The sequence below is a fragment of the Psychromonas sp. 14N.309.X.WAT.B.A12 genome, assembly GCF_030397575.1.
In the GTDB taxonomy this organism is placed as follows: domain Bacteria; phylum Pseudomonadota; class Gammaproteobacteria; order Enterobacterales; family Psychromonadaceae; genus Psychromonas.
The window spans coordinates 288357-400054 of the sequence record NZ_JAPNXS010000002.1; the positions used below are offsets into that span (position 1 = coordinate 288357).

A 111698-nucleotide genomic window follows, 5' to 3' on the forward strand; every position below is an offset into this window, starting at 1 on the left:
TGCTTGCTCAGCCATTACCGCTATCACAGCGCAAAACACCCTAGGTGTTTCTGGTATTTTCCCAATTCCACTAGAGCATGTTGAAAAGCAACTGGATGCAGTTTTCAGTGACTTAAATATCGTGGCCGTAAAAGTAGGTATGCTAGCTGATAGTGATATTATTCGCTTGGTTACCAAAAAGCTGAAACAGTACCAGCCTCAGTTTGTCGTAATTGACCCGGTAATGGTCACTACCAATGGCGATTTACTATTAGAAAAATCAGCAATTCAAACATTAAAATCTGAGCTATTCCCTTTAGCCGATATTATTACTCCAAACCTACCTGAAGCCGCAGCCTTAATCGGCGATAGTACATCCTATAACCTTCCTGAAACAACGCAGCAGATGCAATCAATGGCCGACGGGTTACGCCAATTAGGTACTAAAGCCGTGCTATTAAAAGGTGGATATTTACAAAAAGATAAACACAGTACTGATCTGTTAATTTTATCTAATGTAATTCAAGAGTTAACAGCAGATCGAGTTTACACCGATAATAACCATGGTACAGGCTGTACACTTTCCTCAGCTATTGCTTCTTATTTAGCACAAGGTTATCTATTAGCAGAGGCAGTGCAAACTGCAAAAAATTATATTACTCAAGCGTTAGTTCATGCCGACCAACTCACTATCGGTAAAGGGCGAGGCCCAGTACATCACTTTTACCAACAACACAATGACAGTGATTGCTAACATGCTATTAACCACTGCAGATACAAAGCCCTTATATTCACCGGCTATTACCATTGAACAAGGCGCTATACAGTACCAACAAGATACCCAACCTGTATTATCAGGCCTAAATATGCAAATGCCAGCACAAAGCTGGACTTGTATTTTAGGGCGGAGTGGCTGTGGTAAAACCACCCTATTACGCTATCTTGCTAATCTGCTAGCAGATAAAGTGCAGTGGTCTGGCGAGTTATCCACCAGCAACCAAATCGCGCTGAAAGGGCAAGTCGCTTATATGGCTCAACAAGACTTATTAATGCCTTGGTTAAACGTATTAGACAATGTGTTACTTAGTGAAAAATTTTCAAAAAAAACTCTGCGCTCTCCATCAAAAGTTCAGCAATATGAAAAAGCTATCGCATTATTAACTGAAGTAGGATTAGCAGACAAAACCCAAGAGTTACCACAAAATTTATCAGGGGGTATGCGCCAACGAGTAGCCTTAGCAAGAACCTTAATGCAAGACAAACCCGTGGTGCTAATGGATGAGCCCTTCTCGGCCCTAGATGCGGTTACACGCTATAAACTACAAAACTTAGCGCACCGATTATTAAAAAATAAGACAGTTTTATTAATCACCCACGCCCCGTTGGAAGCCATTCGCCTAGCCGACCAATTATACATTCTGCATGGAAAACCAGCTTTTGCTAGTGCGCTATCACTGCCAAAACAACAAACACCCAGAGAGTTGAATGCTGAAAGTGCGGCATTACAACAGCGAGTTATTCAACGCTTAGAGCAAGATTATGAATAAAATCCCTAATATTAAAGTCTTAAATAATCGAATTAACACATCAGAAAAAGTGCTGCACAACGCCCTAAGAGTGATATTTACTTTATTGGTATTATTAGTGATTTGGCAAGCAACAGTATTACTGTTTAAGTTACCAAGTTTTATTTTACCTGAGCCTTTATCTGTCTTTGAACGCTTAATTAATCGTATCGATATTTTACTCAAACACAGCTGGATAACGACACAAGAGATCGTATTAGGTTTGTTATTAGGCTTATCCATGGGGTTATTTTTTGCATTACAAATGCTCTTATTTAAACCGGTCAAACGTTGGTTACTACCTGTTCTTATCGCCAGCCAAGCCATTCCCGTGTTTGCAATTGCTCCTATTTTGATGATCTGGTTGGGTTACGGTATTGCATCAAAAATAGTGATGGCGGCGATCATTATTTTCTTTCCTGTGGTGACCTGTTGTTACGATGGGTTAAAGAACACTCCAACAGGCTACTTAGATTTAGCCAATACCATGCAAGCAACTAAATGGCAGCTACTACGCTACATTCAACTCCCTGCTTCCCTACCAACACTTGCCTCAGGAATACGTGTCGCTGTAGTCATTGCTCCCATTGGAGCGGTCGCAGGGGAATGGGTTGGTTCTAGCCAAGGCTTGGGATATTTGATGTTACAAGCCAATGCACGCATGTTAATTGATGAAATGTTTGCCGCCCTATTTATTTTATCCACTATTTCAGTCGCGCTGTACTTCGTCACAGACAAATGTTTAAACAAATTAATACCCTGGCAACTTTAGTCAGCTACACACAACACGGTCCATTAAATGGATGTATATTGAAAAATAAGGAAATAACTGTAATGAAAAAGCAATTTTTACTGGCATCACTGACATTACTGGCAACACTTTTTACCCAATCAGTAGTTGCACAAGATAAGAAAGTCACCTTGATGTTAGATTGGTTTGTTAACCCGAATCATGGCCCAATCGTTATTGCACAACAACGAGGTTACTTTAAACAACAAGGCTTAGAGGTAGATATTCAGGAGCCTGCAGATCCAAGCCTTCCACCTAAGCTAGTTGCAGCAGGCAATCTAGATTTAGCGATAACCTATCAACCAAATCTAATCATTGATGTAGCAGAAGGTTTACCATTAGTTCGCTCTGCAACATTGATCGCAACACCGTTAAATACGTTAATGGTATTGGATAATGGAAAAATTAATACATTAAGTGATTTAAAAAATAAAAAAGTCGGCATTGCTATCTCAGGCAGTGAAGAAGCAATTATTGGCAAAATGTTAGATACAGTAAACCTAACTTTTAATGATGTTGAAATCATTAATGTTGGTTGGGCATTATCAGCCTCTTTAGCATCAGGAAAAGTGGATGCGATCTGGGGGGGATTACGTAACTTCGAAAGTAATCAACTGGCATTAGAAGGCTTTAACTCTAAGGCTTATTTTCCTGAAGAACACGGTGTTCCTGCTTATGATGAATTAATCTTTGTTGCCAACGCCAATAACTATGATGCCAAGATGATTAAGGCATTTAATAAAGCCTTAGAACAAGCAACTATCTATATCACTAATCACCCTCAAGCGGCATGGAAAGAGTTTGTTAGTTATGCACCTGATACTTTAGATAACGAGCTTAATAAACGAGCTTGGAGAGACACGCTTTCTCGTTTTGCACTTCGCCCTTCTGCGGTAGATTTAACGCGTTACGATGATTACGCTCAGTTTATGTTTGATAATAAACTGATCAAAAAGCGACCACAGGCAAAAGACTATATGCCAACTTTTGAATAATGCTTAAACTTTCAAATAGTCATCTCCATTAATCTGATTAAGTGAGACAACAATGAACCATCAAGATTTAATTACCGCTTGCCAAACTGATTGGCAAGCTTATACAAAGCACTCTTTTGTTTTGCAACTAGGCAATGGTAGTTTAGCTCAGCCATGCTTTTTACATTATTTAAAACAAGATTTTCTATTTTTAAAGCAATATGCACGTGCATACGCACTAGCCATTTATAAAGCCAATACATTAGCTGATATGCGTAAAGCATTACCCAGTGTTCATGCTTTATTAGACTTTGAGATTAATCACCATATTACTTACTGTAAGAATTGGGGATTAAGCGAAGCTGATTTAGAGGCCGAAGATGAAGACTTTGGTACCGTAGCTTATACACGCTACGTATTAGATGCAGGCATGACCGGTGACCTAGTGGATTTATATGTAGCCCTTGCGCCTTGTTCAATTGGTTATGCTGAAATTGGTCGTTTTTTAGCAAACGACGACAACACATTATTTGAAGGTAATGAGTTTGCTAGTTGGATAGATCTATACAGTGGAGAGGAGTTCCAACAAAGCATCATTGATAGCACACAACATTTAGATCAATTGTTGGCTGACATTGATATTAACAGCAAACGTGGACAACACCTTGTCAAAGTATTCAAAACAGCAACTAGAATGGAAGTCGCTTTTTGGCAACAAGGGTTAAATACCTTAAGTGAAGGAGTAAAATAATGACCGCTACCCAAGACAAACAACAATTAATCACCCATGCATTACTAAGCTTACGTGAACAGAAACCTTTAGTGGTTAACATCACTAACTATGTGGTGATGAACAACACAGCAAATGCTTTACTGGCGATTGGCGCTTCGCCTATTATGGCTCATTCTCGCCAAGAGTTAGCAGAAATGATGTCATTTAGCGGTGCATTAGTGATTAATATAGGCACTTTAGACAGCCAATGGATCCCACGTATGCTGTATGCGGTAGAACAAGCAAATGCTAATAATAAGCCTGTAGTGTTAGACCCTGTAGGTTGTGGCGCTAGCTCAATACGCACAGAGACCTCTCGCCAAATTGCAGCATTAGCTAAGCAATTAATCATTCGTGGTAATGCCTCTGAGATCATTGCATTAGCAGGAGAACAGGCAACGAGTAAAGGCGTTGATGCGTTAGATAGTAGTGAATCTGCGGTAAATGCAGCACGTTACTTGGTGGAAACCTATCGATGTAATGTAGTTATTTCCGGTGAAGTGGATTACATCATTAATTCTAACAGTGAAATACAATTACATAACGGCCATGCCATGATGCCTTATATTACTGGGATGGGCTGTAGTTTAAGTGCATTAACCGGTGCTTTTGCTGCAATTGGTGAACAAACAGGGCTAGCTGCAGCAGCTATTTTAGGTATTGCTGGAGAGCTTGCAGAGAAAAAATCTGCTGGTCCGGGTAGCTTACAAATGAATCTATTAGATGTGCTATATCAGATTGATTCTGAAATGATTAATCAACATCTAAAATTAACCATCAATCAATAAAAGCACCAAGGAATAAGCATGAACCCGTACCGTTTATATTTAGTCACTGACGACCAACAAGATTTAACAACACTAGTCAGAGTGGTAAAAGATGCCGTTGCGGGTGGGGTGACCATGGTGCAAGTACGTGAAAAAGGCGACAATATTCAGTCTTTTATTGAACGAGCTCAAGCCGTTAAACAGATATTGCAAGGGACTCAAGTAGCACTCATTATTAATGATCGTGTTGATGTTGCTTTAGCAGTTAATGCCGATGGCGTGCACCTAGGTCAGTCGGATATGCCAGTACAATTAGCACGAAAGTTGATTGGCCCAGAAAAAATATTAGGCTTATCCATCGAAAATGATCAACAACTGCTTGAAGCTAATGATTTACCATTGGACTACATTGGATTAAGTGCTATTTTTGCGACACCCACTAAAACTAATATCAAGAAACAATGGGGAATACAGGGGCTAAAGAAAGCACTACAACTCAGCCAATTCCCAATTGTTGCCATTGGGAGTATCTACCAAAGCAATTTAGACACTATTATCGAGACAGGAGTGGATGGTGTTGCCTTAGTTTCCGCCATTTGCCATGCACCATCTCCACAACAAGCCAGTGCTGATTTATTAAAACAGATACACGCAGCAACACCTTTAGATTAGGCCTTCATTTTTTAACACAGATTAACGTTAATCATTAATCTGTCACTGCAAACTCATTAAGAATAACTTACACTATTAAACATAATGTTAAGTTAACCAAAACGATGAGTTGATTATGAATATCACGCTGAAACAATTACATGTTTTTATCACGATTACCCAAGAAAAGACCCTGACTACAGCCGCAGATAAATTATTCTTGAGTAAACCTGCGGTAAGCATGGCATTAGCGGAGCTGGAAAAGCAGCTTGGACATAAATTATTTGAACGTAAAAATAACCGCTTATTAATCAATGAAATGGGCAAAGCATTACTGCCATTAGCCGATGAACAATTAGAGCGTAGTAAGGCGATTATTAGCCTATTTAATAGTCATAATTTCCAAGGAAAATTACGCATTGGCTCCAGCAACACAGTAGGTAACCATCTATTACCCATTTTATTGTCTCAATTCAGGCAAGTAAGCACTCATCAAGATCAATTTATGTGTATTGATAACAGCACAAGTATTGGCAACCAATTGATTGATTATGAGTTAGATATTGCACTAGTTGAAGGTTTACTCATTGATAAGCAATTACATGTAGAACGATGGCTTAAAGATGAAATGGTCATTGTAGCTCACCCTGAACATCCATTAATGAGCCGTAAAGTAGTGACCATTAATGATTTACATGATCAACATTGGATATTACGAGAAAAGGGCTCAGGTTCACGACATTTTTTTATTGATCATATAGGCCAACACTTAACAGATCTAGATATTGCTTTTGAATTGACAAGTACAGAAGCGATCATCAACTGTTGTGCCTCAGGTCTAGGTGTCGCCTGTATGTCTAAAACCGCAGCTCGTCATGCCCTCAATGATAAACGCGTAGTCACCTTACCTATTGATATTGATATGTCTCGTGATTTATACCTGGTCTGGCATAAAGAAAAGTATCAAAGCCCAATCCTAAAAGAGTTCATTAACTATTGCCGACAATGGTCTTTACCTGAGTAAAAAATGATAACAATCATATTAAACTAGATATAAATCGATGTTTTATAAAGAAATAACAATTATAACTACCCATATTTGAATAATAGCCTATGCTCTGTTAATAATTTAAATGATATTATTTTTTAGGGACAAAAAACTGCTATGGCTAGAACCAAAACCATTACCACTGACGATATCTTATTAGTGTTATGTAACTCCATGAAATCCGTGTTAAGTAACGCAACAGGGCACTCAGTTAACTATTCAGGTATGGTACAAAAAATCAACAAAACATGCTTGAAACCAGATATTGGCTGTTTTGTATTATTTGATGGAGGATTCTCTGGCTTAGTTATTTTAAACTTCAATGCTGCAGCTGCGCTAGAGTTATATACCAATTACATGATCAACATGGGGCTGCCAAAAGATGAGCTAGCAACCACACATACAGCTGATGAAGTAAGTGATGTAATGGGAGAGTTAATGAATCAAATGGTGGGTGATTTTACTGGTGTTATTGGCCATGAATTGCATACTTCCATTACCCAAAACCAACCGAAAATGCTGACCATCAATAAACAAGTTTTATTATCCATCGATACCAACTTAGATCGCCCACAAGCGCGTCGTGTGACATTTACGACAGCCAACAATAATATCTTCTACCTTGAGCTTGCTATGGATAAAACGGAGTTCATTAAGCTTCCTAACTTTGAAGAGCGTGAAAAGTTTGATATCGATGCGTTATTTGATGAAAAACCAGATAACTCAGTAAAAACAACTGAAACTCATGCTAAGAAGCCAACCGCAGATGAAGATTTATTAGCGGAATTGGGACTTTAATTTTTCACCTAAAAAATGCCCAAAGAGTCAACTCTTTGGGCATTATCATTTTGATATTAGTGAAGGAGAAAAAACAGTTTATTTCGCTTTTTTCATCTCATCTTTATGTTGTAGAAAATTATCAAACTCAACACTTGTTATTTTACCGTCGCCATTTGCATCTAACATTTCAAATGTTGGGCGCTTTTTACCTTTATGCTTCATGATAACTTTTGCATCAATTTCTTGTTGTGTGATTTTACCATCAGCATTGCTATCTAACTTATCAAAACCTTTTAATAAACGCCCTTTGGCTTCATTTTTAGTGATTGCACCGTCGTTATTTGTATCAAATTTCTCAAAGTTTGCTTTGGGATGACCTTTACCTTTATGCATTTTTTTAACTAGCTCGAATTCTGCTGATGTAATTTTACCATCAGAGTCTGTATCGACTTTATCAAATCCTTTTAGTAAACGCCCTTTTGCTTCATCTTTAGTAATAGCACCATCGTTATTTGCATCTATTTTATCAAAGCTAGGTTGCTTATGACCTTTACCCTTGTGCATTTTAGAGGCAGCTTTTAGCTCTTGTTTAGTGATATCGCCGCTGTTATCAGCATCAATTTTATCGAAGTTTTCCGCTAAACGGCCTTTTGCTTCATCTTTACTGATCACACCATCACTGTTGCTATCCATTTTCTCAAAGCTTGGTTTTTTATGACCTTTACCTTTGTGCATATCAAGCGCTGCTTTTAATTCAGTTTTAGTGATATCACCACTGTTATCAGCATCAATTTTATCGAAGTTTTCCGCTAAACGGCCTTTTGCTTCATCTTTACTGATCACACCATCACTGTTGCTATCCATTTTCTCAAAGTTAGCTTTTTTATGACCTTTACCTTTGCCCTTATGCATCTCTTGGATTTTTGCAAATTCAGCTTCAGAAATTGAACCATTATCATCACTGTCTACTTTATCAAAATGTTTTAGTAACATGCCTTTAGCTTCACTTTTAGAGATAGCATTATCATTGTTTACATCCACATCAGAGAAATCTAATTGATGGTTTCCACCTTTACGCATGTTTTCCATGGCGTTGTATTCAGTCGTTGATAATGAACCATTTGCATCGCTATCAATTTTATCAAAGTGTTTCGCTAAACCACCTTTTGCTTCATCTTTAGTAATCACACCGTCTTTATTTGTATCTACTTGAGCAAACTCAGGCTTATTAGGTTGCTTTCCTCTATGCATTGGTTTTGCAGACTCAAATTCAGCTTTTGTAATTTCACCATCATTATTAGTATCAAAATCAGCAAAATTAGGTTGCTTACGATCTTTTTTCATTTGCTTAATATTATCGAACTCTGCTTTTGAAATTGAACCGTTTGCATCTGTATCCACTTTATCAAAATACTTTGCTAATTTGCCTGTAGCTTCTAACTGGCTAATTTCACCATTGTTGTCGCTGTCAAAACTTGCGAAGTCGTTATTTGCAACTTTATTAACTGCAGCCATTGTTAGAGAACTTGAAACGATTAATGCAACACTGCTTAACATAAATAACTTTTTCATATAAACCTCTTTTTACTTTAGTAAGAATGGCTCTGCTCTGAGCCGATGTAGAGACTATAGATAATCAATGTGCAGGAAATATGGATAAATTAAGGAGTTAGCGTTTTTCTGAATATTTTTAAGAGATTTTTGTAGCGGTATAATTAAAGGAGGCCAGTTCTAGTAATAGTAGGTGCCGGCACTAAGCAGCAGACACCCAGATATAGTAACTAGAGTGCGAACTTATAACCCACGCCGTAAATTGATTGAATACAATCGACCTCGGCATCGACATTTTGTATTTTACGACGAAGGTTCTTAATATGACTATCAATGGTTCTATCTGTTACTACCCGATTATCAGAATAGATTTGCGACATTAATTGTTCACGGCTAAACACTTGATCTTTGTGTTGATGAAAATGAGCAAGAAGGCGAAACTCAGCGCGAGTTAAGCTTACCTCTTGCCCTTTCACCAATACTTGCATCGTTGACTCATTGATACTTAAAATTTGCTCAAAGGCTTTTTTATCGTCGCTAGCACGCCTTAGTATATTCTTTACTCGTACAACCACTTCTCGAGGGCTATAAGGCTTACAAATATAGTCGTCAGCACCTAGCTCTAAACCAATAAGGCGATCTATCTCATCCACTCGTGCCGTTGCCATCACGACAGGAACATCACTAAAGGCTCGTAATTCACGATAGATATCTAAACCATTTTTACCCGGTAACATAAGATCTAATATCAACAGATCAATAGCATTGTTTTTTAACCACTCAATGGCCTGACTACCGTCATTAATTACATCGGTCACAAAGCCCGATAAACTGAGATACTCGCTTAGCACTTGTGCTAAGGACTCTTCATCTTCCACAATTAAAATCCGTTGTGACATAACACTTCCTCTAAAAAATTAATGAGATGCGATAGGTAAATGAATGGTGATTGCTAAGCCACCTAACTCCGAATGACTTGCCAACATTTTGCCATGGTGTGCTTTAACAATTGTTTGGCAAATAGATAATCCTAAGCCTGAACCACCACTTAAACGACTTCGCGATTCATCAACCCTAAATAAACGTTCAAATAGTTTAGGTAATGCAGCATCTGGTACACCAGGTGCACTATCTTCAATACGAATTTGCATGATCTTTTTATCTTGAGTAACTTGTACATTTAAAATGCCAGGACCATCGGTGTAACGTAAACTGTTCTCGAATAAATTAGAAAACAATTGGGTCAAGGCTTTGCTGTCTCCTGTGATGACATTAACAGCACTTTCTTGAAAATAATGTTGTAGCTGAATTTTTTTCTCTTGAAAACGCAATTGATATTGTAAGCAATTATTTTCTATTAATTTCTTAATATTGACTGATTCGCTTAAGTCAAATTGCATTCCTGCATCGGATAAAGACAACTGATAGAGATCGTTAACCAGTTTATTTAAGTTCTGCACCTGGTAATGCAAAGAGTCAATATATTTAGGCTCTGGTTTACGAATGCCATCTTGTAACGCTTCGATCTCACTTTTTAAAACAGAAATAGGTGTACGCAACTCATGTGAAATATCAGCTAACCACTGCTCTCTTGTTTCTTTTTGCACCAATAAACTTTGGCTCAACTCATTAAAACGCATCGATAATGCAGCTAATTCATCTTCACCATCTATCTCTATTTGAGTTTGGTAATCCCCTTCCTGTATTGAGCTTGTTGCATCTTCCAAACGCTTCAAAGGCGTTAATAAATGACGCACTAACAACCATGAAAGCACAAAGGAGATCAATGTCACCCACAATACAATCCACATTAAGTTGTACTTTTGCTGTTGATGAAAACTGCTCTCTAAAGCACCCGGGGTAATGTCACGCTTCTTGGTCGCTACCCAGCCTACTATTTTTTGATTGTACTTAATCGGTACTTTAATTAATTCATCATCACCGATGGCAATATTCTTGTTCCACAATGGAGTCCAATTGGTATCAAACACAGTAATACGTTTCAATAAACGACTAACATATCTAGATCGTGATTTTTGAGGTTCATGCTCCCCTTCAGAAGGCCGAGCAAAGATACGCCCAAGAATAAACTCTGCAACTTCTGGGGTTAATTCATCCCAGCCTTTATCTTCAGAATAATAGGATGATAGATTTTCAGACACTAAACGCAGCTTGCGCTCTTCGCCATGGTTTAAATAGCGTTGTAAACCCTGTTGGAAACTATCATCGATTAGGCCAGCAATACCCACCACCATCAAAGAACTGATCAGTAGCATAGAAAACAGAATTTTTTTAAACAAAGTAAGACGCATCAAGCACCCTTAAACAGTAAAAGTAAACAAAGCAAAAGATGGGCATAATTTATAGCCGGACCTACATAATATCATTTTTATAGCTATAACAGAAAAGCGTATCAAAGCGGCCATTATTTTTGTCTATTACAGAGTTTAATTATCTGTAAAAGTTCTCATTTTCCCATAGTAAACTCAGTGGCTTCAAAAAATGGGCAAAAAAAAACCATCAAGCACATGACTTAATGGTTTTATGCGATGCAAAATAGTAATGCATCAAATAACGTTGTTTAGTGTATTAGATGTTATCTACAGCAGCATTCAAGGTTTTACTTGGGCGCATTGCAGCAGTTACTTTAGCTGGGTCAGTATGGAAATAACCACCTAAATCAACTTTTACTCCCTGTGCATCATTTAGCTCTTGTACAATCACCGCTTCATTACTTAGTAGTGACTCAGCTAATGGTTTGAATTGTGCCTGTAGTTCAAGATCTTTGGTTTGTGCCGCTAGTGCTTCAGCCCAGTACATAGCTAAGTAGAAATGGCTACCACGGTTATCTAACTCACCTACTTTACGAGAAGGAGATTTATCTTCTTTTAAGAATTTACCGTTAGCTACATGTAACGCTTCCGCTAATACTACTGCTTTTTCATTACCTGTTTTAGCTGCGATATCTTCAATAGATACTGCTAATGCTAAGAATTCACCTAGTGAATCCCAGCGTAAATGGTTTTCTTCAACAAATTGTTGAACATGCTTAGGCGCTGAACCACCAGCACCTGTCTCAAATAAACCACCACCAACAAGAAGTGGTACAATTGACAGCATTTTTGCACTTGTACCCAACTCTAAGATAGGGAATAAATCTGTTAAGTAATCACGTAATACGTTGCCTGTTACAGAGATAGTATTTTTACCCTCTTTAACACGTTGTAATGTGTATTTACATGCATCTACAGGCGCTAGGATTTGAATATCTAGACCTGTTGTATCGTGTTCTTTCAAGTAAGTATTTACTTTTTCGATTAAGTTTTTATCGTGTGCACGTTTTTCATCTAACCAGAAGATAGCTGGTTGGCCTGTTGCTTGCGCACGACTAACTGCTAGACGCACCCAGTCACGAATTGGAATATCTTTCGCTTGACACATACGCCAGATATCACCTTTCTCAACATCATGAGACATCAATACATTACCAGCTGAATCACTCACTTTTACAGTACCAGCTTCGGTGATTTGGAATGTTTTATCATGTGAACCGTATTCTTCAGCTTTTTGCGCCATTAGACCAACGTTAGATACGTTACCCATTGTTGCAGGATCAAACGCACCATTTTCACGACAGAACTTAATTGTTTCGTCGTAGATACCTGCGTAACAACGATCCGGAATCAATGCTTTAGTATCTTCAAGTTTGCCTTCTGCATTCCACATTTGACCGCTAGAACGAACCATAGCAGGCATAGAAGCATCAATAATCACATCACTTGGTACGTGTAAGTTTGTGATACCTTTGTCTGAATCTACCATTGCTAGACTTGGACGTGTTGTGTAAACCGCTTGAATATCAGCTTCAATTTCTGCTTTTTGATCTGCAGGTAAAGTAGCAATTTTAGCGTACACATCACCAAGACCATTACGCTCATCAACACCTAACTCTTTAAATAAGTCTGCATACTTAGTAAATACATCTTTAAAGTAAACGGTTACTGCGTGACCAAACATAATTGGGTCAGATACTTTCATCATCGTCGCTTTAAGGTGTAGCGATAACATGATGTTGTTGTCTTTTGCTTCTGTCATTTGTTGCTCAAAGAAAGCACGTAATGCTGAAGCGCTCATACGAGATGAGTCAATAACTTCGTCTTTTAATACTGGCGTTGATGCTTTTAATACTGACGTTTCGCCAGCTGCATTAGTGAATTCAATTTTTACATCATCATCTTGTTGCAGTACAACTGACTGTTCTGAGCTGTAAAAATCACCTTCTGACATGTTAGCAACATGTGATTTAGACTCTGAAGACCATTTCCCCATACGATGCGGGTTGTCTTGTGCATATTGTTTTACTGCATCAGCAACACGACGGTCTGAGTTACCTTCACGTAATACAGGGTTTACTGCACTACCTAACACTTTTGCGTAACGCGCTTGTGTGTCTTTCTCTTCGTCTGTTGTAGCTACTTCAGGGTAAGCTGGTAAATCAAAACCATGCTCTTGTAGTTCTTTAATCGCCGCTTGTAACTGAGGAATCGATGCACTTACATTCGGTAATTTAATAATATTTGCTTCAGGTGTTTTAGCTAACTCACCTAATTCTGCTAATGCATCAGCTTGTTGTTGTTCTGCTGGCAGTTTATCCGAGAAGTTAGCAATGATTCGACCAGCTAAAGAGATGTCACGTGTTTCTACAACAATGTTTGCTGCTTTAGTGAAGGCATTAACAATCGGTAATAGAGAGTGAGTTGCAAGCGCAGGTGCTTCATCTGTTTGTGTATAGATGATCTTTGCTGATTTATCTGTCATTTTATTTCCTTTAACAAAAATTTATGAAGTGAATTAATTGCGTTAAAAATGTTATCAATTTGTTACACAAAATAATTAAGCCGATATCATATCGAAAAAAACAAAATTATCTAGTTTAGTGCTCTTATCTCAAAGGCTTAAATGTGACCTCGATCACCATTCATGCACTGTATATGTTACAAACAAGTAACAAAACAACTAAAAACATGATTATTCGACACCCTTAAACATACCATTTAATCACTGCACTGCGTGAATTTTTTATTCTGATATACTTAACCTTTTTCAACTGTGTTAAGGAACATAAGTGACTCAAGCTCCCATCAATAAAAAAAGTAACAATAACAAAACAGGTGAAAATAAACGTAAACGCCAAACCAAAAAGCCAACTCACTTCAATGTAAAAAAAGCGGCGCATAAAACCTTTGTTCCTAAAAAAGTAATGCCTAAATCGATGCAAAAGATTGTCTTGTTTAACAAGCCATTTGATGTATTGAGCCAGTTTACCGATGAAGGCAACCCTGATAGCATCCGTGAAACATTAAAAGACTATATTGATATTCCTAATATATATGCAGCGGGACGTTTAGATAGAGACAGTGAAGGCCTACTAGTACTAACCAATGACGGCCAATTACAAGCTGAGATCACTCAACCCGGTAAGAAAACAGCAAAAATATACTGGGTACAAGTAGAAGGTCGACCTACTGAAGCTGATTTAGATAAGCTACGTAAAGGAGTGACCTTAAAAGATGGATTAACTTTACCAGCTAAAGCAAAAATAATGGATAACCCTGAAATTTGGGAGCGTTACCCGCCGATCCGCGAACGTGCTAATATTCCAACAACTTGGTTAAGCATTACCATTATGGAAGGACGTAATCGTCAGGTACGTAGAATGACTGCTAACATTGGCTTCCCTACGTTACGACTTATTCGCTATGCTATCGGCGATTGGACAATTAAAGACTTAGATAACGGCACTTACAAAGTACTGTAATCGTCTACAGAGACCTATAAATAGCCGCTTTGGGCTTATTTATAGGTGCTCGCATAATGTACCGTTAAAAATAGTTTAAGCTGCGAAACCCATATTCTGCAAAGCGATGACTTAGTGCAGATAACTGCGCTGTATTGTTAAAATGCTTTGTATAAAAAGCGTGATGTGAATGTTCCTCTGCACAACTAACCTTAGGCTCTTGATCCTCACCTAATAACTGCTTCACTCTTAAGGCAATCGCCTCACCCGAGTCTATTAACTTGATCGGCATTTCAAAACATTTTTGTATTTCAGCTTTTAATAGTGGGAAGTGAGTACAACCCAACACTAGCGTATCTGGCATAGTGACTTGTTGATTTAACCAAGGGGCTAAAATAGTTAAAAACTCATTTTGATCAAGCTCTTTCCCCATTAACTTGTCTTCCGCTAGTTTAACTAACTGAGTCGAACCAATACTTAACACGGTTTTACCTGCGGCAAATTGTGTAATTAATTGCTGTGTATAATCACGGGCGATAGTTCCTGGCGTAGCAAGCAAACCAATCACATTATTACGAGTCACTGCACTCGCAGGTTTAATGGCTGGTACTACCCCTACAATTGGGATAGTAAAATGTTGGCGTAACGCCTTTAAAGCAACAGTACTGGCAGAGTTACAAGCAATAACAATCAGATCAGCTGGGTATTGCCCTAAAAAATCAGTTAATAATTGAGTAAGACGCGCGACTAATTGAGTTTGCTTTAACTCGCCGTAGGGAAAGTACGCATTATCAAAAAGGTACTGACATTGAATACTTGGATTGATTTTAATTATCTGCTCATAAACAGATAAACCACCGACACCAGAATCAAATATAAGTACACGTTTTACAGACATTAATCAGCTTCCTAGAGAAAAAAACTATTTTATACCAATTATATTAAATAACTGACCTAAATTTTATGTAGTGAGAATGATTTAGTTAAAAGAGAAGATTGAACCTTTCAAAAATGAACATCACGAATAGCCTCTCGGAGAACTAACGAAAAGAGACTCATTCTTTAATGATTGTTACCTTTAGGAAACTCGCAACCAACAAATAAGTTATTTTTAACATGTAAAATCCCCCATTAGTGAATGTGTTGATGCTCCCCTTAATCAGATAAATCAACAAATAAAATGATATAACCTAGCCAAGTACAAGCACCTGCTTTAGAATGCCCATCCATTTATATGTTATTGAAAGAATAGCGCCAAAAAAGCAATAGAATACAGAGGTAGAAATGAGCATAGAATTTGTTGATCCGGATAATTATGAATCACAATTAGACGCTAAAAAAACACAATTTAATCGCCTTTTTTCAACCTTTGAATTACCTGAGTTAGAATGTTTTGCTTCACCAAAAACCCATTATCGTATGCGAAGCCAATTCCGTGTTTGGCATGAAGATATGGATCTGTATTTCTACATGACAGATCAAGAGACACGCCAACGTATTCGTGTCGACCAATTCCCGCCTGCAAGCGAGCTAATCAATCAATTAATGCCTAGACTAGTTGAAGAGCTTAAAGTCTCTCCTATTCTTCGTTATAAGCTGTTCCAAGCGAACTTCTTATCCAGTATGAGTGGCGAAATCATGGTTAGTTTTCTCTACCATAAAATTCTGGATGACGAATGGTTAACCGCAATCAAAGCACTCAAAGAACGTTTATCGGGTGAATTTAAGATTAATTTCATTGGCCGCGCGCGTAAGCAAAAACTGATTGTTGACCACGATTACGTCATTGAAAAGCTTCAGGTTGATGGCCAAGAGTTAATCTATCAACAAGTTGAGAATAGCTTTACCCAACCAAACGGCAAAATATCTGAAAAGATGTTGGATTGGGCCATTGAATGTACACGTAATAGCAAAGGTGATTTGTTAGAGTTATATTGTGGTAACGGCAACTTTTCTTTAGCTTTAGCTAAAAACTTCGACCGCGTTTTAGCCACTGAAATATCAACACCTTCGGTGAACTCAGCACAATACAACATCGCAGCGAATAACATCGACAATGTCACGATCGTGCGGATGTCTGCCGAGGAATTTACGCAAGCCATTAACGGAGTGCGTGAATTTAATCGTTTAAAAGAGAAGAATATTGATTTATCAAGTTACCAATGTAACACCATTTTTGTTGATCCCCCTCGTGCTGGATTAGATGATGAGACGGTGAAGATGGTGCAAACCTATGACAATATTATGTACATAAGCTGTAATCCTGAAACCTTAAAAGCGAATTTAGAAGTCTTTACACAAACGCATGATATCAAGCGTTTCTCTTTATTTGATCAGTTCCCTTATACACATCACACAGAAGCTGGTGTGTACTTAGTTAAACGAAAAGATTAAACAATACTAACTGAATGAACATGTAAAAGGGCTGAATAGATGATCTATTCAGCCCTTTTTAGTCATCCCCATTATATTAAATAAATGTAATGGATAGTAAGCCTGACATGAACTTACTTAAGTTAACTGCTCATTAAAGAAGTCGATACTTCTTTTCCACGCTAATTCAGCCATGGTCGGTACATAACGTGCTGTCGAATCATTATGGAAGCCATGATTAGCTTTTTCATACATAAACATCTCATAATCTACGCCATACTTTTTCAAGTCAGCTTCATACTCAGGCCAGAATGCATTAACCCTTTTATCTAACTCAGCAAGTTGAATAACTAGCGGTGCTTTAATATTTTTTCTTAATTCAGCAGAAGCCGGTGTACCGTAGAAAGGAACGCCTGCATCTAGGGTTTCAGGTACTTTTGCGGCTAACATATTTACAATATAACCACCAAAACAGAAACCTACTGCTCCTAGTTTACCAGTACTTAATGGATGTGTTTTTAGAAAGCTAGCAGCAGCAATAAAATCTTGTTCAATTTTCTCTTTATCAAGTGACTTTTGCATCACTTTACCTTCATCATCATTACCTGGGTAACCGCCTAATGAATATAAAGCATCCGGAGCAAAGGCAATAAAGCCAGCTTTAGCTAAACGACGAGCAACATCTTTAATATAAGGATTTAAACCACGGTTTTCATGAATAACTAAAACGACGGGTAGCTTGCCATTAACTGTTTTTGGTGTAACAAAGTAACCTTGCCCTTCACCATGTCCATCAGGTGATGCAAACTTTTCATAGGTTGCAGTAATATCATCATCATTAAAAGACACTTGCTCTGCTAATGCATAATTAGGTGTTAATGCTGTCGATAAAGCAGCCAAGGTAACACCGGCACCAGCAATGCCAGCTAAACGTCTTAAAAAAGTCCGTCTATCAATATCACCATGTGCATATTCGTCATACCAATCAAAGGCTTCTTGAGGAATTTGCACCGTACTTTGTTCTTCTGTTCCTGATTTTAATTCCGTAGATTTAGTCATATTAACACTCTCATTATTTAAAATTTATTAGAAATAAAGAAACGATCGTTCAAAACATAACTATTTTTTGAGCAAGTGTAAATTAATTAATAACCATTATATTAATAAGGAAATAGAGTAACACAGAGGAATATTTTAGCTTTTACAATGAAAATACTAGGCAAGTATGGCGCTTAATTAAGCGCCTTAATATAAGAGCCTATCACTGTCACGTCATAAGATGACTGGATTTCAGCTAAGGCTGCTGCAATATGCTTATCTTCTTGGTGGCCATCAATATCAATGAAAAAGTGATAATTGCCTATTTGAGAACGAGTTGGACGAGACATTATTGAGGTTAAATTTACTTTCTGTAATGCAAAGGCGCTCACAATATTACCCAGCACACCAGGACAGTCTTGTTTGTTATTAACCACCAATGTCGTTTTATATTGTTTATCTGCAATACGTGCCTGAGGTGTTTCGGAGAGCACTAAAAATCGAGTTTGATTATTCGCATAATTAGTCACATCATTATTGATGATATTAGCATCTTCAGCATGAGAAAGTGCATGTTGAGGAATAATCGCCCCTGCCTTATTGCCGTGCTTTTTTGCCAACACTAAAGATTCAATATTACTTTGAGTGTTATGAATTTTGACACCCTCTAAGCCATTAATAAACTCAGCACACTGTCCATGTGCAACAAACTGCACATAAAGGTCTGTAAGCTCAGACATATCCTTACAAAAACCAACAAAAGAAAACTGAATAGGAAGTAATAATTCAGAAATAACCGATAGCTTAGTATCTAACAGTTGATCTAATACCACTTGAACATAACCTTCCGATAAATTTTCAATAGGTAAAACACCTAACTGACACTCTTTACCAACAGCTTGGAAAGTTTGAGTCAAGGTACCATAGTATTTGATATCAGTGGCTTGTACTGATTGTTTCGCTTGTATCGCTTGAATATATCGCTTCGTAGCTAAATCTGAAAATGTATCTTTAGGGCCAAGCGTTGCAATAGTGAGCATAAAATACCGAGAGTAATAGAAAAGGGAAAGATGGTACCGATTATATTAAATAAGTGATAAGTATGACATAAAAAAGGTGAGCTAGTTGCTCACCTTTAATTGATTAATTAAAAGTCCATATTGGTTTTTAATTTTTTCAACGCGTTGGCTTCTAATTGGCGCACACGTTCAGCGGAAATACCATAACGGTCTGCTAAATCATGTAATGTCGCTTTAGGTTCGCTTAACCAGCGTGAACTTAAGATGTCTTGGCTACGTGTATCTAATGTCGATAACGCAGAGTACAACTTGTTCTTAGTATGAGACTCAGTATTTTCCTGCTCGATCTGAGTTTCAACACTTGCTGTTTTATCTTCAAGAAAATGCATCGGCGCGAAGTTATTATCGTCATCATCGTTAACACTTAAATCAAATGAATGATCCTGTGCATTTAAACGAGATTCCATTTCCAGTACATCTTTTGTACTTACATTTAACTCTTCAGCTACCGCTTCAACTTCTTCTTGCTTAAACCAACCTAAACGCTTTTTAGACTTACGCAGGTTAAAGAATAATTTGCGTTGTGCTTTTGTCGTGGCAATTTTAACCACACGCCAATTACGAATAACGTATTCATGAATTTCAGCTTTTATCCAGTGCACAGCAAAAGATACAAGACGCACGCCCACAGTTGGGTCAAAGCGTTTAACTGCTTTCATTAAGCCTACATTACCTTCCTGAATGAGATCCGCTTGTGCTAAACCGTAACCGGCATAACTTTTAGCAATGTATGCAACAAAACGAAGATGTGACATAACTAGCTTTTTAGCGGCTTCTAAATCACCTTGGTAAAATAGACGTTCTGCTAACTCTTGCTCTTCTTCAGCACTGAGCTTAGAAAATGAATTAACAGATTGAACATAGGCTCCAATACTTCCTTGAGGAACGAGACTCATCGAATTTATTGTTTCACTCATGATTCACCTTTGAATACTTTAAGTTTTGGTAATAAACGTTTCTTTACAGAAAACAATTCATTATACAGTAGCATTATAAAAAGAAAAATCTTTTAAATACCTAAAAAAGTTAGCTAGCTATCAAAAAATTTAAATAACACTTATCAGCTATTTTTCGCTTAACATGACGTGATAGCCAATATTGCGCTAACACATGATGCTGAAATAGATCTCTAAAGTGTAAAGAGTTAATTCGCATAATTTGACCATCAAATAAGTCAAAAGTTGCATAAGCAATCAATCTTCCATCTAGACGAATTGCTAATATTTCCTTACATTCAGCAATTAGATCTACTAATTTTGTCTCTTTTTGAACCGCCATCTGTTCTTGAATTAACGCTTGAAAAGTAGGTGAAGAGACTGGTAACAATTTAATATCAACAACTTTCATAAAACACCCATGCTCCATGTCCACAATGAAATGATGTGAACTCGATCACATATTACAGGCAAAACAAAAGAGATCAAGCAGATCTCTTGTTGTTAAGTATTAATTAAGTTTGTGACAATTTTAATTAAGTTTGTGACTTTAATTAAGTTTGTGACAAATCTTAGTTCCAAATAAAAAATAGGCAAACATTATGTGGTTGCCTATTTTAAATGTTCATTCCTGTAACTTTCTAACTATAAAAGGTTTTGTGATTGTCTATCAATCAAAGTGACATAACTCATGTTTTAATTCTCTGTAAGTAACAAAATTACTTTCGCCCCCAAAGCGATGTGTGGACTCCACCAACTCTAACAAGTAGCGTAGAGTATCGGTAACTAATCAGGAGATCATATTATGCTTAAATCTAATATTTTCGGGATCGATCTAGCTAAAACAGTACTTCAGGTTTGCCAAATCAGCCAGCACGGAGAATTGGTTATGAATAAAGCCGTTAACCGACAAAAGCTAAAAGAGTTACTCGCTAATGCCAAGCAGTCAATCGTTGCAATTGAAGGCTGCGGTAGTAGTAATTATTGGGGTAGATATGCCGAACAATTTGGTCATGAAGTCAGAATAATTAGTCCGAAAAAAGTAAAAGGTTTCCTTCAAGGCCAAAAAACAGATGCTAACGACGCATTAGCAATTGCTAATGCAGCTTTACAAATTGGTTTAAAATACAGTAAACCTAAAAATGAAGAACAGCAATCACTGCAATCTTTAGAAACTAGTCGAGTATTTCTCTCTAGAAACATCACTTCACTGGGCAATCATATTAGAGCAATGCTGTATGAATACGGCATTACAAGTTCACGAGGGGCATTAGGATTAAAAAAAGCAGTTCAAGATACGATTGATGAGCCTAGTTTAATTCCTGCCTGTTTAATTTCTACTTTACGTCAATTGTGGGAACAATATCTGCACTTGAAAATTGAATTTACTAAGCTAGAGAAAGTAAAGAATACATTAGTGAGGCAGTTAAAGCCTTGTAAAAGTTTGATGGATTTAGAAGGTGTTGCTGAAATCTGCTCTGGGATGCTGTATTCAACTATTGGTGATGGAAAACAATTTACAAGTGGTCGTCAAGCTGCCGCCTTTGTTGGTGTTACCCCAAAACAGCATAGTTCAGGAGGTAAAACCAATATGACAGGGATTATTAAAAATGGGGGTGTTAAAGAATTGAGATGTGCTCTATACCAAGGAGCGCTTTCATACATATCCAGACTGCCTGAAGAGCCCACAACATTAAAACAAGCGTGGTTAATACAATTGAGAGAACGCTTAGGCATTAAGAGGACCTGTATTGCACTAGCAAATAAAATGGTCAGAACAGCCTGGGCTATCTTAAGATATGAAACTAAATACCAACAACAGTTATTAGTGACAGAATAAAAAAATACGTTAACTCAATAAAATAGCTTTACCCAATTTTACAACAATGATGAAGCATAAACGGTAAGACCAACCTATTAAAACCTGTCTATCTCGGAAGTCATAAAAGACTGTCAAAGCGATGAGGATAATAGGTGCGCAAACATCTTAGGCTAGAGGGTAGCTCTCTCAATAAAAAGCCGTATATACGAATGCATCTTAAATGTTTATGTAAATTAATCGTTGTAAAACAGGTGGAGTCCATATACGAGATAGAAAACTGACCTGACGCTTAAACTCTTGTTAGCCATTAATTTGTGCGAGTAGCAATGACTTTTATACCCAATGCCACCATTGCTCCACCTAAAACACGATCAATCCAATGACCATACTTTTTAAAGCGAAGGTTAATTGCAGGTCTTGATAATATTCCGACTAATAAGGAAAACCAAGCAAATTGAATTACCATAATCCATGCACCGTAGATAGCTATTTGGTAAACGGGCATGTCTGGAGATAAAACAACTGTAAATAATGAAACAAAGTATATTGGAGCTTTAGGATTTAAAGCATTACACAGAAAACCGACACCGATACTTTTCTTCGCCGAATATTTTGTAGGAGCGCTTATAGTCGATTCAGTTATATTCGCTGGTTTCGCTTTAAGACCTTTAATGCCAAGGTAAATAAGATAACCGCCACCCAAAATCTTAATTGCCCAAAGCGCACTTGATGAATTAGCAATTACAGTTGCCAAACCAAATGCAGAATATGTTATATGGATAGAAAGCCCTAATGCGATTCCAATACTACACATTAAACCAGCTTTTTTTCCATTAGATAATGTTTGCTGTGAAACTAGGACAAAATCAGGTCCAGGAGAGGCAGCAGCAAGCAAATGAATTGATGAGATTAATATTAAGCCTTGTATAAGTTCCATTTAAATACCTCAATTAAAATTATAATAATGGCTAACGCCCCAATAAGGGGCTAAAAATTGTTTGCTAAAATGTGTAGCGAAGCGAAACCGAGCAAACTGTTTTTAGTCCCGCTTAATTGGCTTGTTATAAGCACTACTGCTTACATAACTTTGACCAAGGCTGTGTAATACTTTATTTTTATTTACTAAATGCAACCTCACATCATCCCAATCAAGTATAAGATTCACTCTTTCTGTGACTTCACCATCTTGATTTATTTTTAGTGCTGCAAGAGCGATTGAGTTACCGTCACTTTGTTTTTTAAAATATTCTATTTTTTCTAAAATGGTATTTCGAGATGTCGCAACATTGTCCAAGATTAGTTGTCGAAGCTCTCCGTGGGCTTTACTAATGGAACTAATATACTTACGTGAAGCTAATAATATATTTACTTTTTCTGGCATTTCATTTGCTACAGCTCTTTTAAACGACTTATCTGAAGAAACTTCATCTTTATGAGTAAACATGCATGTTTTGTACTCTAACTCGCCATTCTTTTTATCCATTGATGTCCAAGAGCCACCTAATGAACTTGAATGAACTGCCAAGCCTCTGTGCTGCACATAATTTCGCAATGCTTCCATAAATCGGTATTCAAAACAGCCATCATATTGCAAAGAGAAGAAGTTTTTTACATCTTTACATCTATCATTTGTTAACAAACAAGCTTTTACATGTTGTCCTAAATGATCCATATATAATCTTGAAGCGGTCAAAAGGTTTACGACCCTGCGGTTGAGTCTAGCTCTAATGTCAAAGAAATCTGAATAGCCATCATTGTTTTTAAGCATGTTTTCGCATGTAATATCCATGCATTCTTTTTCTAACTCGAGGAAGTTAGAAATAAGAAGGTCGTATTTTTCTTCAATTGCAAAAGCACCTGACAAGCAATCTCTCGATGACTTTAATTTTAAATATTCAGACTCATTAATTTCTAATTCAAAATTAGATGCCAGAACCATTTTTCGTAACATGTATTGATTCAAGTGTGGCAAACCTCAATGTGCTTATAACGCCGCAATCACTTGCCGGAGGTCATGTGCATTGCCTTGTTAAGCATTTATATATCTGCTCAAACTGCGACCGGCTATATATTGATTTGATTTAGCTACAGATCTTAAATTTGCTTGCTCAGACTGTTCAACAGTTAACGATTTGACCGGGTTTCCTGCCAATAAACACCAATGCGGTGTAACTGGGATATACATATCGTTTCCAGGATTATCTGGGATAATAAGCTCGCAATCAGGACTTTCTACCAATATCCATGGTGTGTTTCGGTGTATATCTAAAAAATGAATTATACCGCCATGCATAATTGCACCTTTAATATTTCTATTAGGAAAACTTCCTGCTTCGTCCACATAGCTAATATGAGAAAGATCAAGATCTATCTTCTCTTCTGAGGTTAAAGCTGTAGGAGTTAAATTGAAACTACCAATTTGATCCTCAAATTCATCTATACACGTTCTATATTTCCACAGTGCATAGAATTGATTCACAATCTCCGACTCGGCTGGAAGTAACTCAGTCCTCTTATTTGCAAGCAACTCTTCAATCACACCCTGATATTTATCTTCAATTCCCTTGCCTAGCCCTTGCTCAGATGATTGGCACCACTTTCGGGTAACACAAAAAATCTGATTACCAGGCCTAACAAGAAAAGGGCCATTTCCAGATAGTCTACGGACGTATATACAATTCTCATCATTAAGAAATCTCTCCAAAGATCTTTTTGGAAAAGTATGCTGGTTTTTAACAATTATTCGATTCATAAGTATGCTTAACGCCTCAATCAGAGGCAAAAAATAGTTGGTTAAAATTAGCGACGCAGGAGCAAAACCAACTGTTTTTTGTCCTGCTGAATTGACTTGTTAGCTCACGCACCACTGGACAAATTCGTTTATATGACAATTATCTTCAACCACATCTTCTAGTGGGTTATCCAATAGTTTTTGCTTAAATTTATACCATTCACCAGTTTCTTTCGCCTCAAGACAGAGGTGTGGCTCAATTGCACCGAGCGACCAGACCCAAATCGAGTTATCTTTGAAGTACTGCCTAATGTTTTTAATATGCTCACTAGCTTTGTCTTCTTTCGCTAGTAGCTCGAAAATATCCGAAGCTTTAAAGTTATTTCCTTTCGTTGGATTCCTACCATTTAGCAGAAAACCATGTGTAGGCTGTATCTCTTTAATAATATCTAAGCAAGACTCTAAATCTGGGTGCTGTTTGTCAATTAAGTTTTTTGATTTTGCCACGGTAAAAGCAAAGTCTAAATCTGCTAGAGCTTTCGCAGGTATATTCATCTCTTTTAAGATCGAAAGCATACCGGGAATGTTTGGTGATCCTGTAGCAATTACTAGTGCCAATTTTGACTCACCTAAAGTTTTACCGGTAACAGACTGAAATAAAGTAGGCAGTACGTGTTTTTCTGTATCTCCCTCAGCAATCAAGACCATATCTGAAAATAAGATTTGTCCTAGGTTATATGTATCGAAAAGAAGCCTAGCTTGTGATTCATTATCATCTAGAACTTTCTCAATCGCCTCTTTTAATCGACTTTCTACAACTGAACCCTCGTCATTTTTACGAACAATATTTGTAATAGGGATATCCACCTGATCAATCATAAATGGTGAGTGCGTTGAGAATACGACTTGATACCCTTTGCTCGCTAAAACCTTTAATGAGCCACGTATTTGTTCAATTGCTTGAGGGTGGAGGAATAATTCAGGTTCATCAATCAGCAATAAATTAGTTTTTCCTTCTTTAGTTGCGTCCTTAGTTATCTCAGCAAGGTGTCTAATCAAAGTCATCTGTATAGCTCTTTGAGCACCATGCCCCATATTACTAAAATCAGTAACTTGCTGATTTCCAGATTCTTTAACTTTGATGCTACCTTGTTTAAATAAATCGCTAATATCAGGGGTTGGGATATCTAAGTTAAGGGTTAACCCTGGGAAAAAATCTCCAATTTTGCCATTTATTGAAGCGTCAAAATCAGAGAACTCTTTCAATCTTTCTTCACCACCAAGGTTAAGTTTTTTACCTATAGCTGATAAGGCAGTATTTATTTCTTCACCTTTAGTTTTAACGATTTCTTTTTGTAAGTTTGAAATCAATTTCCCAATTGTGTTTCCTGCTTTAAATTTAGAAACATCCTCCGCAGAGTCTTCCATTGAGTTTATGAATGTTGGTTCAGGAAATAATGTTGTAATAGCCTGAGGCAATCCATTTGGATTGCCCCATTCATCTTGTGGTTTGCTTGGAGATCTTATTCCAAGTACCACTGCATTTTTAGCAGTACCGGGTTTTTCTTGAAAGAAACGAATATCTAAAGAACCATTTTCAATATAAGGTTCGAGGCTAGATTTTTGGTTTGCTGAAAGGTGGTTAAGAGCTTCTTCACCCAACCCAGCTAAGCGAGCAATTATCTCTATTGGTTTTTCAGGGTCAAAAAAGTTTGTAATTGCTTGCCCTTTTCCTCGCACCAATGCATCCAAACACTTTAATATGTTTGACTTACCTGCATTGTTGTAACCTACTAGGGGAGTAAAAGGTTCCAGCTTAATTTGTGTTTTTTGGCATGAACGATAATTGTGAATTTCCATTTCAGCTATGCGATGCATAGTTCTTCTCCTAGTGAGCTAACGCCTCAAACACCGGCGCAGTTTTCTGCGTCCGTGTGCTTTGATTTGTTAGATTTTTCCAGTTTAGTAAGATTGTCAAAGAATATTTTTGGTGTCCATCCTTTCGTCAACCCAGACAATACAAATTCATCCAGCATATCAAGCCCAAAATCAGCCACTGGTTCTAATAGTTTCGCAGCTCCTGCACCTCCGGCTGCTCCTGCGGGTCCCGCTACTAGTAAGCCAACACCAGCCCCAATAGCAGACATGGCTACATTCTTTGTGAACCTTCCTGTTTTCGTTTGAAAAAAGCCTTTTGAGTTAGCAATTGCATCAACATACTCCTTAGTAATTTCAAGGCTATCTTCATTATTGCTACATTCTGCAAGCCATGACCGGAATTTCTTTGATGAATTTTTATTTCTGAGCTTCAATATCTTATCAAATGGTTTAGAATCGCCTGGAAACATTTGCTTAAGATCAGGTATGTTCTCCAGTTCTGAAAGTTCATTGAAGTTGTCCTGAAGGTTAACGGCTTGGTGTATCTTTTTGTTTGAGTCATTAAATATTTGGTAAAACTCAAAATTTGAGTATGAGGACATATTGCTACCAATCAGGTGGCTATATTGCAGTATTTCTTCTGCACACTCACATAGTCTTTTTCTTCCCTCCAAATCTAGCTCTCTATATGTAGATTTTTCAGGGGAAAGGCCATAAACCTCGAGTTTTCCACTATCATAAGCAGACTTTGATATAGCTACAGCCTTGCTAGAAAGGCTCTTCTCTGGCATTGAATAGACATCTCGAATCTTTCTAATCAAATTCTTTTTGTCAGAAGTTCTAGGCTGTTTACTCATCCAATTGAGCCCAAGCCTAATAGACTCTTCCGGATCTGAATGTGCAGGACTGTTGTATTGGCCATGAGTTAAAGGATCTATTCCATCAATATCATCTACCATATGTCCAAGCATCTGATCCCATAGAATAAATTTAAGTGCATTTTGATCTAGAAGAGCCTCAACACCTTTCACACCAAAATGATTTAGCAAAATAACTAGTGGGATATTTTCCCCATGAACCTTGAAAGACAAAGTATCAAAGAGCAGGAAGTTCTCAAATAGGGACGCATCTATAACTCGTCTTTGAGCAATAAATTCATATGGGGATGGGTCTGGAATCCCAGGGGTCTTAACTAAGTATTTTCTTGAAAAATCGTTAAGCTCAGAATTGTATATCGTCGAATTCATATTCTCTCGAAATCTAACAGTATATTATCCATAATTCACGATAGTAACGGATTATGAAATAAAAAATGATAAAATAATAATAATTAAATCATTGCCAGTCAAAGCTTTATAATAAAATATGTGGTTTTATTTTAAACATTAAATTTGTAGAAACTAAGCATTGCGTCACACTCAGCTCTCTTGCGCTGAGTATGACGCAATGCTTAAAACATTAAAGTTTATAAATCAATAAACTATAAAAAAATCCGTGTAGAAAGCGAGCAATTAAATGCTCACTTTCTACACAAAAAATTGCATTTTTATATAAACCCCACTATAACTGTATAAATAAACAGTTGTGATGAGGTGTTTTTATGATTATCAAATCTCCTTTTTTACAATCTCTTCGAGATGTAATTCGAACAAAACGATATAGCCTACAAACAGAAAAAAGTTATTTATATTGAGTAAAATTTTTTATTATTTTTAATGATAAAAGGCATCCTAAAGAAATGGGCGCAGCGGAAATAAATCATTTTTTGACTCATTTAGCAGTAAATAGAGGCGTTAGCGCTGCAACACAAAATCAAGCGTTATGCGCTTTAGTGTTCATGTACAAACACATTTTCGAACAACAATTTGATGGCTTAATTTTTTCTTACGCTAAACGCCCTAAAAATATTCCAACTGTTCTTTCTCCAAATGAAGTAACAGCTATTATTAGTCACTTAAAAATGCCTTATAGGCTAATTGTTTCTATCCTTTATGGCTCAGGTTTACGTTTAAATGAAGTATTAAGGTTACGCGTAAAAGATATCGATTTTTCAAATCAAACTATATTTATTTTTAGAGGAAAGGGACAAAAAGATAGATTAACAATATTACCTAAAGAGCTTAATGAAATTATCACTAACCAAATAAGCCATGTTGAAGCTATACATAAACAAGATTTACTTGATGGATTTGGTTTAACTTCAGTACCAGCGTGATCACATAGAAAATATAAAGCAGCAATGAAAGATTTTGCATGGCAATATTTATTCCCTTCTTCTACTCGTTGTGAACACCCTATCGATGGATATATTTGTCGCCATCATCTTCATCCGTCAACGTTAACTCGCCATTTACGGCAAGCAGTCATAAAAGCAAAGATCAATAAAAAAGTATCAGCACATACATTTCGCCATAGTTTTGCAACGGCCTTATTACTTAATGGAACTGATATAAGAACAGTTCAAACGTTACTTGGGCATTCAGATTTAAGAACAACCGAGATATACACACACGTGATTGGAGAAAGACACGCAGGAACGGTCAGTCCATTTGATAATATTTTTCATAAATTATAAACATAGAAAAAGACTTTACAATCCGTAATGGCCTTATTGCATTTGTGCTTTTTAGAAATATAGGTGACCTGGTCAACTGGATGATTCAACAGATAAATAGAGCAAAACTTCTATCTCGCTATGTGCCCCTTTGATAGATAGCTTTGCTTTCAAAACAGAATTACATAACGCTCCTACTACACCATTCAATAGGAGTAGATTATGAAAGCATGGAATAAAGGAAAGCGAGTCGGTCAGAAAAAAGCATTTAAATTAGAGGAAATTTGGCGAATTCGTATACGGTTAGAATTAGAAAATAAGCTTGAACAGTTAGTTTTATTTAATTTAGCAATTGATAGTAAACTTCGGTCAAGTGACTTAATTAGGCTCAAGGTACGTGATATTTGCACAGGATCACTAATTCAATCTAGGGCGATAATAGAACAAAAGAAAACACACCGAGAAGTCCAATTTGAAATCACCTCCAAAACACAGCAATGCTTAAATATTTGGATTCATAACAAAGGTTTAAAACCTGTCGACTATTTGTTCCCTAGCCCTAGAAAGAAGAATTACCATATAAGTTACCATTACTATTCAAATATAGTTAAACAATGGGTTGATAAACTTGGTTTAGATATCACTCAATACAATACTCATTCACTTAGAAGAACTAAAGCATCTTTAATCTATGCTAAAACAAAAAATCTTCGTGCAATACAGCTACTTTTAGGCCACTCAAAATTAGAAAGTACTATTGAGTATTTAGGTGTAGAGATTGAAGATGCATTAACAATTTCAGAAACAACAGATACATGATCATCAATAAAATTATATTCGGAAGCAAAATGCTTCCGCCCCCAAAGCGATGTGTGGACTCCACCAACACTAGCAAGTAGCGTAGAGTATCGGTAACTAATTAGGAGGCCATATTATCCTTAAATCTAACATTTTCGGAATCGATCTAGCTAAAACAGTACTTCAGGTTTGCCAAATCAGCCCGCACAGTGAATTGGTTATGAATAAAGCCGTTAATCGACAAAAGCTAAAAGAGTTACTGGCTAATGTTAAACCATCGATTGTCATAATAGAGGGCTGTGGTAGTAGCAATTATTGGGGGCGATATGCTGAACAATTTGGACATGAAGTCAGAATAATTAGTCCAAAAAAAGTAAAAGGTTTTCTTTAAGGCCAAAAAAACAGATGCTAACGATGCCTTGGCATTGCCAATGCTGCACTACAAATTGGTTTAAAATTCAGTAAACCTAAAAATGAAGAGCAACAATCACTTCAACCAAACGGAAAAAATTATTTATTACAGACGAAGTAAAACTGATATTCAAGCATTATGATTATTGCAGTGGTTTTAAAGCTAATAGAATTTCACTGTTGACTAAAATGAGAAAGTTTTAGTCATTTTATAAGTCATTGCGATGCTGCTGGGTGATCGTATAGCTGAATAACTTCGTGAATACTATCAATCACGCTCTGTGTTTGTTCATTAATTGTAACAGTCGAAGGCAAGCATACACACAACTCTTCTTCTAACCGTTTATCTGTCAAAGGGGTAAAGGCTAACTTTCCTTCTTTCACTTGTTTTTCGATATCATACCAAGTCATAAAACTCACTCCAATGCCATTTATAACTAAATTTGCCAGTAAGTGAAATGAATTGCTTGTAGCTGCGATATCAAAGCTACTTTTTTGTCTCAAAATTTCTGAATATAAACGAGTATGAACCGATAAATTCACATCTGGAAAGCAAAGCGGCCACTTTAAACAATCCTGTAATTCTATCGACTGCTTGCCTTCATTTAATAATTCAGGAAGGTGAACTAAACCAATTTTACTCATATATTGACCTGCAAAATGAATCTTTTCATTTCTCACGACATTAAACGCAATAATAAAGTCTAACTCGTTATTTAACAGTAAGTCTGTTAGCGTTTGGGTATCTCCAGTTTTAAAATGGATACGAACATGACCTAGCACAGATGACACTTTTTTATAGAGCCTAGGTAAAAAACTATGACTTAAGCATCCGACAGCACCAATGCGTAACTGCAGTAGATGTGGTTTGTGCTCTTCCTCTAGACTCCTACGAAGACGGTTCTCTTCTGTCATCCATTTCTGAGCTTGCTTATAAAGAGCTTGCCCTTGTTCAGTAAGTTCAATGCCTTTAGGAAGTCGAAGTAGTAATTTGCTGCCGAAATCTTCTTCGAGGATTTTCACTTGTCGACTAAGCGCTGATGCTGCGATATGCAACTTATCGGCTGCTTTACGCACAGATTTTTCGTGAGCAATAACAACAAATGATCTAATTTCTTTCGTTAAAGCAGACATAGACTCACCTAATAAAAAAACACCGTTCTAAATTTTAGCACGCTAAGAGCTAAACGTTCTAGTTTATAAAGCAGAATATCTCACTTATAGTGCAACTAGATTAAACAATTCATCCACAACAGCGAATACCTATGAATAATGATATTAGTAATTTAAAGTTTGCTATCAAGTTAGCTAAAGAAAGTGTAAACAGCGGAAATCACCCTTTTGGTGCACTTTTGATTTGTCCAAAAGGAGAAACTCTCCTAACCTCAGGTAATACTTTTCAAGAAGATAAAGGTGTTGGTCATGCAGAAGCCAATGTAGCTCGAGCTGCTTCACGTCAATATACGCCAGAGTTTCTTGAGGAATGTACTTTAATCACTTCTGTAGAGCCTTGCTGCATGTGTGCAGGAACTATTTATTGGGCAGGTATCGGCCATGTAGTTTTTGGTTTAACTGAAAAAAGATTAGCAGTAATGACTGGAGATAACCCAGAAAATCTAACGCTTGATCTTGCCTGTCGCGATGTATTTGATGCTGGGCAACGAAAAGTAAAAGTACGTGGTCCGTACCCTGAATTAGAAGATGAAATTGCCGCTGATCATATTGGTTTTTGGTAATAAGCATCGAGTAAGTCAAAGGAATACGCTACCGTCATAACGGTAGCAATGAAAGTTTCTAATTTTGTTAATATTAATAAGGATATAATCTATGAACAAATTATTTAAATATACAGTCATCGCAAGTATGATGACATGCTCTGTAGCGATGGCATCAGATAAAGTAACTTTTCAGCTGGACTGGTTACCGGGTGCAGATAGCGTTCCTGTTTATGTTGGCATTAAAGAAGGATTTTTTGAAGCTGAAGATCTAAAAGTTTCCATTTCAAGTGGTCGAGGTTCAACAGACGCAATCACTAAACTTGCTACTGGTAGCTCGGATGTTGGTAATGCAGATATTGGCGCACTAATGGCTGCAAGAGCACAAGAGCATGTGCCAGTTGTAGCAGTACTTCCCTATTTTACTCAGGCCCCTCATACCTTTTTTACTTTAAAAGATTCAGGTATAACTAGTATCAAAGACTTAAAAGGGAAAAAAGTCGCGACTTCACCTTTTTCTTCGTCTAATGGATTCTTACCCTTAGTACTAAAGGGCTATAATTTGACAGAAGACGATATCAAATTAGTAAAAACTGACCCGGGCACATTAGGGCCACTGATGATTACTGGTAGAACAGATGCTGTGATCGGTTGGGCTACCAATTCAGAACTATTTAAAGAGCAAGCTGCAAGTGCTGGTAAAGAAATTATGAGTATGCCTTGGTCAAACGAAGGTTTATCACTTTACAGTTATTCGCTACTCGCATCTGAATACTTCCTAAAAGAGCGCCCTGAAGTTGCAAAACGTTTTGTGAAAGCATTCAAAAAATCTATCGAATTCACTTACGCTAATCCAGGAAAAGCAGGAATAGCAATAAACTCTATTGTGCCTGAAGTTAGTGCTGAATCTGTTAGTGCTCAGATAAAAAGTGTTACCAACTTAGTATACAACGACATCACTGAGCAAGATGGTTTTGGTGTATTTACACCACAAAGAATTACGCAAACTTGGAAATACGTTGCTTTAGCAAATGGTCTCGATAACGATACTCTAGACCCAATAAAAGCAGTGAGTTTCGAATATTTACCGGAGTAACATAATGAGTTCAAATAACTCGAAAGCTTATGTGAGCATGAAATCTGTAGGGCATCGTTATGACCCATTACCAGATGCTCCGATGGCGGTACAAAACATTGATTTAGATATCCATCGTCATGAATTTGTTGCGGTTGTAGGGCCTTCGGGTTGTGGTAAATCTACATTACTTCGTATGGTTTCAGGCCTGCTTATTCCTTCTCATGGGGAGGTATCTGTTTTTAACCTTCCAGTGACAGAGCCCCGTGATGATGTAGGGATCGTATTTCAAAAAGCGAACCTTCTGCCTTGGTTAACAGTACAGCAAAATATTTTGTTTCCTTTAAAACATAAATATGGCAACTACTCGAAGAAAGATGAACAGCGAGCAGACGAATTGCTTAAGATGGTTGGCCTTGAGCAATTTTCAAACAAAATGCCCGATCAACTTTCTGGCGGAATGCAGCAACGCTTAGGGATAGCTCGTGCACTATTACTAAACCCAGATATCTTGCTAATGGATGAACCTTTTTCAGCATTGGATGCATTAACACGGGAGCAAATGGGGTTTGAGCTTTTGAAAATATGGGAAGCAGCCCCAAAAACGGTACTGTTTATTACGCATTCAATTAGTGAAGCTGTCTTGTTATCCGATCGTATTCTGGTGATGAGTGAGCGACCTGGTACTGTGTTGGACTTAATCGAGGTAGATATTCCTAGACCAAGAACGAGTGACACAATTAACGAAGCTCGCTTTACACAATTGACGAACCTAATTAGAGGCCATATTTATGAACCCCAAGCCTAAATCCTGGTTAAAACAACAATGTTATCGTTTCGCATCGGTTATTTTCTTTATATGTTTTATTGTAATTTGGGAGTTGATTTGTCGATTAGCTGAGGTACCAAACTATATATTACCTTCTCCTTCTTCGATTGTTTCAGCATTTTTTAGCGTGGAGTTTTCTCGTTGGATGACTCACCTTGGTGCAACATTAAGAGTCGCTTTAATAGGGTTTGCTCTCTCTATTTTAATCGCGATTCCTTTAGCTATTTGTATGGTTCGCTCTGAATTGTTGAGTAGAACGTTATACCCTGTATTGGTTGTCATTCAATCAACGCCAGTTGTAGCGGTTGCGCCATTGATCATTGTTATTTTAGGAACAGATGATCCTTCTCGGATTCTAATCACGTGTTTAATTACCTTTTTTCCTATTGTCGTATCTGCAACAACTGGCATGTTGGAAACACCTGAAGAAATGATAGAGTTAAGTAAGTCGTTACGTGCACCACAATATCGAGAAACTTGGCAAATACGAATTCCCTATGCTATTCCACATATTTTTACTGGTTTACGAGTATCCATTACTTTGGCAATTATAGGGGCTGTTGTTGCAGAATTTGTTGCAGCTGAAGAAGGACTTGGTTACTTTATTCAATTCTCAACTTCTTATTTTAAAATACCACAAGCTTTTGCAGGGCTATTTTTCTTAGCGGGCATTAGCTTATTATTATTTAAGTCTATTCACTGGATTCAAGCATGGCTATTTCCTTGGAGCCTACCCAAAAAAAGTAAATATTAGAGCAATACCATCAGCTAAAGATATGGGAATAATACCAATGAATGATGAGTTATACATGGTAAAAGCTATCCGTTTATTAGAAGAAGCTGTAAATAATGGCAATGAGCCTTTGATGGTATTTTAGTCAAGGATAATTAATTAAGGCGATCTAAATGATCGTTTTTTTTGTACCTGAAAGTAAATTTTCTAAGCTAGTTTGTCCCTCATAGTTAAGGCTAATTAAAAGTATTACCCCGTCTGCTTTGAGCTTGATGCTGCCTATCAGATTAATATTAATTTAGATTATTATTTCTCTCTTTCTAGCTCGCTTAGGGGGCGAAAGCGACTTACAAGTAATGTCTGCTTTGTCGGAACAGCTGACGTTATATTTTATAAACACACACACAAATTCTAAGTCGCTTTGTGCCCCTTAGCGAGTTAAAAACTTCCAAAGTCATGGCCAATTCTACTAAGCCACAGTAATAATAAAAACTATTTAACACAAAAACTTAGGGATATGTTTCCAGTTGGTTGTATATTGAGGTGATAATAATTCTCTACGCATTGCCCAATGCTCATTAAGGCCTTGCGCAGCAAAACAAGTGGTATCGCTACCATACTTAGCATTTATTTTATCGAGCACACTCATTAACGGAATATTATCCTTTGACGGAGAAAATAAATCTCCCTGTTTATATGTTTCACTGCTTAAATTTAATAATCCTATTCCAATCTTGTAATAAGCAACACCAGGTCTGTATAACTGATGAATATTGTCACTAATGGCTTTAAGGATTTGAGTTGTATCATTAGTTGGAGAAGAAAACTGTTTTAATAATTTAAAGCTACATGGTGACTCATCGAATGAACTGTTTCCAGCAAAAGCCATTAATGTAGAGCTTAATGATTGCTGTTGCCTTGCTTTGAATGTTGCAATTCCAGCATGCTTGGCAAGTGCTTGATTTAAATTTTCAAGACTTGTAATCCGCTCTCCTAAACTGCGTGTTGAGAATATTTGTAGTTTATCTGCTCTTACGCCATCCCATGTTTTGCATTCTTCTCCATTCAACTCTTTAATGGTTCGTATTAGCTCTACATTAAAGCCTGCAGGTAAATAATGCTTATTTACTTGGCTCAACTGTAAAGCAGTTAATACACCATTTTGTTTGAGTTTTTCATTCGTTTTTTTACCAATTCCCCATATATCTACAGGCGTTAGTCGCTTAAAAACGTCTTCTTTGAAGCGTTCATCATCTAATACACAAACACCATTAAAATTAGGCCATTTTTTAGCGACATGATTCGCAACTTTTGCCAATGTAAGGGTTTTACCGATACCAATACAAACAGGTAAACGAGTTTCTTTCCATACTGCTTTTCGTATTTTTTGTGCATGAAGGGATAAATCAGAAATAGCTTTTTCACTGCCTTTAAAACTTAAAAACGATTCATCAATAGAGTAAATATGTTGTGATGGAGCAAAGCGTCCTATCACTTGCATCATTTTATATGATAAATCGGCGTAGAGTTCATAATTTGAAGAGCAAACAATAATACTCGCTCGTTCACAGAGTGATTTAACTTTGAAATATGGTTCAAACTTTTTAATACCTAATGATATTGCCTGTTTGTTTGCTGCGACAATACAACCATCATTGTTGGATAAAACAATTATTGGCTTACCACGCCACTCTGGTCGGAATACTTGTTCCGCACTGCAATAGAATGAATTGGCATCAACCAAAGCAAACATTAAATATTAGCTTCAAGTAGATGGCTTATACGATGGCAACGAATTGAACGTATAACCACCCCTTCAATGGTGAAGTGATCGTCTTCATTAATAACAATCGATTGATATCCAGAATTTGCTGAGACTAATAATCTCTGGGGAATATTTAATATTTTGCAAATAAACTCCCCATTGAAATTGGCGACAATAACGTCTGAGTCTTTCACTGTTACATGCCGATCTACAATTAAAATGTCACCATTAAAAATACCTACACCTTCCATTGAATGGCCATCAGCCTTGCCGATGAATGTGGCACTTGGATGCTCAATCAAGATCTCATCTAAACTCAAAGGTAGCTGTAAATAATCACTAGCCGGACTTTCAAAGCCAGTAATGCCTGCACTTGCTGTAATCGGAATAAATTTCATGATAAATTCAACTGTATAAAAACACAGTTAAATTATAAGCAAGTTATTAGTAAGTGCAAGAAAACGTTAATAACTGAGTACACTTTTTGAAGTGAGTTATTTACTTGTTAGAAGGAAATACTTATTACTCATAACATCTCTCTTTAAATTTCAGTTTCTAAATATAAGATGTCTACAGATTTGAGGGAAGATCAATTTATGCTCTAAACAACGATTATACTTACCTATAAATATATTAGTTTACCAAAGTTTGCGCTAACGCAAACTTATGAACTCATAACCAGTCTCCTCTATCTGCTAAGCTATCTTAATATTTTTCCTTAATTAAATAGGCAATCAACATGAATAAATTAGCTGTATCAATAGTAACAATAATTTTGTCATCATCCCCTTTTGTATACGCGGCGAATGAATCAAATACTTCGTTTAATAAAGCGAAGAAGATGCTAGAAAGAGACGTTTATCCAACTCATAGACAGACGCTATATTGTGATGCAGCCTTTGATGAAAAAAAGTTTGTTGTGCCTCCAGAAGGGTTTAAAACAGACAAATATGTAAAAAGAGCTAAAAAAATAGAATGGGAGCATGTTGTTCCAGCAGAAAACTTTGGGCGTACTTTTAAAGAATGGCGAGACGGTGACGCACTATGTGTGGACAGCAAAGGTAAGTCCTTTAAGGGCCGTAAGTGTGCAGAAAAAGTAAATACTGAATACAGATATATGCAAGCTGACATGTTCAACCTCTACCCAGCTATAGGCGCTGTCAACGCATTAAGAAAGAATTATAACTTTACGATGCTACCGGGCGAAGAAAGTGATTTTGGAAGTTGTAGCATGAAAGTTGATTCGAAAAAAGCAGAGCCACCTGTTGTCGCACGAGGCCGAATTGCACGTACTTATTTGTATATGGAAGAGGCATACAGCAATTATAATATGAGCAAGCAACAGCGTCAGTTAATGAACGCGTGGGATAAAATGTATCCAGTTAATGCTTGGGAATGCGAAAGAGCAAAGAAAATATCAGTATTACAGAAGAGCAGCAACCTAGTTGTACAAAGCCGTTGCGAAGTTAAATCATTGTGGAAATGATAAATAACTCAAGGATGTCAGTTTAAATTAACAACCCAAAAAGCAAGTTTTATAAAAAGATGATAATGCTTGCTTTTAATAACGTATTTCCGCCAACCTAACTTGACGAATAATAATGAGTTTTCTATGAAAACACATGTATATCGATAACAAAACGACTAACCAACAAAATAAAAAATTAAGCAAGAACAATAACTTACCTTTACTTCTTCTCGAAAATATGATATTAATACTCTTATTGTTATCAATAAATATACTCTGTGTATTTCTAGTAAATATAAATTATTTAATAGTATCTTATACTTGATTAGATACCGGATCCTACCTTATTTTCTATTAAATTAGATGATAACTTGAATATATTTCATATCATTTGCTCAATATATATAAAGACTTATATAAAATTAAATTTAATTATTTACTCATGAATAATTACTTAGCTATTCACTAATAACTAAATGGTTTATTCCCAAGCTTCGCTTGGGGACGTCTTAATTTTTTGATTTTTTTGTAAAAAAATAAATAGAAAAAGAATTTTTCTATTTATTTAACCCCTGCTGCGCAAAATTTAACCTCATCCAATTCCTAAATTATCTTGCCGTATTTCGACATGTCCAACGAAGCATTTGAATAACACTAAGACGACAACTTACATTCCACAGTGAGAATAATTAAAAACGCCATCAGAAATATTAATAGGTAATCGTAAGGTCGAGGGAAAATATAATGTGAAGTGGGTCAAATTATTGAATTAATAAAAAAATTAGTCTTTTTACATATTATATAAAAATTAGTTTTTGGCCAATTAGATTCAGCCAAATAATCAATCATTTACAAAATACCAAAATAATACAAATCGTTAAATATTGACTAAACACACTAAAATTGTTATATTATAAACCATTGAATTATAACACAAAAAACCCTACCTGCACAGTCTTCTAAATTTATTTTTATTGTTGTAACTTGCTTAAAGATAGCAAGAGGATACAACATGAATACATCAATAGTTAAAACAAACCATAATGAAGTTACTAAGTTAAATAAATGGAAACTCGACCACCAAAGAACTGGGGTGTACAAACCCTTTATCACTGTTCGCCAAGTAAGAAAAGTCGGACGCCGATATTGGGGACTTTGTCCAATCCAACATCATCACAACCATTTACTATCGGACGGTGAATACCGCGCCTACCGAAAACTAATGTTAGATCCAACTTGTATTGAAGTACTTGAACAATACCCACTTGATCTTGATGAAACATTAAACATTGCCATTGCGCTTAACCTTATACATCCTCGTAATTATCGAAATAACTTAGCTTATATCATGACAACTGACTTTCTAGTCACTTATCGTCCCAGAAATAATCATGAGTTCAAAATCGCGTATACCTTTAAATACTTTGATGATATCTACGTAGAAGATGAGCACGGTAACATCATGCGCCAAAATGCTAGAACCTGGCAGAAATTTGAAATAGAAATGCAATACTGGCAGCGCAGAAATATAGGCTATAAAGTGATAACCGAGCGCGATGCTACAAAAGCAGAATCTTGGAACTACAACTATTTTATACTCGGCATAGATTTAAGTGTTAGTCATGATGAACTAAAAACATTTTGCATCGCCTTTATTAATGCTTGGTTAAACGCGCCACACGCTGAGCTTCAATGCCATTTTTCAACGCTCTCCATAGAGTTAGCGCATTCATTCCAATATATTCAATCTCTCTTCCAGCTGGCCTGTTTACGTCACCTACTGCCCGTTAACACCACTAAATTTATCCGCATATTTCGCCCAGTGGAGTTAACTTTATGATTTATCAGGGCATGCACATAACCAATAATAAAGATGTGGATTTGTTAGTTTGTCACGTCAGCTTTCCTCGCAAAAAAGCAGCGATCATTAGTATGCATCACATTATTAATTCGGCTAATTTCCCTAAACCAACTTGTATGGACTTTTCAGAATTAGAAATGTTGTTACAACAAAAATCAACCACACAATCACAGTTTAATTATCCTGCAGAAATGTCTTATAGCGATCGTGCACTTAAAAATATGTCTCGTCATAATTGGCTTAAAAAACGTGATATTAAATTCGCTGCCATAGAGCCGCTAACCGATTATTATTTAATTAATAAATACCTTTATGGGGAAGGGCTCGGTAGAGAGGTGCAGGAGCTGTGCGATAATAAAGCCTCTCACCTATGGAACACAAGAGGCGCTTATTACAATGCCTTAAATCGGTATATCGTGTATGGGTGCACCTTAAATGCTTTATTGCCAACCCGTCTAAAAAATACAGGGCAAAACTATTACCTACCAGCAGATATTAGTGAGCCAAACAAAAAGCGCGGCCGAGGAGGCTCTGACAATAGGTCAAGCCGTTCAAAATCCTTGGGTGTCACAAAGCACAATAAAGAAAGTATGAAAAAAATTATCTCATACATGAAATCTAAGGAAGGGAAAAAACAATTTCCTAAATTCACTTACTACAAAGCAATTGAGCTTTATCAGTATAACTTTGAATCAAGCACTTTCCAGCGCACCATTGACGATATAACAACAGAAACACGCATCCCGTTTGAAGAAGCTGATTCACTATCAACAACACAACTTCGCTATCATTTTAAAAATATAGTCAATAAGACTGAATATTTAAAAATTCGTCATGGACATATTGGGTACGAAAAAGATCATGCAGACCGACAAGGTTCTTCACATGATGGAGTACTAGGCTCAACATTTAGATACGAAATAGATGCGACTATTCTGGATATTTACGTACGTTACCCCTACGACACCAGCAATCAGGTAAGTATGGGAAGACCGGTACTTTATTTAGTTATCGATGTATTTTCTACCGCTATAGTCGGATTTTACATTGGATTTGATGGGCCAAACTGGGGAGGCTCTAGTCAATCACTTATTAACGCATGCAGTGATAAAGTGGAATTTGCCGCTAAATATGGTGTCTCCATTACAGAGGATGAGTGGCCGGCTCATCATATCCCCGTTGAGTTAACTGTAGATAATGGTTCAGAGCATCCCAACGCATTAATTAACTCAATATTAAACTCAGAAATAGGCATTAGAGGTTACAATTTCACCGCTGTGTATCGAGGTGACGCAAAAGGGATTGTTGAACGAAAATTTAAAGCTATCAATGATATATCTATTCATCATACACCAGGCTCACTACCAGAGCTCCCTAAGAGAGGTGAACAGCATGCCTCTAACCAAGCCCTCTATGATTACGATTCGCTTATGGCAGAGATGATTCATACCATTGTATTACACAACAATTCCGCAGACAGACTCCATCGTTTTGACATTAATGCAATACGCTCAGATATTGATATTACACCCAATGCACTTTTCAAACACAGCCTAAAGCAAGAAATGAATGGTGGTAGGGATGCAAGAAAAGTAAACCCTGGTCGTATTCATTGGGCATTTCTTCCTGAAGAAATGGCCTCTGTTCGTGCTGATGGTATCTATTTAGACGGCTTAGTGTACTACTCTGATTATGCAAAAAATGCTGGGTGGTTTACTAAAGCAAAGCATCACGGAGCGTTTAAAGTCGCCGTTAAACGTTGGCGTCAATGGACATCTAGTATTTGGCATAAAACACCCGATAATCAATACGTCAGTTTTGACCTCAAAAATGTTAATGATGAGTCACCTTTTTCGGGAATGCATTGGGAGCCAGTATTACACCTACTCGAACAATTTAAAGACAAGCGTCATTCAAACGCACTTAATAGAAAGAAACTCAACATTTATAAGTCTCACTTAACGGATGAGCTGAAACGTTTAAATGAAGAAATGATTAAAGATGCGCCAGAAAATACACGCCTTGCTATGAATCCAGGCATCAAGACAAACAAAGCCAGTTTTAATGCCATTCAGAAGTTATTAGCAGCCCTAGAGTATCAAGAACAACTGAACATTAAACAAAGTGAACCCTTGCAACACGATCATATGGTGTACAGCGAGTTAGAAAATGATTTGTATGGAGAGGACTAAAATGCACATTAAAGCAAAATATAAACAGCATATTGATACTAATCTTAACGACAACCCATTGTGTGAAGCAATCGAAATTGAATTAGATAAAAAAAGCCTATTAAGAAAGTTAACGGTCACCCCAAAAATAATGCCTAATTTTTGGGAGTTACCAATGATCTATCAAATGACACAACTTCGCCAATTAACTGAAATCCATATTCCCGCACCTGAAGCTGCTCCACTTTACTACAAAATCATGAGTCTCATCTTATTTAGTTATGTTCATCGTAACCCTTTCTCAAAGGAGATGCGTAGGCTTGCAGATAATGTGGCATCAGAAATGCGAAAAGGCCACTTCTATGAATCAAATAATGATAGTTTAACGACGGCTCCAACATCATTGGTGTATGGTGAATCAGGAACAGGTAAAACAACGGTCATTCGACGAGTATTGAGCCACATTCCACAAACTATCCAACATACAAGCTACCAAGGAAAACATTTTACAACACGACAAATAGTGTGGGTATCCTTTGATTTACCACCTAATGGATCACCTAAAGCAATGGTCGCCAACTTCTTAAGAGCTGTAGATACTGCGCTTGGCAATGAAAGAGAAGAAAGTTATACATATAAATGGGTTGATACTAATGCGAGATATTCAGTAGATAAACTCATGGCTGCCATGCAAAACATTACCGTTCAACACGCTATAGGCTTAGTACACATTGATGAGCTTCAATTCATGTTAGGTCATAACAAAATAAAAGACAGCCCTACGCTACAAGTATTAGAGACCCTCTTTAATAAAATAGGTATTCCGTTACTATTAAGCTCAACTCGTCAAGGGGTAGAGTTATTCGATACGTTAAAGGATAGTAACTCAAGATTAGGCCATGACATGACGACGGTCAGAAGAATGTTGAATGACCGTCAGTTTATGCTAAAAGCTTATCCAATAAACCATAAAAATTTCGATGCGTTATTTAATGCGCTATTTCCACCGGGCCTTATGATTGAAGGGATACAGCCTTCAAATCACACATTTAAACAATATTTTCATGAACTCTCATGTGGCCTTCCAGCCATTATGACTAGGCTCGCACAGCAATATCACGAAACGCTAGTCAATTTACGTCAAACCCCGAAAAACATCGAAAGATATCAACTCACTTACGATACGTCATTACTGTCAAACGTGTTTAAAAATCAATTCTCTCTAATAGAGCCGGCACTACTCGCATTTCGCGCCGGTAACAACACAAAATATGAACAAGCATTACAGAAGAGTGCAAATAATAAAAAGGCATATTCTAATACTGAAGTGCAACACGTAGATGGAGAAAATAACAAAGAAGCCGCTCAGCCCCCCTCCGTATTGAAATCACATGAATCCCCTCAACACGCAATAGGAATATTAATACCTCAAATGACCGACAAACAAGGAGGTAAAGCATGATACCACGCACTGTATCTTTTCCTCATTTATTACCCAATGAACACTTATTGAGTGTAGTAGCGCGTTGGTTTAATCAAACTGGACATAATAATTTTTATGAAATAACTAAATCATATTTCAAGTCGACAGAAAACCTAATTCCTTATGTTGTATGGAACACTTTGTATGCAGAAATTGCCAAACACTACCAACACAGTATGTGTTTTGAACAATTAATCAATGACCACACATTATTAAATTACTACCGTCCATTTATGTCGAGCAGTAAAAGGGAAATATTTAAGGCATGTGATCTAGCATTGGACATGGACGATAAAAAATATGTAACGAGTCGCAAACTCCTCCTTCATGTTACATGTTGGCGTTGGTGTCCTGATTGTGTCAACGAAGATACCGCAGAATTTGGCGGCTCTTATTGGCACACTTATCATCAGATTCCAACAATGCTGAAGTGTTACCGTCATGACACGACATTACTTTCTAGTTGCGGGCATTGTGGCTTTATGTATAAAGGATTTTATCGTGCCTGGTTACCCCCCGAAAACAATCAATGCACGAAATGCGCTAAAAAATATGAGATTGAAAGATCATCTATATGTAGTAAGAGAAACTGGTTCGAGAGTATGAGTTATTATTTACAAGAGCAGTCCAGCGCTTTGTCATTAGATGACTTAAGACGACTCATGAGAGCCAAGATAGATAAAGGTGATTTGTCAAATTATACGTCACCCCGAATCAGAAATGAACTAAGTAGACTGAATACTCATTATGCAAACAGTATCGATACTAACTTCATGTCCAACTACTTAAAAAAACCGAGTAAATTATTGAGTAACAAGTCCCAATTATTCAATTTAACTCAAGTGGCGTATCGAGATATGGTCATTCCCCCTTTAGCCATAATCATTATGCTGGAATATTTAGGCTTAGCAGATACCTTAACCAGAGCGAATTAACGATAAGGAGTCTTATATGACATGGAACGTCAAAGATTTTTGTCCAGAATTACTACCCAATGAAACCGTTTATAGTTGGGTAACGAGGTGGATTCAAGCTGTCCCCTTTCCTCAACTAAAAGAATCTACTCGTCTAGTAATAGGATCGAGTAACAAGCAACGAAATGCAATATTTCCAAGCTTCTTACCTATTCTTGAAGCACATTCAGGAAAAACCATAAAGAGCCTTATTGAAGGCCACACCATTATTCCATATTTTAAAAGTTTTTGTGAAGAAAAGTCATATAAATCAATAATAAAAGACATTTATAAAGGAGATTCGAGTAAAGTACATTTAAAATTACCATTTAATTCTGGTCGAATTTTTGCAAACCCAGATCTTCAAATATGCCCCATTTGTAGTGATAACGATATTCACCAATATGGTATTAACTACTTTCATGTCATACACCAGTTACCAGGTGTACAGGTATGCATCCATCACCGAGTAGAGTTACTCAAAATCAAACGAATACCTTGCGCATTGAACAGACCGCCTATACTTAAATACGGTAACAAAGACACGATAAAAAACAGCACTGAAACGCAGCTAAAACTAGCCCTTTTAAGCACTGAGTTATTAAACAATGACGACAATCTAACAGGCAGTATTAGTCAATATTATACGGCCCGCTTCATAGAGTTTAAACTAACGACAGATAGAGGGGGTATAGATCAAAAATTACTGTATGAAGTACTAAGATACTATTATCAGGACCACATGAAGAATAAGCTTTTTGACACTATATTCAGTTCAGATAATGTCCAACATGATCCACGCGACTTGCTTTGCAAAGGAAAAACGCATTTTCACCCATTAAAACACCTAATATTGATTGCTTTTTTATTCGATAATATCAAAGAGTTGGTGGATTATATTGCCGAGATTAAATCAATTAAGAATAAGCCTTTAATTATCCCTTACCCCCCAACAATGATAAATATTATTAACGCCCTAGTAACAGGCTTTAGTTTAAAGAAAATCAGTCAATCATCTGGTATGAGCGCATGTAAACTAAAACAGATCGCTATATCAAACCATATAACAATTAATCAGAGAGAAAAAACTATCTTTAGGGCGGAGAAGAAATCAATAAAGTCAATGCTTAAAAGAGGCAAGAAAACAAACGATATAGCGGCAAAAATACCCTGTTCAATCGATGTTGTAACAAAAATACTAGACCAATCCCCTAAAATACAAGCGCAAAGAAATGAATATTTATTTACCCGTAAACGTGCTGCCGCTCGCTTACGATTAATCACGACAATGAGAGTAATGGAAAAAGAACTTTTAACGCGTAATAACATCTATGCACAAGATACTAGGACTTACCGTTGGCTATTTAAACGAGATAGAGAATGGCTAGAAAAAATGCTTCCTAAAAGATACGCAAGAAAAAAGCATTAATAAACCACAAATATAAAGCGACGACATGAGTGTGGGCAGTATTCATCAATACTGTCCACACTCAAGCTTTGTGATAAATACAATAATCCTACGAATTTCGATCTAGTCAATATGGGAGTTTTTAAGATAAGACTGCTGGGTATTGTTAACAGGCCAATATAAACAGAGTAAAGCCATAGACACGATAATCACTGCATCTGTGATATGCACAGCTAAAAGTATCCATTAAAAATAAAAAGAGAGTATCAAAACCATAAAAAAACACTAAAATAAAAGATTAACTAATTGATACTTAACTTTAATTTAAGGCTACTGAGCAATGACAACCACCCACTTTTTCACACCGACTAACCTCATAGGAAAAGTATTAGGTTCCAAAGGCCTTAAATTTGATACTGACACCTTAGAAATACACGTTAGCAATGCATTATCAACAGTACACAACATCTCAAATACAATTGAATTTGTTGATTTAAAAACAAAATGGTACGGATCACAATTAACCATTACATGTGCTGATAAGCCTTACACATTTAATTTCCTTAAACAAACACAAGCTCAACGGTTAGTGAATGAGCTTAATACCCACATTATAGCCAACCTACAGCTATATATAGAAAGTGCTGTTAATAAATGGGAATACCAAGTATTCACACGTTATCCCAGACAAAGTCAGTTTGAAGAGTTATCTCATATTTGTGAGATATTTAACAAAGGGGTAAACCAAAAGAAGCATCCTTGGTCTGACTATATTAATTCAGAAAAAATGACGACCATAAACGCCATTAGCCAGTGTTACCCATTACAATACCAAACTCTTCAACAGCAACATGAAACGATACAGCTACAAGAAAGGGCTGATTTTTTTGATCGTGTTGAATCGAACCCTCTCACGCTGGACCAACGAAAAGGGGTATTACGCTCCGATGATTTAAATATGGTATTAGCGGCCGCTGGTACCGGTAAAACATCGGTAATGGTCGCTAAAGCATTAGATTTAATCGATAGAGGGCTAGCGGAGCCAGATGAAATATTAATCCTGGCATACAATAAAGCAGCAGCTAATGAGTTAAAAGAACGATTACAAGATAAAGCCAGTAGAAGTGACATATCCCTTCATAAAACCCCTCACATCTCTACCTTTCACTCGTTAGGTCGACAGATCCTAAAAGAAGCTGGTATCTCAACTTACATGAGCATCTTCGTGGAAGATCCACTAAAACTGCAACAATGGATCACAGAATGGTTACACCAATATATAACACAAGATATTAGTCGATTAGTTGATTTTATCAGTTTAACACCTGAGCCTGTTGATCCATTTAGTATCAACACACAGGCAGAATATGAAGCGTATCTCAGAGATAATGAGTTGCGTACATTGAATGGCGAATTAGTAAAAGGCTATCAAGAATTAATTATTGCTAACTTCCTCTACCTAAATGGTGTTCCTTATACTTATGAAGCGCGTTATGTCAGTAAACGCCGTATTGAAGTCGGTTTTGATTACACGCCAGATTTCCACTTGGATGAAACGGATATTTACATCGAACATTTTGGCATCGATAGAGCGGGTAAAACGCGCCCAGATATTGATGCAATCCAATATAATGAAGAGATGGAAAGCAAACGCGCATTGCATATTGAGTGTGGAACGACCCTAGTGGAAAGCTTTCATTATGAATGGGTAGAAGAAACACTCACGTCGGGATTAGAAAAGCAACTAAAAGAACTCAATATTGAATTCAACCCTATTAATAGTGAAGCTCTATTTGAGCAATTAAAAGAGTCAGGAAAAATAGCGAATTGGAGTGAACTCTTATTAAAAGCATTAGCGTCTATAAGGGTTGAGAGATTAGATGCAGAAGGGATGTTCGAGCGATTTACTAAGTTAGGAATAGCTCAACCGCAAAAATATACCTCATTATTAGATGCCTTACATGTCAGCTATGTTCAACAGCTTCAAGAGCAAGATGCTATTGACTTTGACGATATGATCATACGCAGCATTGAATCCATAAACACGGGGTTATTTGCTCCTAAATGGAGCTATGTACTTGTTGACGAGTTTCAAGATATCTCAACCTCTCGCATCGATTTAGTGAAATCTATCGTTAAACATGGACCTACTCCTTCTCTTACCGTTGTGGGAGATGACTGGCAGTCTATTTATCGCTTCTCAGGTGGTAAACTTGAATTAACCACCAGGTTTGGTGAATTAGTTGGCCCTTTTACGGAAACCAAGCTACAAAAAACTTTCCGATATAACAATAGTATTGCAGATACCGCAGGTATGTTCATTATGGAGAACCCAGAGCAAAATAAGAAATATATCGAAACCCATACCCAAACCGAGACACCGCAAGTCTACCTACTCGATGATAAACTCAATACTAAGGATGGCTTGTACCAACGCGTTGTTGAAGTGATCACTAAAATTAAAGCAAAGGATCAAGAAGGAAGTATTGCAGTAATTGGGCGTTATAATTATTTACTTAATGAAAGCAAATCGGCGGTGTCGCAAGCAAACTTAAATGATAATGTCGCATTTTGGAGCTTCCATAAATCCAAGGGTTTGGAAGCTGATTACTGTATTTTAATTGGCTTTTCTCAGGGTAAATTAGGGTTTCCAAATGACAATAAAGATCAAATTGTCATTGAAGCATTATTGCCTATGCTAGATGAGTTCCCTCATTCAGAAGAAAGACGCTTATTTTACGTTGGGCTTACACGCGCGAAAAAGAAATTGTATATCATTGGTGATCCAAGCTCTCCCTCTTCATTTATCATTGAGTTACTTGCGCCGAAATATAACATTAATATCCACTCTAAAGCCTTCCAAGAGACATACCGTAAAATATTTAAGTGTACTAACTGTGAAGCAGGTTACTTGAAATTAGTGAACGGGAAATTTGGTTCATTCTATGCCTGCAGCACAGGCAAAGGCTGTAAAGTCGGTAAAGCCAGGGTTTGCTCTGCATGTGGGGCGCCCTCTATCGATAAATTGCATGCGAGCGAATGTAATAATCAAGCATGTAATCACGCGATGAAGATTTGCGAAAAATGCGGAAGGCCAATGAAGCTTCGCTCAGGTAAATATGGCGAGTTTTGGGGCTGTACTGGCTATGGTATTAAAGATGACCAGTGCAAACACACGGCGAAGCAATAACCTCATAACAGTTAAGCCATATCAGGGGAATAAAGCCTAAAAACCCCCTGTTCATTGCCATATTAAAGCGAAAGTGAAATCGTGAGGTTAAGCCATTATCCAAAGGCTAAAACCGTTGTAAACTTTCACTTGATTAAATGCCTAGTATCGCGCTGTTAGCACTTAAAAATAACAGTTATCCACCAATATGGTCATGAAGCTTTCATTTTCTAGCAAAAAATTAGCTATTTAACATAAGCAGTAATTTTGTGAAGATCACTTATAGGTTTTTATTAGTGTGAGTTTAAAATGTCAAAGCGATATTTACTATCATTGTTGTAGTTCAACATATTTACATAGATATACATTACTACAAAACACTTCTGAAAGTTATATTACAATGACTATATTTACAGATAAAGTTGATTGTTTTATAGAAAATAGATATTGTTCTGACCTATTTAGATTCGGAATATTAAGTTATGAAATATAAAATTTTACAGAAGACAACAGTTACATTAGCCGTTGATATTATGAGTGAAAGAGCAGATGAAGAAACCAAACAATTGCAAGAACAGGGGTATAAAATAGTATGTTATGAGTTAGAAGCCCAATCAGCTTCGGAGGCAATTGATAAATGGGATTTACAAAATCAAATAAAATCAGATAATGCGAAAGTAAATACTAAAGTGTATAAACCAGATTACGAATCAAATTATAATGTTGCTCAATTGGTTACTACCATATTAAGTTTTATAGGTTGGTGTACAGTTATTGTCGGTGTAATTATAATTTTTGTTGGATTCGGAAGCATGGCTGGGCGCTATAACCCCAATTTTTTTCAAGTAATAATAGCAATGACACCTGGCTTTATAACAATAATGACAGGGCTTTTCTCAGTCGCATGCGCACAATTTTTGAAAGCCACTGTCGATAATGCAGACCAAACTTATCAAATACTTAAACATTTAAAATTAAAATAAACTAGATTAATTCAGCGGGACACATAATAGTTTTTACAGAGTTAGGACTTTTTATATTAACAATAATACCTATTATATGCACAACTTCGATGCTACCAGAAATGGTAGCCTTTTTAGTGTTTAGCAGTAAATATTCTCTGGCTTATTCTGTCCCTTATCGAGCTAGAGCAGCCCCCCGCCGTAGCCCCATTTCAAGTAAATCATCTAGCTATATCAATACAAATAAAATACTTGTAAGCCTCAGGTAAACCACCAAAAAACATTCATATAAGATTATTCCAATCATTTTTTCAACAAAAATACCATATTTGAATTACAATCAAATTAAAGAATCATAAAAGAAACATTTTTCATTAAAAATAATAAAAACAATCATATTTGAAACTTTTAAGTTCATATATTTCATATATGAACTATTATTGATAATTATAATAAAAAGGAAGCTTTTATGAACGACAATTCAATTATCAAAATGCGACATGAAATTGATGAACTATATAGTATGTTAGCTAAAACAGTCGATGAGCTAGAGACAAGAATCATTAATCCAAATGATGGTCTAGACCTCAATGACATGAATGCATTAGCAAAGCTGATGAGTAATAAACGTAAAGAAATTGGAATATCAATGGAAGATTTAGAGCTTCAAACTAACCTTTCATATTCAACTTTGAACCGCATATTCTCTAATCCTTCTAACACCAGTTTTTCAAGTGTAATTATGGTATTAAAAGAGCTAGGTATAAAGTCATGGGCAGAAAAGTAAATGTTTTTATGTTTGATATATTGGTAGGTACGCTAGAAGAAAAAGCTAATAAATATGTTTTTGCTTATGATTCTGACTACAAAGGAAAGCCTATATCTCTAAGCATCCCTAATTCAACTCCAATCCACGAAAGCAAGGATTTACATCCATACTTTATGAGTCTGGTTCCAGAAGGCTGGCTAAAGAAAAGGTATTCAGAAATACAGAGAATTGATGAAAGAGACTCATTTGGTTTTTTGATAGAGAATGGTGCTGACTTAATAGGAGCCATCTCAATCGAATCAATAATCACGTAATCCATAACCCAATACATAAATGCAACTAAAAGCTTAAGAGAAACCAATGAACCTCGATAGATGTCTAATTACATTAGAGCCGCTTAAAGGAAAAAAGGAGCTATCTAAAGGGTATACAAGCAAAGGCATTAAATACCTTACAGGCAGTAGCCAAACAAGCGTTACATTACCTTTCACTCGAAGCCAATTTATACAAGTTGGGCCTATCAACCAAAAAGGTATGAGTATTTCAGGATACCAACCAAAGTTATTAATGGGTATCGACAATAATGAGTTTAAAGTTTTAAAAAATCACTCTACTTACATTCTTAAGGCTTCTCCAGAGCAATTCCCAATGCTTGCAGAAAATGAGCATGCAATAATGCTTGTGATGAAAAAACTAGGTTTTGAAGTACCACCATTCGGTCTTATTGCATTTTTAAAAGAGAGAAGTGAGGAGTCTGTAGAATATGCTTTTATTATTAAACGCTACGATAGAGTTAACGCATTAGAAAAAATCCACCAAGAGCAATTAGACGGCTCAATGAACATATCTAACAAATATGGGGATATAAATGGTGTTTCAAAAATTAGCTATGAACAAGTATGTAACTTTTTAATTAAAAATATTGATTCAAGCTTAAAATTCAAACAAGACCTTTTCTTAAGGATAGTCTATGCCTATGTGTTAGGAAACAATGACCTACACTTACGTAATTTTGGAATATTAGTGCCTAAAATTGGACGAGAAAGCTTAGCTCCTGTTTATGACTATGTATCAAGCATTCCTTATTTTGAAGGGGCCTCGCTAGCTTTCCTCTTATTTACTACAGAGGAAAATGAAAAAGCCTTACCTGATGCAATTAATACTAAGCATGTCCCTTATAAAGGATATGATTTTATCTTATTTGCCAAGTTGATTGGAATTAGTGAAAAAATGGCATTAAAACTACTTTTCGATGCAACCAACAAGAAGGCATCAATCATCCTAGATACCATTAATGTTAGCTACATGAAAGATGAACATAAAAGTAAAGTGATAGCTTATACAAAGCTAAAGTTAAAAGCTCTTACAGAAACGATACGAAAAACATAATTCTAAATATATGACTGACCCACTAATATTAAGCTATACTCAATCTAGTATATTTAAGGCGTTACGTATTATTTTTTTATTAATACCAACTCTCTGTGACTCATTAAAATTACCTATTTTGTCACAAACTTAATTAAAATAATCATTGCTATAAAGTATCGACATTTCTAATTTGTCACAAACTTAATTCAATATTCTTACTTTCTGAGGTCAGGAAAACTTTACCCCTTTGTCACAAACTTAATTAAGAATCATCACTTGTGTTAAGTATTAATTAAGTTTGTGACAATTTTAATTAAGTTTGTGACTTTAATTAAGTTTGTGACAAATCTTAGTTCCAAATAAAAAATAGGCAAACATTATGTGGTTACCTATTTTAAATGTTCATTTGTGTAACTTTCTAACTATAAAAGGTTTTGTGATTGTCTATCAATCAAAGTGACATAACTCATGTTTTAATTCTCAGTAAGTAACAACATCACTTTCGCCCCCAAAGCGAGATAGAAAACTGACTTGACGCTTAAACTCTTGTTATGTGCCAGAACTCCCTTCTGGGGTTTCAATATATGGTGTGTAGTTAAACTCCTCGAATTCTACTTTAAAGGCTAGTTCGCTTCTTTTACCACGATATAATTTCACATGAGGGTTCTGGCCTTTAAGAACTAAACATATTATTTCTAACATTTCAAAAGGCATATTAGGCCCGAAATAGACACCAGTTAAAATTTCAGGGGGGTATGTGTAAGCAGTTCCTGCATCACTATGAATGACTCTCCATTCTTTCTCGTAAGCCCAAGATTTTGACTTTGTACAAAACAAGTTCATCATTTCATCTCGATCACCATCTGCATAAATACTTTTAATATTTAACAACGGGATGTTTTCTACATAGTCTACTTTTCTAGCTCTCTCGAATAATTCGTGATTAGTAGAGAACTCAAGACAAAAGCCAGTGTATTTATCTGCGTAATGTGCCCACATTAAGAGTTCATCGCTTACTTCCGAAAAACAAGATACACCTCTACTGCGGATGAAATTGTCAATTATTTGCTCACTAGCATCTTTTGCAGTTCGAAATAGTCCTGGTTTTAATTCTTTTAATGAGGCTTTATCAAGTTTTTCTTTGACTTCTTTAGGGCAATCCTTAGCCAAATAAACTTCACGCAAGCTCTCTATTTCAGAATCAGTCGGTTCTGCTATCTGCGCTTTTAGAGCACAATCGTAAGGATCATTAAAGCCGGAAGGAGGTGCAAAATAAACTGTTTGTGATTTAAGGTTTACTAAGGACTGAACCGAAACAGATTCATATTTATATAATTTTTTTGGAATATTCAACACAGCCTCCATGGCACATAACGCCCTGCTCACTGGCGCTCGGGATTGACGCTGTTTTTGAGTCTTTTTCAAAAACCGTGCCGAGACCAAAGCGTCCAGTGGAGCAGCTTGTTATACGTTTATTTCTTTGCGTCATCTGTTTTGCTAGAAGACGAATCCTCACTTGATTGTGACGGTGAGTCGTTACTGGTTGGACGCATTCTAGATGCCCCATTTAGGCTTTTCTTTTCAGTATTGTCATTCTGTTTAACCATTCTTTCAATTTTATTACTCATTCGATATTCCTTTTCTCTTGATTTTTCTATGCTTGAAAATACACCAACTAACAATGTAAAAATGACTCCCAAAACAAATGAAAACACAGCTGTTTTGTCAAGTACATCTAATAAAACATCGTTAGTGTCATTACCAGCGACAACACTCTCTAAATAACCTGAATTACGCGAAAAAATACATAAAACAGACACTATGCATACTAAGAAAAAAAACAAAGCTAATGCATACATTATTGCTGTAAATGAAGTGTTACTACCAACCGTAGTTAAAAGCGTAACTAATAAACCAATGCCTGCGGATGATAAACTAAGCAAATGCTTGTCTTTTTCAAACCTTGTTGTATACCAAGCACTCAATGTATTTGAGTAGAATGCTAATTTTTTTTGGTTTTCTAACTCTTTATCACTTGCGTCCATTTATTGGAAACCCTCGAGTTTATGGCAACGTATAACGAGGCTGTAGAATTTCTCATTTTCAGCCCGATTATTTAAAATAAAAAACACATTAATTCATATTTAATTGAGATTCCAATAGATAATTCGGATTTTCAATAAATGATTGATTAATTTGAGCTGTAGAGGCGTTTATGAAGGTAATTAGACTGCATTATTGAGGCTAAAGGGCTTTGCCCTTGGCTTAATGTAAACTATTCCTTAACTTCTCTATATTATGAACAAGACAATACATTTTCCATTGTGCATTCACTTTATCTTGGCCGCGCAGCGTGAATTTATTCATGCCTTTATTAACCGTAATATTACCAAATACGGGTTCAATGGCACCTAATCGTTTACTGTATTGCGTCGTCCTATTGGACTATCTATCTTAACTTTCATTTTGTCGCCATAGCTTAGCTTTTTCCGTGAGTCATTATTTTTAAATTGGACTTGTCTTCCCCTATCCTTCGGTGGTTTACGCATGCATTGCTGTTGTAAAGCGCATACCTTACAGTCTTTTAAATAACCACAGAATCTTGTGTATTGTTGCTTGTGACTCTTTACATTTATCCCACTTCGCCACATTTCATTACCTGCTGGGCAATGACAGATTTGTGTTGTTTCATCATAATGAAAGTCATATGAGGTGAATAATCTTGGTTTACCTTTACTGCGTTTTAACCGTCGTTTTTCTTGCTCTGTTTCATACGTTTCACTCTCCTTAAATAGTGGATTACGCTTTCTAAATTGATTGTCCGCGATATAACTATCGAATCCACTTTTTGCCATAAATTCCAAATTAGCTTCACTGTTAAAACCACTGTCAGCTGTGAATTTTATTGTGCGTTCGTTTAATTGTTTTGCTGTTGTGAGCTTATCGAGTTGTTGTTTTAATTGAGTAACGGCCGGCGCTAAAGTTTGTTGTTCGCCCACAGAGCCCCAGGTTTGTGCTTGCAATATTATTTGGTGTTTGTCGTCATTAATAGCAATCCCATTGTAGCCTTGTATGGTGCCTTTACTTGTTGTCATTTTTGCGCTGTCTGGGTCTGTTATATTGCTTTTAACTTCCTTACCTTTACTGCCTGTTTTTTCTTGATGTGTGGCGAGATATTCTGTAATTTTTTCTGCACTTTTATCAAGTTTCGCTTTCTGTTTTAAATCATGCGCCACTTCATCTTCGCCTAAATTATCTTGTGCTTGATGACGCTCAAGTATTCGCTGGCTGGCTCTGCGTAACTTGGCTTGCTTTCGCTCAAGTTCGCAAAATGTGCCACTCCATTCTTTGCTAGCGTTTGATCTTATTTTACATCCATCAATGGCAAACATGTTTCGGCCAATCAACCCTTCACGGTCGCATATCATTAATACTTGAGTAAATAGTGGTTCAATTTGGTCTTTCATTTTAGCGACAAAACTGGCAATTGAAGTGTAATGTGGTTGTACGTCACCCGATAAACTCATGAAGGTAATATTGGTTTCACATGCATTTGCAATGCGACGACTGCTGACCAAGCCTCGTGAATAACCAAACAAGATTATTTTAAGCATAACTGAAGGAGGATAAGCAGCCGCGCCATTTTTATCGTTGCTGTACCATTTATCAAAAGTACTTAAATCAAGGTGTTTGTCGACGATATGAGAAAGTGCGTATTCAAAAGTACCGGGGATAATTTGCTGTGCAAAATCAATCGGAATGAATTTACTTTGGCAAGATAAGTCAGGTTTGTAGTTGGCCATCACATTTAACTCTGAGCGAATAATAACTATTAGATCACAGAGGGACTGCTCAATCAAGGTTGTTTTTTGTACAATTAGAGATTATGAAAAAAGAACGTAAAAACGTTCTTTTCGGAGAAATTCTACAGCCTCAACGCCTCGCTAAGAGGCAAATAATTGTTGGCTAAAATGGCGACGCAGGAGCAAACAGCCAACTGTTATTTGTCCTTTTGAGTGCCTTGTTAGCTTTACCTTACACTTTAGTTTCATTTAATTTCCATGAATGAACGTCCGGTTCACAACGATTAAGTGCTATACCGCGACCGCGGCAAATCTCTTTAAAATTAGCGAACTCACTTTCAGTAGTTATTTTTGTGCGAGAGATGTTTTTATAAACATGCCTTCCCAAGTATACATTTACAATTGAATCTTTTGGTAACTGCAGGCAGTAAATAGGACGACCTAAACACTTAGGATTTTTTTGAATCCAGTCACCTGAAACATTTGAAAACGCTCCACCTTCGGAGTCATAACCATATGGAGAGTCCACTAAACGTTTTACAACTCTGACTTCTTCCTCGTAGCTCCACTCAGAAGATTTATATAAAAATGCACGTTTAGTTATGTTGTAAAAGTCGGAATTAAAGCCAGTTGCATCTTTACCTATATTCATTAGTTCTTCTGTAGAATTCTCAAAATTCACAGATTTAGGTTTACTGGCAGTATAAATAACTTCTCCGTATTGAGCAGGAATGATCGAACTTTGAGTGCAAGTAAGACCTGCTTTTTCAACATCAATACCGATAGCCACACCTTGGTGAGAATCACCATAGTGCGCCCACATTAATGGGTTTAATGGTTCTCTAGTTAATGAAAGTAAAGCGTAGTTTCGAGAGAAACGATTTCGGTATGCATTTGTAACCATACTTGCTGACATTTCTCCATCAGAGAAACCTAGCGCAGTACATTCAAAAGGATCGTTCAAATCTTCGATACAAGAAAAGGCAATTGAGTTATTTTCAATAATATCTAATGCCGTTTTAAAACTTACGTATTTATATAAGACCACTCAACTATCCAATGTAAAGCTAACACTCAGTTAACCGGAGCGTAGGTTGATATTGTTTTTGCGCCTTTTGTTCTTTTGCAAAAACAATGGCAACCGTTTACGCTTCAGCGTTAAACTGCTTGTTAGCTTTCAGGTTTCACTCTAGACTTTCTCAAAGTTGCTGTATGGTAATAACCGCCAGAATAAGAACGGCTCAACGTTACAAAAAGACCACAAGTAACAATACTGATCGTTATTACAGATATATAAAACCAATTAACGGTTGCTTCGTAACTAAAACTTGGGAGTGAGTACCAAAGTAACAACACCCATAACACAGTAATATATAAACTTATGAGTTGATTAATTTTTGAAACTGATAATGCAGAAGGTCCAGTAAATAAATTCACTAATTTATGTTTTTTTCAGTAGAAGCATTTCTTGATAACACCACTTTATAAAGAGGTCCTGTCACCTCATCTTCCAATACGTCAACGTGCTTTTCCCAATTTTCTTGCCAGTATTTACTACCTCTATTAACGCAAAACCAAGCGAACGAAAATACAATACCAAGACAACTAAGAATTACTGATAGGTCAACCTTATTCACAACAGATGAAGCCTGAACTGCAAAGAAACCAGCCAAAGTTGCACCAATAAAAGTCCAAAAGTATGTTGCTCTTTTCCAATATAATTCAATTTCAAACTTTCTAATATCAAGCGCCTGATGAAGTGCTTCTGTTTCTTTCCCCTCAAATAACTCTTTGTATTTTTCGGGTGTTACTGAATCTGTAGAAATCATATAAGTACTCTATGAATGAAAGCTAACAGTATATTATCCATAATTCACGATAGTAACGGATTATGAAATGAAATAAAAAATAACAAAACAATAATAATTAAATCATTACCTGTCAAAGCTTTATAATAAAATAGGTGGTTTTATTTTAAACATAAAATTTGTAGAAACTAACCATTGCGTCATACTCAACTCTCTTGCGCGGAGTATGACGCAATGCTTAAAACATTAAAGTTCACAGACCAATGAACTATAAAAAATAAGTATAGGAAGCGAGCCATTAAATGCTCACTTTCCACACAAAAAATTGCATTTTGATATAAAACTCACCATAACTGCATAAACAAACAGCTGTGGTGAGGTGTTTTTATGATTACCAAATTCCCTTTTTTACAATCTCTTCGAGATGTAATTCGAACAAAACGATATGGCCTACAAATAGAGAAAAGTTATTAATATTGGGTAAAGTTTTTTATTACTTTTAATAATAAAATGCATCCTAAAGAAATGGGCGCAGCGGAAATAAATCATTTCTTGACCCATTTAACGGTAAATAGAGGCGTTAGTGCTGCAACACAAAATCAAGCGTTATGCGCTTTAGTGTTCATGTACAAACATATTTTGTCACAAACTTAATTAAATATTCCTGCTTTCTGAGGCCAGGAAAGCTTTACCCTTTGTCACAAACTTAATTAACAATCATCATCTTTAATTTAAATTTAGGTGTTTTTGATTATTTATAAAGCTAATTTATTTTGGTTCAATCGTCACTAGGTATTGTTTTACCGATATAAATGAGGCTATTAATCCTAATAAAGCACCTATAATCAATAGCATAATAGACTCATTAAAGGTTAATGAGATGATGTCAAACTTAGCTTTGTACAAGCCAGTTAAATTTTCCACCCCTGACTCTAACCAAATCACCATAATCAAAGAGAATAACCACGCAATAACACCACCTAAAAAACCATACCATGCACCAATATAAAGGTAAGGTAACTGTATAAAGCGATTTGTTGCTCCGACTAGTTTTAACACCTCTATCTCAGCGCGCTGGTTTAAAATATTAAGACGAATGGTATTACTCACAATCAACAATACTGACAGTAATAATAAGGTCGCAATGGCGATAACAATATCTACAACTAAGTAAAAAATAGCCTGCAGTTTCTCAATCCAATCGATATCGACACGTACTAAATCTATATCTTGTTCTCGTTCTAAATTAGCCACCAGCAGTTTACTGCCTGCAGGGTTCATTGCCGACTCAACAGGAACTACGATTAATACTGCTGGTAACGGGTTTTCATCTAAATAATTAAGTGCCTTAGAAAAGCCAGACATCTCTTTAAATTCTTGTAAGGCTTGATGACGAGAAACATAAGTCACTGTTTCAATATTTTCATAGAGACCTAGCTTATTAATCAAAACTTGTATTTGCTCTTCAGATAAGTCTTTTTTCAAAAAAAGGCTAATTTCTGATGCGGTTTCCCACTGCCCACCAACACGATCAACATTTTTATAAACAACATGAAAAACGGTAGGTAATGACAATGCTAAACCTAAGACTAAAATAGTCATCAAAGTCGCAAATGGGGTATTCCACAACTCCATAAAGTTATGTACTAATTGATGTATATGCTGACTGATAGTGGCTTTCACACGTCCAAAAAATGAGACTTTATTAATTTTAGGAGAGCCTGATAATTTTCTTTTGCTTGCGCCCAAACTGTTACTCATATCAATCCCTTAATAAACCGTCATTAATCATATGACCTTCGCGTAAGGTCAAGGTGCGATAACGCATCTTAGCAATAAGCCCTAAATCATGGGTGGCAATCAACACTGACATTCCAAATTTATTCAACGATTCAAATAACGTTAAAATTTCTAAGGACAATTTAGGGTCTAAATTACCTGTTGGTTCATCTGCCAGTAATAATGGTGGTTGATTAATAATGGCACGTGCAATGCCTACACGCTGTTGCTCACCACCAGATAAGTTAATTGGAAAAGCATCTTCTTTTCCTAATAAACCGACTTTCTCTAAAGCAGCTAAACTACGGCGTTTAATTTCAAAGCGGCTATACCCTTCAATTAATAAAGGTAAGCCAACATTGTCTAATACAGTTCTATTCATTAGTAGACGATGATCTTGAAAAATCATACCAATATGGCGACGTAAGTAAGGAATATCATTACCTTTAATATGACTAATATCGTTACCGTTTAACACAATACGTCCCGTTGTTGGACGCTCCATTAAACTTACCAACTTCAATAATGTACTTTTACCTGAGCCAGAGTGACCAGTTAAAAATGCCATTTCACCTTGCTTTAAATGAAAGTTGACGGAATTTAATGCGATATGGTCATCACTATAAATTTTGCTGACTTCTTCAAATAATATCATCGTCTATTTTTACCTTGTTATGATTCTTCTTCTTTAGAGAAAAGTGCATCAATAAACTCTTTAGCATTAAACTCTCTTAAATCATCAATACCTTCACCTACCCCTATATAGCGAATAGGTAGTTTAAATTGATCGGCAATAGAGAAGATAATTCCGCCTTTGGCTGTACCATCTAACTTGGTAAAGGTAACGCCGGTTAATCCTACTGCTTCGTTAAATAATTTAACTTGGCTAATGGCATTTTGTCCGGTACCGGCATCAATAGTTAACATGATTTCGTGAGGTGCAGTTTCATCTTTTTTACGCATGATACGCACTACTTTTGCTAACTCAGTCATTAGATGGTCTTTGTTTTGCAAACGCCCTGCAGTATCAGCAATTAAGACATCAACACCACGTGCTTGTGCCGCATCCATCGCATCAAACAAAACCGATGCGCTGTCTGCACCGGTTTGTTGAGCGATAACAGGGATATCATTACGTTCGCCCCACACTTGTAATTGTTCTACTGCTGCGGCACGGAATGTATCACCCGCAGCAAGCATCACTGACTTCCCTTCGCTTTGATATTTCTTAGCTAACTTACCAATAGTGGTTGTTTTACCAACACCATTTACCCCTACCATTAAAATAACGTAAGGTTTCTTAGTAGCATCAATCACTAAAGGTTGTTCAACTTCATTAAGGATATCTGATAGGTCTTTTTTCAACAGGTCATACAATACTTCAGCATCTTTTAACTGTTTTCTATTTGCATGCTCAGTTAGGTTATTAATAATGCGTAACGTCGTTTCTACACCGATATCCGCAACAATCAACTGCTCTTCTAACTCTTCAAAAAGGTCATCATCGATCTTTTTACCTTTAAATAAAGATAATAACCCGCTGCCTATGCTTAAACGAGTTTTCTTTAGCCCTTGAGCAAAGCGAGCAAAAAAACCTAACTTTTTATCTTCTTCTACTTCAACTATTTCAGTAACTGTTTCAACTTCTTGGCTTTCTTGTGCTTCTTCAGCCACATCTTGCTCAACCTGTTGCCGAGCTAATTCAGCATTACGTTGGGCTTCTTGATAAGCCTGACGAGCCTTCTCTGCTTGCTCTTTTTGTGCTTGCTCTGCTGCTAACCTAGCTTCAGTTGCAAGACGTTCCTGCTCGGCTTTCTCAGCTGCTAACTTAGCTTGTAATTCAGCCTCTGCTGCAAAACGTTCTTGTTCGGCTTTCTCAGCTGCTAACTTAGCTTGTAATTCTGCCTCTGCTGCAAGACGTTCTTGTTCGGCTTTCTCGGCTGCTAACTTAGCTTGTAATTCAGCCTCTGCTGCAAGACGTTCTTGCTCGGCTTTCTCTGCTGCTAACTTAGCTTGTAATTCAGCCTCGGCTGCAAGACGTTCTTGCTCGGCTTTCTCGGCTGCTAACTTAGCTTGTGATTCAGCCTCTGCTGCAAGGCGTTCTTGCTCGGCTTTCTCGGCTGCTAACTTAGCTTGATGCTCTGCTTCAGCCTGTATAGTTTCTCTTTCAGCTGCCTCTGCAGCTAGTTTGGCTTGCTGCTCAGCATCTGCAGCAACTCTTTCCTGTTCAGCTAGTTCGGCTTGTTGATCCGCTTCCGCTGCTTTTTGTTGAGCTAATACTTCTGATTGTATTTCTTGCTCTGTTTTCTTGGCTGGTTTTTTAGAAAACCATGAAAACAACCCTTTCTTTTTAGACATTAATTAAAAACCTTACTAACAAGCTGATTACCCTGCTAAAATAGCGAGCATACTGAATTGCTATATTAACACTATTGCTTCCCGGACTAAAAATAATATGCGTAAAAATCAACGAGCTTCAAGCCAAGAAAAAGGCAAAAAGCCCAACTCCGATGGATTTATCCGATTAATATCAGGCCAGTGGCGTGGAAAGAAGCTACCTGTAAAAGATAAACAAGGGTTAAGACCTACAACCGATCGCACTAAAGAAACCCTTTTTAATTGGCTAATGCATGATATTCGCGAAGCAAATTGTCTGGACTGCTTCAGTGGTAGCGGCAGTTTAGGCTTTGAAGCCTTATCTCGATACTGTCAATTCTGTACTTTTTTAGAGCTAGATAAACAAGTTGCCACTCAACTACAAAATAATATTTCAACATTAAAAGCACAAAATGCCGAAGTAATACAAGGCGATTCTTTAGGTTATTTGGCACAAGCAGCTAAACGACAATATAACGTTGTGTTTATTGACCCACCTTTTAATCTTGGGTTAGCTCAACCTTGTATCCAGCAATTGGAAGAGCAAGGTTATTTAGCTAATAACAGCCTGATCTATGTAGAAGTAGAAAGCACCTTAACTAATTTAGAGTTTCCTGCTAACTGGACACAACTAAAAGAAAAAAGTGCCGGGCAAGTACGCTATCAATTATTTAAGAGAGAAAGTTAATGGCTTATTTTATTCCCTTTGCAAAAGGATTAATGTTGATTATTTGGGGGCTACTACTGACTAATTTGGTATTCCCTTTCCCAGGTAAAGCCGCCATGGCTTTTTACTTTTTATTAGCCTTTGTAGTGATCATGCACGCAATCCAATTATTGGTGATTTATGGGGCTTTTGCCGAAAAATTAAAACTAACCAAAAAAGAAGGTGTTGAGATATTCTTTTTTGGTGTGTTCAAAATGTGGCAACTAAAAGATCGGCTGATCTAATTTTTTGATAAACATACCTTAAAACAAAAAAGGATGAACATGAGTCCATCCTTAACTATCTAAATAATGTGGTTGGCAAGTTTTACTGGCCCCACTCGATGATACCATCAACCTTCTTACCATCTTCACTTACCACTAACCATTTAATATGCTTTTCACGCATTAACTCTTCCGCTTCAGTTAAACGCGCCGAAGCAGAGATCAAGCGTGGCGTGGCATTCATTAAGTGTGATGCTTGACTATCGACAATGCTTTCACCAGAAATCAAGAAGCGACGAACGTCACCATCGGTGATCACACCTTGTAAATTGTCACCGTCTAATACTAACGCTAAACCCGTACGGGTTTCAGTCATCACCATTAATACATCAGTCACTGAGGTTTGTGCACTGACAATCGGTAGATTATCACTGCGCATTTCATCACGCACAAAAGTCAGTAATCGCTTACCTAAGCTGCCGCCAGGGTGAAAGCGCGCAAAATCCATTGGGCTGAAGTCTTTTTCTAAAGTTAGTGTATTAGCCAGTGCATCACCTATCACTAAGGTTAATGTCGTAGACGTACTAGGTGCTAAGTTATTTGGGCATGTTTCTTTTTCAACACTAGCATCTAATACCACGTCTGAATGTTTTGCTAATGTTGAATTTTTGCCACCAGTAATAGAGATGATTTTATTACCAAAGTGTTGTAATGATGGGATAATTTTTAATAATTCATCTGTTTCGCCACTGTAAGAGATAAGTAATAATACGTCATCTTTAGTCACCATGCCTAGGTCACCATGAAATGCTTCACCTGGATGCATAAAGAATGAAGGTGTCCCAACAGATGCTAATGTGGCCGCAATTTTAGTGCCGATATGTCCAGACTTACCCATGCCACATACAATCACACGACCTTGGCAGTTTTTCATCAATGCTAAAGCTTGTAAGTAAGCTTCACCGACTTGATTACTATGATCCGTAATCGCAGCACTTTGTACTTCAAAAACGGTTTTAACTTCTTTTAATAGTTGAGATTCTGGCAATGAAAAGCGAGACATGAAGCTTCCTTTATATGAGAGGAAAGGTAATACCAATCACATTAATTCAGTGATCAGTCTAATAAACGAGGAAATTGGTCGGTATGAGAAGATTTGAACTTCTGACCCCTGACACCCCATGACAGTGCGCTACCAAGCTGCGCTACATACCGATGCTGCGTAATTCTAATTATTTAGTGAAAAGTTGCAACAAAAAAGTCATCTGTTTGTTATGTCACTAACAGCACGAAGTTGATTATTAGCTAAAAAAATACCCGCACAAAGCGGGTATTTTCAATGGATTAAATCGCTTAATTAGTGATTATAGGCAATCAAACTCTACTAATGTATCCACATCAGCTTCGTAATCAACACCATCAACACCAAAACCAAATAGTTGTAAAAACTCATCTTTGTAATCTTGGTAATCAGTTAATTCAAACAGATTTTCTGTGGTGATTTGTGGCCATAATTCTGCACAAGCTTGTTGTACTTCATCACGTAACTCCCAATCATCAAGACGAAGGCGACGTGCTTCATCAGTGGTTGGTGCAGTACCATCAGCTTTGAACAGTTGTGTTGTGAATAGACGGTGAATCTGTTCCATACAACCTTCATGTAAACCTTTCTCTTTCATGATTCTAAATACCATTGATAGGTATAAAGGCATAACAGGAATCGCAGCACTTGCTTGGGTAACAACGCTCTTCTGTACTGATACGTAAGCTTCACCACCTAAAGAATCAAGTTGTGCTTGGATAGCAGTAGAAGCACGATCTAAATCGATTTTTGCTTTACCTAATGCGCCATCCCAGTAGATTGGCCAAGTAATTTCAGTTCCGATGTAAGAGTAAGCCACAGTTTTTACACCTTCAGCTAGTACACCAGCATCTGCTAATGCATTCATCCAAAGTTCCCAATCTTGTCCACCCATTACGGTAACAGTATTAGCAATTTCTTCTTCTGTTGCAGGCTCTACAGATGCTTCGATGATCGTATCTTTATTAGTATCGATAGCCGTTGATGTGTAAGTCTCACCGATAGGTTTTAGGCTTGAACGTACTACTTCACCTGTATCAGGTAATTTACGAACTGGCGCTGCAACTGAGTAGATAACCGCATCAATTTGACCTAAGTCAGCTTTGATTGTATCGATAACTAGTTGTTTAGTTTCGTTAGAGAATGCATCACCGTTAACGCTTTTAGCGTATAGGCCATCTGCCTTTGCTTGCTTATCAAAAGCAGCACTGTTGTACCAACCAGCAGAACCAGGTTTACGATCAGTTGCAGGTTTTTCAAAGAAAACACCAATCGTTGATGCGTCACTGCCGTATGCCGCAGCGATACGTGATGACATGCCGTAACCAGCAGAAGAACCAATCACTAATACACGTTTAGGGCCTTTTTCAATTTTGCCTTGCTCTTTAGTGTATTCAATTTGTGCTTGAATGTTTTTTTCACAACCCGTTGGGTGTGTAGTCGTACAAATAAAGCCACGAATCTTTGGTTTAATGATCATATTATTTCGCTCTTATGGTATTAGAAACCTTCAATCATAGACTCGTTTTATCAATAAACGAGGTATTTAATCAAAGGCGTAAGTAAAATTATCGCTAATATACCTGTTCTCTTAGCAAATGCCAAAAAACAAGGAAACAAGTTAATGATTTAGCCTTTAAACAAGTGTTTTAGGTAAGCAAACGGCTGGTTTATGGCCATTGACCCCCATTGCTTGCTTAATAAATTGTTTTTTTAATGGCGAAATAGTATCGGCTATTAACAAGGCAGCATCTCTTAGTACTTTTTTGACTGGGTTATCACCGTCGAACAATTGTTTTAATAACTCCATTGAAGCAATCATTTCAGTGGCTTCCGTCTTACGCCAACGTTCAAAGTGACGCAAGTTTTGGTACAAGCCAATATCATTGCCTTGCTCAACCTGCTTGAGGATCTCCTCAGCTAAACAAGCTGCATCGAGTAAACCTAAGTTAACGCCCTGCCCGGCTAAAGGATGGATTGTATGTGCTGCATCTCCAATCAAAGCCACCCGGTGTTTAGCAAAATCACGTGCATAACGCATGGTTAAAGGAATACTATGGCGCTTGCCTTGCACTTCACACAAACCTAAACGGTTATCAAAAGTACGTGCTAAGACTTGATTGAAAGCTTGATCATCTAAGGCCATCAATAAACTAGCTTGCTCAGGAGGTAATGACCACACTATCGAACTAGTTTGTTGGTCATATAAAGGCAAAAAAGCTAATGGGCCTTGTGCGGTAAAAATCTGTCGTGCACAGGCTTGATGAGGTTCTGCAGTTTTAATCGTTGCGACAATCGCATTGTGTTGGTAATCCCATTGCGTTAATGGGATATTTAATTGCTGACGTACCCAGGAATTAGCACCATCAGCAGCCACCACTAATTTAGAGGTGAGTTGTTTACCACTTTCTAAGGTTAACCAAGCTTCGCCGTCACCAATCGCCATATTCTGCAAAACATCAGGACAAAAAAAGCTAACATTGGCTTGTTTTTGTACGCTCGCTAACAAAGCTTGTTGCAGGTTGGTATTCTCCACAATATATCCCAAGTCTGACTGATTGACCTGTTTTGCATCAAAAGCAATTTTACCAAAGCTATCTTTTTCCCAGACTTGCATCTGATGATAAGGCGTAACGCGTTGAGCATTTAATTGTGACCAGACATCTAAATTATCAAACAAGGTTTTACTCGCATAACTCAAAGCACTGACACGATTTTCTGGCTCTGCAGCCAATGCAACCGGCTGCTTAGATTCAATAATCGCAATCGATAATGTGCTATTTGCTAAACAGCGGGCTAGCGTTAAGCCAACCATTCCGCCACCGACAATAGTGACATCATAGGATTGCATCATGATAATTTCTCTCTATTAAACAAATCAAACTGTCCTTTAGACTGTTCAATAATAGGCGCGGATAAAAATGGGAAAAGGTTCATTGCTTTTAAACCAATGTTGCGAGGAATACTTAACAATGGATAATGGTTACTAAAAATACGCACCAAACTATCAGTCATCCAAATTGTACTGTGGTGATCTTTTTCACGACATTGCCAATAATCATTTAGCATGGAAAACGACCCGATATCATCAGAGTCTGCAATAACAGTGGCAAGTACAAACAGATCTCTTAATCCTAAATTAAATCCCTGCCCAGCCACTGGATGCAAACTATGTGCAGCATTACCAATGCACACAGTCCTGTGAGCAATAGGCTTAGTGGTTTTTAAGAGATTTAAAGGATAAATATCACGTTGACCTGTTTGTTCAAATAAGCCTGCACGATAACCAAATTTTTTCTGTAATTGTGCTAAAAATTCACTGTCAGATAAATGAGCTATCTGCTCCGCTTGTTGTTTTTCAACGCAATACACTAAAGAAAAACGGTTATCGGTTAATGGTAATAAAGCGATTGGTCCACTTTTGGTAAAACGCTCATAGGCAATATTTTGATGGGGTTTATGGCAACGCACATTACAGATAATAGCACTACGCTGATAGTCAGATAAGCTACTGCTAATACCCGCTAAAGTGCGTACTTGGCTATGACTTCCATCAGCACCTACACATAATTTAGCGGTCACTGTTTCACCATTATTCAATACGCATTGAATAACATCTTGTTGTTGTGACAAATTGTCTAATTTAACTTGGTAGCGTGTGGTTAATGAAGCAAAGGAGGCGAGTTCACGAGAAAGTACTCTACCTACATGTCGTAACTCAACCACATAACCGAAAGCATCTCCCTGTAAATTAGGGGATAACTCCGCACCGCCAAAGTAACCTTTATCCGACACTTGAATATTCTCAATCGCTTGTGCATGAGCTTTAATATCAGTCCATAACGACAAACTATCTAAGATGTCCACTGAACCAGCATTTAATGCAATACAACGTGCATCAAAGCTAGGGTTATGGCCTGCTTCATTGTTTGGCGAGGATGGTAAACGCTGTGCATTTTCATCCAGTAACAATACTTTCAACAACGGGTTTTGCGTTAACAGGGTTAACGCTAATAATGCACCTGACATACCAGCGCCAACAATCACTACATCGTAAAGAATAGCCTCTTGTTGTTGCTCTACTAGGTCGCTTTGTTGGGATAATTTAGCCATTCATTAACGCTTCAATTGCTTCAATTTCTTTAGGTACAGCAGCAGTTAAAATCTCACACCCAGTCTCTGTCACAATCACATCATCTTCGATACGGACACCAATTCCTTTCCAACGCGCTTCTACGTCTGCATCTTGGCTGATATATAAACCGGGTTCGATAGTAATAGCCATGCCGGCTTGCAATGCACGAGGAGATTGAATCGTTCCCGTATCACCAACATCATGCACATCTAACCCAAGTGGATGTCCTAAACCATGCATATAAAAGGCTTTGTAAGCTTGCTCTTCAATTAAGTCTGTTAACTCGCCTTTTAATAGGCCTAATGTTAATAGACCTTCAGTCATTTTAGTCACAACTTGTTGGTTGATCTCTAACACACTGATCCCAGGTTTCACTAGTTCAAGCGCTAATAATTGGCAATCTAACACTAACTGATAAATAATGGCTTGCTCTTCAGTGAAGCGGCCATTAACAGGGAAAGTACGTGTAATATCACCAGCATAACCTTGATATTCAGCACCGGCATCAATCAAGACTAGATCACCATCTTGTAATACTTGATCATTTTCCGTGTAATGTAGAATACAAGCATTATTACCACCAGCGACAATGCTGTTATAAGCCACATCTCGGGTGCCTTGACGTGCAAACTCGTATTCCACTTCTAATTGCAGTTGAAACTCAAACATACCAGGTTTGCACTGTTGCATTGCACGTACATGACCTAATGCTGATATTTCACCGGCCTTACGCATTATCGCTTGCTCGGCTTCACTTTTAAATAGGCGCATTTCATGCAGAGTAGGTCGCCAATCTAAAAATTGATGAGTACTAATTAAACCGCTGCGGGAGCGGCTACGCAACCCGTTGAGTACATTTTGTAAGGACAGATCTAAGGCAAGCCCGCTCAAGGTGGGGTAATATAAAGTATCAATACCCTCTAGCAATTCACTTAACTTGGTTTCAAAATCATCAATAACAAAAGCGTGATCGACGTCCAGCGTTTTAATCGCTTCCGTTTGTCCTAATCGATAACCATGCCAAATTTCAGCGTTTTTATCTTTTTTACGATTAAACAAAACCGTGGTTAATTGGTTATTTTGTTTAATTAATAATAAACATGCATCTGGTTCATTGAACCCACATAGGTAATAAAAATCACTGTTTTGACGAAAACGAAACTCAGTGTCATTACTACGGGTTAACTCTTGATTAGCAGGGAAAATAGCCATGCTGTTGTCTAGCATACTATGGGCAAATAGTTGACGGCGTTTGGTAAATTCAGTCATAGGCTCTCTAATTAATGCAGTGTGTTAGAAACGGGTGATGATGTCTGACGAGAAAAAGTATTAAAACATAACATCGCGCTCACTCGAAGGTACTCAACAATTTCAGTAAATGCAATTTCAGACTCTTCATCTTCTTGTTCAAAATCAAGAGATAGCTGAGAAATATCTCGAATATCACGGATCACTTCTTGTACATCTTCAGAGGCTTGATTTAAAGATTGCTGAACCATACCAAAACCCACTAAAAAACCTTGAGCCCATTGCGCCATTGCTTCTGCGCGCTCATCTAAAGGTTTATCATCTTTCGGTAAAAGCAGGTGAAAACCTAAGCCATCATCTGTACATTGTTTCACTACGTCCGCATATATTTCTGCGATCAGTTTTTTTAAAGAAGAAGATAGCGCCATGCCTTCATTCACCACGTCATTAAACAATGGTTGCCAGCTTTTATTATCCAATGCGATCCCTCCACAAACAAAGCCAGACAACACCCCATGGGTCTCCGCTGCATTAGTGAATAGCTCAGCCTCTTCAAGGGCTTGCGAAATTTTATCAAAACTTGGTAATACAGCAGAATTCATAGCGACACTCATAATAAACGAAATATAGTTAACTTATTCTATCATCCACGAGATCTCGTCGCCAGTAAGTACTTGAAACTTGATAGCTAGGTCGATATAGTTCGCGCATAATACAACATTTTTTTTAGGGAAACAGAATACTCCCTTATTTACTCAATCTAACGGGGGCATTATGGCACATCTTGATATCACTATTTTAGGCCAACAGTATAAAATCGGCTGCCCTGACGGTGAGCAAGACAACCTGTTAGGGACGGTTGCTCAAGTTGATGAGCATCTTAAAGAGATGAAAAGCAATACGAGACATCTGCGTAATGAACAATTGGTTGTGATGGCAGCATTAAATTATCGCCATCAACTCAATACTATCAAAGCAGAAATGCAAGCTCAGACAGACCAATTGAATAATCGCATTCAACAATTACAAGATGCGATTAATGGCGCATTGGATACCCGCTCAACAACAGAAAAATAATTCAGCTCAGATTTAATCACCGCCTTATTGATTTAGATTTTTTGTCCCCTTTCTAAAAAAACATACCGACACCACTTAAATAAAAAAATTAGCGGTTTCGGTATTTATAAAAATTCCCTCTCGATTTCGCTTAATTTTCTTATACAGCTCAACACAAAATGCCAAAAGAAAGACAAAGAATTGAAACATAAACCATTTTCCTGAATATACTTTTCAAGCAAATTTTGTACACAAAATAACACCATTCATTCGCATGGTAATTATTATGTGTAAAAAAACATCAAGCAGTCACAAACTTCCCATTTTTTCTTAAAAACCCTTTAAAAAGCGAATTAAAGTAGGTACAGTTTATTTAACCCTCGGGTACCCGTTAATCTTGACTAAGTCCCTGAGCCGATAAGTATTACCCTGGTGAATTAGGTTGATTACTATTGTGTAAACTCGGCTAGTATCGAGAAACCTGCGGTAAGCACTGATACACCACCTTGACCTTCGGGTTCAAGGTCACAGTCAACAGCGGTACCCTTGGGTTAACTCACTTTCAGATGATTTCTTCATTGTTCTTATTGCAGTGATTAAGTCATTACAATTCAGTAAAAACACTTCTAAATAAATTCCCAACATCATTGCTTTTATTGAGCCTATTTGGTTGTGCGTATTACTATATATTTGATAAAGTATTTGCCCCTAGCACACTAACATCACAACTTATTGGTGACGGTCATTATTACTTCACAGCGCAACCAAATTCGACAAACTGTACGCCAAGCACGACAAGCGTTAAGCGAAGAACAACAAGTATTAGCCTCTGCTAATTTATTAACTCGTTTGATTAATCACCCTAGAATCATGCAAGCAAAGCATGTTTCCGTAACCTTAGCTTACGATGGTGAAATAGACTTAAGCTTGTTCATTGAATGGTGTTGGCAGCAAGGTAAACAGGTGTATTTACCCATGGTGCACCCAACACTAAAGGGGCATTTATTCTTTTTGGAGTATCAAGCAAATACCGAAATGATCATCAACCGCTATGGCATCAAAGAACCCAAGCTAGCCACTCTCTTTAACAACTCGCCTGAGCAGTTATCTAATCTTGCTGAACACCCTGAAATTTTTCCTGCTGATAAGTTAGATATTGTCTTCACTCCCTTAGTCGCTTTTGATACACAGGGCAACCGTATTGGAATGGGTGGAGGCTATTATGATCGCTTACTTACACCTTGGTTCACTAATCGCTCAGGACCTTATCCAATTGGGCTAGCGCACGACTGTCAATGTGTTACACAACTGCCTATTGAAGCTTGGGATGTACCTTTACCGGAAATAATCACACCACAGCAACATTTGTATTTTTCAGACAAATAATAATACCCACATTTATTTTAATATTTTTCACAAATTTAGCTTAAATTAACAGCGTAATTAAGGGTATAATCGCGCCACTTTCAAGACTCACTCTCACTGAACAGGATTAAAAGTCATGACGCAAGACGACAAGAAAAAAGCAGCAGCTTATGCAGCCCTAGAATATGTAGAAAAAGACACCATTGTAGGTGTTGGTACAGGTTCAACGGTTAATCATTTTATTGATGCATTAGCAACAATCAAAAATAACATTGTTGGTGCAGTATCCAGTTCAGAAGCGTCCACTGAAAAATTAAAAGGCTTTGGCATTGAAGTGTTCGACCTAAATGAAGTGTCAGAGTTGAGCATCTATGTTGATGGTGCAGATGAAATTAATCCATACAACCACATGATTAAAGGTGGCGGTGCAGCATTAACACGTGAAAAAATCGTATCTGCCGTTGCTGATAAATTTATCTGTATTGTCGATGACACTAAAAACGTCGATATCCTTGGCGACTTCCCATTACCAGTTGAAGTGATTCCAATGGCGCGTAGCTACGTTGCTCGTGAATTAGTTAAATTAGGTGGAGACCCAGTTTACCGTGAAGGTGTTGTGACAGATAACGGCAATGTCATTTTAGATGTATATAATCTTAAAATTGCAGAGCCATTAACCTTAGAAAACAAAATCAACTCAATCGTGGGTGTAGTCACTAATGGCTTGTTCGCAAACCGCGCGGCTGACGTTGTACTTGTTGGTACAGATAGCGGTGTTAACACCTTAAAATAAATGCAAGTTTGACTCTCAACTCGATTCAATATGATGAGAGTCAATCCAGCGTAATACAACAATCGTCAGTAATAAGTTGTTTCATTTTATCATATAAGAAATAGCACTCCCAGATTCACAATGACGACTATTTTTGCTATTTTACGCGCACTAAAATTATTCGCAAAATTGTCCATTCACCTTTAAATAAGGCCCAAGGAAATACAATGACTAAGTATTCACTCAATAAAGATAAAATTAAAGTTCTTCTACTAGAAGGTCTACACCCTAGCTCAGTGGCAACATTCACTGATGCGGGTTACACCAACATTGAAAGTATTAAAACTTCATTAAGTGAAGAAGATTTAATTGAAAAGATTAAAGATGTGCATTTCATCGGTATTCGTTCGCGCTCTAACTTAAATGCAAAAGTATTAGCGGCAGCTGAAAAATTAGTGGCTATCGGTTGTTTCTGTATCGGTACTAACCAAGTGGACTTAGACGCAGCACAAGCAAAAGGTATTGCTGTATTTAACGCGCCTTTCTCTAACACACGTAGTGTTGCTGAATTAGTATTAGGTCAAGCATTACTATTATTACGTGGTGTTCCAGAGCGTAACGCAAAAGCACACCGTGGTGAATGGGATAAGTCTGCAACTGCATCATACGAAGCACGTGGTAAAAATCTAGGTATTATCGGTTACGGTCATATCGGTACACAGTTTGGTATCCTTGCTGAAGGTTTAGGCTTTAATGTTTCTTTCTATGACATTGAAAACAAATTAACACTAGGTAACGCAACACAAGTTGCTAGTATGCAAGAATTACTGGCTAAATCAGACGTAGTTAGCTTACATGTACCAGAAGTTGATTCAACGAAAAACATGATGGGCGCGAAAGAGTTTGCACAAATGAAAGATGGTGCCATCTTCATGAATGCTGCGCGTGGTACTGTTGTTGATATACCAGCACTTTGTGATGCATTACGCAGCAAGAAATTAGCGGGTGCTGCGGTTGATGTTTTCCCAACTGAGCCAAAATCAAATACAGAAGAGTTTGAATCTCCACTACGTGAATTTGATAACGTGATCCTAACGCCTCATGTTGGTGGCAGCACGCAAGAAGCTCAAGAAAATATCGGTTATGAAGTAGCAGGTAAACTCGTTAAGTACTCTGATAACGGATCTACGCTATCTTCTAAGAACTTCCCTGAAGTGTCTTTACCAGTACACAAAAATGCAAGTCGTCTATTACATATTCACCGTAACCAACCAGGTATCTTAACTAAGATCAACTTGGCGTTTGCTGATAACGATATCAACATTGCAGCTCAATACTTACAAACTAATGAAAACATTGGTTACGTAGTTATTGATGTAAACAGTGAAGATGCTGATACAGCATTAGACAAACTAAAAGAAATTGAAGGTACAATCCGCGCTCGTTTATTAAACTAAGCGTCGAATAGTCTTCTAGAAAGGGACTCACTGAGTCCCTTTTTTGTATAAGCAATAAACTTAACGAGCAATCACGTTTTAAATAAATACTCCCCACTCTAGTTACCCCCAAACACTACCACCGTTATACCTATTACTTCTGATCTCTGTATAACTTAAAAATTAATTTAGCCTCAGGTAAATCACCACAATTAAAGTATTTTTTACAGAATACTGCTCATTATTGATAAATATCACCAAAGTGGTAATTAGTGATAGAGTGCGCCTCATTCTGGTCTATAATTTTTGTAGCTGAATTCAATACCTAAAATTAGGAAATATAAATGTCCATAAAGTTAACCATCAAAACAAAGCTTGTGATAACACTATGCGCACCGTTATTAATTATGGCTGCATTTTTTATCTACTCCTCTATCGAGACAGAGAATTACGTACTTGATAAAGAAAAAGAAAATGTTCAAGTCCAACTTGCAGAAGTGCTCAACGATAACCTTAAAGGTCAAATAGATACAATTACTTATGCCATCACTGACTTTTATAACGATTCTAAAATTGAGAACATTAAAAAAGGTTTAGCTGCAGAGATGTCTGAATTTAGATCCACTTTTGATAATATTTATCAAAATAGCAACTCTAAAGCAGAAGCAGAGACAAGTATTTATAATTTTATAAATCAATACCGTTGGAGTAATGGTCGTTATTTATTTGCTTATAATGCTTCTTCTTATATCGCAAAAGCTTATGGTAGTAATTTAAAAAACATAGGCAACAATGACTACAATAAAGTCAGTGGCGATGGTAAATATTATGTGCGGGATATTGTAAAAGCCGCTAAAGACAATGAGATAGGGTTCAGTGAGTATGCCTTTACCAACCCAACAACAGATACTCAAGAAGATAAAATTACAGCTTCTTTTTATTTCGAGCCGTTAAACCTTGTTATTGCCAGCGGAGAGTATATCAGCACTTTACGAGCACATAATATTGAAGCTGCTTTACACGCCGTAACCATTGCTAAATATGGAAAAAATGGATATTTTTGGATTCAAGATAAAAATGGAAAAATAATTGCTCACCCTAAAAAATCAATCATAGGTACAGCGACTGACAGTACCAAATCAATTGCAGATAACATTAACGGCAAAACCGAAGCATTGGTGAAAGTTGTTTATGAAAACCCAACCACAAAACAACATGAAAACAAAATCACCTACTCTCGTAATATCTTCCCAGATTGGGGATGGACCATTGTTACAGGTGTATATGAAAATGATATTATTGAAGTTCAAAATAGCTTAACAGAAGTCACTGAGAAAATATTCGATGAGCAAGTAACTTCAATGATAACGACTGCAAGTGTGTTAATCCTCTTATCATTTGTGATAGTTATTTGGATCATCACTGCGATTATGAAAAATTTACGTATATTAAAAGATCGTATTGATACATTATCAACTGGTGAAGCAGACTTGACATCACGTATAACTATTGTCAATAACGATGAATTAAGTGATATCAGCCGCTCTGTAAATAACTTTATTATTTATCTACAATCTATGATGCTTGATATATCCCAAGCGTCTTCCAATATCACAACAACAACTGAACAATTGAATGAGCAGTCAATAAAGTCAAACAACGCGTTACTCACTCATGCAAGTGAAACAGAGCAAGTGGTAAGCGCTATTACAGAAATGAGTAGTACGTCTGAGAGTGTTGCACAAAATGCAGCAGATACATCAACCAATACACAAAAAGCTAATGATGAAGCCATACTATCAAAACAAATTGTAACAGAGGCTTCAAATAGTGTTATTGCATTAGTTGACGAGGTGGACTCGGCTTCAGCAAGTATTAATACAATGAGTAACAATACCCAAGAAATAATTAAAGCATTAAGTGTAATTGGTGAAATAGCAGATCAAACTAACCTGTTAGCCTTAAATGCAGCAATAGAAGCAGCAAGAGCAGGAGAACAAGGACGAGGTTTTGCTGTCGTAGCTGATGAAGTACGTTCATTAGCAGCACGTACACAAACTAGCACAGGTGAAATCAACCAAATACTTGCAACACTCAGCAATGATGCTGAAAATGCAGTGGCGGCGATGGATGTGACTAGAAATAGCTGTCAACGAACTGCAGAGAATACAGCGCGTGTCACAGAGAGCTTAGATAACATGACTAATTTCATAATTCATATCAATGACTTGAGTACTCAAATAGCAACAGCATCAGAGCAACAAAGTGTTGTTACAGAAGAAGTAAGTTGTAACATGACAACTATCAATGAAATGGTGCAACAACTGAAAATGAATGGTGAAGAAACACTAGATAGCACTGAAAAACTAGCTTCAGCGAACAATCAACTGGATTTGTTAGTTAAGAAATTTAAATTACAATAAACAAAAACTATCAATAAGCTAGCGAGGCACCTTAATAATAGGGGCCTCATTACTACAGCCCCTTACTTTTAACCTCTTCTAAGATAAAATCTCGAAATACCTGATTTGCTCGAGACAAATAGCTGTCTTTTCGCCATGCCAAGCTAAGGTCAATACAGAAAGGCTCTACAAAAGGGCGAGTAATAATTTCATCATCATCTTGAATTGCAACTTTCCACATTGGAGAGATCGCATAGCCTTTACGGATAATGGACTTAATTAAGGGTAGCAGGTTACTGGTAAAAGCGATCTGTGGGCTAGCTTTCTCTTTTTGACTGATCCTTTCAATTAATGAGTGATGATAATAACCTTTACCAAACAGTATTAATTCATGCTTTAAAAAGTCAGCATATTCAATTTTTTCAAACTCAGCTAAAGGGTGATCAGCCGCCATACACACAACCATCTCTTCACGCATCAGTTTACCAGTTGCAAACTCTGGGGGTAAATCATGGTCCGCAACAACCCCTAACTCTAACTCCCCTTCTAACAAGCGTTTACGAATGTTACGTGTTCCTGTATCAATAATATTCAAACCTAATGCGGGGTATTGATGTTTAAAGGCCATCAGTAAAGGAGGTAAAAAGTAAGACCCTAACATAGGTGGAACACCAATCTCAGCCTCACCTTGATCTAACCCTTCTATCGCTTGCATCGCTAACTTAGCATCATTAGCTTGCTGCAATATTTGTTTAGCATGCTGTAAGAACTTTTCCCCAGCTTCAGTTAAGGCCACACCACGATCACGTCTATGTAATAAAGGCATATTTAACTCATTTTCGAGTTTTTTAATGCTGGCACTAATCGCCGGCTGCGCCAAAAAAAGGTGACGAGCAGCTGCAGAAATACTCCCCGTTTCCACGATCGCAACAAAGTGTTGTAGTTGTCTAAATTCCACTTTTTTACCCTTATAAATTGATCTAAACACCCATAAATTATATCTATGGATAACATAAAAACAACAGAATTTATTTATTTAAATTAGACAGCTATTATGCGCCTATTCAACAAGGGGCTCCTGTTAAAAACATGAAAAAATTCACACATTACAATCGTTTAGTTATCGCTGTTTGCCTATGCTCAGTAGTTACATTTTCAAATATCTACTGGATGCAACCATTGCTTCCAACCTTGCAACATGAGTTTAATATTAGCTTGCTAGCAGCTAACTTAACCATGTCAGCTCCTTTATTAGGTATGGGCTTAGGTTTATTAATATTTGCCAGTATTTCAGACTCAATTGGACGCGGTCCTATTCTATTAAAAGGCATGATTGCAGGTTTGTGTATTTCATTCATTCTCCCTATGGTAGAAAACTACACGCTATTCTTATCATTACGTTTTATTCAAGGCGCCCTATTATCAGTATGCCCTGCTGTTGCGATTCCGTTATTAGGAGACGAGTTAAGAAAGAGCTGGTTACCATCTGCAGTAGGCTTTTATATCGCTTCAAATACCATTGGCGGTATTAGTAGTCGTTTAATCGGTGGCGCATCTGTGGATCTATTAGGCAGCTGGCAGGCAACCGGTTTTGGTATGGCGATACTCACCGCTATTTTATTCATTGGCGTATACCTGGCTTTACCAAAGCAACGTCATTTCACCAAACAAAAATTCCAATTAAAACCAAGCCTGTATATGTTTGCGAAACATATACAGACCCCGCAACTATTGATTATCTATATTATTATTGGTCTCGGCTTTGGCTGCTTTGTTAATCTATTTAGTTACTTAATGAGTGTATTAGAAGCAGCACCTTATGAATTACCTAGTGCCCTACGTAGTTTAATCTTTGTTACCTTTTTGGGCGGCACCATGAGTGCATCATTAGCGGGTAAATTTGGTAAACGTTATGGACAACTCGCAGGTGTTGCTACAGGTATTTTTATTATGTTGGCTGCGAACCTATTACTCAGTCATCAAAATCTTTCGGTGATGACATTTGGCATGATATTAATGGCCTTTGGATTTTTCTTCTGTCATGCACAAGCAAGTACACTTGTTGGTCGCTCAGTAAAAAAAGGCAAAGGGAGTGCACAGGCCTTATACAGCTTATTTTATTACAGCGGAGCAAGTTTAGGCGTGTTCTTCATTGCACCATTTTATGAACAGTGGGGATGGCAAGGAGTGTTAGGCAGTACCAGTATTGCATTAATTATCTGCTTATTATTATTAGTGGTATACCAAGTGAAATACAAAGCGCAACACAAGCAACTAATACGTTCAGCTTAGTATAAAAAAGGCCGCTCATATGCACTATGAACGGCCTTGATATCATCAATCAATATTAAATATTAATACTGATTAAACAAATGGTTAGATGATCACTAGTTCTTTAGCGATGTTGCCACGTGTTGCATTTGAGTATGGGCATACTAAATCAGCTTTTTCTACTAATGCTTCAGCTTGCGCTTTATCCATATCACCTAGTGAGATAGATAATTTAACAGCAATACCAAAACCACCTTCAATTGGACCAATAGACACTTCAGAGTTGATGTATAGATCGCTAGGTAATGCGATTTTTTCAGCGCCAGCAACGTGCTTAAGCGCACCGATGAAACATGCTGCATAACCAGCACCAAATAGTTGCTCAGGGTTAGTACCTTGACCATCATCGCCGCCTAAGTTTTTAGGAGTAGATAGTTTAACATCTAAACGACCGTCATCTGACTTAGCGATACCTTCACGACCACCAGTTGCTGTAGCGTTAGCTGTGTAAGCGACTTCTTGTAATACATTCATAATGAACTCCAATGTTGACATTGATTAAAATTATTTATTTTGCACGCAAAATAATAACGAGAATAAATAGCAATTGCAAATATTTTGCATGCAAATTAAAATGTTTGATAAAAGGAGCTGACATGTCATTTGAACAACTACAATTAAAGAATCAATTATGTCACCGTTTGTACATGGCATCTAATAGCATTGCTCGCACTTATCGCACACTCTTAAATGAGATTAATCTCACTTACCCTCAGTATGTGGTAATGATGGCATTATGGGAAGAGGATAAAATAACTATTGCCGCTTTGATTGAAAAAACAGCGATCGATGGCAGTGCGTTAACGCAGATCCTAAAAAAAATGACCGACAAAGCATTACTAATGGTGATTAAAGATGAGTCTGATAAACGTAAACGCTTTATTCAACTGACAACACAAGGTCAGTCTCTCAAACACCAAGCCGCAGATATACCAAAGCAAATACAGTGTAAATTTAATAGTATTGATAGCGCGCAAGCAGAGCAGTTAATGCATTTACTAGACTTAGTGGTACATGACTTAAATAGCGAAGAAGTGGATAGTTTAGATATTAACGAACAGCGTACTTAAGTCTATGGTTTAGGTTTAAGGTCACCGCCATAGTCTCGTTCTACTTTACTAATTCGTAACTTAAATTCACCATACCACAACTTGCGTCCCATTTTTTGAGCCGTTATATGTTCAACATTCTCTTTCCACTTTTTAATGGAAGCTAAATCGGACCAATAAGAGACAGTAATTCCCACCTCTTCCCGAGCTGATTCGATACCTAAAAAACCAGATTGTTGTGAGGCAAGTTCTACCATGCGATCCGCAGTCGTTACATAGCCATGATCACCTTCAGTACGAGTGGAGGTGAAAATGACCGCGTAGTAAGGTGGTTTTGGTGTATCAGCAATTAATGACATACTATTCCAAACCTATTAATTAAGTCTTATTGCTTTTACGATCGATACAGCCAAGGTCTTTCTCAGGTGCGATTATATTTCTCACTAATTGCTTAAGTTCCGTGATTTCAGGAAAACCACCCTTCTCTTTACGCGACCAAATAAGCGTACCATTCGCATACATTTCAAAAATACCACCTTCACCAGGCAATAAAGACACTTCATCTAGTTCATCTTCAAAGGAGCTTAATAACTCTTGAGCCATCCACGAAGAGCGCATTAACCATCGACATTTTTTACAGTATTTAATTTCTATTTTATTCATCAGGATTAAAACTCTGTCAAGTAACGTTAAAACACTAGTCTACAAGTTAAAAATTAAAATATCAGCTGCTCTTTGATTTTAAATAAAAGAGATTAATTGAGGGTTAAATCTAATGTCATGAATTTACTATTAGGATCTTCCTGATAATCAGAGAATGGCTCACAAAATGTAAAACCATGTTTTAAATATAAAGCATGTGCAGGTAAAAAATAATCCATAGAACCGGTTTCAAGACTTAATTTCTTATACTTGTAGCCTTTAGCCTGAGTAATAATATACTGCAGTAACTGCGAAGCAACACCTTGATGTTTAAAGTTTTTAGCCGTCCTCATTGACTTTATTTCGGCTTGGTTAGCATCTAACTTTTTAAGGGCGGCACACCCAGCTAAATCTTGCCCATCCCATATAGTCCAAAATTGCACAGAAGGATCTTTTAATCCAGTTAAGTCCAAAGCATGCACACTTTCTGGTGGTGAAGTTGCTCGCATATCTTGTAAATGCTCTTGCAACAATAAAGCAACCTCATTGCCCGATAAGTCATCTAATTTTATTTCCAATAATACAACTCCTACCAACAAGATTAATTTATGGCTTTTTTAAAGTGATTGATATTCATACTCAAGCTTTCAATTGGCAAAGGTCTGCTATAATAGAAACCCTGTACAAAATCACAATTTAAGCTAATCAATGCTTGCTCTATTTGATGACTTTCTACACCTTCAGCAACCACACTACAAGATAACTGCTCCGCTAAAAATATTATAGAATTCACAATCGCATAATCTGCTTTTTGCGTCAGCATATCATTGACGAAAGAACGATCTATTTTAATCTGTGTAATAGGCAGCTCTCTCAATAACGATAACGATGAAAAGCCAGTGCCAAAATCATCAATACTGAATTGAAAACCTTTTTTGTTGAGCGCTAAAATCATCTCTCTAGCGCCTTTAATGTCAGTCATCATAGCACTTTCCGTTATTTCAAAAATAATGGTATTGCTAATTGATGGATCTTGTTCATGCAACGAGCAAATATATTTAAAAAACTCATTACTTTTTAAGTCTTGCGCAGATAAATTAATATGCAGCATACCTTTAAAGCCAGCCTCATAAAGGTTACTCAAGTTATTAAGCGCTTCAATGATAACCCACTTGGTCAAAGACAAAATAAGTGTACTGCGCTCTGCAATCTTTATAAAATACTCAGGAGAAAGATAACTACCATCAGGTTGTGGCCAACGAATTAGGGCTTCCAAACCATGTTCCTCACCACTTTTTGCACAAACAATTGGCTGATAAAACAACATAAACTCACCCTGCTCAATTGCAGTTTGAATCCTATTCGTCATCAATAAAAAATTACTTTCTTTTTGACTCAGCTTATCATGGTAAAAAACTAGTGTTTGATTGTTATTTTTGGCTTCGTACATAGCCAAATCAGCAAGCCTTACCAATTCATGCATATCTTCACTGTCTTGCGGAAAATGGCTCACTCCAATGCTTAAACGCACATTAATGAATTGTTCATCAATCTCCACCGGCGAATTGGCGGCTCTGGTAATTAATTCAATACATTGTTGTAAACCATTAGCATGTTGAAAAGTTGATAAAACAGCAAACTCATCTCCTCCTAAACGATAAAGCGATGCATAATTGCTTAAGTGACTTTGTATGCCTTGTGCAGTAGCTATTAACAGTTGGTCTCCGAAGTGATGACCAAAAGAATCATTAACCTGTTTAAAATCATTTAAATCAATAAACAGTACAGTACATGGCGTTTTTGCTTCAATCGTTTTAGATAAAATGCCAAAGAACATTTTACGATTTGGTAAACCGGTTAATGCATCATGCTCAGCTTGATAGCGCTGTACTTCTACCGCCTTCTCAACCTTTAGTAAACTAGCAAAGCTTAACCTAATCACCAAAAACACAAATGCGCCGCCACCAAATAGAATACAAGCAACGATCGACACCAACATAGAATCTAACGGGTAAGATATAAAGTAATAGAGGATACCGAGATAGCCGGCAATAAATAAAACAATGAAATAGAAAAGAATATACCAGGCGGCACGCGATGTTTTTCTACAAATTCGCAGTGTATTAACAAGACTAGCTAATAATAGAAATGTGCCAGCAAGAATGATTGCAATAAAGAATTCGTTCAAATAAAACCCCTCATCTAAAATCCATAAAGAATAATAAGGACTGACAATAAATAGTTCGTCTTATAAGTGTAGCTGAGAGCGTTACTTAATATGATGAAATTAAAGAAAAACTCTAAAATCTCCAGCTAAAATAGCATATTGGTGAATTATTTATCAATAAACATATCACTATTGAATAAAAATAGCTGTTATTAACTCTTAACTTAATACGTTGAGTAGATTAATACTGTTAAGTAGTATCCAAAAAACATTATACCTGTTAATTATTTAAGCGCTCTTTACATCGAACTATTCAAAAAGTGATTAAAAAAAGAATTCACAAGCTACCCTTTAAACAATGAATAGCGGCCTTTAAAAACCAAGTAATCAGGATTTATCCTCCTAAAAGATATCATAATCCAATGATTTAATGTCAATTTTTTATGACTGTGTTATTTTAAACCTTAATATAATTAATAACTTGCAGGATATACCTATGAAAATTCTGATGTGGATTGGGATCGTATTTTTAATCATATTTGTAATTTATGCGTTAGTAGCTGCTATTTTTGCTTTTTACGTTAGCAGCCCTAGCACGCATAATGCTAGTGCTGTAGATAATAGCAAGAGCAATCAATATTACTTCCAAGACGGTCAAGTTGTGTATGTAAGGAATGGCAATTTTTTCCAAATAGGCGAAGTAAAAATTGAAGGAGCAGACCCAAGCACCTTTAAAGCCATAGATAACTCATATGCAAAAGACAGTGAGCACCTCTATTACGATGGGAAGCCTCTTGTTGGAGTAAAACCAGAGCCGATAGTAAAAGTAAAATCAGGGTTAAACACAAGTAGCGTCGATTCAGGCTACCTGATTAGTGGAGGAAAAGTATTATGTCATGGAGAAGTCATTACAGGAGCTGATTTGGACAGTTTCACTTACCTTCATGGTTTGTATAGCATGGATAAACATTACCTTTACTATTACAAAGATATCAAAATGCCACTCAAAGCAATGCCTTCTGCAATCAATAAAGCTAATGAGCAATACATTAAGCATGGTGAGCAAATTCTTTACCATGGAGAAGTCATTAGCGAAAATGCCAATAGCTTTGAAATAATTAATGATGAATATGCAACAGATTCACTCCGTGTTTATGCTAATGGAGAGAGAATAGAAGGCATGGTACCAGAAGGTTTTACTGTTATTTCGCCTTATTATAGAAAAGATAAAAACCAAGCTTATTATTTTAACACGCCTATTCCAGAGAGTGACCCTAATACGTTTAAAGTATTAAATGACGCCATCTCAAAAGATCAAAAACATCTTTATTATAATGGCTATATTATTAACAATAGAAAAGCATCCGATGTGGGCCGTTCTGAAGCTAATCAACTTCAAAAAAACTGGGAGTGGAGAGCTCTTCATCTAACCTCGACAACGGTTATCATGGTGCCTAGTGAAGAAGTTAGAGACATCACCTACGAGTTCTATGCGTATAATGATGAAGTCTACACCAGAAATAATAAGCTAGAGGGGATTAAACCTAGTGATGTAGTCGTACTTAATCCTGATCAAAAAACATTTACTAGAATAGGTAATCGAATCTTTTATTATAACGAACCTATTAGTGGAGCAGACCCAGATACCTTTAGCGTGATTTCAGATCGTTTCTCAAAAGATGCAAATCATGTGTACTGGAGTGAACACAAAGTCGTAGGTATAACGCCTTCAAACTTTGAGTATCAAGACAACTTATATGCAGATGAAAATGAAGCAGGTGAATACAGATTAAAAGTATCTGACTATTAATAGAGATAATAACCACTAGCACCAACAACTGAACCTTAACTTGTTAAGTAATCAAGTTAAGGTTCAGCACAACAAACCAGTAAAAGCCTAGCGCTTTGTAAGCCCTTTCTTATTTAGATATGGCAGGATATGAGGACGTGACTCTTTTGATAACTGTCCAGTCACTTGCTCTGACCAATTACTTTGCTTTTGATTACTCGTGCGGCTTGCATAATAGTCATGAATAACTTTATCATAATCTTTAATATCGTCCATATTCAGAGGCTTATATTGATTTTCATGCATAATCACATGTGCAGGCAGACGTGGTTTAACCTCAGGATCTTGTGCAGGGTAACCTAGACACATACCGAACAGTACCGACGTATTCTGTGGTAACTCAAGCAACTCATCCACTAGCTCAACTTTGTTACGTAAACCACCAATATATACGCCACCTAACCCCAATGATTCAGCTGCTAATAAACAGTTTTGCGCCATAATCCCACTGTCAACAGCACCAATAAGCGTTAGCTCGGTGAAGTCAGCTTGTACCTCAGGGTTAATTTCAGCATGACGTTGGTAATCAATACAAAACACTAAAAATTCCGTTGCATTTTCAACATACACTTGATTACCCGCGTATTCAGCTAACAGTTTTCGCTTGCTTTTGTCTGTCACTCTAATGATAGACACAACCTGTAGCATACTCGATGAAGAAGCCGCTAATCCAGCCTGAATAATCGTGTCCAGTTGCGCTTTTTCTATTGGCTGATCCGTATATTGGCGAATCGAACGGTGACTTAACATAGTCTCAATCGTTTTGTTCATAAATCGGTAATCCTTATCATTATAATTGTCGTTGTAAGGTGCGACACTATCTTAATGATATTTGTGAAGAGTTTGAAGTAAAGATGATCAATGTGACAGGAGAGCCTTATTTAACTGAACACTTTCAATTATTCACAACACACCAATACCAACACTTTTATTATACCTTATTCAGATAGCTTACTTTGATTTAGGCAGCTCCTCACTATATCCTTTACCACCTTTGATCAGGGCTAACAGCATAAGTAAAAACTTAATAGCCCCCAGTTCCACATAATAATAAAAATAAGTAATATAAGTGATAGCAAATGATTCAGGCAATTATTCGATTTTTAGGGGTTCAAAGTAACGTTGTTAATTCAGAGAAAACCGTAGCAACAATAGGTGGAATGTTAGCTATTTTTTGTTGTTTTTATGCAACCGTTTACATTACTGGCGACGCTGGGTCAGTAGCTATCTTACCTTCCATGGGGGCTTCCGCTGTATTACTTTTTGCAGTGCCTCATGGTCAACTTTCTACACCTTGGGCCTTTTTAGGAGGGAATATTCTTTCCGCTATTATTGGGGTTACTTGTGCTACATTTATAGACCCTATGCTTATTGCTGCGCCAGTAGCCGTCGGATTATCTATTTTAGTCATGCATTTAACCCGCAGTTTACACCCACCAGGTGGTGCAACAGCTTTAGCAGCAGTGATCGGCGGCCCTACTATCCATGGCCTCGGTTATTGGTATGTGCTCACACCGACACTGATTAATTGCAGCATATTATTTATTATCGCGATGATTTTTAATAACCTATTTCATTGGAGAAACTACCCACAAAGTTTCATGCGTTACCAAAGTGTTGGGTATCACCCCGATACGCGCCGTATTAAGAAGCAACATATTCATCAAGCCATAAAGCGTTCAGATCTAGTGATTGATGCCAGTGACGAACAGATAAAACGCGTAGTTGATTTAGCCGATGCTATTTATCATGAAGAGTTAATTAAGCAGTTTGTGCTCGAACTCGGGGCCTTCTATACCAATAGCAAACCAGGAAGACAGTGGTCAGTTCGCCAAGTAATTGACCAGCGAGAACACCAAGATCCATCTCGTTATCTAGTGATATATCGCATTGCAGATGGTGACAGAAAAGGGTCAACGGAGAGTTGTACATTACAAGAATTTGCTGAATGGGCAAATGAAAAAATGCGCCCTAAAAGTTAGTTAATCAGGTTATAAAATTTGTGAAAATGATGTTCATTGAACATATGAATTAACGCGTTGAGTGATAAAAGGCCACCGCTAAATTGATGGCCTTTCATCTAATATCTATCTGCCTAAAAATCCAACTTTGGCTTTTTTAGCGACTTTTACTGCTTTTTTTTCTTTGGCTGTTAAAAGTGGTTTTTTCTTACCGTCTTTTTTACTGTCTTGGCCTTTACTCACGATGCTTTCCTTTCATTAAGATAAACAACTACTAACCTTTTGACATATGTTATTCAGGGTATTAAGTACCCAGCTAACAGCGAGATTATGTTCCCAACAATTAAAAATAGATAGCAATATTTCACCAAAAATGAAAAATAATTTAACGCAGATGTAACCAGTCAATTCAAGCTAAAAAATCGACCGAAAACAGACTCAAACAGCGCTGTTAATCTCTAGAAAATTGAATCTTCCATTTTCGTGGTTAACAACTCCAAGACTTTCATTCCCATATATGAGTTACCTTTTTTATTTAATCGAGGGCTCCAGACAGCAACGGCATACTTACCAGGATGCAATGCAACAATCCCTCCACCAACGCCACTTTTTCCAGGCAAGCCCACTTTAAAAGCAAACTCCCCCGCTTCATCATAAAATCCACACGATTGCATCACGGCATTAATACGCCTAGCTTGACTAGGTGTTACAATCACTTCTCCCGTTGATAAATCAACGCCTCTCGTCACTAAAAACATAAATGAATGTGCTAATTCGCAGCAATTCATCTCAATCGAACAAAGGTAAAAATATAAATCTAAGACTTCATCAACATCATTATGAATATTGCCAAAATCACGCATCAAATAAATGAGCGCTTTATTTCTATCACTAGTGAGTTTTTCTGATTCAGCGACGGTTTCGTTGTATTGTAGACTTGGGTTATTAGCAATTTTTCTAATAAAATTTAATAGGTCTACTTTAGGGTTATCCAAATAACTCATCAACACATCGCAAATAACAATAGCGCCAGCATTAATAAAAGGATTACGAGGAATACCATTTTCAACTTCTAATTGTATTAAAGAGTTAAATGCAGTTCCTGATGGCTCTACCCCAACACGTGACCATAATTCACCACCAATAATACGCATCGCTAACGTTAGCGAAAACACTTTGGAAATACTCTGTATTGAGAAACGCTCTTGACTATCACCTTGATAAAAATTGCCTTTATCAGCATGTACTAAATGGATCCCTAATTTATCAGGATCTATCTTAGCAAGCTCAGGAATATAAGAAGCAGCGACACCTTTATTTTCCAAGGGTTGTAATTCAATAAAGATATCGTTAAATACAGTTTTAAAGTTAATGTCTTTCATAGATTAATTAAATAATTGAGTCGTTAAGTGAATGATTGTATTGATTTTAGCTTATCACGCAGGCCCTGATATGCCAGAAAAAATATGCGCAGCTAACATTGTAGACGATGTATCTAATAAAACAGTTTTTTAGGCTTTAAATAAAGTTAACTTTAAATGATAAAAACAACTTTTTAAATCAAGCAAATGTTTTTCGAAAATGACCTATTAAAGGTCAAAATGTATTGATACTTAAGAATATCAAATAACAAGGTCTAAAATTGCGTGACAGCGTCATAACAACTACCACTAACATTAAAAATCTACATGGCTAAAAGATGAGTTGAAAGTATCAGATTTCAAAGTTGCTTGATGCTCGTGAACTTTATGCTTCAGCTAGATGTCGAAGACCTTTACTTCAATGAAAAATCGCAAATCACTGTTATAGCAATAACCTAGTGACCACGCGACTACTTTTTATTTCTAGTTTTTATAAGGTCTTACATTGGTTCATAAACAATCGACAACTCGTCAATACATTAGTAAAAAATGGGCTGCATTATTAATATTAGTAATCATCGCTAGCGGCATCCTCCTCTACTTAGACTCTCTCGTTAATTCGACTTTTAAAGATAAACAGTGGTCAGTTGCATCAACTGTTTATGCTCGCCCTTTAGAAATATATGAAGGGTTACCACTTCCGTTGGCTGATTTACGTGAAGAAATGACCATGCTTGGCTATCGTTTTGTACAAGATGTTAAGCATCCCGGCGAGGCATTAATCAATGGTAATAACGTGACGATATTTATCCCTAAATTTCAGTTCAGTGATGAATTAGCACCAGCACAAAAAATAAAAATCACCTTAAATAATGGCTTTGTATCAAGCTTAAAAAGTAAAAATAACAAAGCATTAGTACGTTTACAGCCCTTGGTGATAGGAGGTATCTACCCTTCACACAACGAAGATAGAATATTAGTGCAACTGACCGACGTTCCTGATTCTTTACAATCAATGTTAGTTGCTGTTGAAGATAAGGATTTCTATGACCATTTCGGTATTTCACTTCGTGGTATTGCACGTGCAATGGTTACCAATATTAAAAAAGGTGGATTCTCACAGGGAGCCTCAACACTAACACAACAATTGATTAAAAATTATTACCTCACGCCCGAACGAACATTAATTCGTAAAGCACAAGAAGCGCTGATGGCAATATTATTAGAATTACACGCAAGCAAAGCCGATATTTTAGAAGGATACATGAATGAAATATACCTCGGTCAAGATGGCCCGCGTGCCATTCATGGCTTTGGTTTAGCAAGTCAGTATTACTTCAAAAAAGACCTAATCGATTTATCCCTTTCACAACAAGCATTGTTAGTCGCATTAGTGCGTGGCGCGAGTTATTACAATCCATGGCGTAACCCTGAGCGTGCATTAAAACGCCGTAATTTAGTATTAGATATTGCCGTAAGAGAAAACCGCCTTGATCAAGACGTTGCTGAATTGGCTAAGCAAGCGCCACTAGAAGTTGGCGACCGAAATGCCAGTGGCCATAAACGTTACCCTGCTTATTTAGATCTGGTACGCAGACAATTACAGAATGACTATAAAGCAGAAGACTTAAGTTCAAATGGTTTATCTATTTTCACCCACTTTAACCCCTTGATTCAAGAAACCGCTGAATCTAGCTTGGTTAAAGCAATGACTAAACAGAAACAATCAGATCCTGAGCATAAGCTACAAGGTGCCGTGATTGTAACGCAACCTAATACTGGCGCAGTTACAGCGACTGTAGGCGGTACCGATACCCAATATGCAGGGTTTAACCGCGCCATTGATGCACGTCGGCAAATCGGTTCATTAATGAAACCCGCAGTGTATTTAACGGCACTAGAAAAAAGTGAAGAATATACCTTAGCGAGCTTAATAAGTGATTCGGCCTACGAACAAAAATTAGCGAACGGTGATACTTGGTCACCTAAAAATTACGATTTAAAAGATCACGGCGATGTGCTTTTATATAAAGCCTTAGCACATTCATATAATCAGGCAACGGCACGTTTAGGTAATGAGCTAGGCTTAGATAATATATTATCAACCATACAACGACTTGGCGTTGAGAGTGATATCCCAGCCGTACCATCGATTACATTAGGCGCAGCAGAATTGAGCCCGCTTGACGTTGCTCAAATGTATCAAACCATCTCCTCCGGTGGGTTTTATACGCCATTGTTAGCGATCAGCTCAGTTGTTGATGCGCATGGAGAATTACTCACCAGTTACCCGATTGATATTGAAAAACGCTTTAATTCGAGTGCCATTTATACCTTACGCCATGCTTTGCAAGCAGTGACCCACGAAGGCTCAGCTAAAGCACTAGAATGGTTATTACCGGACTTTGCAGTGGCAGGGAAAACAGGAACAACCAATGACCTACGAGACAGTTGGTTTGCAGGTTTTTCAGAAGATATGCAAGCAGTCGTCTGGCTTGGCCGTGACGATAATAAAACAACGGGGTTAACTGGCTCAAGTGGCGCACTTCGTGTCTGGGCTGATATTTTTAAAGCGCGAGCTCATCAACCTTTACAAAATACTCCACCAAAAAATATCACTCTAAGTTGGGTTGATAGCGAAACAGGCGTCGGTAGCGAAGATAATTGTAACAATGCGATCCCTTTGCCTTTCGTGAGTGGCAGTGAACCAGAACAAGAAAAACGGTGTAATGCAACGGATAAAGTCATCGATTGGTTCCGTAATTTAACCAATTAAAGGGAGAAAAATAATGAATCATTACAAAATTGCTGTTGTTTGTTTATCTAGTTTTTTATGGGCGTGTAGTACCAAACCGACGGTTACCGCACCAGTAACAGACCCGACAACACCAAGCTCAATCAATACATCAACAGGTAAGAGCGATAATACAGTTAACAGAAGCTCTGCATTAAACTCATTATTAAGCCTTGCAGAGCAGCAAGAAAGCCAAGGTAACTTACAAGGTGCAACGAGGACGTTAGAGCGAGCAATCAGAATCTCTCCACGTACCCCTGAAGTTTATTTAAAGTTAGCAGAGTTAAATTACCGACAAGGTAAAAATGCACAGGCAGAATCATTCGCAGAAAAAGCACTTAGCTTTAACCCTAATGACATGATAACTGAGCAAGCTGAATTGTTATTAGAAAAGCTTAAACTCCGATAGAAGAGGTGTCTCCTCTACTGTAAGCAACTGTTAATTAATCATTATTTTGGTAAGTGGGTTAACCAACTAAGCTTATGACTGTTCACGTTATCCTCGATCTTTTTTTAGTGATCGAGGGGAAGTGTTGTTATGCTGAATCGCTCATTTAAAAGTAAATAAAACCAACCTAAACTTGATGCACAAAGAGAGACAGATACACCAACTACCTCTTATAACATGGCAACAAAAAAGGGAGAAAATAAGTTTTCTCCCTGCATTACAGACTTAACCTTCACAGCTTTTTACCATTAAAGAATGACTGATTTAATCAACATAGCCACAACAAATAACGCCAATACTCCAGCAAACCAAATACCAATAAACCAAGCGAGTTTTTTATATTTATTCAAAGCCATTAGTGATACCCATCTTCTGGTCTTACTTTACCTCTGAATACCCAGTAAGCATAAGCGGTATAGATTAAAATGAGTGGCACTAATACTACCGTTCCCATTAAGGCGAATTTTAGACTTGAATCAGGCGCTGCAGCTTCAGTAATGGTTAAACTTGGCGGCACAATATTAGGATAGAAACTAATAAGAATACCGATAAAGCTAAGCACAAATAAGCCAAGTGAGGCGAAAAATGGTTGTGCTTCTTTGTACTGTTTTAATCCCATAAAGAGTAACCAAGTACATAGCCCAACTAAAACTGGAACCAATACACTAAAGATACTACCTGGTAAAGAGAACCAGCGTTGGAAATAAGCAGGATCTTGAAAAGGCGTTAGGATACTAACAATACCTATAAATCCGAGGGTAGCAATTGCTAACCCTTTAGCATAACCACGCATTCTCCTTTGTAACTCCCCTTCTGTTTTCATGATTAACCAAGTAGAGCCCAATAAACCATAGCCTATGACAACAGCACATCCAGTGAATAATGAAAATGGAGTCAGCCAGTCCCACCAACCACCAGCGTAGGCACGGTTAGCAACCTCGATACCTTGTACCAAAGCGCCGAGAGAAATGCCTTGCGTAAAGGCAGCTATCACCGAACCAGCGAAGAAAGAAAAGTCCCAAACAGGTTTCCAACGAACCGTTCTCCAGCGATATTCAAAGGCGACTCCTCTAAAAATCAAGGCTAACAGCATCAATATAATAGGCATATACAATGCAGGCATAATAACAGCGTAGGCGAGAGGAAAAACAGCAAACAAGCCACCACCCGCCATTACTAGCCAAGTTTCATTACCGTCCCAAACCGGCGCAATAGTATTCATCATGACCGATTTGTCTTGTTCTGATTTAGCCGACGGAAACAAAATACCAATGCCCAGATCAAAGCCATCTAAAATGACATAACAGAGTACAGCAAACGTGATAATGATTGCCCAGATAAATGATAATTCAAATTCCATGGTTATCTCCTTGGCCATCTGACTTATGGTCTGCGTGAGTTATATCGATGGTTTCAATAACTTGTTTTTCTGCGGTTCTGATAGGCCCGTCATTCATGTCAACGCCAGATGCCGCCGGCAATTTATTCATCAACCTTAATATGTAGTAAGTACCGGCCCCAAACACAAAGAAGTAAACAACAATAAATGCGATAAGGGAAACTGCGACAGCAGGTGCTGCAATTGGTGCAAGGCTATCGGAGGTTCGTAATAAACCGTAGACAGTGAAAGGTTGACGACCCACCTCAGTAGTAACCCAACCTGCTAGCACGGCCACAAAGCCCATTGGCCCCATCACGATCGCAGCTCGCTTTAACCAATCATCATCATAAAGCTTGCCGCGCATGCGTCTCCAAAAACTCCATACTGCTAAACCTAACATCGCAAAACCAAGAGAAATCATGATACGGAAACTCCAGAATACAATGGCAACAGGTGGCTCATCTTCATCTGCAATCGTATCTAAACCAGCAAGCGGCGCATTTAAATCATGCTTTAAAATTAAACTGGACACTTTAGGTATCTGAATCGCGTAATCAATTCTCTTTTGTTCTGGGTTAGGAATACCAAATAAAATCAGCGGAGCACCTTCGGGGTGACTATCATAATGCCCTTCCATCGCCATCACTTTGGCTGGTTGATGTTCTAACGTATTTAAACCATGAAAGTCTCCCACCACAATTTGCAAAGGAGCAGCAATAATTAACATACCCATCGCCATTGAGAACATACGGCGCGCGGCAACATCGGTTTTTCTTCTTAAGAGGTGTAAAGCCCCCACAGCCCCGACAACTAGAGCGGTTGTGAGAAAAGCGGCGACAACCATGTGTACTAAACGGTAAGGAAATGAAGGATTAAAAACGATCTGCCACCAATCCTCAGGAACAAACTGACCTAACTCATTAATGCTGTAGCCAGCAGGTGTTTGCATCCACGAATTAACAGATAAAATCCAAGTTGCTGACATTAAGGTACCAAAAGCAACCATACTGACCGCGAACATGTGTAACTTATCGCCAACACGCTCACGTCCAAATAAAGCAATACCTAAAAAACCAGCCTCGAGGAAGAAAGCAGAGAGTACTTCATAGGCCATAAGCGGTCCCAGAACTGGCCCCGTTTTATCTGAAAATACCGACCAGTTAGTACCAAATTGATAAGACATAACAATACCGGAAACGACCCCCATCCCAAAAGCGACCGCGAAAATTTTCTTCCAATAATTAAACAGGAAAAGGTAAGTTTTATCATGTGTTTTTAGCCACAAGCCATTTAAAACGGCTAAATAACTAGCGAGTCCAATCGAAAAAGCTGGAAATATAATATGAAAGGAAACAGTGAACGCAAACTGAATTCTGGCAAGTGTCTCGGCAGTGAAACTTTCAAACATAATCATAGACCTCGTATAAGTTTGAATTTAAATTATGTTTAACTCCTGCAGCAATAAAATGAGTATTGAAACAAAAGCAACATCAGGCATATAACGTTCAAATAGGAAGTGACGTTTATTTAGCGTATTACCATTGTGTAAATCATTGATAATTTGGTACATCGAATATGCCGTAGACGCAATCTACTCTTGCAGAAATTGGGTAAAGAACACTGTTCACCAATTCTTATAAATTTAGCATTTTGTGATCGCTAAATTGCACTATCGAATTGCAAATTTCTTAAGTAATGACATCAATAAATACGTGATATAAAAACGTAAAGTTCAGTTGCAGAGTATATTTTTAAAAATATATTAACGATTTTATAAACAGGAGATCCTCCTTTAACTGTAAGTTATTGGTAAGGAAGTATTGTTTTGGGAAGTGGGTTAATCTGCAAAGTTTATGAGTGTCTTCGATCTTTGCAATAATAGCGGCAGTAAAGCGACCTCGTATTACGGTAATATCATCTTTAGCCATGAATAATTAAATTAACATTTTAGCCTATCCCCTCTCAAAAAGGCTTAAAAGGAAAAATAATGAAAGATAAAGTTGTGTTATATAAAAAAATCCCAGAACAACAAAAATTATTATTAAGCCAAATGTTTAACCTTATCTGTTTTGATAAAATAGATGAAAGTAATTTAAAACAATTCATCCACGAAATTAAAGATGCCATTGGTTTAATTGGCTCAGGCGTTAAATTGCATCAAGAAATTTTACAGCACGCTCTGAACTTAAAAGTAATATCAACCATTTCAGTGGGCTATGATCACTTTGATCTTGAGTACCTAAAGTCACGAAAAATTGCATTAATGAACACTCCTGATGTCTTAACTGATACCACTGCGGACACTATTTTCACTTTAATCATGTGCTCAGCAAGACGAACAACTGAGTTAAATAACTTCGTAACATCCGGTAAATGGTCTAATAACTTAAAAGATGATTATTTTGGTGTCGATATTCACGGTAAAAAGCTCGGTATATTAGGCATGGGGCGCATAGGTTATGCAGTTGCTAAACGAGCACACTTAGGTTTTGACATGCAAATAAATTACTATAACCGCAGTGTAAACTCAAAAGCAGAAGAAAAATTAGATGCACAAAAAATGGAACTTGATGAATTATTAGCTGATTCAGATTTTGTTTGTTCAATATTACCCGCTAATCAACAAACAGACCGACTCATTGGCCAAAGAGAACTTGAACTCATGAAAAACTCAGCCATTTTCATTAATGGTGGGCGAGGAAATGTGGTTGACCAAGATGCGCTAGCCATCGCATTAAAAAATCAAACAATAAGAGCCGCTGGTTTGGATGTTTACGAAGTCGAGCCACTTCCACACAGCTCACCTTTAATGGAGTTAAAAAATGTAACTCTTTTTCCCCATATTGGCTCTGCAACATCAGAAACAAGGCTTGCCATGATTACATGTGCAATAGAAAACCTTAAAGCAGCTTACATTGGAGATTTAACAAAAAACTGTGTGGTGAGTTAAATAAAAAAGTAGATGAGATCACTATTGTAAAATAACGAAACTAACTTCTCCGCACTTTTACAGTAAGTTATTGGTTATGAAGTATTGTTTTGGGAGAGTGGATCAACCAATAAAGTTTATCGGTGTCCACTCGATTTATGGGCTCCACTCTCTTAACCGCAATGGATAATTATGAAACTGAAATTTAATCTATTTTGTTACTTTCTTGCGATAACCCAAACTGCATGAATAATGCCCGGAATATAACCGAAAAGCGTCAAAATAATATTCAAGACTAATGTCCAAGAGAATCCGACTTGTAAAAAAACACCTAGTGGTGGCAATAAAACAGCAAAAATAATTCGAATGATATCCATTGGTTAATCCTTAAATGTAAATGAGTCTTTGGAAACCGCTAAGCGGCGATTTCAACAACCTAGTAGCAACTTTCCTCAGTTAATATATTCGTGTAACAGTAAAGATTGGAGCAAATAGCATGCCACGGATTTACAGTTCCAAAAGAGGCTGTGCTTTTATGAAGAGATATACATAATATTGCGTCAGTAAAGTGGTTGAATTAATAAATTGAAACAGACTACTTCTATCTGTAATAAAGGTAAAAAATCCTGTAATGAAGATACCAAAAATCAATATATAGCTAGTGTATATAAGGCTTTCGACTCTATATCAATATGTTTCCAAGCTAATTTCTCCTCTTAATAAATTAATATTTTCCATGCGTATTTAGATCATTATTTAAAAAAATAATAGAGAGTTTTATTAACTGAAATACAAATATTCAAGCCCCCTAAAAGTAACCACACCATGAAATTATTACATTTATAAATAAAAATATTACATCATTTCTTCCAAGATATTAATTCCCTTACAAAGCCTAAAACTCCTCTAAGCCCCTATTTTAAATGATGTCAGCCAACTTTTTACAACATGGTATTGGTATTGCAATGCCATAGTAACTAAATAGTCAAATTAGACGCGACACATAACAACGACTAGCGAATAAGCATTAATCTATTTGAATGGGAGGGAGGAAGAATGAATAACAACAATTCACTTAATAATAAAAAAATTGCAATGATAGCAACCGATGGTTTTGAACAAAGCGAATTACTTCAACCTAAACAAAATTTAGCGGCACTTGGTGCAGAAATAGACGTTTTATCAATCGATAACAATCAAGAAATTTGTGGTTGGGATGTCAATAAGTGGGGCGATAAAATTAAAGTCGATAAACAAGTTGGCGATATCACCCTTTCAGATTACGACGGTATTATTTTTCCTGGTGGTCAAATCAATCCAGATATATTACGCACCAATAAAGAGGTGGTGTCGTTAATTCAAAAAGCAACAAAAGAAGACAACATAAAAGCAATTGCTGCTATTTGCCATGGGCCTTGGTTATTAGTGGAAGCTGACATTGTAAATAATAGAAAGGTCACCTCTTTTCCAAGTATCAGTACCGATTTAAAAAATGCGGGGGCGCACTGGGAAGATAAAAAAGTAGTCGTAGATGGAAAATTAATCACTAGCCGTAACCCTGATGACATTCCTGCTTTTGTCGATGCGATTGCATACCAATTGACACATTAAATGACTTACGTAAAAGATAAATAGAGGTTCAAACATGAATAATCAAAAAATAGTAGTCGTAACAGGCGCTTCAAGTGGCATAGGCGCAGCGACGGTCGATAAAGTCATCGAAGCTGGACACAAAGCAGTGATCACTGCAAGAAGCACTGAAAAGCTTAACAACATAGTAGAACGTTGGGGAAAAGATAAAGTATTAGCGGTCACAGCAGATGTATCAAACTTGGATGAAATTAGTAACGTCATCAATAAAGCGAAAGAGAAGTTTGGCAGAGTAGACGTTGTGTTTGCCAATGCTGGCATGGGCGCAAGTACACCTGGTATTGAAAATGGCAACCCAGATGAGTGGAAAACTATGCTAGATGTCAATATAAACGCTTTACTGTATACCGCTAAAGCAAGCCTTCCTGCACTAAAAGAAACGCAAGGACACTTCATTGTCACTAGCTCCATCGCAGGAAAAATTTCACTTAAAGGTTCCGTATACGGCGCTTCAAAATGGTTTGCTTATGGTTTTGCACAAAATTTAGCGATTGAGATGGCAGAATGGAAAGGTCGTTGCACCACTATCTGTCCAGGCATGGTTAACACGCCTTTCTTTGATGAAGCTAAGCCCGACAAGTTAGATCCTACAGATGTTGCTGAAGCGGTTGTTTATGCCGTTTCTGCCAACCCTCGTTGTGATGTAAGAGAAATAACACTCATGCCGACAAATTAATTTACATGACTAGTTTACATCGTTAGACCTATTTAACTCACTGAATAGGCCTATCAATCAACGTTAAAAACTAAGTAAAATTTAAAGGAAGCAACTTAATGAATAACTTTAATAACGTGCACGATTTCTTAAAACAAAATCAAAAGTTGCACTCACGTATTGCAGAATTTTATCAATCATTATCAAAGGACGCTGAAAACCAAAGAACCAAGTTATTATTGGATATTTTGATAAAACACGAACTTGAATTGCTCGATTTTATCAGTAACTACCTTGATAAAGCATCGGATAAAACTCAAAAAGCATTTATTCAATTTGATCCTGAGCAAAACCTTGATGCTTTATTCTCAACTGATTTTAATCGTACGCAAGTAACGAGCGAACAAGTTGAAGCATTAGCAGATCGCTTTAACCAATATTTATCAGACATTTACCAAGGTATCTCTAAATCAAATGAATCCCAAGAAGTAAAAATAGTATTTGATAATCTTCACCAACACACAGAACAAAAAAAGAAACAACTCTCCATCGAACTCAATGAAATGCATGATATTTAATAGAGGCTTACAGGTAAAAAAACCCGTTTTTGCTTATTTAAATCATTAACCATCTCGCGTAATAATTACAAAAAATTTGTAAATATTACACATAAAAAATATCTAACTATAGATTAACAGTGATATTTACTGGGTTTGTATTTGGCATTTTTATTGCTCTCAGTCAAATAGGTAACGTGTTCAATTGTTAGCCTCTAAACATTAATTTTTAGCAAAAGATTAAGGACTAGATATGACAGAATCATTTAAATACTCAGGCGGTAAAGGCAAAGGTGGAGAACTTCATCAATCAAATGCCGATGCTTACCCCACAATGACCACAAGCCAAGGTTGTCCAATCAGTGATGATCAGAACTCTCTAAAAGCCGGAGCAAATGGCCCCACCTTGATGGAAGATCATATACTGAGGGAAAAACTGTTTCATTTCGATCATGAAAGAATCCCAGAGCGAGTTGTACATGCAAGGGGATATGGTGCGCATGGTTACTTTGAGAACTATGAATCATTATCTGATATTACTTGCGCAGATATCTTTCAGCGAGCAGGTGAAAAAACACCGTTATTTACACGAATTTCAACGGTAGCAGGTAACAAAGGTTCGGGCGATTTGGCTCGAGATGTTCGAGGTTTTGCTGTTAAGTTTTATACTAAAAAAGGCAATTGGGATCTTGTAGGTAATAATATTCCTGTCTTCTTCATTCAAGATGCAATGAAATTTCCTGATTTAATTCATTCTGCAAAAGCAGAACCTGACAGAGGCTTTCCTCAAGCACAAACAGCACATGATAATTTCTGGGACTTTGTCAGCCTAACACCAGAAGCAATGAATATGGTGATGTGGACAATGTCTGATCGTGCGATTCCTCGTTCATTGCGTTTTATGGAAGGTTTTGGTGTGCACACCTTTAAAATGATTAATGCGAAGGGTGAAGAAAAATTTGTTAAGTTTCATTGGAAACCTAAACTAGGCATGCAATCAGTGGTTTGGAATGAAGCACTGAAAATAAACGGTGCAGATCCTGATTTTCATCGAAGAGATATTTGGGAGTCGATCTTAGCGAATGATTATCCTGAATGGGAGTTAGGCCTACAAGTGTTCGACCAACAATTTGCTGACGATTTTGAGTTTGATATTTTTGACCCCACTAAGCTTATTCCTGAAGAGCAAGTACCGATTAAAATTGTTGGCCGTATGGTACTTGATCGCGTAGTCGATAACTTTTTTGCTGAAACTGAACAAGTCGCATTCTGTACCCAAAACATAGTGCCTGGTATTGATTTTACCCCTGATCCTTTATTGCAAGGCCGTAATTTCTCTTATTTAGATACTCAAACTAAACGACTTGGTGGCCCAAACTTCACTGACATTCCGATTAATGCACCAAAATGTCCAATGCATCATTTTCAACAAGATGGGCACATGGCAATGAACAATCCAAAGGGCCGTGTTAATTATGAACCTAACTCTTGGGATGCAGATGAAAATAATCCTCGTGCTTGCCCTGAACAAGGTTTTAAAAGCAGTTCAGAGCAAATGACCGGAGATAAAACACGTTATCGTTCTGACACTTTCTCAGACCACTATAGCCAAGCTCGCCAGTTCTATCTCAGCCAAACAGACGTAGAACAGCAACACATCCAATCCGCCCTTGTATTTGAGTTATCAAAAGTCGAAAAATTAGCAATCCGAGAACGTTTAGTATCACACCTGATCAATATCGATAAAAAGTTAGCTGAAGAAGTCGCAACAGGCTTAGGTTTTGAAACCATGCCAGCAGCCGCTGAAGCAGCAAAAGCAACGCGTACCGATTTACCTGTATCAGACGCATTGAGTATATTAAAAAATTCAATTAATACTTTCAAAGGAAGAAAATTGGGTATATTAATATCAGAAGGTTTTGACGGTGCATTATTTAAATCCGTTACTGATGCATTAGCTGATGAAGGTGCTCGATACGAAGTGATTGCCGCAGACATAGGCGGTGCAGTTTGTTCTAAAGGTAATCACGTGAAAGCACAACAAGCTATCGCCGGTGGTCCATCTGTATTATACGACGCAGTATTAGTCCTTGTGAGTAATGAGGGAGCAGACTATTTTGCAACAGTACCCGAAGCAAAAGATTTTATTAGTGATGCTTATTCCCACAAAAAATTCATTGGTTATACCCCTCAAGCACAATCTTTACTCAAAGCCGTGGGTTTAGATCAAGTAAAAGATAACGGGATGATTAACTTAGATGATAAAGAAGCTGATTCATTTATTAAAACACTTCGAGCGTTACGTTTCTGGGAACGATAAATCAATTATGCAGTGTTCACTGTGAAAGTGCTGTGAATGAATAATAAACGACCGTGAATTCGGTCGTTTTATCGCGACTAAAGGGGGAAAAAAATGTCTGAACAACATGGTAAACAAATTAAAAATGACAGCGTTTACGAAGCCTTGATTAGCCAAGGAAACAGTAAAGAAAAATCGGCCCGCATCGCCAATGCGCAAGCAAATCCAGAGATGCACCCAGCTAAAAAAGGCGGAAAAGCGCAGCCATATGAAAACTGGACTAAAGCTGAATTGTATAAACGAGCACAAACATTAGATATTGATGGTCGTTCTAAGATGAATAAAGAAGAATTAATTGAAGCGTTAAGATCCCATTAGCTAATCGCTCCATGATGCTGTTCACAACGCACACTAATGATAGTTTCAAACAAATTAAATATAGATAGCTCGCTTCTTTTATCTTATCGAATACATTATTGGAGCATAAAACTATGTCAACATTTCAAGGTGTTTTAGGTGTTAACAAAATTGATAAAGGTTACCAATTTTCAGTGTGGGCACCCCATGCTAAATCAGTTTATTTAGTGGGTGACTTTAATGATTGGGACGAAGACCAAAATGCCATGCAACAAGCAGATAACGGGATTTGGTGGCTCGATATATCAACAGCTTCAAATCATGATCAGTATAAATTTTGTATTGAATCTGCAGATAATAAAAACCACAAAAAAAATGATCCTCGTGCTAGAAAAATGACGAACAGCGTAGGCAATTCAATCATATACGATGATGATTTTAATTGGAAAATAGACGATTTTGAATTACCTCCTGTCCATCAAAGAATCATTTACGAAATGCATATCGGCACCTTTAATCAAAAATCAGACGAGCGCGGTACCTTTAACTCTGCCATCGAAAGACTAGATGATTTAGTTGAATTAGGTGTCAATGTATTAGAAATAATGCCGGTTAATGAATTCGCCGGTGATATTAGTTGGGGATATAACCCAGCTAGCCCCTTTGCTGTTGAAGAAGCTTATGGTGGTCCCGATGGTTTAAAACGATTTATAGATGCAGCACATCAGCGAGGTATTGGTGTCATTTTAGATGTTGTTTACAACCATTTTGGACCCAGTGATTTGGACATATGGCAATTCGATGGTTGGAGCGAAAACGATAAAGGCGGTATTTATTTTTACAATGACCAAAGGAGTTCAACTCCTTGGGGCGAGACCCGACCTGATTACGGTCGCATCGAAGTATGCGACTTCATCAAAGACAATGCACTGATGTGGTTAAGAGAATTTAAAGCCGATGGGTTGAGAGTAGATATGCTGCCTTTCATGCGCTGTATTTCTGGGGAAGATAACGGACAAGATGATATTCCAGAAGGCTACAAACTTATTCAGGATATCAATTCAACCATTAAACAAAACTTCCCTAATAAAGTGTGTATAGCCGAAGATCTACACAAGCATGATTTCATCATTGATCCAGTAGAACAAGGTGGTTGTGGTTTTACATCGCAGTGGGATGCTGAATTTGTACACCCAATACGAGCAGCGTTAACTCACCCAACCGCTGTAGATATAGACCTTGATAAAATAGTAGGTGCCCTACTACATAGTTACAGTGGTAACATTTATTCACGTGTGATCTATACAGAATCACATGATGAAGTTGCTAACGGGCAGGCTAGAATAGTAGAAGAAGTTGCCCCCGGTAACGTTGATGATGATTTTTTTGCACGTCAAAAAGGAATTATTGCAGCAACGTTAGTTTTAACGACGGCTGGTATCCCGATGCTATTTCAAGGTCAGGAGATAAAAGAAAGTGGCTGGTTTGATGATAACGAAGCACTTAATTGGCACAAAAAAGATAAATTTAATGAATACTATGCAGCCTTCCAACAATTAATTGCATTACGTAAAAATAATGAGGGTAATTCTGCAGGTTTAACCGGTGACCAAACACACATTATACATCGTGATGACGAGCATAAGATTATTGGATTCAGCCGTTCAAATGGAGTTGCTGACGAACAAATTAATGTTTACCTGAATCTGTCTGATGTTGAAATAGATGAATATGTATTAAGTGAACTAAACGAAGAGGCAACATGTTTATTTGCGTGGTCTGATGGCATAGTGACTGATCAAGTTAGCGCAAATAATGGAGCTATCAAAATGCCTAAATACAGTGTGTTCATTTTTTCTAATTAGGTAAAGTGAAACAAACTGAACAGTCAGATATTCTGGTAAAGAAGTCTTGTTTTGAGGTCGCGGTTTAGCGAATAAAGTTTATGGGTGTCCACGATCTTGCTTTCTTAACAAGGTCACTTCATCGACTGAATGACTGGCACACTATCAACAAACTGCTCAAAACTAATAATTTCACGTTCCTTTAAGATCCATAAATGAGCTACCCTCGCCTTAAATGATTTACCGGTTTTATTAAAGACTCCTTGATAAGTACCATAAGCAAAAACATGATCGCCATTCGCAACATAACCATCAACGTTAAATGTATAATTTGTCCACTCAGTGGCTAATCGACTAAATACTTTTTCTGATATTTCTTTAAAACCTACATAAGTTCCGGCCAAAGGAAACCCGTTTGCTTCTTTCCATTTAACTTCGTTTGATAAATACTTCTGCAAGTTTCGCCCATTTTCTTCTGATGTGTCACCTTCATAAGTGCTTTTAATAATCTCAAGATTCGTCAATATCATATCTCCTTTAACGACAATATAACACTAGGCTAATATGAGCCTAGTGTTTAGGTTATAAAACATAAGTGGCACGAGATTAATGAATTAAGTGCTTATAAGCTCGAGTCACTCTCTTTATCCAGCGTAAAAACTACATGCCAAATAAGCTATAAGCTTTTTAATAACGCTCTCCATCCTGTGATGTTGTTATAAAATTGAGCATGAGGTAATCGAGTATATTTACCTTCTTTTTCTACTATAAAAGAGGGAAAACCTTGAAGGTTCCATTGTTGCATTAACATATGACTCTTCTGAATCGCATTAGAAGAATGCTCTCCCTCTGCTGACATCAAATCAAACCAGTGACGTTTATCTGCCCCCAGCCTAATCGCAATTTCAGCTAATACGTTAGGGTTACTTGTATCAAGTGCTGATTGATAATGAGCTTGCTGAATCGACTTCAGCATCAAAAAGCCCTTGTCATAATGTTTTTCCATGACCCAAACAGCTTGAGCCGTTATATATGAATCCAGTATGATCGATTCATTACCACTCAGTCTTTCATGATAAGCTTGAGAAAATACCTGCCCAGTGCTTAATGCGATTTTTTGATCATGACTCTGCGCCATTTTCCTAAACCCACTATCTATTTCTCTTCTTTTGATCATGCCTCCAGGGTGCATAACTAATTGAATAGATGTCATTTCATACATCATTTCTACAAGGGGAGTTGCTCCGAAGCACCACCCACACATTGGATCATATAAATAGTGAATTTTTACCATTTCATCTCCCCCATATGAACCTTTGCACCTATATTCAACGCAAGTGGAAATAAGGCATTAGGGTAAGCTTCCGACATTTTATTGATCAACTCTTCAGCATTTGTGCTGTGTTGTTTTTCTTGTTCGAATTTCTTTAAGTATAAAGCGGTATAGTTGATGTTATCTGGTGTTAGACTGGTATTAGGAGTCATATGCCCAGGTACTGCAATAAGTGGATTTAATCTTTGCATTTCAGCTAATTGTGCCTGCCATGCATCCAATTTCTGTTGGCTTTGAGTATCTGCAGTCCACACATGCAAATTACCAAATATTCCAATATTCCCCACTATTGCTTTTATTGATGGGATCCAAAGGTAAGGTCGATATGCAAGTAAGCCTGATGTCCCGTGAATCTCTACTGTATATCCATCTACAGTAAAAGCACTGTCGGTGATTGCTTTAGGTAATATTGGTGAATGAGGGGCATTGTTACCCATTTTAGGTCCCCAAAAAGCTAACTTTCCAGCCATTTTACTTTGGATCACTTTTTGAACTGCTGGTGTTGTGATTATTTGTGCATTAGGAAATATCTGCTTTAGCATTTCTGTGCCAAAATAATAATCTGGATCCGCCTGACTAATGAAAATGGTCGTCAGTTTTTTACCTGAATCAAGTACGTTAGCTGCAATTCTTAAAGCATCAGCCTTAGTAAAACCAGCATCTATGATAGCAGCCTCTGTCTCACCGTATATCAAGGTTGAGTTAACGTGAAAGCTATGACTATCTGCGTTATATACTTTTAATGATAGTGCTGTTTCACTCGTGGCATATGCTGTATTAGCAAATAGTATCGAGGCGATAATTAATATAATTTTGTTCATTCTGTTACCCATGTCATTTATTGAAGTGGGGATAATTATGAATGATTGATTGGTACGTTTATATACACAATAATATGCAACATTGTTTCATAAATCGGACATATAAATGGATAGAATAAAAGCAGCTCAAGTATTTATTGATGTGACACGTTCCGGCAGTTTTACTGCAACGGCTGACAGACTAGAGATGTCGAGACCAATGGTTACTCGTTATGTAGAGACGATGGAAAACTGGTTTGGGGCACGCTTACTTCACCGTACAACTCGAAAGGTAACACTAACGACGATAGGTGAAGAATGCCTTGAAGATATAGAGCAATGGCTCAGCGTTGCTGATAAGCTTGTTTCTAATATCAAATCTTCAAAAGAGTTGTCAGGTTCAATAAAAATAGCCACCAGCATGTCATTCGCTCACTCTCAATTTATGGCTGCTATTTGTGCGTTTATGTCGTTACACCCCAAAGTTAAAATTGATGTGAATCTACAAGATACCGCTATCGATTTAATAGAGAGCCAAATTGACTTAGCGATTCGAATTGCCTCTGCACCAGATCCTGCTTTGATAGGGAAACCTATTGCAGTATGCCGGTCAATCATCGTTGCCAGCCGAGCTTATTTAGCAACAAAACCAACCATTTTTACACCTGAAGATCTCAGCTCACATGAATGTCTTAGTTACGTTAATTTTGAACGCCATATTTGGCATTTAAAACGTGAAAATGAGCATAAATCTATACATGTTAATTGCAGATTAACAGCCAATGAAGCCACCGCTCTACTTGAAGCGACTTTGTGTGGTGCTGGTTTATCAATGCAACCAACTTATATGGCCAACGAAGCTGTGAAGAGAGGTGAGTTAGAACAGGTATTACCTGATTGGAAAGCAAATGACATGAATATATATGCATTATATTCATCTCGGAAATTCTTGCCGCCAACAGTTCGCGCTTTAGTTGACTTCCTAAGTGAATATTTTAAACAGCACCCTTGGGATTGATCATAATAATAAATTGCCCCATTAACAAAGGTATTTGCGATTGGGAAAAGTGATTCAGTGTCAGTCTTTTTAATAACTTTTTCTTCTGAACAAGAAAAAGTAAAGTCACCGACAAGGCGAAAATGCTACTAATAATAATCGAGCAAAACCGACGAGGTTAAGAATGCGTTAAAATGGTGGATGAGTGCCGCGAAGCTTTCCTTAAACGCTTCATTTATTCGTCAAATGATTCTACAAACGTTATTATTTATCGTTATCCAAAACCTTGCTGGAAAAATCTGTGTCAAATAACACCACAACCACCCTCTCCATTAAGTTAAACAACTTCCTGCATCGCATTGATTGTAAGGCAACGCTCATCGCGTTGGTTAATCAGCATGGTTGTAGTTTGAAGCGAATTCGCCGTTCTAAAAATTGGTCACTCACAGGCCAACAAAGCCAACTTATTAAGATAGGTGAAGAGCTACATCAATCAAAAACAGTATGGATTACTGAAGCTATTAACAAAGGGTTGCCAAAACCTAGCTTTGATTTAGTAGCAATAGCCCTATCTGAGCCTGGAATGACTATTAATCGCTTAATAGCAGAAACAGGCTGTACTTTAATCGAAGCTCGCATAGCTATCGATAAAGCAGAAGATTTACTTTAAGCACCCAGTAACTATTTAAAAATAACGATGCTCAATATAACTATCACGACTCCACACACTTTTTAAAATGATATTTAATCTATTTATATTTAACGGATAGTTTTCGCTACTTTACCAATACTCAAACCTTGAATTAAAATAGAAAACACCACGACAGCATAAGTGAGAGCCAATAAAATATCACGCTGTGTCCCATCAGGTAATTGCAAGACTAGTGCAACCGAAATACCACCACGTAAACCTCCCCAAGTTAATACCTTCCACGCGCCAGATGGCAACTCTAATTGTTTATTAAATGTAGTCGTTGTTATCCCCACAACGATTAAACGTGCGAATAACGCAATTAAAATAGTTAAACCACCAGCAATAAACAAATTACTCGAGAATGCAATCATGACGACTTCAAGACCTATCAGTACAAACAAAATGGCATTTAAAATTTCATCAATCAGTTCCCAAAACAGATCAACGTAATGGCGAGTCTTGTCGCTCATCGCCATACTACGGCCATGATTACCCACCATTAACCCCATCATCACCATTGCAAGGGGGCCCGACAAATGCCAATGGCTTGCCAATGCATAACCACCAATAACACCTGCTAAAGTAAGCAATACTTCTTCTTGGTAACTATCAATACTTTTAAGTAAGTAATATAAAGCTCCACCTAATACCAAACCAAAAACAATACCGCCACCAGCTTCAACTGCGAGCGAGTGTGCTACATGATAGGTTGTAGGAATATCACCACTGGATAACACCCCTAATAAAAGTACAAAAATAACTACCCCTATTCCATCGTTAAACAACGACTCACCTGCAATCACGGTTTCAATACTTTTGGGCGCACCCGCAGATTGTAAAATCCCCATTACCGCAATCGGATCAGTTGGTGAAATTAATGCACCAAACAGTAAACACCAAATGAATGCTAATTCAAAACCAAGTAAAGGAAGCAGTAAATAAAGCGCGCCAGCAATAATAACCGTCGATAACAATGTACCCACACAGGCCAAAATACCTATTGGTAATTTATAGCGCCTTAAATCGCTCACATTTACGTGTAACGCACCTGCAAAAAGCAGCATAGAGAGCATGCCATCAAGCAAAACTTCAGTGAAATCTAACTGATCGAGCAAGCTCACTTCGTAATCGATGAGATCATCAAACCCTAAAAATCCTAAAAATATAGCGCCAATAGATAAAAGCATTGAAATAACCATCACGCCAATGGTTGTTGGTAAGCCAATAAAGCGATGGTTTACATAGGTGAGTAACGCGGTAATTGATAAAAATATCGCACTTATTTCAAGTACGCTTAGGCTGGTTGCTGGTACCATGGATTAAATCTCAATATTTATTTAATGGTGCCTTACTCAAAACAAGTAAAGCAGAAGGGTTATTATTTTTGATACAGTTACCTCTTATTATATTCATATAGCGCCAGCAAACATACCAAAAACATCAATCTACGACATTATTGTAAACACTAAGTGAATTAATAGTAATATCTAGTACTGATAAGCTAATCCTTAACGTCTGAACATATACTAAGCCATTCAGGGCAACCATGACCTTTATTCATACCAAGGTCTCATACAGGTTGCTATCTTCTGACCGATTTGGATTCATTCAGTACATAAATTAGCGTTATATTCATCTGCACAAAAGTAGTCTGAACTGAATGATTGATACTTTTAACGATCTGAATCACTTAAAGTGTTGAGGTATTTTTCTAAATAAAATCGAGATTGCTCTTCCATGAAGCCCTCTAGCTAATCATTGCAATAGCATACTATTTTAAGCGGTTTGTAATTCTTTGATGAAATATGAAAGGAATTGAGACTAAACAGACTATTACGAGACCAACTTGTTTCTTTATTATTTAATAGCTTAACTCGGGTTTATTTTTGACGTTAACACGTGATCTTGCCATGAGCCTGCTATTTTTAAGTAAGACTTTGCTACCCCTTCTTTTTGAAACCCTAGTTTCTCTAATAACTTACCAGAACGCGTATTGGTTGGAATATAGTTAGCCATCACTCTATGTAAATTGTATTCGGTAAATACGTACTGTATTGATGCTTGCAGCATTTCAAACATTAGCCCTTTACCTTGGTTTTTCTCTGAGATTGAGTAGCCAAGGTGACAAGCTTGAAAGGCACCATGAACAATATTAGAAAATGTACATACACAAATAACCTCAGACTTATTTTTATCAAAGGCAACAAGAGGAATTACAGCCCCAGATTGAAGGCTTTTGAAGTTTAACTCTACACGTTTTCTGGTTTCTTCTAAGCCAAAATAACCCGCAGTTCTTATTGGCTCCCAAGGAGCTAAATGGCAGAAGTTATCGCTTTCATATTTGACAAGTAATTCAAAATCATCTGGTTTTAAAACAGAAATAATTAAATTTTCAGTTTCTAACTCAGGTATTACTTTCAAGATGAATATCTCCAAGAGGAATGAAGCCGGATTTAGTGCAGTAAAACAATTAGTGCTTAATATGTAAAACTACATCACTAAAAAATAGAAGAGTGATTATGGCCCGTCAAAATTTTGGGTGTCCACGACCTTCTTCACATAACATTACAAATTGACTAATTGGTAGTACTAGGATCCCAATGGCCTTGTTATCTGTGTAAGCTAATAATGATAACGACACGAAATAATTGTTAAATGCGCATCTGTGACTGCGTAAACTAATCGATTGGTTTCATCAATACGACGAGACCAAAAACCAGACAAATTTTCTTTTAACGGTTCAGGTTTACCGATGCCTTCAAATGGTGAACGCTTTGCATCATTTATTAATTTATTAATTCTCTTTAATGTTTTTTTATCCTGTCCTTGCCAATAAAGATAATCCTTCCACGACTCATCAGTCCAGGCTAACAGCCTAATCATTTGAAATTTCTCTCTCGGTAATTTTACCTAGTTGAAACTGTTCAATTGATTTTGATAAATGCGAAGCATTAGCAGGTGATTTTAATAAATGAACAGTTTCCATTAAGCTGTTGTAATGATCCATAGACATTACAACAGCATCATCTGCATCTCGTCGCGTGATTACTGTATAATCAACGTCATTTACCACATTGTCTAAAACTGATTTAAGCCCATTTCGAGCTTCTGTAAATGATACTATTCGCATATTTGACTCCTCATTACCTGTACAACTAATAAGACAACTTTAACAAACAACATTAACATGTACAACATATAGTACAACTCCATATTATAAATACAACTAACAAGGCCATAGGATTTCTCATTCTCAGCCCAAGTTTTAATGACAAAAACACAATATTTTATACTTACTTGAGGCTCAAATAGATTATTCGTTTTTCAATAAATAGTTGATTAAATTGAATTGTAAAGACGTTTATTAAGGCAATTATGTATTTTACTCAAACTATAGGGCTTTGCTCTTGGCTTAATGTAAATTACTTATTAACTTCACCCCCTTATAAACAACAGCATGAACAAGGCAATACATCTGCCATTACGCATTTATTTTATCTTGGTCGCACACGTGAGTTTATTCATCCCTTTATCCACCTTAATATCTAGTACTGATAAGCTATTCCCTTAACGCCTAAATATAATAGAATGTTTCCATTAGCAAACAACAACTTACCTATGTAAATCTTACAATCCCTCTGTACTAATTCCATGTGCCTTTTAATTAAGAATAAATTAATGCATTTAAATCAATAAGTTAAAGTTGGAACAGTAGTTGCAACTCTAATGTCACTGAATTGATGAGAAGGAAAATAAAGATGAACGACATTGCTTACACAGGATACATGGCATTTTATTTCTATTTAGTGATGTTATTCATTCAGTGGGTAGTTGCCACCTTTAGTAAATCAAAACAACCCAATTCAGTCCCTGGGAAAATTGATGAAAATCTATCTCACAATAGTTTTGTTTTCAGAGCGCATCGTACTTTCCACAATACCCTAGAAAATAGTGCGTTATTTGTAGGCACGGCGCTATTGGCATTTGTACTTAACGTACAAAGTCCTATTTTTGCTATTTGTATTTGGACTTACCTTGTCGCCAGAATTGTACACATGACGTTGTACTACACCATTGCAACTGAAAAGAACCCGAGTCCACGTACCTACTTCTTTTTGATTGGTGTAGCAGCAAATGTAGTTATGTTAGTGATATTGGGTCTAGGACTTATTCAATCATAAGTTCTAAAAGTAATAAGTGACAAGATGTAATAACTAAAATCCAAACAAGCACACTCATAATAAGTAAATTCTCAATAACAACGTTAAGCATTATTTTTAATAACATAAACCTAATCTTAAAACCGAACAGGAGATAAAATGAAACAGACATTAATCATTGGCGCAAGTGGTCAAATTGGTAAAAAACTCACACAATTGATGCTAGATAACGATCAACACGTAGTCGCATTGGTACGTGATAAAAGCAAACTATCAGATATACATAATGACAAACTAACCATTGTTGAAGAAGATCTTAACAAAGATTTTGGACACGCATTTAAAGACTGTGAAAATGTTGTTTTTACGGCAGGCTCTGGTGGCCATACTGGCGCAGATAAAACCATACTGATCGATTTATGGGCAGCCTGTAGAGCAGCTGATTATGCAAAAAATCACGATGTGAAGCATTTCACTATGGTCAGCTCGATTGGAGCCGGAGACCCGTCAGAAGGTCCAGAAAACATGCAACCCTATTTAGTGGCCAAACATATGGCAGATGAGCACCTAATGAACAGTGGCTTGCATTATTCAATAATACGCCCTGGTTCGCTCACCAATGACACAGGTAAAGGCAAGTTTACCAATGAGCGGCCAGAGCAAAAAGAACAAGCGACAATCACGCGCGATGATGTGGCTAAAGCACTGTTATTTGCAGTAACAAATCCACCTAAGAAAAGCGCTATTACCGAAATTTTTAACGGTAGTAAAAGTATTGATGAAGTTTTACCTTCGTAAGGTCTGCATGCCTGTGACGACTAAATATATACTGTTTAGTCAACAACAGGCAGTAAGGTAAACAGAGTGATATTAAGGGGCGCTATATTAAGCGCTCTCTTAACAATGACACTTAAAGTTTACATCGCGCGAAAATTTGTCAGTATACTTATCTTCACCACACAAGTGAGCACGGCAAACGCAACAGGAAATACAGTGGTGATAAGGTGTATCAGATAATGATACTTGTGATTGGCGAGATTGAGTCATAACAAACTACCTCCGAATGCAATAAGTCCGCATTCTTAAAGGCAGTTTATAGTTAAAAACTAGTCAAAGTTTATGGGTGTCCACGATCTTTTTAAAAGTTTATGGGTGTCCACGATCTTTTTACAAAACTTGCAATGGAAGTGAAGTGAGGTTGTTCATCACCCGATAAACTCATGA

Annotated in this window: 105 protein-coding genes, 1 tRNA gene, 1 other RNA gene and 3 pseudogenes (1 of these 110 only partly in view); 56 read left to right on the forward strand and 54 right to left on the reverse strand. The window is 37.1% G+C overall.

All coding sequences use genetic code 11. The features are described 5' to 3' along the window. From thiD to OW492_RS04360, 9 genes are all read left to right on the forward strand, one after another. A protein-coding gene (gene thiD, locus OW492_RS04320; RefSeq protein WP_290038696.1) for a bifunctional hydroxymethylpyrimidine kinase/phosphomethylpyrimidine kinase crosses the window boundary here: on the forward strand, positions 1-733 show its 3' portion. The gene continues 158 nt to the left of window position 1, outside the view; 733 of the gene's 891 nt are visible here — the last part of the coding sequence; the start codon falls outside the window, past its left edge; its stop codon occupies positions 731-733. 1 nt (position 734) lies between these two features. Further along, positions 735-1526 carry an ABC transporter ATP-binding protein gene (locus OW492_RS04325; protein ID WP_290038697.1) on the forward strand — a complete coding sequence of 264 codons (792 nt, stop codon included), beginning with the start codon at positions 735-737 and terminating at the stop codon, positions 1524-1526. Further along, entirely contained in the window at positions 1519-2316 is a 798-nt protein-coding gene (locus tag OW492_RS04330; RefSeq protein WP_290038698.1) for an ABC transporter permease, read from the forward strand. Before OW492_RS04325 ends, OW492_RS04330 begins: the two co-directional genes overlap by 8 nt. A 62-nt stretch (positions 2317-2378) precedes the next feature. Beyond that, complete coding sequence (locus OW492_RS04335) at positions 2379-3329, forward strand: ABC transporter substrate-binding protein (protein ID WP_290038699.1); 951 nt, start codon at positions 2379-2381, stop codon at positions 3327-3329. Between the two features lie 52 nt (positions 3330-3381). After that, positions 3382-4059 (forward strand): TenA family protein, encoded by a 678-nt coding sequence (locus OW492_RS04340; protein ID WP_290038700.1) that lies wholly within the window; start codon positions 3382-3384, stop codon positions 4057-4059. Beyond that, complete coding sequence (gene thiM / locus OW492_RS04345) at positions 4059-4868, forward strand: hydroxyethylthiazole kinase (RefSeq protein WP_290038701.1); 810 nt, start codon at positions 4059-4061, stop codon at positions 4866-4868. The genes OW492_RS04340 and thiM overlap by 1 nt, the downstream gene beginning before the upstream one ends. Positions 4869-4886: 18 nt before the next feature. Continuing rightward, positions 4887-5519, forward strand: a complete 633-nt coding sequence (gene thiE / locus OW492_RS04350; RefSeq protein WP_290038702.1) for a thiamine phosphate synthase — start codon at positions 4887-4889, stop codon at positions 5517-5519. Positions 5520-5634: 115 nt separating this feature from the next. After that, on the forward strand, positions 5635-6522 hold the full coding sequence (locus tag OW492_RS04355) for a LysR family transcriptional regulator (RefSeq protein WP_290038703.1): 888 nt from the start codon (positions 5635-5637) through the stop codon (positions 6520-6522). A gap of 141 nt (positions 6523-6663) precedes the next feature. Next, positions 6664-7344 carry a DUF3334 family protein gene (locus tag OW492_RS04360; protein WP_290038704.1) on the forward strand — a complete coding sequence of 227 codons (681 nt, stop codon included), beginning with the start codon at positions 6664-6666 and terminating at the stop codon, positions 7342-7344. Positions 7345-7422: 78 nt separating this feature from the next. Here the strand turns inward: OW492_RS04360 and OW492_RS04365 are convergent, their stop codons facing one another. From OW492_RS04365 to OW492_RS04380, 4 genes are all read right to left on the reverse strand, one after another. Continuing rightward, positions 7423-8898, reverse strand: coding sequence for an EF-hand domain-containing protein (locus OW492_RS04365; RefSeq protein ID WP_290038705.1), 1476 nt, complete (start codon positions 8896-8898; stop codon positions 7423-7425). Positions 8899-9107: 209 nt separating this feature from the next. Next, the gene (locus tag OW492_RS04370; RefSeq protein WP_290038706.1) at positions 9108-9776 is read right to left on the reverse strand and encodes a response regulator; all 669 of its coding nucleotides are present in this window, start codon (positions 9774-9776) and stop codon (positions 9108-9110) included. An 18-nt stretch (positions 9777-9794) separates the two neighbouring features. Continuing rightward, on the reverse strand, positions 9795-11189 hold the full coding sequence (locus OW492_RS04375) for an ATP-binding protein (protein ID WP_290038707.1): 1395 nt from the start codon (positions 11187-11189) through the stop codon (positions 9795-9797). Positions 11190-11466: 277 nt separating this feature from the next. Further along, complete coding sequence (locus OW492_RS04380; protein WP_290038708.1) at positions 11467-13695, reverse strand: NADP-dependent isocitrate dehydrogenase; 2229 nt, start codon at positions 13693-13695, stop codon at positions 11467-11469. A gap of 307 nt (positions 13696-14002) precedes the next feature. On the opposite strand from OW492_RS04380, the gene OW492_RS04385 reads away from it, so the two are divergent. Then, a complete protein-coding gene (locus tag OW492_RS04385; protein WP_290038709.1) occupies positions 14003-14695 on the forward strand; it encodes a pseudouridine synthase in 693 nt (230 codons plus the stop codon). A 64-nt stretch (positions 14696-14759) separates the two neighbouring features. Here the strand turns inward: OW492_RS04385 and murI are convergent, their stop codons facing one another. After that, a complete protein-coding gene (gene murI / locus OW492_RS04390) occupies positions 14760-15572 on the reverse strand; it encodes a glutamate racemase (RefSeq protein ID WP_290038710.1) in 813 nt (270 codons plus the stop codon). A 386-nt stretch (positions 15573-15958) separates the two neighbouring features. Here murI and trmA point away from each other — a divergent pair, with 386 nt between their 5' ends. Further along, a complete protein-coding gene (gene trmA, locus OW492_RS04395) occupies positions 15959-17068 on the forward strand; it encodes a tRNA (uridine(54)-C5)-methyltransferase TrmA (protein WP_290038711.1) in 1110 nt (369 codons plus the stop codon). Positions 17069-17185: 117 nt separating this feature from the next. Here the strand turns inward: trmA and OW492_RS04400 are convergent, their stop codons facing one another. The 4 genes from OW492_RS04400 to OW492_RS04415 all read right to left on the reverse strand — a co-directional run bounded on the left by OW492_RS04400 (position 17186) and on the right by OW492_RS04415 (position 20511). Then, positions 17186-18106 carry a dienelactone hydrolase family protein gene (locus tag OW492_RS04400; protein WP_290038712.1) on the reverse strand — a complete coding sequence of 307 codons (921 nt, stop codon included), beginning with the start codon at positions 18104-18106 and terminating at the stop codon, positions 17186-17188. 173 nt (positions 18107-18279) lie between these two features. After that, positions 18280-19125, reverse strand: a complete 846-nt coding sequence (locus OW492_RS04405) for a prephenate dehydratase domain-containing protein (protein WP_290038713.1) — start codon at positions 19123-19125, stop codon at positions 18280-18282. A gap of 107 nt (positions 19126-19232) precedes the next feature. Continuing rightward, positions 19233-20081: an RNA polymerase sigma factor RpoH gene (gene rpoH, locus OW492_RS04410; RefSeq protein WP_290038714.1), complete on the reverse strand. Its 849-nt coding sequence runs from the start codon at positions 20079-20081 to the stop codon at positions 19233-19235. Between the two features lie 109 nt (positions 20082-20190). Then, positions 20191-20511: a hypothetical protein gene (locus tag OW492_RS04415; RefSeq protein WP_290038716.1), complete on the reverse strand. Its 321-nt coding sequence runs from the start codon at positions 20509-20511 to the stop codon at positions 20191-20193. A gap of 393 nt (positions 20512-20904) precedes the next feature. On the opposite strand from OW492_RS04415, the gene OW492_RS04420 reads away from it, so the two are divergent. After that, positions 20905-21939 carry an IS110 family transposase gene (locus OW492_RS04420; RefSeq protein WP_290038718.1) on the forward strand — a complete coding sequence of 345 codons (1035 nt, stop codon included), beginning with the start codon at positions 20905-20907 and terminating at the stop codon, positions 21937-21939. Positions 21940-22228: 289 nt separating this feature from the next. Here OW492_RS04420 and OW492_RS04425 read toward each other — a convergent pair whose 3' ends face one another. From OW492_RS04425 to OW492_RS04445, 5 genes are all read right to left on the reverse strand, one after another. Then, entirely contained in the window at positions 22229-22858 is a 630-nt protein-coding gene (locus tag OW492_RS04425; RefSeq protein WP_290038720.1) for a LysE family transporter, read from the reverse strand. Positions 22859-22960: 102 nt separating this feature from the next. Then, complete coding sequence (locus OW492_RS04430; RefSeq protein WP_290038722.1) at positions 22961-23884, reverse strand: hypothetical protein; 924 nt, start codon at positions 23882-23884, stop codon at positions 22961-22963. 66 nt (positions 23885-23950) lie between these two features. After that, the gene (locus OW492_RS04435; protein WP_290038724.1) at positions 23951-24673 is read right to left on the reverse strand and encodes a DUF4238 domain-containing protein; all 723 of its coding nucleotides are present in this window, start codon (positions 24671-24673) and stop codon (positions 23951-23953) included. Between the two features lie 99 nt (positions 24674-24772). Next, complete coding sequence (locus OW492_RS04440) at positions 24773-26530, reverse strand: ATP-binding protein (protein ID WP_290038726.1); 1758 nt, start codon at positions 26528-26530, stop codon at positions 24773-24775. A gap of 26 nt (positions 26531-26556) precedes the next feature. Beyond that, entirely contained in the window at positions 26557-27777 is a 1221-nt protein-coding gene (locus tag OW492_RS04445; protein WP_290038728.1) for a hypothetical protein, read from the reverse strand. Positions 27778-28268: 491 nt separating this feature from the next. Between OW492_RS04445 and OW492_RS04450 the strand changes: the two are divergent. The 3 genes and pseudogenes from OW492_RS04450 (at position 28269) to OW492_RS04460 (ending at position 30273) form a co-directional block, all read left to right on the forward strand. Then, positions 28269-29105, forward strand: a pseudogene (locus tag OW492_RS04450) (integron integrase). 201 nt (positions 29106-29306) lie between these two features. Continuing rightward, positions 29307-29903 (forward strand): tyrosine-type recombinase/integrase, encoded by a 597-nt coding sequence (locus OW492_RS04455; protein ID WP_290038730.1) that lies wholly within the window; start codon positions 29307-29309, stop codon positions 29901-29903. Positions 29904-30102: 199 nt separating this feature from the next. Next, positions 30103-30273: a hypothetical protein gene (locus tag OW492_RS04460; protein ID WP_290038732.1), complete on the forward strand. Its 171-nt coding sequence runs from the start codon at positions 30103-30105 to the stop codon at positions 30271-30273. A gap of 236 nt (positions 30274-30509) precedes the next feature. Here the strand turns inward: OW492_RS04460 and OW492_RS04465 are convergent, their stop codons facing one another. Next, on the reverse strand, positions 30510-31427 hold the full coding sequence (locus tag OW492_RS04465; protein WP_290038734.1) for a LysR family transcriptional regulator: 918 nt from the start codon (positions 31425-31427) through the stop codon (positions 30510-30512). A gap of 131 nt (positions 31428-31558) precedes the next feature. Here OW492_RS04465 and OW492_RS04470 point away from each other — a divergent pair, with 131 nt between their 5' ends. The 4 genes from OW492_RS04470 to OW492_RS04485 all read left to right on the forward strand — a co-directional run bounded on the left by OW492_RS04470 (position 31559) and on the right by OW492_RS04485 (position 34666). After that, complete coding sequence (locus OW492_RS04470; RefSeq protein ID WP_290038736.1) at positions 31559-32029, forward strand: nucleoside deaminase; 471 nt, start codon at positions 31559-31561, stop codon at positions 32027-32029. A 91-nt stretch (positions 32030-32120) separates the two neighbouring features. Beyond that, positions 32121-33104: an ABC transporter substrate-binding protein gene (locus tag OW492_RS04475; protein ID WP_290038737.1), complete on the forward strand. Its 984-nt coding sequence runs from the start codon at positions 32121-32123 to the stop codon at positions 33102-33104. 4 nt (positions 33105-33108) lie between these two features. Then, entirely contained in the window at positions 33109-33891 is a 783-nt protein-coding gene (locus OW492_RS04480) for an ABC transporter ATP-binding protein (RefSeq protein ID WP_290038738.1), read from the forward strand. Then, positions 33875-34666: an ABC transporter permease gene (locus OW492_RS04485; protein WP_290038739.1), complete on the forward strand. Its 792-nt coding sequence runs from the start codon at positions 33875-33877 to the stop codon at positions 34664-34666. The genes OW492_RS04480 and OW492_RS04485 overlap by 17 nt, the downstream gene beginning before the upstream one ends. Positions 34667-35141: 475 nt before the next feature. Here OW492_RS04485 and OW492_RS04490 read toward each other — a convergent pair whose 3' ends face one another. Together OW492_RS04490 and umuD are read right to left on the reverse strand one after the other, a co-directional pair. Then, complete coding sequence (locus tag OW492_RS04490) at positions 35142-36398, reverse strand: Y-family DNA polymerase (RefSeq protein ID WP_290038740.1); 1257 nt, start codon at positions 36396-36398, stop codon at positions 35142-35144. Next, a complete protein-coding gene (gene umuD / locus OW492_RS04495; protein ID WP_290038741.1) occupies positions 36398-36808 on the reverse strand; it encodes a translesion error-prone DNA polymerase V autoproteolytic subunit in 411 nt (136 codons plus the stop codon). The genes OW492_RS04490 and umuD overlap by 1 nt, the downstream gene beginning before the upstream one ends. A 341-nt stretch (positions 36809-37149) precedes the next feature. On the opposite strand from umuD, the gene OW492_RS04500 reads away from it, so the two are divergent. The 11 genes from OW492_RS04500 to OW492_RS04550 all read left to right on the forward strand — a co-directional run bounded on the left by OW492_RS04500 (position 37150) and on the right by OW492_RS04550 (position 52043). After that, on the forward strand, positions 37150-37896 hold the full coding sequence (locus OW492_RS04500) for an endonuclease (RefSeq protein ID WP_290038742.1): 747 nt from the start codon (positions 37150-37152) through the stop codon (positions 37894-37896). A 994-nt stretch (positions 37897-38890) separates the two neighbouring features. Beyond that, on the forward strand, positions 38891-39718 hold the full coding sequence (locus OW492_RS04505) for a TnsA endonuclease N-terminal domain-containing protein (protein WP_290038743.1): 828 nt from the start codon (positions 38891-38893) through the stop codon (positions 39716-39718). Next, entirely contained in the window at positions 39715-41931 is a 2217-nt protein-coding gene (locus OW492_RS04510; RefSeq protein WP_290038744.1) for a hypothetical protein, read from the forward strand. The genes OW492_RS04505 and OW492_RS04510 overlap by 4 nt, the downstream gene beginning before the upstream one ends. A gap of 1 nt (position 41932) precedes the next feature. Beyond that, positions 41933-43372 (forward strand): ATP-binding protein, encoded by a 1440-nt coding sequence (locus OW492_RS04515; RefSeq protein ID WP_290038745.1) that lies wholly within the window; start codon positions 41933-41935, stop codon positions 43370-43372. Next, positions 43369-44328: a TniQ family protein gene (locus tag OW492_RS04520; RefSeq protein ID WP_290038746.1), complete on the forward strand. Its 960-nt coding sequence runs from the start codon at positions 43369-43371 to the stop codon at positions 44326-44328. The genes OW492_RS04515 and OW492_RS04520 overlap by 4 nt, the downstream gene beginning before the upstream one ends. A 16-nt stretch (positions 44329-44344) precedes the next feature. After that, positions 44345-45775 carry a TnsD family Tn7-like transposition protein gene (locus OW492_RS04525; RefSeq protein ID WP_290038747.1) on the forward strand — a complete coding sequence of 477 codons (1431 nt, stop codon included), beginning with the start codon at positions 44345-44347 and terminating at the stop codon, positions 45773-45775. 319 nt (positions 45776-46094) lie between these two features. Beyond that, entirely contained in the window at positions 46095-48944 is a 2850-nt protein-coding gene (locus OW492_RS04530; protein WP_290038748.1) for a UvrD-helicase domain-containing protein, read from the forward strand. A 461-nt stretch (positions 48945-49405) separates the two neighbouring features. Next, on the forward strand, positions 49406-49906 hold the full coding sequence (locus OW492_RS04535) for a hypothetical protein (RefSeq protein ID WP_290038749.1): 501 nt from the start codon (positions 49406-49408) through the stop codon (positions 49904-49906). A 448-nt stretch (positions 49907-50354) separates the two neighbouring features. Next, positions 50355-50672 (forward strand): helix-turn-helix transcriptional regulator, encoded by a 318-nt coding sequence (locus OW492_RS04540; RefSeq protein ID WP_290038750.1) that lies wholly within the window; start codon positions 50355-50357, stop codon positions 50670-50672. Next, positions 50657-50968: a HipA N-terminal domain-containing protein gene (locus OW492_RS04545; protein WP_290038751.1), complete on the forward strand. Its 312-nt coding sequence runs from the start codon at positions 50657-50659 to the stop codon at positions 50966-50968. The genes OW492_RS04540 and OW492_RS04545 overlap by 16 nt, the downstream gene beginning before the upstream one ends. Positions 50969-51014: 46 nt before the next feature. After that, entirely contained in the window at positions 51015-52043 is a 1029-nt protein-coding gene (locus tag OW492_RS04550) for a HipA domain-containing protein (RefSeq protein ID WP_290038752.1), read from the forward strand. Between the two features lie 531 nt (positions 52044-52574). Here OW492_RS04550 and OW492_RS04555 read toward each other — a convergent pair. The 6 genes from OW492_RS04555 to OW492_RS04580 form a co-directional block, all read right to left on the reverse strand. Beyond that, positions 52575-53450: a DUF2971 domain-containing protein gene (locus tag OW492_RS04555; protein WP_290038753.1), complete on the reverse strand. Its 876-nt coding sequence runs from the start codon at positions 53448-53450 to the stop codon at positions 52575-52577. A gap of 47 nt (positions 53451-53497) precedes the next feature. Beyond that, on the reverse strand, positions 53498-54070 hold the full coding sequence (locus tag OW492_RS04560; RefSeq protein ID WP_290038754.1) for a hypothetical protein: 573 nt from the start codon (positions 54068-54070) through the stop codon (positions 53498-53500). Between the two features lie 220 nt (positions 54071-54290). Continuing rightward, on the reverse strand, positions 54291-54431 hold the full coding sequence (locus tag OW492_RS04565; protein ID WP_354669219.1) for a transposase: 141 nt from the start codon (positions 54429-54431) through the stop codon (positions 54291-54293). Between the two features lie 5 nt (positions 54432-54436). Further along, positions 54437-55828: a transposase gene (locus tag OW492_RS04570; RefSeq protein ID WP_290038755.1), complete on the reverse strand. Its 1392-nt coding sequence runs from the start codon at positions 55826-55828 to the stop codon at positions 54437-54439. 232 nt (positions 55829-56060) lie between these two features. Beyond that, positions 56061-56876, reverse strand: a complete 816-nt coding sequence (locus OW492_RS04575; protein ID WP_290038756.1) for a DUF2971 domain-containing protein — start codon at positions 56874-56876, stop codon at positions 56061-56063. 388 nt (positions 56877-57264) lie between these two features. Further along, on the reverse strand, positions 57265-57657 hold the full coding sequence (locus tag OW492_RS04580) for a hypothetical protein (RefSeq protein WP_290038757.1): 393 nt from the start codon (positions 57655-57657) through the stop codon (positions 57265-57267). A 465-nt stretch (positions 57658-58122) separates the two neighbouring features. Between OW492_RS04580 and OW492_RS04585 the strand changes: the two are divergent. Further along, positions 58123-58290 (forward strand): annotated as a pseudogene (locus tag OW492_RS04585) (site-specific integrase); the annotation flags it as partial. A 114-nt stretch (positions 58291-58404) separates the two neighbouring features. On the opposite strand, the gene ftsX reads toward OW492_RS04585, so the two are convergent. The 3 genes from ftsX to ftsY are packed head-to-tail and all read right to left on the reverse strand — an operon-like array spanning position 58405 to position 61773. Further along, positions 58405-59397, reverse strand: coding sequence for a permease-like cell division protein FtsX (gene ftsX / locus OW492_RS04590; protein ID WP_290038758.1), 993 nt, complete (start codon positions 59395-59397; stop codon positions 58405-58407). Position 59398: 1 nt separating this feature from the next. After that, positions 59399-60070, reverse strand: a complete 672-nt coding sequence (ftsE, locus tag OW492_RS04595) for a cell division ATP-binding protein FtsE (RefSeq protein WP_290038759.1) — start codon at positions 60068-60070, stop codon at positions 59399-59401. 17 nt (positions 60071-60087) lie between these two features. After that, positions 60088-61773 (reverse strand): signal recognition particle-docking protein FtsY, encoded by a 1686-nt coding sequence (ftsY, locus tag OW492_RS04600; RefSeq protein WP_290038760.1) that lies wholly within the window; start codon positions 61771-61773, stop codon positions 60088-60090. 97 nt (positions 61774-61870) lie between these two features. Between ftsY and rsmD the strand changes: the two genes are divergently transcribed. Further along, a complete protein-coding gene (rsmD, locus tag OW492_RS04605) occupies positions 61871-62479 on the forward strand; it encodes a 16S rRNA (guanine(966)-N(2))-methyltransferase RsmD (protein ID WP_290038761.1) in 609 nt (202 codons plus the stop codon). Continuing rightward, on the forward strand, positions 62479-62742 hold the full coding sequence (locus OW492_RS04610) for a DUF1145 domain-containing protein (protein ID WP_290038762.1): 264 nt from the start codon (positions 62479-62481) through the stop codon (positions 62740-62742). The genes rsmD and OW492_RS04610 overlap by 1 nt, the downstream gene beginning before the upstream one ends. Before the next feature lie 82 nt (positions 62743-62824). Here the strand turns inward: OW492_RS04610 and OW492_RS04615 are convergent, their stop codons facing one another. From OW492_RS04615 to OW492_RS04645, 7 genes are all read right to left on the reverse strand, one after another. Beyond that, a complete protein-coding gene (locus OW492_RS04615) occupies positions 62825-63784 on the reverse strand; it encodes a KpsF/GutQ family sugar-phosphate isomerase (RefSeq protein ID WP_290038763.1) in 960 nt (319 codons plus the stop codon). A 75-nt stretch (positions 63785-63859) separates the two neighbouring features. Beyond that, positions 63860-63936, reverse strand: a tRNA-Pro gene (locus OW492_RS04620). 149 nt (positions 63937-64085) lie between these two features. Then, positions 64086-65282, reverse strand: a complete 1197-nt coding sequence (fabV, locus tag OW492_RS04625) for an enoyl-ACP reductase FabV (RefSeq protein WP_290038764.1) — start codon at positions 65280-65282, stop codon at positions 64086-64088. Between the two features lie 156 nt (positions 65283-65438). Continuing rightward, entirely contained in the window at positions 65439-66656 is a 1218-nt protein-coding gene (locus OW492_RS04630) for an FAD-dependent monooxygenase (RefSeq protein ID WP_290038765.1), read from the reverse strand. Then, a complete protein-coding gene (gene ubiH, locus OW492_RS04635) occupies positions 66653-67915 on the reverse strand; it encodes a 2-octaprenyl-6-methoxyphenyl hydroxylase (protein ID WP_290038766.1) in 1263 nt (420 codons plus the stop codon). The genes OW492_RS04630 and ubiH overlap by 4 nt, the downstream gene beginning before the upstream one ends. After that, complete coding sequence (gene pepP / locus OW492_RS04640) at positions 67908-69206, reverse strand: Xaa-Pro aminopeptidase (protein ID WP_290038767.1); 1299 nt, start codon at positions 69204-69206, stop codon at positions 67908-67910. The genes ubiH and pepP overlap by 8 nt, the downstream gene beginning before the upstream one ends. Before the next feature lie 11 nt (positions 69207-69217). Further along, positions 69218-69787 carry a UPF0149 family protein gene (locus OW492_RS04645; protein WP_290038768.1) on the reverse strand — a complete coding sequence of 190 codons (570 nt, stop codon included), beginning with the start codon at positions 69785-69787 and terminating at the stop codon, positions 69218-69220. 172 nt (positions 69788-69959) lie between these two features. Here OW492_RS04645 and OW492_RS04650 point away from each other — a divergent pair, with 172 nt between their 5' ends. The 6 genes from OW492_RS04650 (at position 69960) to OW492_RS04675 (ending at position 76237) form a co-directional block, all read left to right on the forward strand. Beyond that, the gene (locus OW492_RS04650) at positions 69960-70262 is read left to right on the forward strand and encodes a cell division protein ZapA (protein ID WP_290038769.1); all 303 of its coding nucleotides are present in this window, start codon (positions 69960-69962) and stop codon (positions 70260-70262) included. A 352-nt stretch (positions 70263-70614) separates the two neighbouring features. Continuing rightward, a non-coding RNA gene (gene ssrS, locus OW492_RS04655) (6S RNA) lies at positions 70615-70798 on the forward strand. A gap of 178 nt (positions 70799-70976) precedes the next feature. Next, the gene (locus OW492_RS04660) at positions 70977-71627 is read left to right on the forward strand and encodes a 5-formyltetrahydrofolate cyclo-ligase (RefSeq protein WP_290038770.1); all 651 of its coding nucleotides are present in this window, start codon (positions 70977-70979) and stop codon (positions 71625-71627) included. Positions 71628-71742: 115 nt separating this feature from the next. Beyond that, positions 71743-72399 (forward strand): ribose-5-phosphate isomerase RpiA, encoded by a 657-nt coding sequence (gene rpiA, locus OW492_RS04665; protein ID WP_290038771.1) that lies wholly within the window; start codon positions 71743-71745, stop codon positions 72397-72399. Between the two features lie 206 nt (positions 72400-72605). Beyond that, the gene (gene serA / locus OW492_RS04670; RefSeq protein ID WP_290038772.1) at positions 72606-73835 is read left to right on the forward strand and encodes a phosphoglycerate dehydrogenase; all 1230 of its coding nucleotides are present in this window, start codon (positions 72606-72608) and stop codon (positions 73833-73835) included. Between the two features lie 323 nt (positions 73836-74158). Further along, complete coding sequence (locus OW492_RS04675; RefSeq protein WP_354669215.1) at positions 74159-76237, forward strand: methyl-accepting chemotaxis protein; 2079 nt, start codon at positions 74159-74161, stop codon at positions 76235-76237. A 52-nt stretch (positions 76238-76289) separates the two neighbouring features. Here the strand turns inward: OW492_RS04675 and OW492_RS04680 are convergent, their stop codons facing one another. Next, positions 76290-77174, reverse strand: a complete 885-nt coding sequence (locus OW492_RS04680; RefSeq protein ID WP_290038773.1) for a LysR family transcriptional regulator — start codon at positions 77172-77174, stop codon at positions 76290-76292. A 131-nt stretch (positions 77175-77305) separates the two neighbouring features. On the opposite strand from OW492_RS04680, the gene OW492_RS04685 reads away from it, so the two are divergent. Further along, positions 77306-78508 carry an MFS transporter gene (locus OW492_RS04685; protein ID WP_290038774.1) on the forward strand — a complete coding sequence of 401 codons (1203 nt, stop codon included), beginning with the start codon at positions 77306-77308 and terminating at the stop codon, positions 78506-78508. Between the two features lie 84 nt (positions 78509-78592). Here the strand turns inward: OW492_RS04685 and OW492_RS04690 are convergent, their stop codons facing one another. After that, positions 78593-79021, reverse strand: coding sequence for an organic hydroperoxide resistance protein (locus OW492_RS04690; RefSeq protein ID WP_290038775.1), 429 nt, complete (start codon positions 79019-79021; stop codon positions 78593-78595). Positions 79022-79143: 122 nt separating this feature from the next. Between OW492_RS04690 and OW492_RS04695 the strand changes: the two genes are divergently transcribed. Then, positions 79144-79617, forward strand: a complete 474-nt coding sequence (locus OW492_RS04695; protein WP_290038776.1) for a MarR family transcriptional regulator — start codon at positions 79144-79146, stop codon at positions 79615-79617. Positions 79618-79619: 2 nt separating this feature from the next. On the opposite strand, the gene OW492_RS04700 is transcribed toward OW492_RS04695, so the two are convergent. The 4 genes from OW492_RS04700 to OW492_RS04715 form a co-directional block, all read right to left on the reverse strand. Further along, on the reverse strand, positions 79620-79955 hold the full coding sequence (locus OW492_RS04700; protein ID WP_290038777.1) for an antibiotic biosynthesis monooxygenase: 336 nt from the start codon (positions 79953-79955) through the stop codon (positions 79620-79622). A 19-nt stretch (positions 79956-79974) separates the two neighbouring features. Further along, positions 79975-80259: a SelT/SelW/SelH family protein gene (locus tag OW492_RS04705; RefSeq protein ID WP_290038778.1), complete on the reverse strand. Its 285-nt coding sequence runs from the start codon at positions 80257-80259 to the stop codon at positions 79975-79977. A gap of 92 nt (positions 80260-80351) precedes the next feature. Continuing rightward, positions 80352-80816: a GNAT family N-acetyltransferase gene (locus OW492_RS04710; protein ID WP_290038779.1), complete on the reverse strand. Its 465-nt coding sequence runs from the start codon at positions 80814-80816 to the stop codon at positions 80352-80354. A gap of 23 nt (positions 80817-80839) precedes the next feature. Next, entirely contained in the window at positions 80840-82426 is a 1587-nt protein-coding gene (locus OW492_RS04715) for an EAL domain-containing protein (protein ID WP_290038780.1), read from the reverse strand. 475 nt (positions 82427-82901) lie between these two features. On the opposite strand from OW492_RS04715, the gene OW492_RS04720 reads away from it, so the two are divergent. Continuing rightward, positions 82902-84215 carry a DKNYY domain-containing protein gene (locus OW492_RS04720; protein ID WP_290038781.1) on the forward strand — a complete coding sequence of 438 codons (1314 nt, stop codon included), beginning with the start codon at positions 82902-82904 and terminating at the stop codon, positions 84213-84215. A gap of 87 nt (positions 84216-84302) precedes the next feature. Here the strand turns inward: OW492_RS04720 and nfsA are convergent, their stop codons facing one another. Then, a complete protein-coding gene (gene nfsA, locus OW492_RS04725; RefSeq protein ID WP_290038782.1) occupies positions 84303-85025 on the reverse strand; it encodes an oxygen-insensitive NADPH nitroreductase in 723 nt (240 codons plus the stop codon). A 308-nt stretch (positions 85026-85333) separates the two neighbouring features. Between nfsA and OW492_RS04730 the strand changes: the two genes are divergently transcribed. Next, positions 85334-86236 carry an HPP family protein gene (locus OW492_RS04730; protein ID WP_290038783.1) on the forward strand — a complete coding sequence of 301 codons (903 nt, stop codon included), beginning with the start codon at positions 85334-85336 and terminating at the stop codon, positions 86234-86236. Between the two features lie 437 nt (positions 86237-86673). Here OW492_RS04730 and OW492_RS04735 read toward each other — a convergent pair whose 3' ends face one another. Further along, positions 86674-87597: a glutaminase gene (locus OW492_RS04735; protein ID WP_290038784.1), complete on the reverse strand. Its 924-nt coding sequence runs from the start codon at positions 87595-87597 to the stop codon at positions 86674-86676. A gap of 484 nt (positions 87598-88081) precedes the next feature. On the opposite strand from OW492_RS04735, the gene mrcB reads away from it, so the two are divergent. Beyond that, positions 88082-90352, forward strand: coding sequence for a penicillin-binding protein 1B (mrcB, locus tag OW492_RS04740; RefSeq protein WP_290038785.1), 2271 nt, complete (start codon positions 88082-88084; stop codon positions 90350-90352). A 13-nt stretch (positions 90353-90365) separates the two neighbouring features. Next, entirely contained in the window at positions 90366-90779 is a 414-nt protein-coding gene (locus tag OW492_RS04745; RefSeq protein WP_290038786.1) for a tetratricopeptide repeat protein, read from the forward strand. A gap of 287 nt (positions 90780-91066) precedes the next feature. Here the strand turns inward: OW492_RS04745 and OW492_RS04750 are convergent, their stop codons facing one another. From OW492_RS04750 to OW492_RS04765, 4 genes are read right to left on the reverse strand one after another with little or no spacing between them, the layout of a single operon-like run. After that, positions 91067-91174 carry a DUF2474 family protein gene (locus tag OW492_RS04750; RefSeq protein ID WP_290038787.1) on the reverse strand — a complete coding sequence of 36 codons (108 nt, stop codon included), beginning with the start codon at positions 91172-91174 and terminating at the stop codon, positions 91067-91069. Continuing rightward, entirely contained in the window at positions 91174-92178 is a 1005-nt protein-coding gene (gene cydB / locus OW492_RS04755; RefSeq protein WP_290038788.1) for a cytochrome d ubiquinol oxidase subunit II, read from the reverse strand. Before cydB ends, OW492_RS04750 begins: the two co-directional genes overlap by 1 nt. Continuing rightward, the gene (locus tag OW492_RS04760; protein WP_290038789.1) at positions 92168-93607 is read right to left on the reverse strand and encodes a cytochrome ubiquinol oxidase subunit I; all 1440 of its coding nucleotides are present in this window, start codon (positions 93605-93607) and stop codon (positions 92168-92170) included. Before OW492_RS04760 ends, cydB begins: the two co-directional genes overlap by 11 nt. A 27-nt stretch (positions 93608-93634) precedes the next feature. Beyond that, positions 93635-93769, reverse strand: a complete 135-nt coding sequence (locus OW492_RS04765; RefSeq protein ID WP_290038790.1) for a hypothetical protein — start codon at positions 93767-93769, stop codon at positions 93635-93637. Between the two features lie 417 nt (positions 93770-94186). Between OW492_RS04765 and OW492_RS04770 the strand changes: the two genes are divergently transcribed. Then, positions 94187-95149, forward strand: coding sequence for a D-glycerate dehydrogenase (locus OW492_RS04770; RefSeq protein ID WP_290038791.1), 963 nt, complete (start codon positions 94187-94189; stop codon positions 95147-95149). A 197-nt stretch (positions 95150-95346) separates the two neighbouring features. Here OW492_RS04770 and OW492_RS04775 read toward each other — a convergent pair whose 3' ends face one another. Then, positions 95347-95505, reverse strand: a complete 159-nt coding sequence (locus OW492_RS04775) for a YqaE/Pmp3 family membrane protein (RefSeq protein WP_290038792.1) — start codon at positions 95503-95505, stop codon at positions 95347-95349. A gap of 679 nt (positions 95506-96184) precedes the next feature. On the opposite strand from OW492_RS04775, the gene OW492_RS04780 reads away from it, so the two are divergent. The 6 genes from OW492_RS04780 to OW492_RS04805 all read left to right on the forward strand — a co-directional run bounded on the left by OW492_RS04780 (position 96185) and on the right by OW492_RS04805 (position 102511). Continuing rightward, a complete protein-coding gene (locus tag OW492_RS04780; protein ID WP_290038793.1) occupies positions 96185-96739 on the forward strand; it encodes a type 1 glutamine amidotransferase domain-containing protein in 555 nt (184 codons plus the stop codon). A gap of 34 nt (positions 96740-96773) precedes the next feature. Further along, positions 96774-97454: an SDR family oxidoreductase gene (locus OW492_RS04785; protein ID WP_290038794.1), complete on the forward strand. Its 681-nt coding sequence runs from the start codon at positions 96774-96776 to the stop codon at positions 97452-97454. A gap of 98 nt (positions 97455-97552) precedes the next feature. Beyond that, on the forward strand, positions 97553-98011 hold the full coding sequence (locus OW492_RS04790) for a hypothetical protein (RefSeq protein WP_290038795.1): 459 nt from the start codon (positions 97553-97555) through the stop codon (positions 98009-98011). Positions 98012-98243: 232 nt separating this feature from the next. Next, positions 98244-100310 carry a catalase gene (locus OW492_RS04795; RefSeq protein ID WP_290038796.1) on the forward strand — a complete coding sequence of 689 codons (2067 nt, stop codon included), beginning with the start codon at positions 98244-98246 and terminating at the stop codon, positions 100308-100310. 93 nt (positions 100311-100403) lie between these two features. Beyond that, a complete protein-coding gene (locus tag OW492_RS04800; RefSeq protein ID WP_290038797.1) occupies positions 100404-100667 on the forward strand; it encodes a Rho termination factor in 264 nt (87 codons plus the stop codon). A 113-nt stretch (positions 100668-100780) separates the two neighbouring features. After that, entirely contained in the window at positions 100781-102511 is a 1731-nt protein-coding gene (locus OW492_RS04805) for an alpha-amylase family glycosyl hydrolase (RefSeq protein ID WP_290038798.1), read from the forward strand. A 113-nt stretch (positions 102512-102624) separates the two neighbouring features. On the opposite strand, the gene OW492_RS04810 is transcribed toward OW492_RS04805, so the two are convergent. The 3 genes from OW492_RS04810 to OW492_RS04820 all read right to left on the reverse strand — a co-directional run bounded on the left by OW492_RS04810 (position 102625) and on the right by OW492_RS04820 (position 104644). Beyond that, positions 102625-103020, reverse strand: coding sequence for a nuclear transport factor 2 family protein (locus OW492_RS04810; protein WP_290038799.1), 396 nt, complete (start codon positions 103018-103020; stop codon positions 102625-102627). Positions 103021-103166: 146 nt separating this feature from the next. Beyond that, the gene (locus OW492_RS04815; protein WP_290038800.1) at positions 103167-103784 is read right to left on the reverse strand and encodes a DsbA family protein; all 618 of its coding nucleotides are present in this window, start codon (positions 103782-103784) and stop codon (positions 103167-103169) included. Continuing rightward, the gene (locus OW492_RS04820) at positions 103778-104644 is read right to left on the reverse strand and encodes an MBL fold metallo-hydrolase (protein ID WP_290038801.1); all 867 of its coding nucleotides are present in this window, start codon (positions 104642-104644) and stop codon (positions 103778-103780) included. The genes OW492_RS04815 and OW492_RS04820 overlap by 7 nt, the downstream gene beginning before the upstream one ends. A gap of 106 nt (positions 104645-104750) precedes the next feature. Here OW492_RS04820 and OW492_RS04825 point away from each other — a divergent pair, with 106 nt between their 5' ends. Then, positions 104751-105641 carry a LysR family transcriptional regulator gene (locus OW492_RS04825; protein WP_290038802.1) on the forward strand — a complete coding sequence of 297 codons (891 nt, stop codon included), beginning with the start codon at positions 104751-104753 and terminating at the stop codon, positions 105639-105641. A gap of 280 nt (positions 105642-105921) precedes the next feature. Continuing rightward, positions 105922-106290 carry a ribosome recycling factor family protein gene (locus OW492_RS04830; protein ID WP_290038803.1) on the forward strand — a complete coding sequence of 123 codons (369 nt, stop codon included), beginning with the start codon at positions 105922-105924 and terminating at the stop codon, positions 106288-106290. Between the two features lie 89 nt (positions 106291-106379). Here the strand turns inward: OW492_RS04830 and OW492_RS04835 are convergent, their stop codons facing one another. The 4 genes from OW492_RS04835 to OW492_RS04850 all read right to left on the reverse strand — a co-directional run bounded on the left by OW492_RS04835 (position 106380) and on the right by OW492_RS04850 (position 109444). Continuing rightward, complete coding sequence (locus OW492_RS04835; RefSeq protein WP_290038804.1) at positions 106380-107630, reverse strand: sodium:proton antiporter; 1251 nt, start codon at positions 107628-107630, stop codon at positions 106380-106382. 553 nt (positions 107631-108183) lie between these two features. Beyond that, the gene (locus OW492_RS04840; protein WP_290038805.1) at positions 108184-108735 is read right to left on the reverse strand and encodes a GNAT family N-acetyltransferase; all 552 of its coding nucleotides are present in this window, start codon (positions 108733-108735) and stop codon (positions 108184-108186) included. A gap of 201 nt (positions 108736-108936) precedes the next feature. Beyond that, positions 108937-109197 (reverse strand): Txe/YoeB family addiction module toxin, encoded by a 261-nt coding sequence (locus OW492_RS04845; RefSeq protein ID WP_290038806.1) that lies wholly within the window; start codon positions 109195-109197, stop codon positions 108937-108939. Continuing rightward, complete coding sequence (locus OW492_RS04850) at positions 109190-109444, reverse strand: type II toxin-antitoxin system prevent-host-death family antitoxin (RefSeq protein WP_290038807.1); 255 nt, start codon at positions 109442-109444, stop codon at positions 109190-109192. The genes OW492_RS04845 and OW492_RS04850 overlap by 8 nt, the downstream gene beginning before the upstream one ends. A 628-nt stretch (positions 109445-110072) precedes the next feature. Between OW492_RS04850 and OW492_RS04855 the strand changes: the two genes are divergently transcribed. Then, positions 110073-110495, forward strand: coding sequence for an MAPEG family protein (locus OW492_RS04855; protein WP_290038808.1), 423 nt, complete (start codon positions 110073-110075; stop codon positions 110493-110495). Between the two features lie 138 nt (positions 110496-110633). After that, a complete protein-coding gene (locus OW492_RS04860) occupies positions 110634-111272 on the forward strand; it encodes an NAD(P)-binding oxidoreductase (RefSeq protein WP_290038809.1) in 639 nt (212 codons plus the stop codon). A gap of 135 nt (positions 111273-111407) precedes the next feature. Here the strand turns inward: OW492_RS04860 and OW492_RS04865 are convergent. Then, positions 111408-111521, reverse strand: a pseudogene (locus OW492_RS04865) (transposase); the annotation flags it as partial. Positions 111522-111698 lie beyond the last annotated feature (177 nt).

What these genes read in the sequence shown, in the direction of transcription:
- OW492_RS04695 (WP_290038776.1), top strand. Translation starts at nt 79,144, where the DNA reads ATGTCATTTGAACAACTACAATTAAAGAATCAATTATGTCACCGTTTG.
- rpoH (WP_290038714.1), bottom strand. Translation starts at nt 20,081, where the DNA reads ATGAGTGAAACAATAAATTCGATGAGTCTCGTTCCTCAAGGAAGTATT.
- OW492_RS04615 (WP_290038763.1), bottom strand. Translation starts at nt 63,784, where the DNA reads ATGTCTCGCTTTTCATTGCCAGAATCTCAACTATTAAAAGAAGTTAAA.
- OW492_RS04705 (WP_290038778.1), bottom strand. Translation starts at nt 80,259, where the DNA reads ATGAATAAAATAGAAATTAAATACTGTAAAAAATGTCGATGGTTAATG.
- OW492_RS04520 (WP_290038746.1), top strand. Translation starts at nt 43,369, where the DNA reads ATGATACCACGCACTGTATCTTTTCCTCATTTATTACCCAATGAACAC.
- OW492_RS04690 (WP_290038775.1), bottom strand. Translation starts at nt 79,021, where the DNA reads ATGAATGTATTACAAGAAGTCGCTTACACAGCTAACGCTACAGCAACT.
- OW492_RS04815 (WP_290038800.1), bottom strand. Translation starts at nt 103,784, where the DNA reads ATGGTAAAAATTCACTATTTATATGATCCAATGTGTGGGTGGTGCTTC.
- OW492_RS04425 (WP_290038720.1), bottom strand. Translation starts at nt 22,858, where the DNA reads ATGGAACTTATACAAGGCTTAATATTAATCTCATCAATTCATTTGCTT.
- OW492_RS04855 (WP_290038808.1), top strand. Translation starts at nt 110,073, where the DNA reads ATGAACGACATTGCTTACACAGGATACATGGCATTTTATTTCTATTTA.
- OW492_RS04785 (WP_290038794.1), top strand. Translation starts at nt 96,774, where the DNA reads ATGAATAATCAAAAAATAGTAGTCGTAACAGGCGCTTCAAGTGGCATA.
- OW492_RS04535 (WP_290038749.1), top strand. Translation starts at nt 49,406, where the DNA reads ATGAAATATAAAATTTTACAGAAGACAACAGTTACATTAGCCGTTGAT.
- OW492_RS04570 (WP_290038755.1), bottom strand. Translation starts at nt 55,828, where the DNA reads ATGGCCAACTACAAACCTGACTTATCTTGCCAAAGTAAATTCATTCCG.
- OW492_RS04485 (WP_290038739.1), top strand. Translation starts at nt 33,875, where the DNA reads ATGAACCCCAAGCCTAAATCCTGGTTAAAACAACAATGTTATCGTTTC.
- OW492_RS04685 (WP_290038774.1), top strand. Translation starts at nt 77,306, where the DNA reads ATGAAAAAATTCACACATTACAATCGTTTAGTTATCGCTGTTTGCCTA.
- OW492_RS04745 (WP_290038786.1), top strand. Translation starts at nt 90,366, where the DNA reads ATGAATCATTACAAAATTGCTGTTGTTTGTTTATCTAGTTTTTTATGG.
- rsmD (WP_290038761.1), top strand. Translation starts at nt 61,871, where the DNA reads ATGCGTAAAAATCAACGAGCTTCAAGCCAAGAAAAAGGCAAAAAGCCC.
- OW492_RS04780 (WP_290038793.1), top strand. Translation starts at nt 96,185, where the DNA reads ATGAATAACAACAATTCACTTAATAATAAAAAAATTGCAATGATAGCA.
- OW492_RS04440 (WP_290038726.1), bottom strand. Translation starts at nt 26,530, where the DNA reads ATGCATCGCATAGCTGAAATGGAAATTCACAATTATCGTTCATGCCAA.
- OW492_RS04400 (WP_290038712.1), bottom strand. Translation starts at nt 18,106, where the DNA reads ATGACTAAATCTACGGAATTAAAATCAGGAACAGAAGAACAAAGTACG.
- OW492_RS04610 (WP_290038762.1), top strand. Translation starts at nt 62,479, where the DNA reads ATGGCTTATTTTATTCCCTTTGCAAAAGGATTAATGTTGATTATTTGG.
- OW492_RS04465 (WP_290038734.1), bottom strand. Translation starts at nt 31,427, where the DNA reads ATGTCTGCTTTAACGAAAGAAATTAGATCATTTGTTGTTATTGCTCAC.
- OW492_RS04475 (WP_290038737.1), top strand. Translation starts at nt 32,121, where the DNA reads ATGAACAAATTATTTAAATATACAGTCATCGCAAGTATGATGACATGC.
- thiM (WP_290038701.1), top strand. Translation starts at nt 4,059, where the DNA reads ATGACCGCTACCCAAGACAAACAACAATTAATCACCCATGCATTACTA.
- murI (WP_290038710.1), bottom strand. Translation starts at nt 15,572, where the DNA reads ATGTCTGTAAAACGTGTACTTATATTTGATTCTGGTGTCGGTGGTTTA.
- OW492_RS04560 (WP_290038754.1), bottom strand. Translation starts at nt 54,070, where the DNA reads ATGGACGCAAGTGATAAAGAGTTAGAAAACCAAAAAAAATTAGCATTC.
- ubiH (WP_290038766.1), bottom strand. Translation starts at nt 67,915, where the DNA reads ATGGCTAAATTATCCCAACAAAGCGACCTAGTAGAGCAACAACAAGAG.
- OW492_RS04675 (WP_354669215.1), top strand. Translation starts at nt 74,159, where the DNA reads ATGTCCATAAAGTTAACCATCAAAACAAAGCTTGTGATAACACTATGC.
- OW492_RS04460 (WP_290038732.1), top strand. Translation starts at nt 30,103, where the DNA reads ATGAATAAAGCCGTTAATCGACAAAAGCTAAAAGAGTTACTGGCTAAT.
- rpiA (WP_290038771.1), top strand. Translation starts at nt 71,743, where the DNA reads ATGACGCAAGACGACAAGAAAAAAGCAGCAGCTTATGCAGCCCTAGAA.
- ftsX (WP_290038758.1), bottom strand. Translation starts at nt 59,397, where the DNA reads ATGAGTAACAGTTTGGGCGCAAGCAAAAGAAAATTATCAGGCTCTCCT.
- OW492_RS04530 (WP_290038748.1), top strand. Translation starts at nt 46,095, where the DNA reads ATGACAACCACCCACTTTTTCACACCGACTAACCTCATAGGAAAAGTA.
- OW492_RS04735 (WP_290038784.1), bottom strand. Translation starts at nt 87,597, where the DNA reads ATGAAAGACATTAACTTTAAAACTGTATTTAACGATATCTTTATTGAA.
- OW492_RS04455 (WP_290038730.1), top strand. Translation starts at nt 29,307, where the DNA reads ATGAAAGCATGGAATAAAGGAAAGCGAGTCGGTCAGAAAAAAGCATTT.
- OW492_RS04630 (WP_290038765.1), bottom strand. Translation starts at nt 66,656, where the DNA reads ATGATGCAATCCTATGATGTCACTATTGTCGGTGGCGGAATGGTTGGC.
- OW492_RS04750 (WP_290038787.1), bottom strand. Translation starts at nt 91,174, where the DNA reads ATGGCTTTGAATAAATATAAAAAACTCGCTTGGTTTATTGGTATTTGG.
- OW492_RS04490 (WP_290038740.1), bottom strand. Translation starts at nt 36,398, where the DNA reads ATGTTTGCTTTGGTTGATGCCAATTCATTCTATTGCAGTGCGGAACAA.
- OW492_RS04335 (WP_290038699.1), top strand. Translation starts at nt 2,379, where the DNA reads ATGAAAAAGCAATTTTTACTGGCATCACTGACATTACTGGCAACACTT.
- nfsA (WP_290038782.1), bottom strand. Translation starts at nt 85,025, where the DNA reads ATGAACAAAACGATTGAGACTATGTTAAGTCACCGTTCGATTCGCCAA.
- OW492_RS04760 (WP_290038789.1), bottom strand. Translation starts at nt 93,607, where the DNA reads ATGTTTGAAAGTTTCACTGCCGAGACACTTGCCAGAATTCAGTTTGCG.
- OW492_RS04340 (WP_290038700.1), top strand. Translation starts at nt 3,382, where the DNA reads ATGAACCATCAAGATTTAATTACCGCTTGCCAAACTGATTGGCAAGCT.
- OW492_RS04545 (WP_290038751.1), top strand. Translation starts at nt 50,657, where the DNA reads ATGGGCAGAAAAGTAAATGTTTTTATGTTTGATATATTGGTAGGTACG.
- OW492_RS04810 (WP_290038799.1), bottom strand. Translation starts at nt 103,020, where the DNA reads ATGATATTGACGAATCTTGAGATTATTAAAAGCACTTATGAAGGTGAC.
- OW492_RS04435 (WP_290038724.1), bottom strand. Translation starts at nt 24,673, where the DNA reads ATGAATCGAATAATTGTTAAAAACCAGCATACTTTTCCAAAAAGATCT.
- OW492_RS04360 (WP_290038704.1), top strand. Translation starts at nt 6,664, where the DNA reads ATGGCTAGAACCAAAACCATTACCACTGACGATATCTTATTAGTGTTA.
- OW492_RS04550 (WP_290038752.1), top strand. Translation starts at nt 51,015, where the DNA reads ATGAACCTCGATAGATGTCTAATTACATTAGAGCCGCTTAAAGGAAAA.
- thiE (WP_290038702.1), top strand. Translation starts at nt 4,887, where the DNA reads ATGAACCCGTACCGTTTATATTTAGTCACTGACGACCAACAAGATTTA.
- OW492_RS04515 (WP_290038745.1), top strand. Translation starts at nt 41,933, where the DNA reads ATGCACATTAAAGCAAAATATAAACAGCATATTGATACTAATCTTAAC.
- umuD (WP_290038741.1), bottom strand. Translation starts at nt 36,808, where the DNA reads ATGAAATTTATTCCGATTACAGCAAGTGCAGGCATTACTGGCTTTGAA.
- OW492_RS04850 (WP_290038807.1), bottom strand. Translation starts at nt 109,444, where the DNA reads ATGCGAATAGTATCATTTACAGAAGCTCGAAATGGGCTTAAATCAGTT.
- OW492_RS04860 (WP_290038809.1), top strand. Translation starts at nt 110,634, where the DNA reads ATGAAACAGACATTAATCATTGGCGCAAGTGGTCAAATTGGTAAAAAA.
- ftsE (WP_290038759.1), bottom strand. Translation starts at nt 60,070, where the DNA reads ATGATATTATTTGAAGAAGTCAGCAAAATTTATAGTGATGACCATATC.
- OW492_RS04765 (WP_290038790.1), bottom strand. Translation starts at nt 93,769, where the DNA reads ATGTACCAAATTATCAATGATTTACACAATGGTAATACGCTAAATAAA.
- OW492_RS04445 (WP_290038728.1), bottom strand. Translation starts at nt 27,777, where the DNA reads ATGAATTCGACGATATACAATTCTGAGCTTAACGATTTTTCAAGAAAA.
- OW492_RS04470 (WP_290038736.1), top strand. Translation starts at nt 31,559, where the DNA reads ATGAATAATGATATTAGTAATTTAAAGTTTGCTATCAAGTTAGCTAAA.
- OW492_RS04835 (WP_290038804.1), bottom strand. Translation starts at nt 107,630, where the DNA reads ATGGTACCAGCAACCAGCCTAAGCGTACTTGAAATAAGTGCGATATTT.
- OW492_RS04820 (WP_290038801.1), bottom strand. Translation starts at nt 104,644, where the DNA reads ATGAACAAAATTATATTAATTATCGCCTCGATACTATTTGCTAATACA.
- OW492_RS04790 (WP_290038795.1), top strand. Translation starts at nt 97,553, where the DNA reads ATGAATAACTTTAATAACGTGCACGATTTCTTAAAACAAAATCAAAAG.
- OW492_RS04370 (WP_290038706.1), bottom strand. Translation starts at nt 9,776, where the DNA reads ATGTCACAACGGATTTTAATTGTGGAAGATGAAGAGTCCTTAGCACAA.
- OW492_RS04505 (WP_290038743.1), top strand. Translation starts at nt 38,891, where the DNA reads ATGAATACATCAATAGTTAAAACAAACCATAATGAAGTTACTAAGTTA.
- OW492_RS04700 (WP_290038777.1), bottom strand. Translation starts at nt 79,955, where the DNA reads ATGTCATTAATTGCTGATACACCAAAACCACCTTACTACGCGGTCATT.
- OW492_RS04845 (WP_290038806.1), bottom strand. Translation starts at nt 109,197, where the DNA reads ATGATTAGGCTGTTAGCCTGGACTGATGAGTCGTGGAAGGATTATCTT.
- OW492_RS04730 (WP_290038783.1), top strand. Translation starts at nt 85,334, where the DNA reads ATGATTCAGGCAATTATTCGATTTTTAGGGGTTCAAAGTAACGTTGTT.
- trmA (WP_290038711.1), top strand. Translation starts at nt 15,959, where the DNA reads ATGAGCATAGAATTTGTTGATCCGGATAATTATGAATCACAATTAGAC.
- OW492_RS04375 (WP_290038707.1), bottom strand. Translation starts at nt 11,189, where the DNA reads ATGCGTCTTACTTTGTTTAAAAAAATTCTGTTTTCTATGCTACTGATC.
- OW492_RS04405 (WP_290038713.1), bottom strand. Translation starts at nt 19,125, where the DNA reads ATGCTCACTATTGCAACGCTTGGCCCTAAAGATACATTTTCAGATTTA.
- cydB (WP_290038788.1), bottom strand. Translation starts at nt 92,178, where the DNA reads ATGGAATTTGAATTATCATTTATCTGGGCAATCATTATCACGTTTGCT.
- OW492_RS04420 (WP_290038718.1), top strand. Translation starts at nt 20,905, where the DNA reads ATGCTTAAATCTAATATTTTCGGGATCGATCTAGCTAAAACAGTACTT.
- OW492_RS04330 (WP_290038698.1), top strand. Translation starts at nt 1,519, where the DNA reads ATGAATAAAATCCCTAATATTAAAGTCTTAAATAATCGAATTAACACA.
- OW492_RS04825 (WP_290038802.1), top strand. Translation starts at nt 104,751, where the DNA reads ATGGATAGAATAAAAGCAGCTCAAGTATTTATTGATGTGACACGTTCC.
- OW492_RS04645 (WP_290038768.1), bottom strand. Translation starts at nt 69,787, where the DNA reads ATGAATTCTGCTGTATTACCAAGTTTTGATAAAATTTCGCAAGCCCTT.
- OW492_RS04380 (WP_290038708.1), bottom strand. Translation starts at nt 13,695, where the DNA reads ATGACAGATAAATCAGCAAAGATCATCTATACACAAACAGATGAAGCA.
- OW492_RS04800 (WP_290038797.1), top strand. Translation starts at nt 100,404, where the DNA reads ATGTCTGAACAACATGGTAAACAAATTAAAAATGACAGCGTTTACGAA.
- OW492_RS04525 (WP_290038747.1), top strand. Translation starts at nt 44,345, where the DNA reads ATGACATGGAACGTCAAAGATTTTTGTCCAGAATTACTACCCAATGAA.
- OW492_RS04365 (WP_290038705.1), bottom strand. Translation starts at nt 8,898, where the DNA reads ATGAAAAAGTTATTTATGTTAAGCAGTGTTGCATTAATCGTTTCAAGT.
- OW492_RS04805 (WP_290038798.1), top strand. Translation starts at nt 100,781, where the DNA reads ATGTCAACATTTCAAGGTGTTTTAGGTGTTAACAAAATTGATAAAGGT.
- OW492_RS04500 (WP_290038742.1), top strand. Translation starts at nt 37,150, where the DNA reads ATGAATAAATTAGCTGTATCAATAGTAACAATAATTTTGTCATCATCC.
- pepP (WP_290038767.1), bottom strand. Translation starts at nt 69,206, where the DNA reads ATGACTGAATTTACCAAACGCCGTCAACTATTTGCCCATAGTATGCTA.
- OW492_RS04510 (WP_290038744.1), top strand. Translation starts at nt 39,715, where the DNA reads ATGATTTATCAGGGCATGCACATAACCAATAATAAAGATGTGGATTTG.
- OW492_RS04775 (WP_290038792.1), bottom strand. Translation starts at nt 95,505, where the DNA reads ATGGATATCATTCGAATTATTTTTGCTGTTTTATTGCCACCACTAGGT.
- OW492_RS04795 (WP_290038796.1), top strand. Translation starts at nt 98,244, where the DNA reads ATGACAGAATCATTTAAATACTCAGGCGGTAAAGGCAAAGGTGGAGAA.
- OW492_RS04325 (WP_290038697.1), top strand. Translation starts at nt 735, where the DNA reads ATGCTATTAACCACTGCAGATACAAAGCCCTTATATTCACCGGCTATT.
- OW492_RS04415 (WP_290038716.1), bottom strand. Translation starts at nt 20,511, where the DNA reads ATGAAAGTTGTTGATATTAAATTGTTACCAGTCTCTTCACCTACTTTT.
- OW492_RS04770 (WP_290038791.1), top strand. Translation starts at nt 94,187, where the DNA reads ATGAAAGATAAAGTTGTGTTATATAAAAAAATCCCAGAACAACAAAAA.
- ftsY (WP_290038760.1), bottom strand. Translation starts at nt 61,773, where the DNA reads ATGTCTAAAAAGAAAGGGTTGTTTTCATGGTTTTCTAAAAAACCAGCC.
- OW492_RS04650 (WP_290038769.1), top strand. Translation starts at nt 69,960, where the DNA reads ATGGCACATCTTGATATCACTATTTTAGGCCAACAGTATAAAATCGGC.
- OW492_RS04355 (WP_290038703.1), top strand. Translation starts at nt 5,635, where the DNA reads ATGAATATCACGCTGAAACAATTACATGTTTTTATCACGATTACCCAA.
- serA (WP_290038772.1), top strand. Translation starts at nt 72,606, where the DNA reads ATGACTAAGTATTCACTCAATAAAGATAAAATTAAAGTTCTTCTACTA.
- fabV (WP_290038764.1), bottom strand. Translation starts at nt 65,282, where the DNA reads ATGATCATTAAACCAAAGATTCGTGGCTTTATTTGTACGACTACACAC.
- OW492_RS04480 (WP_290038738.1), top strand. Translation starts at nt 33,109, where the DNA reads ATGAGTTCAAATAACTCGAAAGCTTATGTGAGCATGAAATCTGTAGGG.
- OW492_RS04720 (WP_290038781.1), top strand. Translation starts at nt 82,902, where the DNA reads ATGAAAATTCTGATGTGGATTGGGATCGTATTTTTAATCATATTTGTA.
- OW492_RS04580 (WP_290038757.1), bottom strand. Translation starts at nt 57,657, where the DNA reads ATGATTTCTACAGATTCAGTAACACCCGAAAAATACAAAGAGTTATTT.
- OW492_RS04540 (WP_290038750.1), top strand. Translation starts at nt 50,355, where the DNA reads ATGAACGACAATTCAATTATCAAAATGCGACATGAAATTGATGAACTA.